General features: G+C 60.5%; 73 protein-coding genes and 19 pseudogenes (2 of these 92 only partly in view). 46 read left to right on the plus strand and 46 right to left on the minus strand.

The features are described from left to right. Both RHM58_RS31475 and RHM58_RS31480 read right to left on the minus strand, forming a co-directional pair. Positions 1 to 698: pseudogene (locus RHM58_RS31475) on the minus strand (MFS transporter) (it extends 518 nt beyond the left edge of the window). A gap of 70 nt (positions 699 to 768) precedes the next feature. After that, positions 769 to 1,506 carry a hypothetical protein gene (locus tag RHM58_RS31480; RefSeq protein WP_322269121.1) on the minus strand — a complete coding sequence of 246 codons (738 nt, stop codon included), beginning with the start codon at positions 1,504 to 1,506 and terminating at the stop codon, positions 769 to 771. 274 nt (positions 1,507 to 1,780) lie between these two features. Between RHM58_RS31480 and RHM58_RS31485 the strand changes: the two genes are divergently transcribed. The 3 genes from RHM58_RS31485 to RHM58_RS31495 all read left to right on the plus strand — a co-directional run bounded on the left by RHM58_RS31485 (position 1,781) and on the right by RHM58_RS31495 (position 4,542). Further along, a complete protein-coding gene (locus RHM58_RS31485; protein WP_201204775.1) occupies positions 1,781 to 2,929 on the plus strand; it encodes an aldose epimerase family protein in 1,149 nt (382 codons plus the stop codon). A gap of 292 nt (positions 2,930 to 3,221) precedes the next feature. Continuing rightward, the gene (locus tag RHM58_RS31490) at positions 3,222 to 4,043 is read left to right on the plus strand and encodes an aldo/keto reductase (protein ID WP_201204776.1); all 822 of its coding nucleotides are present in this window, start codon (positions 3,222 to 3,224) and stop codon (positions 4,041 to 4,043) included. A gap of 28 nt (positions 4,044 to 4,071) precedes the next feature. Further along, positions 4,072 to 4,542 carry a DUF1810 domain-containing protein gene (locus RHM58_RS31495; RefSeq protein ID WP_201204777.1) on the plus strand — a complete coding sequence of 157 codons (471 nt, stop codon included), beginning with the start codon at positions 4,072 to 4,074 and terminating at the stop codon, positions 4,540 to 4,542. On the opposite strand, the gene RHM58_RS31500 is transcribed toward RHM58_RS31495, so the two are convergent. Together RHM58_RS31500 and RHM58_RS31510 are read right to left on the minus strand one after the other, a co-directional pair. Beyond that, positions 4,507 to 6,867: a DNA polymerase II gene (locus RHM58_RS31500; RefSeq protein WP_322269122.1), complete on the minus strand. Its 2,361-nt coding sequence runs from the start codon at positions 6,865 to 6,867 to the stop codon at positions 4,507 to 4,509. The genes RHM58_RS31495 and RHM58_RS31500 overlap by 36 nt on opposite strands. A gap of 188 nt (positions 6,868 to 7,055) precedes the next feature. Continuing rightward, positions 7,056 to 7,883, minus strand: coding sequence for an SDR family oxidoreductase (locus RHM58_RS31510; protein ID WP_322269123.1), 828 nt, complete (start codon positions 7,881 to 7,883; stop codon positions 7,056 to 7,058). Between the two features lie 215 nt (positions 7,884 to 8,098). On the opposite strand from RHM58_RS31510, the gene RHM58_RS31515 reads away from it, so the two are divergent. Together RHM58_RS31515 and RHM58_RS31520 are read left to right on the plus strand one after the other, a co-directional pair. Then, complete coding sequence (locus RHM58_RS31515; protein WP_322269124.1) at positions 8,099 to 9,007, plus strand: LysR family transcriptional regulator; 909 nt, start codon at positions 8,099 to 8,101, stop codon at positions 9,005 to 9,007. 93 nt (positions 9,008 to 9,100) lie between these two features. Further along, the gene (locus RHM58_RS31520; protein ID WP_201204781.1) at positions 9,101 to 9,541 is read left to right on the plus strand and encodes a CBS domain-containing protein; all 441 of its coding nucleotides are present in this window, start codon (positions 9,101 to 9,103) and stop codon (positions 9,539 to 9,541) included. A gap of 175 nt (positions 9,542 to 9,716) precedes the next feature. Here RHM58_RS31520 and RHM58_RS31525 read toward each other — a convergent pair whose 3' ends face one another. Continuing rightward, entirely contained in the window at positions 9,717 to 10,340 is a 624-nt protein-coding gene (locus RHM58_RS31525) for a glutathione S-transferase N-terminal domain-containing protein (protein WP_201256196.1), read from the minus strand. A 146-nt stretch (positions 10,341 to 10,486) separates the two neighbouring features. Here RHM58_RS31525 and RHM58_RS31530 point away from each other — a divergent pair, with 146 nt between their 5' ends. After that, a complete protein-coding gene (locus RHM58_RS31530) occupies positions 10,487 to 11,281 on the plus strand; it encodes a DUF4349 domain-containing protein (protein WP_322269125.1) in 795 nt (264 codons plus the stop codon). Between the two features lie 184 nt (positions 11,282 to 11,465). On the opposite strand, the gene RHM58_RS31535 is transcribed toward RHM58_RS31530, so the two are convergent. Further along, a complete protein-coding gene (locus tag RHM58_RS31535; RefSeq protein WP_322269126.1) occupies positions 11,466 to 12,557 on the minus strand; it encodes a DUF1615 domain-containing protein in 1,092 nt (363 codons plus the stop codon). Between the two features lie 189 nt (positions 12,558 to 12,746). Here RHM58_RS31535 and RHM58_RS31540 point away from each other — a divergent pair, with 189 nt between their 5' ends. Continuing rightward, positions 12,747 to 14,282, plus strand: coding sequence for an FAD-dependent oxidoreductase (locus tag RHM58_RS31540; protein ID WP_322269127.1), 1,536 nt, complete (start codon positions 12,747 to 12,749; stop codon positions 14,280 to 14,282). Positions 14,283 to 14,452: 170 nt separating this feature from the next. Here the strand turns inward: RHM58_RS31540 and hemB are convergent, their stop codons facing one another. The 3 genes from hemB to RHM58_RS31555 form a co-directional block, all read right to left on the minus strand. Then, entirely contained in the window at positions 14,453 to 15,427 is a 975-nt protein-coding gene (hemB, locus tag RHM58_RS31545) for a porphobilinogen synthase (protein ID WP_201204806.1), read from the minus strand. A 238-nt stretch (positions 15,428 to 15,665) separates the two neighbouring features. Next, positions 15,666 to 16,508, minus strand: a complete 843-nt coding sequence (locus RHM58_RS31550; RefSeq protein WP_201256192.1) for a PhzF family phenazine biosynthesis protein — start codon at positions 16,506 to 16,508, stop codon at positions 15,666 to 15,668. Positions 16,509 to 16,532: 24 nt separating this feature from the next. Continuing rightward, positions 16,533 to 17,231 carry a glutathione S-transferase family protein gene (locus tag RHM58_RS31555; RefSeq protein ID WP_322269128.1) on the minus strand — a complete coding sequence of 233 codons (699 nt, stop codon included), beginning with the start codon at positions 17,229 to 17,231 and terminating at the stop codon, positions 16,533 to 16,535. Between the two features lie 393 nt (positions 17,232 to 17,624). Here RHM58_RS31555 and RHM58_RS31560 point away from each other — a divergent pair, with 393 nt between their 5' ends. Next, the gene (locus RHM58_RS31560; RefSeq protein WP_322269129.1) at positions 17,625 to 18,299 is read left to right on the plus strand and encodes a histidine phosphatase family protein; all 675 of its coding nucleotides are present in this window, start codon (positions 17,625 to 17,627) and stop codon (positions 18,297 to 18,299) included. A 92-nt stretch (positions 18,300 to 18,391) separates the two neighbouring features. Then, positions 18,392 to 19,447 carry a permease gene (locus RHM58_RS31565; RefSeq protein WP_201256189.1) on the plus strand — a complete coding sequence of 352 codons (1,056 nt, stop codon included), beginning with the start codon at positions 18,392 to 18,394 and terminating at the stop codon, positions 19,445 to 19,447. A 137-nt stretch (positions 19,448 to 19,584) separates the two neighbouring features. On the opposite strand, the gene mnmH is transcribed toward RHM58_RS31565, so the two are convergent. The 3 genes and pseudogenes from mnmH to RHM58_RS31580 all read right to left on the minus strand — a co-directional run bounded on the left by mnmH (position 19,585) and on the right by RHM58_RS31580 (position 32,528). Beyond that, entirely contained in the window at positions 19,585 to 20,688 is a 1,104-nt protein-coding gene (mnmH, locus tag RHM58_RS31570; RefSeq protein WP_322269130.1) for a tRNA 2-selenouridine(34) synthase MnmH, read from the minus strand. Continuing rightward, on the minus strand, positions 20,688 to 21,722 hold the full coding sequence (gene selD / locus RHM58_RS31575; RefSeq protein WP_322269131.1) for a selenide, water dikinase SelD: 1,035 nt from the start codon (positions 21,720 to 21,722) through the stop codon (positions 20,688 to 20,690). Before selD ends, mnmH begins: the two co-directional genes overlap by 1 nt. Positions 21,723 to 21,978: 256 nt before the next feature. Next, positions 21,979 to 32,528, minus strand: a pseudogene (locus RHM58_RS31580) (autotransporter-associated beta strand repeat-containing protein). A gap of 467 nt (positions 32,529 to 32,995) precedes the next feature. Here RHM58_RS31580 and RHM58_RS31585 point away from each other — a divergent pair. Then, positions 32,996 to 33,952: pseudogene (locus RHM58_RS31585) on the plus strand (nucleoside-specific channel-forming protein Tsx). A gap of 15 nt (positions 33,953 to 33,967) precedes the next feature. Then, positions 33,968 to 35,002, plus strand: coding sequence for a purine-nucleoside phosphorylase (locus tag RHM58_RS31590; protein ID WP_201256184.1), 1,035 nt, complete (start codon positions 33,968 to 33,970; stop codon positions 35,000 to 35,002). A gap of 139 nt (positions 35,003 to 35,141) precedes the next feature. Here the strand turns inward: RHM58_RS31590 and RHM58_RS31595 are convergent, their stop codons facing one another. From RHM58_RS31595 to RHM58_RS31605, 3 genes are all read right to left on the minus strand, one after another. Further along, positions 35,142 to 36,098 carry a quinone oxidoreductase family protein gene (locus RHM58_RS31595; RefSeq protein WP_322269132.1) on the minus strand — a complete coding sequence of 319 codons (957 nt, stop codon included), beginning with the start codon at positions 36,096 to 36,098 and terminating at the stop codon, positions 35,142 to 35,144. Positions 36,099 to 36,129: 31 nt separating this feature from the next. After that, on the minus strand, positions 36,130 to 36,303 hold the full coding sequence (locus RHM58_RS31600; RefSeq protein WP_322269133.1) for a DUF1427 family protein: 174 nt from the start codon (positions 36,301 to 36,303) through the stop codon (positions 36,130 to 36,132). Between the two features lie 219 nt (positions 36,304 to 36,522). Continuing rightward, the gene (locus tag RHM58_RS31605; RefSeq protein ID WP_201204816.1) at positions 36,523 to 37,293 is read right to left on the minus strand and encodes an AraC family transcriptional regulator; all 771 of its coding nucleotides are present in this window, start codon (positions 37,291 to 37,293) and stop codon (positions 36,523 to 36,525) included. Between the two features lie 145 nt (positions 37,294 to 37,438). Here RHM58_RS31605 and RHM58_RS31610 point away from each other — a divergent pair, with 145 nt between their 5' ends. Then, positions 37,439 to 37,666, plus strand: coding sequence for a DUF6555 family protein (locus RHM58_RS31610; protein WP_322269134.1), 228 nt, complete (start codon positions 37,439 to 37,441; stop codon positions 37,664 to 37,666). A gap of 70 nt (positions 37,667 to 37,736) precedes the next feature. On the opposite strand, the gene RHM58_RS31615 is transcribed toward RHM58_RS31610, so the two are convergent. From RHM58_RS31615 to RHM58_RS31625, 3 genes are all read right to left on the minus strand, one after another. Next, the gene (locus tag RHM58_RS31615) at positions 37,737 to 37,901 is read right to left on the minus strand and encodes a metallothionein (RefSeq protein ID WP_322269135.1); all 165 of its coding nucleotides are present in this window, start codon (positions 37,899 to 37,901) and stop codon (positions 37,737 to 37,739) included. Positions 37,902 to 38,070: 169 nt separating this feature from the next. After that, on the minus strand, positions 38,071 to 38,526 hold the full coding sequence (locus RHM58_RS31620; protein WP_322269136.1) for a DMT family transporter: 456 nt from the start codon (positions 38,524 to 38,526) through the stop codon (positions 38,071 to 38,073). Next, complete coding sequence (locus RHM58_RS31625) at positions 38,526 to 39,020, minus strand: DMT family transporter (RefSeq protein ID WP_201204821.1); 495 nt, start codon at positions 39,018 to 39,020, stop codon at positions 38,526 to 38,528. The genes RHM58_RS31620 and RHM58_RS31625 overlap by 1 nt, the downstream gene beginning before the upstream one ends. A gap of 265 nt (positions 39,021 to 39,285) precedes the next feature. On the opposite strand from RHM58_RS31625, the gene RHM58_RS31630 reads away from it, so the two are divergent. Then, entirely contained in the window at positions 39,286 to 40,221 is a 936-nt protein-coding gene (locus tag RHM58_RS31630; RefSeq protein ID WP_322269137.1) for a LysR family transcriptional regulator, read from the plus strand. 166 nt (positions 40,222 to 40,387) lie between these two features. On the opposite strand, the gene RHM58_RS31635 is transcribed toward RHM58_RS31630, so the two are convergent. The 4 genes and pseudogenes from RHM58_RS31635 to RHM58_RS31650 all read right to left on the minus strand — a co-directional run. After that, a complete protein-coding gene (locus RHM58_RS31635; RefSeq protein ID WP_322269138.1) occupies positions 40,388 to 40,747 on the minus strand; it encodes a hypothetical protein in 360 nt (119 codons plus the stop codon). A gap of 416 nt (positions 40,748 to 41,163) precedes the next feature. Then, positions 41,164 to 41,535: a hypothetical protein gene (locus tag RHM58_RS31640; protein ID WP_322269139.1), complete on the minus strand. Its 372-nt coding sequence runs from the start codon at positions 41,533 to 41,535 to the stop codon at positions 41,164 to 41,166. Between the two features lie 34 nt (positions 41,536 to 41,569). Continuing rightward, positions 41,570 to 41,785 (minus strand): hypothetical protein, encoded by a 216-nt coding sequence (locus tag RHM58_RS31645; RefSeq protein ID WP_322269140.1) that lies wholly within the window; start codon positions 41,783 to 41,785, stop codon positions 41,570 to 41,572. A gap of 33 nt (positions 41,786 to 41,818) precedes the next feature. Then, a pseudogene (locus RHM58_RS31650) lies at positions 41,819 to 42,004 on the minus strand (PAAR domain-containing protein); the annotation flags it as partial. A gap of 426 nt (positions 42,005 to 42,430) precedes the next feature. On the opposite strand from RHM58_RS31650, the gene RHM58_RS31655 reads away from it, so the two are divergent. Further along, positions 42,431 to 42,715 carry a DUF3077 domain-containing protein gene (locus RHM58_RS31655; protein WP_322269141.1) on the plus strand — a complete coding sequence of 95 codons (285 nt, stop codon included), beginning with the start codon at positions 42,431 to 42,433 and terminating at the stop codon, positions 42,713 to 42,715. Further along, on the plus strand, positions 42,712 to 42,981 hold the full coding sequence (locus tag RHM58_RS31660) for a short-chain dehydrogenase (RefSeq protein WP_322269142.1): 270 nt from the start codon (positions 42,712 to 42,714) through the stop codon (positions 42,979 to 42,981). The genes RHM58_RS31655 and RHM58_RS31660 overlap by 4 nt, the downstream gene beginning before the upstream one ends. 111 nt (positions 42,982 to 43,092) lie before the next feature. On the opposite strand, the pseudogene RHM58_RS34245 reads toward RHM58_RS31660, so the two are convergent. The 3 genes and pseudogenes from RHM58_RS34245 to RHM58_RS31670 all read right to left on the minus strand — a co-directional run. Then, positions 43,093 to 43,590 (minus strand): annotated as a pseudogene (locus RHM58_RS34245) (methyl-accepting chemotaxis protein); the annotation flags it as partial. Positions 43,591 to 43,950: 360 nt separating this feature from the next. Then, positions 43,951 to 44,775, minus strand: a pseudogene (locus RHM58_RS34250) (cache domain-containing protein); the annotation flags it as partial. Positions 44,776 to 44,966: 191 nt separating this feature from the next. After that, positions 44,967 to 46,286 (minus strand): Na+/H+ antiporter family protein, encoded by a 1,320-nt coding sequence (locus RHM58_RS31670; protein ID WP_322270931.1) that lies wholly within the window; start codon positions 46,284 to 46,286, stop codon positions 44,967 to 44,969. A gap of 414 nt (positions 46,287 to 46,700) precedes the next feature. Here RHM58_RS31670 and RHM58_RS31675 point away from each other — a divergent pair. Beyond that, positions 46,701 to 48,848, plus strand: a pseudogene (locus tag RHM58_RS31675) (methyl-accepting chemotaxis protein). A gap of 149 nt (positions 48,849 to 48,997) precedes the next feature. On the opposite strand, the gene RHM58_RS31680 reads toward RHM58_RS31675, so the two are convergent. From RHM58_RS31680 to RHM58_RS31695, 4 genes are read right to left on the minus strand one after another with little or no spacing between them, the layout of a single operon-like run. Continuing rightward, positions 48,998 to 50,311 (minus strand): sensor histidine kinase, encoded by a 1,314-nt coding sequence (locus RHM58_RS31680; protein ID WP_322269144.1) that lies wholly within the window; start codon positions 50,309 to 50,311, stop codon positions 48,998 to 49,000. Next, positions 50,308 to 50,976 carry a response regulator transcription factor gene (locus RHM58_RS31685; protein ID WP_322269145.1) on the minus strand — a complete coding sequence of 223 codons (669 nt, stop codon included), beginning with the start codon at positions 50,974 to 50,976 and terminating at the stop codon, positions 50,308 to 50,310. The genes RHM58_RS31680 and RHM58_RS31685 overlap by 4 nt, the downstream gene beginning before the upstream one ends. A 3-nt stretch (positions 50,977 to 50,979) precedes the next feature. Then, on the minus strand, positions 50,980 to 51,285 hold the full coding sequence (locus RHM58_RS31690; RefSeq protein ID WP_201204833.1) for a PepSY domain-containing protein: 306 nt from the start codon (positions 51,283 to 51,285) through the stop codon (positions 50,980 to 50,982). Continuing rightward, positions 51,285 to 51,593 (minus strand): PepSY domain-containing protein, encoded by a 309-nt coding sequence (locus RHM58_RS31695; protein ID WP_201204835.1) that lies wholly within the window; start codon positions 51,591 to 51,593, stop codon positions 51,285 to 51,287. The genes RHM58_RS31690 and RHM58_RS31695 overlap by 1 nt, the downstream gene beginning before the upstream one ends. A 259-nt stretch (positions 51,594 to 51,852) precedes the next feature. On the opposite strand from RHM58_RS31695, the gene RHM58_RS31700 reads away from it, so the two are divergent. The 6 genes and pseudogenes from RHM58_RS31700 (at position 51,853) to codA (ending at position 57,664) form a co-directional block, all read left to right on the plus strand. After that, positions 51,853 to 52,932: a patatin-like phospholipase family protein gene (locus RHM58_RS31700; protein ID WP_201205321.1), complete on the plus strand. Its 1,080-nt coding sequence runs from the start codon at positions 51,853 to 51,855 to the stop codon at positions 52,930 to 52,932. A gap of 93 nt (positions 52,933 to 53,025) precedes the next feature. Beyond that, positions 53,026 to 53,382, plus strand: coding sequence for a 6-carboxytetrahydropterin synthase QueD (gene queD / locus RHM58_RS31705; protein ID WP_201190933.1), 357 nt, complete (start codon positions 53,026 to 53,028; stop codon positions 53,380 to 53,382). A gap of 111 nt (positions 53,383 to 53,493) precedes the next feature. Further along, complete coding sequence (locus RHM58_RS31710; protein WP_322269146.1) at positions 53,494 to 53,946, plus strand: GNAT family N-acetyltransferase; 453 nt, start codon at positions 53,494 to 53,496, stop codon at positions 53,944 to 53,946. 104 nt (positions 53,947 to 54,050) lie between these two features. Continuing rightward, on the plus strand, positions 54,051 to 54,881 hold the full coding sequence (locus RHM58_RS31715) for an alpha/beta fold hydrolase (protein ID WP_322269147.1): 831 nt from the start codon (positions 54,051 to 54,053) through the stop codon (positions 54,879 to 54,881). 252 nt (positions 54,882 to 55,133) lie between these two features. After that, positions 55,134 to 56,406: pseudogene (gene codB, locus RHM58_RS31720) on the plus strand (cytosine permease). A gap of 13 nt (positions 56,407 to 56,419) precedes the next feature. Next, positions 56,420 to 57,664: a cytosine deaminase gene (gene codA / locus RHM58_RS31725; RefSeq protein WP_322269148.1), complete on the plus strand. Its 1,245-nt coding sequence runs from the start codon at positions 56,420 to 56,422 to the stop codon at positions 57,662 to 57,664. 110 nt (positions 57,665 to 57,774) lie between these two features. On the opposite strand, the gene RHM58_RS31730 is transcribed toward codA, so the two are convergent. Then, positions 57,775 to 58,767: a diaminopimelate epimerase gene (locus RHM58_RS31730; protein ID WP_322269149.1), complete on the minus strand. Its 993-nt coding sequence runs from the start codon at positions 58,765 to 58,767 to the stop codon at positions 57,775 to 57,777. Positions 58,768 to 59,030: 263 nt separating this feature from the next. On the opposite strand from RHM58_RS31730, the pseudogene tssI reads away from it, so the two are divergent. From tssI to RHM58_RS31755, 5 genes and pseudogenes are all read left to right on the plus strand, one after another. After that, positions 59,031 to 61,390, plus strand: a pseudogene (gene tssI / locus RHM58_RS31735) (type VI secretion system tip protein TssI/VgrG). 17 nt (positions 61,391 to 61,407) lie between these two features. Further along, positions 61,408 to 63,063 carry a hypothetical protein gene (locus RHM58_RS31740; protein WP_322269150.1) on the plus strand — a complete coding sequence of 552 codons (1,656 nt, stop codon included), beginning with the start codon at positions 61,408 to 61,410 and terminating at the stop codon, positions 63,061 to 63,063. A gap of 158 nt (positions 63,064 to 63,221) precedes the next feature. After that, positions 63,222 to 63,593, plus strand: a complete 372-nt coding sequence (locus RHM58_RS31745; RefSeq protein ID WP_322269151.1) for a phospholipase D-like domain-containing protein — start codon at positions 63,222 to 63,224, stop codon at positions 63,591 to 63,593. Next, positions 63,574 to 64,485 carry a tetratricopeptide repeat protein gene (locus RHM58_RS31750; RefSeq protein ID WP_322269152.1) on the plus strand — a complete coding sequence of 304 codons (912 nt, stop codon included), beginning with the start codon at positions 63,574 to 63,576 and terminating at the stop codon, positions 64,483 to 64,485. Before RHM58_RS31745 ends, RHM58_RS31750 begins: the two co-directional genes overlap by 20 nt. Positions 64,486 to 64,528: 43 nt before the next feature. Then, positions 64,529 to 64,744, plus strand: a complete 216-nt coding sequence (locus RHM58_RS31755) for a hypothetical protein (RefSeq protein WP_322269153.1) — start codon at positions 64,529 to 64,531, stop codon at positions 64,742 to 64,744. 5 nt (positions 64,745 to 64,749) lie between these two features. Here RHM58_RS31755 and RHM58_RS31760 read toward each other — a convergent pair whose 3' ends face one another. Next, positions 64,750 to 65,526, minus strand: coding sequence for an AraC family transcriptional regulator (locus tag RHM58_RS31760; RefSeq protein WP_322270932.1), 777 nt, complete (start codon positions 65,524 to 65,526; stop codon positions 64,750 to 64,752). A gap of 92 nt (positions 65,527 to 65,618) precedes the next feature. Here RHM58_RS31760 and RHM58_RS31765 point away from each other — a divergent pair, with 92 nt between their 5' ends. Then, positions 65,619 to 65,870 carry a hypothetical protein gene (locus tag RHM58_RS31765; RefSeq protein ID WP_322269154.1) on the plus strand — a complete coding sequence of 84 codons (252 nt, stop codon included), beginning with the start codon at positions 65,619 to 65,621 and terminating at the stop codon, positions 65,868 to 65,870. Positions 65,871 to 66,001: 131 nt separating this feature from the next. Then, the gene (locus tag RHM58_RS31770; protein ID WP_322269155.1) at positions 66,002 to 67,153 is read left to right on the plus strand and encodes an MFS transporter; all 1,152 of its coding nucleotides are present in this window, start codon (positions 66,002 to 66,004) and stop codon (positions 67,151 to 67,153) included. A 115-nt stretch (positions 67,154 to 67,268) separates the two neighbouring features. On the opposite strand, the gene RHM58_RS31775 is transcribed toward RHM58_RS31770, so the two are convergent. The 3 genes from RHM58_RS31775 to RHM58_RS31785 form a co-directional block, all read right to left on the minus strand. Then, positions 67,269 to 69,479 (minus strand): TonB-dependent siderophore receptor, encoded by a 2,211-nt coding sequence (locus RHM58_RS31775; RefSeq protein ID WP_322269156.1) that lies wholly within the window; start codon positions 69,477 to 69,479, stop codon positions 67,269 to 67,271. A gap of 309 nt (positions 69,480 to 69,788) precedes the next feature. Then, entirely contained in the window at positions 69,789 to 70,763 is a 975-nt protein-coding gene (locus RHM58_RS31780; RefSeq protein ID WP_322269157.1) for a FecR family protein, read from the minus strand. Between the two features lie 96 nt (positions 70,764 to 70,859). Then, entirely contained in the window at positions 70,860 to 71,432 is a 573-nt protein-coding gene (locus tag RHM58_RS31785; RefSeq protein ID WP_322269158.1) for a sigma-70 family RNA polymerase sigma factor, read from the minus strand. On the opposite strand from RHM58_RS31785, the gene RHM58_RS31790 reads away from it, so the two are divergent. The 7 genes and pseudogenes from RHM58_RS31790 to RHM58_RS31820 all read left to right on the plus strand — a co-directional run bounded on the left by RHM58_RS31790 (position 71,417) and on the right by RHM58_RS31820 (position 80,599). Next, entirely contained in the window at positions 71,417 to 71,635 is a 219-nt protein-coding gene (locus RHM58_RS31790; RefSeq protein WP_322270939.1) for a hypothetical protein, read from the plus strand. The genes RHM58_RS31785 and RHM58_RS31790 overlap by 16 nt on opposite strands. Before the next feature lie 69 nt (positions 71,636 to 71,704). Continuing rightward, positions 71,705 to 72,886 carry an acetyl-CoA C-acyltransferase family protein gene (locus RHM58_RS31795; protein ID WP_322269159.1) on the plus strand — a complete coding sequence of 394 codons (1,182 nt, stop codon included), beginning with the start codon at positions 71,705 to 71,707 and terminating at the stop codon, positions 72,884 to 72,886. Positions 72,887 to 73,048: 162 nt separating this feature from the next. Next, positions 73,049 to 73,258 (plus strand): annotated as a pseudogene (locus tag RHM58_RS34255) (aromatic ring-hydroxylating dioxygenase subunit alpha); the annotation flags it as partial. A 215-nt stretch (positions 73,259 to 73,473) separates the two neighbouring features. Next, positions 73,474 to 74,412, plus strand: coding sequence for a choline ABC transporter substrate-binding protein (locus RHM58_RS31805; RefSeq protein ID WP_322269161.1), 939 nt, complete (start codon positions 73,474 to 73,476; stop codon positions 74,410 to 74,412). 389 nt (positions 74,413 to 74,801) lie between these two features. Beyond that, positions 74,802 to 77,986 (plus strand): annotated as a pseudogene (locus RHM58_RS31810) (efflux RND transporter permease subunit). 61 nt (positions 77,987 to 78,047) lie between these two features. Next, positions 78,048 to 79,169, plus strand: coding sequence for an efflux RND transporter periplasmic adaptor subunit (locus tag RHM58_RS31815; protein ID WP_322270933.1), 1,122 nt, complete (start codon positions 78,048 to 78,050; stop codon positions 79,167 to 79,169). Next, a pseudogene (locus tag RHM58_RS31820) lies at positions 79,162 to 80,599 on the plus strand (efflux transporter outer membrane subunit). Before RHM58_RS31815 ends, RHM58_RS31820 begins: the two are co-directional and overlap by 8 nt. Before the next feature lie 133 nt (positions 80,600 to 80,732). On the opposite strand, the gene RHM58_RS31825 reads toward RHM58_RS31820, so the two are convergent. Together RHM58_RS31825 and RHM58_RS31830 are read right to left on the minus strand one after the other, a co-directional pair. Then, complete coding sequence (locus RHM58_RS31825) at positions 80,733 to 85,244, minus strand: hemagglutinin repeat-containing protein (protein ID WP_322269162.1); 4,512 nt, start codon at positions 85,242 to 85,244, stop codon at positions 80,733 to 80,735. A 92-nt stretch (positions 85,245 to 85,336) separates the two neighbouring features. Continuing rightward, positions 85,337 to 87,065: pseudogene (locus RHM58_RS31830) on the minus strand (ShlB/FhaC/HecB family hemolysin secretion/activation protein). 239 nt (positions 87,066 to 87,304) lie between these two features. Here RHM58_RS31830 and RHM58_RS31835 point away from each other — a divergent pair. Continuing rightward, entirely contained in the window at positions 87,305 to 88,426 is a 1,122-nt protein-coding gene (locus RHM58_RS31835; RefSeq protein ID WP_322269163.1) for an HlyD family secretion protein, read from the plus strand. Then, positions 88,423 to 90,015: a DHA2 family efflux MFS transporter permease subunit gene (locus RHM58_RS31840; RefSeq protein WP_201256802.1), complete on the plus strand. Its 1,593-nt coding sequence runs from the start codon at positions 88,423 to 88,425 to the stop codon at positions 90,013 to 90,015. Before RHM58_RS31835 ends, RHM58_RS31840 begins: the two co-directional genes overlap by 4 nt. On the opposite strand, the gene RHM58_RS31845 is transcribed toward RHM58_RS31840, so the two are convergent. Then, positions 90,016 to 90,456, minus strand: a complete 441-nt coding sequence (locus tag RHM58_RS31845; protein ID WP_201204864.1) for a carboxymuconolactone decarboxylase family protein — start codon at positions 90,454 to 90,456, stop codon at positions 90,016 to 90,018. Between the two features lie 348 nt (positions 90,457 to 90,804). Between RHM58_RS31845 and RHM58_RS31850 the strand changes: the two genes are divergently transcribed. Continuing rightward, entirely contained in the window at positions 90,805 to 91,800 is a 996-nt protein-coding gene (locus RHM58_RS31850) for an L-tyrosine/L-tryptophan isonitrile synthase family protein (RefSeq protein WP_201256801.1), read from the plus strand. A gap of 20 nt (positions 91,801 to 91,820) precedes the next feature. Here RHM58_RS31850 and RHM58_RS31855 read toward each other — a convergent pair. Further along, positions 91,821 to 93,261: pseudogene (locus RHM58_RS31855) on the minus strand (mechanosensitive ion channel domain-containing protein). A gap of 264 nt (positions 93,262 to 93,525) precedes the next feature. Next, positions 93,526 to 94,392, minus strand: coding sequence for a pirin family protein (locus RHM58_RS31860; RefSeq protein ID WP_322269164.1), 867 nt, complete (start codon positions 94,390 to 94,392; stop codon positions 93,526 to 93,528). A gap of 206 nt (positions 94,393 to 94,598) precedes the next feature. Here RHM58_RS31860 and RHM58_RS31865 point away from each other — a divergent pair. Together RHM58_RS31865 and dkgB are read left to right on the plus strand one after the other, a co-directional pair. Then, positions 94,599 to 95,137 (plus strand): annotated as a pseudogene (locus RHM58_RS31865) (PaaI family thioesterase). 199 nt (positions 95,138 to 95,336) lie between these two features. Continuing rightward, positions 95,337 to 96,140 (plus strand): 2,5-didehydrogluconate reductase DkgB, encoded by an 804-nt coding sequence (gene dkgB / locus RHM58_RS31870; RefSeq protein WP_322269165.1) that lies wholly within the window; start codon positions 95,337 to 95,339, stop codon positions 96,138 to 96,140. 9 nt (positions 96,141 to 96,149) lie between these two features. Here the strand turns inward: dkgB and RHM58_RS31875 are convergent. The 6 genes and pseudogenes from RHM58_RS31875 to RHM58_RS31900 form a co-directional block, all read right to left on the minus strand. Continuing rightward, positions 96,150 to 99,361, minus strand: a pseudogene (locus tag RHM58_RS31875) (transporter substrate-binding domain-containing protein). A gap of 12 nt (positions 99,362 to 99,373) precedes the next feature. Then, positions 99,374 to 100,000: a response regulator transcription factor gene (locus tag RHM58_RS31880; RefSeq protein ID WP_201256797.1), complete on the minus strand. Its 627-nt coding sequence runs from the start codon at positions 99,998 to 100,000 to the stop codon at positions 99,374 to 99,376. 143 nt (positions 100,001 to 100,143) lie between these two features. Further along, the gene (locus tag RHM58_RS31885) at positions 100,144 to 100,578 is read right to left on the minus strand and encodes a response regulator (RefSeq protein WP_201256796.1); all 435 of its coding nucleotides are present in this window, start codon (positions 100,576 to 100,578) and stop codon (positions 100,144 to 100,146) included. A 208-nt stretch (positions 100,579 to 100,786) separates the two neighbouring features. Next, positions 100,787 to 103,491 (minus strand): annotated as a pseudogene (gene mgtA, locus RHM58_RS31890) (magnesium-translocating P-type ATPase). A 500-nt stretch (positions 103,492 to 103,991) separates the two neighbouring features. Further along, on the minus strand, positions 103,992 to 105,329 hold the full coding sequence (locus tag RHM58_RS31895; RefSeq protein ID WP_322269166.1) for a lysine N(6)-hydroxylase/L-ornithine N(5)-oxygenase family protein: 1,338 nt from the start codon (positions 105,327 to 105,329) through the stop codon (positions 103,992 to 103,994). A 131-nt stretch (positions 105,330 to 105,460) separates the two neighbouring features. Continuing rightward, a complete protein-coding gene (locus RHM58_RS31900) occupies positions 105,461 to 105,943 on the minus strand; it encodes a sigma-70 family RNA polymerase sigma factor (RefSeq protein ID WP_201202231.1) in 483 nt (160 codons plus the stop codon). A 319-nt stretch (positions 105,944 to 106,262) separates the two neighbouring features. On the opposite strand from RHM58_RS31900, the gene RHM58_RS31905 reads away from it, so the two are divergent. The 3 genes and pseudogenes from RHM58_RS31905 (at position 106,263) to RHM58_RS31915 (ending at position 110,812) form a co-directional block, all read left to right on the plus strand. Beyond that, positions 106,263 to 107,435: an efflux RND transporter periplasmic adaptor subunit gene (locus RHM58_RS31905; protein WP_322269167.1), complete on the plus strand. Its 1,173-nt coding sequence runs from the start codon at positions 106,263 to 106,265 to the stop codon at positions 107,433 to 107,435. After that, a pseudogene (locus RHM58_RS31910) lies at positions 107,436 to 109,410 on the plus strand (MacB family efflux pump subunit). 7 nt (positions 109,411 to 109,417) lie between these two features. Beyond that, on the plus strand, positions 109,418 to 110,812 hold the full coding sequence (locus RHM58_RS31915) for an efflux transporter outer membrane subunit (protein WP_322269168.1): 1,395 nt from the start codon (positions 109,418 to 109,420) through the stop codon (positions 110,810 to 110,812). A 131-nt stretch (positions 110,813 to 110,943) separates the two neighbouring features. On the opposite strand, the pseudogene RHM58_RS31920 reads toward RHM58_RS31915, so the two are convergent. Further along, positions 110,944 to 112,567: pseudogene (locus tag RHM58_RS31920) on the minus strand (PvdJ/PvdD/PvdP-like protein). A gap of 253 nt (positions 112,568 to 112,820) precedes the next feature. Between RHM58_RS31920 and pvdM the strand changes: the two are divergent. Together pvdM and RHM58_RS31930 are read left to right on the plus strand one after the other, a co-directional pair. Continuing rightward, positions 112,821 to 114,191: a pyoverdine-tailoring dipeptidase-like protein PvdM gene (pvdM, locus tag RHM58_RS31925; RefSeq protein WP_322269169.1), complete on the plus strand. Its 1,371-nt coding sequence runs from the start codon at positions 112,821 to 112,823 to the stop codon at positions 114,189 to 114,191. Then, a protein-coding gene (locus tag RHM58_RS31930) for an aminotransferase class V-fold PLP-dependent enzyme (RefSeq protein ID WP_201255724.1) crosses the window boundary here: on the plus strand, positions 114,188 to 115,343 show its 5' portion. It continues 125 nt past the right edge of the window; only the first 1,156 of its 1,281 coding nucleotides appear in the window; it begins with the start codon at positions 114,188 to 114,190; its stop codon lies off the right edge, out of view. Before pvdM ends, RHM58_RS31930 begins: the two co-directional genes overlap by 4 nt.

Consider the following 115,343-nt stretch of genomic DNA (forward strand, 5'->3'; position numbering starts at 1 on the left):
TCCACGTCAGCACGACGAATAGCACCGGCCGTACTCCCGGCATGCGGAACACCTCGGCCAGGGGCAAGCGCTGGGTGTCGGTCTGGCCGGGTTTGTCCGGCACAACCAGCACAATCCACGCCGCCAGCCCCAGCGCCAGCGCCGACATGATGCCGAACGAGGCACGCCAACCGATCAGGTTGCCGAGCCAGGTGCCCGCCGGGGTGCCCAAGGACAGCGCAATCGGTGTACCGAGCATCGCGATCGCCAGGGCCCTCGCCCTGCAAATGCGTGGGTACCAGCCGCCGCGCATACCCGGCCATGATTCCCCAGGACAACCCCGCCGCCATCCCGGCCAGAAACCGCGAGACCAACGTCACACCGTAATGGGTCGACAGCGTGGTGATGGTGTTGAACACCAGAAACCCGCCAACGGTCATCAGCAGCACCGGCCGACGGCGCCAGCCACGGGTGGCTACCGTCAACGGAATAGCGGCCACCAGCGAGCCGAGGGCATAGAGCGTCACGAGTTGGCCGGCCAGCACCTCACTCACGCCTAGCCCGGCACCAATTTGTGGCAGCAGGCCGGCAGGCAAGGTTTCGGTGAGGATCGCGATGAAGCCGGTCATGGCGAACGCCAACAACGCGGCATAGGGCAGTTTGTCCGTGCGAGTGCTGCGTTCCAGCAGCCCACGTTCGGCGGTGGCGTTGTCGGTCATGACGTCTGCGGCTCCTTCCAGTCAATGTTGACGGAAAATTGTATACAAAACCCGCGCCACTCTACCCGATTCACTGCACCGGCAAGAAATTCAAAAACAACAGACTCTGCGCATAATTCAAACCGATGCGCCGATAACGCTCGTCCAGCAGCTGGGTCAGCAGGTCCAGGCGCGCGACGATCTTGCCGAATTCCACGGCGAAACTCAGGTTGCTGCCCTCCTCCGAGATTTCGTTGGAGAACAGCAACGGTTCGCCATGCTTGTTTTGCCGTTGGCTCAGGATCCACGTGGCTTTCTCGATGTTGCGCGCGGCGTTGCTGACGAAGACCGGGTTGATCGCGTCGGTCATGTAGAACTCCAGCCGATTGCCGTGGGCGGTGACCAGCATGCTGCCGATGGCATAGATGAAAGCGCCGACCCGGTCACCCAGAAACTCCGGGCTCATCGCGTAGCTCAACGCCGCCAGGTCTTTTTTGCCGCCCAGGGTCGGCAATGGCTCTTGCTGTTCGATGGCCATGCGCACCTGTTTTTCAGCCGTGCGGGCATCGAGGAAGCCGGATTTCTTCAGCTCTTCGGGGTTACGCAGATAGAGTTTGCTCATCAGCAGATAGAGGCTTTGCAGGTTGTCGTGCATCGACAACGTGGCCATGCGATCAACGCTGGTCTGGAGAAATTCCTGTGGTTTGCCTTCACGGAACTGGTTGATGACATCACTGCCCTGCTGCTGGCTGCAACCGCTGGCGAGGAGCATCGACAGACACACCAGCAGGCGAACTCGGGTTTTCAGGTGGGGTAAGACTCGAACCATGGGTGATTGGGCTGACACATTCCTGCGCGGCGGAAGTCGCCGCAGCCTGGCCATGGATAGAGCCGGTTAATTCAGAAAAGTGCAGTGTCGACGGCATCCGGGCGATCTATGGTCATGAGCACCAACAGTTTAGTCAGACTTTACAATTGAAATAGTTGCCTTATCAGCTATAAATCCAGATCAACACATCCTTTAGTATGACTAGTGAGCCATTCCTCACAACTGACTGTCAGATTTGAATACCCACTGAAAACAACAAAAAGGAAGCTCAGCCATGCTTCAACCCCGCTTTCTGCTTTCCGCCCTTGGACTGTCCCTAATGATCGCCACTCTACCCACCTACGCCACCGGCCTGTCCAGCGAGCACAAAGCTTTCGGCAAGACCAATGACGGCACACCCGTCGAGCAATACATCTTGCGCAACAGCCATGGTCTGCAAGCCACGGTCATTACCTACGGCGCCACGTTGCAATCGCTGAAAGTGCCGGACAGAAACGGCAAGGCCGAAGACATCGTCCTGGGTTTCGATAACGTCCAGGGTTATCAGGCTGGCACCGCGTATTTCGGCGCGACCATTGGCCGCTATGGCAATCGCCTGGCCAATGGTGCTTTTGAACTGGACGGCCAACACTATCAAGTGCCGAAAAATGACGGCCCGAACTCCTTGCACGGAGGCACTCAAGGTTTCGACAAACACGTCTGGAAGGCTGAGCCGAGCAAAACCGATGATTCGGTGGGCGTCACCCTGACGTACCTGTCGAAGGACGGTGAAATGGGCTTTCCCGGCAACATGAAAACCGAGGTGACTTACAGCCTCACCGAGAAGAACGAACTGCGCATTGAGTACAAGGCCAGCACCGACAAACCCACCGTGCTGAACCTGACCAACCACAGTTATTTCAACCTGGCCGGCGCGGGCAATGGCGATGTGCTCAAACAACTCGTCACGTTGCACGCCGACCATTACACCCCGGTCAACGACAAACTGATCCCCACCGGCGAACTGCTGGCGGTCAGCGGCACGCCCATGGACTTCACTCAACCGACGGCCATCGGCAAAAATATCAAGGCTGATCATCCGCAGTTGAAGTTTGCCGAGCCAAAACAAGGTGGTTTTGATTTCAACTGGGCTCTGGATGCCGAGGGTGACGTAGGTCAACTCGCTGCCGATGTCCTCGACCCGGCCTCCGGCCGCCGCTTGCAGCTCTACACCACCGAGCCGGGCGTGCAGTTCTACACCAGCAACTTCCTCGACGGCACGGTCAAGGGCAAGGCTGGCAAGGTTTATCCGCATTGGGGCGCGTTCACCCTGGAGACCCAGCATTATCCAGACTCGCCGAATCAGTCGAATTTCCCGAGTACGCGGTTGGATCCGGGCAAGACGTATACCCAGAGCACACTGTTCAAATTCTCCACCAAATAACCCCCGGTTGACGCAATCCCTGTAGGAGCTGATCTTGCTCGCGAAGAGGCTGTGTCAGTCGGCATCACTGTTGAATGATCAACCGCATTCGCGAGCAAGCCCGCTCCCACAGTTGTTCGGTGGTGAACCGGGCATTCATGAACAACCACTATCCCCTGCTCGAGATAGCGGAGTGTCTGGCGACATAGATCCATCAAAGAACTGCGTCCTGCCTGCTGGAGCACGACGGAACCCATGGGCTAATCTGCTGCCCACTGAAGTATCCATCGCGTTTCCAAAAAGGAGGTTTTTCATGCGGACCCTTGAACTGGCTGGCGTCAACGTACCGGTCATCGGCCAGGGCACTTGGCGCATGGGCGAGGATCGCTCGGCGCACCGTAATGAAGTCGCGGCCCTGCGCCAGGGCATCGAACTGGGCATGACCCTGATCGACAGCGCCGAAATGTACGCCGAGGGCGGTGCTGAAGAAGTGGTCGGTGAAGCCATCGCAGGTCTTCGTGACAAGGTCTTTCTGGTCAGCAAGGTCTACCCGCACAACGCCAGCCGCAAAGGCATTCCCCAGGCCTGTGAGCGCAGCCTGCGGCGCTTGAACACCGATTACATCGATTTGTACCTGCTGCACTGGCGCGGCCAATACCCACTGGAGGAAACCGTCGAAGCCTTCGAACGCCTGCGCGAAGACGGCAGGATCGGTCGCTGGGGCGTGTCCAATTTCGACCTCGACGACTTGCACGAACTGGCCTCACCGGCCTGCGCCACCAATCAGGTGCTGTACAACTTGGAAGAGCGCGGCATCGAATTCGACCTGTTGCCCTGGAGCCAGGCACACAATCTGCCGACAATGGCCTACTGTCCGATCGGCCAGGGTGGGCATATGCTGGTGAACTCGACGCTCAAACAGGTGGCCGCCCGTCACGGGGTAACACCGGCCCAGGTAGCGCTGGCATGGATACTGCGTCAGGACAGTGTCATTGCGATTCCTAAAGCGGTCCGACCCGAGCACGTGACGCTCAATGCGCAAGCGGCGCAGTTGAAGCTGGAAGCTGCGGATCTGGAGGCGCTGGACCAAGCGTTTCGCGCGCCACAACGTAAGCAGCGGTTGGCCATGGTCTGAGCCATCGCGACCTGTAGAGGGCTTCGGAATGAGAAGCACCGATCAGCTCGACTCGTTCAATCTGCCACGCTTTGTCCAGGCACAGGACCCGGTGTTCGAGTGGGTTCAGGAGGAGCTACGCGCCGGCCAGAAACGCCGGCACTGGATGTGGTTCATCTTTCCGCAGATTGCCGGGCTCGGCGGCAGCGAAATGTCCCGCCATTTCGCCATTGGTTCCGCCGAAGAAGCGGCGGCCTACCTCAAGCATCCACTGTTGGGCGCACGGTTGCGCACCTGCACCCAGTTAGTGCTGAACCTGAAAAAACGCTCGATTGCCGAGATTTTCGGCCATCCCGATGATCTCAAGTTTCACTCCTCCATGACCCTGTTCGCCCAAGTTGCCCCCGACGGCAGCCTGTTCCATCGGGCGCTGGATCAATTTTTCCATGGCATACAGGATGACTGGACGCTGTCGCTGCTGGACCTAAAACAGGCCCAACTGCCCACCAATCAGCGTTGAGAAGTCGTCATCGACGAACGGCAGGATCGCGTCGGCCACCGGTTGCAGTTGCCGGGTGACGTAGTGGTCGTAGTCAATTGGCGCACTGCGGATCTCCAGCGGCTCCGGCCCGGCGACGCTGATCACGTAGCTGATCCAGCCGCCATTCTGGTATTGCTTCGGGCGGCCCTGCTGTTCGTTATAGGCGTCGGCCATCCGCGCCGCCCGCACATGGGGCGGCACGTTGCGCTCATATTCGTCGAGGGTGCGGCGCAGTCGCTTGCGATAGACCAGGCGGTCGTCGAACTCACCGGCGAGGGTCTTGCGCACGTAGTCGCGCACATAGTCCTGATACGGCTGGCGATGGAAGATCCGCGAGTACAGCTCCTGCTGAAATTGCCGGGCCAGCAGCGACCAGTCGGTGCGTACGGTTTCCAGGCCCTTGTAGATCATTTCGTCAGTGCCGTCAGCGCGGGTGACCAACCCGGCGTAACGCTTCTTGCTGCCCTCCTCGGCCCCGCGAATGGTCGGCATCAGGAAGCGTTTGTAGTGGGTTTCAAACTGCAATTCCAGCGCACTTTCCAGACCATATTGCTGCTGCACATGCTCACGCCACCACTGATTGACGTGATCCACCAAAGCGCGGCCGATCTGCGCCGCTTCTTCCTGACCGTGGGCGCGGCGTAGCCAGACGAAGGTCGAGTCGGTGTCGCCATAAATCACCGCGTGGCCCTGGGCTTCGATCAACTGCCGGGTGCGCAGCATGATTTCATGGCCACGCAGGGTGATGGATGAGGCCAGCCGCGTATCGAAGAACCGGCAACCGCTGGAACCGAGCACGCCGTAAAAAGCGTTCATGATGATTTTCAGGGCCTGGGACAGCGGCGCGTTGTGTTCACGCTTGGCGGTTTCGCGACCTTCGGCGACCCGCGCGACGATGGCCGGCAGGCAATGCCGGGTTCGGGAAAAACGCGCACCGCGAAAGCCGGGTACCGACTCACTGTCGTCAGGGTGCTTGAGGCCCTCGATCAGCCCTACCGGGTCGATCAGGAAGGTACGGATGATCGACGGATAAAGGCTTTTGTAGTCGAGCACCAGCACTGACTCGTACAACCCCGGTTGCGAGTCCATCACAAAACCGCCGGGGCTGGCCTGGGGTGGTTTGCCGCCGAGGTTCGGCGCGACGAAGCCCTGACGGTGCATCAGCGGCATATACAGGTGCGTGAACGCCGCCACCGAACCGCCGCTGCGATCCGCCGGCAAACCGGTGACGCTGGCCCGTTCCAGCAGGAAGGTCAGCAACTCGGTTTTGGCGAAGATCCGCGTGACCAGTTCGCAATCCTTGAGGTTGTAGGTGGCCAGCGCCGGTTTGTCTTCGGCGAACATGCGGTTGATTTCGTCCATGCGCTGGTACGGCGTGCTGATCGCCTTGCCTTCGCCGAGCAGGGTTTGTGCGACGTTTTCCAGGCTGAACGAGGGGAAGCTCCAGGTCGCCGAACGCAGGGATTCGATGCCGTCGATGATCAAGCGCCCGGCCGCCGAGGCGAAGTAATGATTGCGGCTGCCGTGCTCGCGCCACTGCATTTCTTCGCCGCCACGCCCCAGTTTCAGCGGCACCGCAAGGCGCCGGGCGTGCTCGTGGAGGACACGCAGGTCGAACTGCACGACGTTCCAGCCGATGATCGCGTCGGGATCGTGTCGGGCGAACCATTCGTTGAGTTTTTTCAGTAGCAGGGTTCGGGAGTCGCAGTATTCGAGCTGGAAATCCACCGCGCGGGCGTCACCGTTGGGTGGGCCGAGCATGTACACCTGACGCTCGCCGCAGCCTTCCAGCGCGATGGAATAGAGTTCGCCCTGGGCGGTGGTTTCGATGTCGAGGGACACCAGTCGCAGATTCGGCCGGTAACCGGGGGCCGGTTTCATTTGCGCGTCGAGCAGCAGGCCTTCGGCGTTGGGTGTGCCACCGAACTGCACGGGCGCGGTGATGAAACGCTCCATCATGTAGCGTTCCGGCGGGCGCACGTCGGCTTCGAACATCTCGACCCCGACCTTGCGCAGCGCGGTTTCCAGCCGCATCAACTGGCCGTGCTGCTGGCAATACAGGCCGAGCACCGGACGATGCTCGAAATCCAGCAGGGCCAAGGGCCGCAGTTCGACGTTCTTTTCCCCGCGCAACACGGTTTCGGCCTGCTCGCGCTGCTCCGCCGGGATGAAGGCCACCGACGGTTGATGAGGCAGGCGGATGCGCCGGGGACCGGCATCGGTCGCCAGCCAGAACTCGACTTCGGTGCCGGCCGGGGTATCGCGCCAATGCCGGGTCAGGACGAAGCCCTGCTGTAAATCCACCACTGCAACCTCGAATCTGATTCAGGGCGCAATTCTACGCGTCATTGCCGGGGATAGCGCTCTCGGCGAGGTGGATGCGAAACCTGTGGGAGCGGGCTTGCTCGCGAAGGCGGCGTGTCAGTCGACGATGATGGTGGCTGACACGCCGCTTTCGCGAGCAAGCCCGCTCCCACAGTTTTCGCTTCATGTCACAGGTCAGCGAACTTCCCGCGCATCATCGCCATGTATTCAAATTCCGATGTTTCCCGCCGTGCTTTCACCAGTGGCTCGATGTCCTGGGTCGCCACATAGCGCAACCGGTCAGTCCCGTCACTGGCTGCATCAACGATCACCTGCGCCACGTCCTCGGAGGTGGCCAGGCGTTCGCCGCGCAACCCTTCGAATACCTTCATCGCCGCCCCGACAAAATTGTCGTAAGCCCTCGGCGCGTTCAATTGCGCAGCCTCAGCTGCCGAGCGCGAACCAAACTCAGTGCTGACCACCCCGCCCGGCTCGACGATTTTCACGGTGATGTTCTGCGACGCCAGTTCATAGGACAGCGACTCGGAAAACCCTTCCAGCGCAAATTTGCTGGCGGTGTAGGCCGAAATCATCGGCAACCCAAACACCCCGGCACCGGAACTGACATTGATGATCACCCCGGCCTGGCGCTGACGAAAGTGCGGCAGGATCGCCCGGGTCACGTCCATCACGCCGAAGACGTTGACGTCGAACTGCTCGCGGATCTTCTCCCGGGATGTCCCTTCGAACACACCGAACAGGCCGAAACCCGCGTTGTTGACCAATACATCGATTGCACCGAAGCGCTCGATCCCCGCCGCAATGGCGGTGCTGATACTGCCGGCGTCCTGGACGTCGAGACGGGTCACCAGCACGTTTTCAAGGGTGGCCAGTGGGGCGCCGGCAGCGGGGTTGCGCATGGTAGCCACGACGTTCCAGCCAAGGGCTGCGAACAGTTGCGCGGCGGATTGGCCGAAGCCGGTGGAGGCGCCGGTGATGAGGACGGTCTGGGTCATGTGAAATTCCCGATTAAAAATGAGATCCCCTTGTGGGAGCGGGCTTGCTCGCGAAGAGGCCGTGTCAGTCGACATCAATGTTGAATGTCAGTCCGCTTTCGCGAGCAAGCCCGCTCCCACAAGAGATTTGCGGTGGGTCAGATACCAAGGTAGGCCCCAGCCGTCCTTCAAACAATCGGGCTAATATGGGATGAACTGATGCAGGAAACAGCACAATGCAGAAGATGGGTTTATTGGAACTCAACGCCGTGGTCGCCGTTTCAACCCACCGCAGTTTCCGCCGCGCGGCGGATGAACTGGGTATGTCGCCCTCGGCCATGAGCCACGCCATTGCTGCGCTGGAGCAGCGCATGGGCGTGCGTCTGTTCAATCGCACCACCCGTAGCGTCTCGTTATCGGAGGCCGGCGAGCAGTTCCTGGCCCGGGTGCGGCCGGCGCTGCACGAGATCTCGGCGGCGATGGAGGCCGTGAACCAGTTTCGCGACACACCGAGCGGCACCCTGCGGATCAACGCCACTGAAGGCGCGGTGCAGATGCTCATGACCCCGGTGGTGGTGGAATTCCTCAAACGTTACCCGGACATGCGCCTGGACATCGTCACCGACACCGCGTTGGTGGACATTGTCGCCGACGGGTTCGACGCCGGTATCCGCCTGTCCGACAGCGTCCCCCTGGACATGATTGCCGTGCCCTGTAGCCCGCCGCTGAAGTTTGCGGTGGTCGGGTCGCCCGACTATTTCGCCCGCCATCCCAAACCCCGTTCACCGACGGATCTGGCTGGGCACAGCTGCATTCGCACGCGGTTTGCCAGCGGCACGCTATACCGTTGGGAATTCGAAAAACGTGGCCAACAGCAGATCATCGACGTCAACGGCCCGCTCACCCTCGACAGCCATCAACTGATCGTCGACGCCGCGCTTCAAGGTGTAGGGCTGGCCTGTACCAACGAACATTCGATTGCCGGGCATCTGGCCGCCGGTCGGTTGATTCGGGTGCTGCAAGACTGGTTGCCGCCCTACCCCGGCCTCTGTCTCTATTACCCGGCCAACCGACATGTTCCCGCCGGTTTACGCGCGTTTATCGAGCTGGTTCGCGAGGTTTTCGGAAGAAAAACCGCCAAATGACGTTTTTTGCGTGTTATCTGCCGCTTTGCGCCTTGCCCTGCGCGCTTGGGTCTACGATTCTTCAAGAACAACGACAACACCTGAGAAGCCGCCATGAAAACCGTCGCCCAACTGCTCAAGTTGAAAGATCAGAAGAATCAGGAAGTGCACCAGATCAAACCCGACCACATGGTGCTCGAAGCACTGATGAAGATGGCCGAGAAGAACGTCGGTGCCTTGCTGGTGGTGGAGAACGACGAAGTGCTGGGCATCATCAGTGAGCGCGACTACGCGCGCAAACTGGTGCTGCACGGCCGCTCTTCGGTGGGCACCCCGGTACGCGACATCATGGCGTCCCCGGTGATCACCGTCGACACCCACCAAACCGTCGATACCTGCCTGGGTATCATGTCCGACAGACGCCTGCGCCACCTGCCTGTGGTGGAGAACGGCAAGTTGCTGGGCTTGCTGTCCATCGGTGACCTGGTCAAGGAAGCGATTGCCGAACAGGCGGAATTGATTCGTCAGTTGGAGCAGTACATTCGCGGGGAGTGATCGGGCGCGATCTCACTAAACCGCAAATCCCTTGTGGGAGCGGGCTTGCTCGCGAATGCGTTGTGTCAGCCGCCATCATCGTCGACTGATGCACCGAATTCGCGAGCAAGCCCGCTCCCACATTTGATTTTCGGTGGTCTCAAGGACAATCAGGGCAGTTGATCGGCGGTACGGTTCAGGTCGGCCAATGCCGGGCAAAGACCGGCGCCAAGGTCGGATGCCGATCAATCCGCGTCAGCCAGGCGTAAAAACCCGGTCTGGCACTGCGTAAATGCTCCCGGCTCCCGGCCCAGCGCGTCACCACTGCTGCCAGCACATCCAGCGCTCCCGGGATCTCGGCGCCCAGGTACAGCTCACCGGAAAACTGATCGGCAAACACCTCCCAACTCCAATGCAATCGCGCACGAGCGCCGGCCATGAGGTTTTCCCTGGACGATTCGTCAGCCTCGGCCAACCAGCGTTCGGGGTAGTCGATGAGGCCTATGGCCTGATAGCAATTGCAGATGATGTAGACCAGGCCGCGAATGGCCTGATCCCGCTCTGCCGGGTTGTCTGGCAGCAGGCCCGACGAGGGAAAAGTCAGCCCCAAGTGAATGAGGATCGCCGCGCTCTCGGTCAGAGCACTGCCGTCAGGCAGCTCCAGTGTCGGGATCTGCTTCATCGGGTTGAGCTTTTCCAGCGCATGGGCCGCCTCTGCGGAACCGGCGACATCGATAAACCGATAAGGGATCGCGCAGAGTTCGAGGGCCGCTTCTATCGCCGCCGCGCCGGAGTTCTGTTGTCCGTAAAGCTGATACATGTCGCGCCCTCCCGGCGAACAAACAATCAGTGAGTAGACGATGGGGCACGGAGCAGGTTCGCTGCCATTTGGCCGAATGATGCAGGTAAGATGCGCGCTCCCGGGGCGCACTGCTGACGTCCCGCTGCACACCTCAAGGATCGAACATGCGCCAACCGGATGGCAAACCTGCCTCAATGCCTCGCGTCTATTGGTTTGTACTGGCCTGCCTGGCCCTGAGCGGCTGCTCGCCAAGCGAACGGTCGTCATCGGCCAGTCTAGCCGGTGAACAGGGACGTGGCGGCGCGATGCTCGCTTATGAGCACCAATTGCAACTGTTGCTGCCCCAAGCGCAAATCGCGCCGCGCTTACAGGCCACCCGCGAGGCCTGCGAAACCGCACGTTTCGGTGCCTGTAACGTGTTGCGCATCGAGCAAGGTGCCGGCCGCGCCGAAATCACCTTGCGCATCGCCCCCGCTGGCGTCGAACCGTTGGTGGCGATGGCTGCCGAGGGCGGCGAAATGGGCCAGCGAGTCACTTCTGCCGAAGACCTCGCCGATGCGGTGGATGACACCCGCCGCCGCCAGGAACGGCTCAAGGCTCAGCAGCAACGCCTGGACGAACTGGCGAGTCGCCGGGACATCAGCGTCACCGACCTGATCGCCCTGAGCAAAGAGCAGGCCGGCATCGAAAACGAGCTGCAAGCCCTGGCCCAGGTCGCCGCTGGTCAGCAGCGCCGACTGGACACCAATCGGGTCACGCTGTCATTCCAGCCGACCGGCGCCAGCAGTCGCTCGTCGCACCTGAGCCGGGCGTTCAGCAATCTGCTGGACAACCTCGCCGATGGCGCCGTCGATGCGCTGGAGAAAGGCAGTTACGCGCTGCCGTTCCTGATCCTGGCCTTCCCGTTGTTTATGCTGTGGGTTTGGCTGTGGCGCAAGTTTGTGCGTCGTCGCCCGTGAGTCAATAGCAAAGGTCCGATACAAACCCTGTGGGAGCGCGCCACTCAGCCATGCATCGCAACCATCATTGCCGTCAATGAATGGTTTTAACGCAGCAATCAACGAAAAGCCCGGCCTTATCAGCCGGGTTTTTTATGCCTGTGGCAACCCGACATTCATGCGGTGCCTGGGCATTGGTTAAAGATCAACTCCCCTTCGCCATACACCGCTGATAACGCTCATCAACCCGCTTGGCAAACCATGCCGTGGTGAGTTTGCGGGTGATCTTCGGGCTGTGCAGTTCGATCCCCGGCAACATCGCACGCGGCAACGCCCGGCCTTCGGCCTTCTCGGCCAGGGCGAAGACTTTCCGGTAGAGCGCCGTGTCTTCAAATTCCAGGGTTTGGCCCTTATTTAACTGATCGCGAATCGTCGGATTGCGCATGCCCAGTTGCTTGCCGAGGGTGCGCACCGCCAGTTCCGTGGTGCCGGGCATGATCGAATCGTAGCGGATCACGTCACCGTCCAGCGCCAGCGGGATGCCGGACGCGCGACTGAGCGCATTTTGGAATGCCGCATTACGGCTGGCGTACCAACCGGCATTGAAATCGGCAAAGCGATACAGCGGCTGCTTGTAGCTCACCGGGTAGCCGAGCAAATGGGCAATGCCGAAGTACATGCCGCCGCGACGGCTGAACACCTCATGGCGAATCGAGCCCGTCACCGGATAGGGATAATGGCGTGTCTCCTGCTCGGCGAATTCGACGCTGACCTGCATCGGCCCGGCGGTGTGCACCGGATTGAACCCACTGAACAAGGTCCGGCCCATGGGCACCATGCTGATGAAGTCATCGAAGATTGCGCTGAGTTCTTTTTCGCTGCGGGCGGCATTGAGTCGGTCGCTGTAGCTTTTGCCGCTCGGTGAACGGACTTGCAACGCAGCGCTGACCAGCAAACTGGGGATGTGCACCTTGGCGGCGCGGCGATCGATCTCGTCCCGGGCGATCTTGCCCAGGCCCGGCACGGTTGGGTCTACCTGGAAGGTCGATTCCTGCTCGGTGACGGCCAGGACCGCGCAAAGGTTTTGCGTGGTCGGTGAAATGTCCTGGGCGACAAACGCTGCGTAGATGTCCGTCGCCCACCCTTCGCGGTCGGCGGTCTTGGCCGGCAACAGGCGCACGATCTGCGCCTTGACCTCGGCAGGTTTGCGGGGCGGCGTTTCCTGGGTGCGCTGAGTACCGCAACCGGCCAGGACCAGCAAGGCAGCGAGGCTCGTGATCAATCGGTGGGCGTGCATGGTGCTCCATCAAATCCGTTTAGCCGGGTTAACCATACGATCAATGGCATGGCGCAGGCTATGACTGTGGTCACGTCCGACTGTTCCCCCGAAGTATTTGGCCCGCTCCCACAAGGGTTTTGTATTCACCCAGCCTGATCGCCCTGTCTGAACCATACTTGCCCAACACACCCCTCGGAGAATGGCCCCATGAACCGAAGCGACGTGTTGATCATCGGCGCCGGCCCGACTGGCCTGGTGCTGGCGCTGTGGCTGAGCAAGCTCGGCATCCGCGTGCGCATCATCGACAAGACCCTCGCCCCCGGCACCACCTCGCGCGCCCTGGCCGTCCAGGCCCGGACCCTTGAGTTGTATCGTCAACTCGACCTCAGCGACACCATCGTGCAAAACGGCCATCGGGTGGCGGCGGCGAATTTCTGGGTCAAGGGCGAAGCCGTGGCGCGCCTGCCGTTGACCCGCATCGGCGAGGGCCTGACGCCCTACGCGTTCATGGAAATTTTTCCCCAGGACGAACACGAGCAACTGCTGATCGAACGCCTTGAAACCTTCGGCATCACCGTGGAGCGCAATACCGAACTGGAAAACTTCAAGGAAACCAGCGACGGCATCAGCGCGCAGTTGCGCCTGCCCGATGGCCGACAGGAAACCTGCGAGGCCTGCTACATCGCGGGTTGCGACGGCGCCCGGTCGATTGTGCGCAAGACTCTGGACAGCGGATTCCCCGGCGGCACCTACCAGCAGATTTTCTACGTCGCCGACGTGCAGGCCAGCGGCCCGGCGTTCAACGGTGAACTGCACGTGGACCTCGATGAAGCGGACTTTCTCGCAGTGTTCCCGTTGGCCAGCGAAGGTCATGCCCGGCTGATCGGCACTGTGCGCGATGAGCGCGCCGAGCATGCCGAAACCCTAAAATTCGAAGACGTCAGCAGCCACGCCATCGAGCATCTGAAAGTGCAGGTCGAACAGGTGAATTGGTTCTCGACCTACCGGGTGCATCATCGGGTGGCGGAATTCTTTCGCAGCGGCCGGGCGTTTCTACTCGGCGACGCCGCCCACGTCCACAGCCCCGCCGGTGGCCAGGGCATGAACACCGGGATTGGCGACGCGATCAACCTGGCCTGGAAAATCGCCGCAGTCCTGAGCGGCGGCGCCACCTCCAAATTACTCGATAGCTACGAAACCGAACGCATCGCCTTCGCCCGGCGCCTGGTGTCCACCACCGACCGGGTGTTCAGCTTCGTCACCGCCGAGGGCAAAGTCGCCGACCTGCTGCGCACGCGCCTGGCGCCATTTCTGATCCCGAAAATGGCTTCGTTCGCGGCAACGCGCGAATTCCTGTTTCGCACGGTGTCGCAGATCACCCTCAACTATCGCGGCATGCCGCTGAGCGAAGGCGTGACCGGGCAGGTCCACGGCGGTGACCGCTTGCCCTGGGCGCACGATGGCGAAGGCGATAACTACGAACCGCTGAAAAACCCGACCTGGCAGGTGCATGTGTACGGCGATACCAGCGACGAAATGATCGCCTGGTGTATCGAGCATCATTTGCCGCTGCACGTGTTCGACTGGCGGCCAGCGTTTGACACGGCGGGGTTGGCGCGCAATGGGTTTTATTTGCTGCGCCCGGATACGTATGTGGCGATTGCCGATAACAGCGCGGACCCGAAAGTGATCGAGCGGTATTTCCGGGATCATGGGATACGGTTGTTTTTTGGGTCCCACTGACCCAACACATCTCAAATGTGGGAGTGAGCCTGCTCGCGATAACGACAGCATATCCAACATCAATGTGACTGATCCGCCGCAATCCCGAGCAGGCTCGCTCCCACAGGTGGCTGCGTCGTTCACAGGAGTTGCGTCCAACATCAAACAACTGTGGGAGTTTGCGGTGGTCGTTAGATCCCGGCCAAGGCCAGATCCATCGCGAAGTAGGTGAAGATCAAATCCGCCCCCGCCCGCTTGATCGCCCCAAGGCTTTCGCGCACCACGCGGTCTTCATCAATCGCTCCGGCCTGGGCGGCGAACTTGATCATCGCGTACTCACCACTTACCTGGTACGCCGACAGCGGCAGACGCGAGACTTCGCGGATGTCGCGGATGATGTCCAGGTACGCGCCGGCCGGTTTGACCATCAGCGCATCGGCGCCTTCCTGTTCGTCCAGCAGCGATTCGCGCACGGCTTCGCGGCGGTTCATCGGGTTCATCTGGTAGCTTTTGCGGTCGCCTTTCAAAGCGCTGCCGCCGGCCTCACGGAACGGGCCGTAGAGTGCCGAAGCGAACTTGGTCGAATACGCCATGATCGCGGTCTGGGTGAAACCGGCCTCGTCCAGCGCCCGGCGAATGGCCCGGACCTGGCCGTCCATGGCCGCCGACGGAGCGATCACGTCCGCGCCGGCCCGGGCCGCCGCCACGGCTTGTTTGCCGAGATTGATCAGGGTCTTGTCGTTGTCGACTTCATGGTTGTGCACCACGCCGCAGTGGCCGTGGTCGGTGTATTCACAGAAGCAGGTGTCGGACATCACGATCATTTCCGGCACGGCGTCCTTGGCGATACGCGACATCCGCGACACCAGGCCGTTGTCGTTCCAGGTGTCGCTGCCACTGCTGTCCAGGTGATGGGACACGCCGAAGGTCATCACCGATTTGATCCCGGCACGGGCATAGCGCTCGATCTCCCCGGCCAGTTTCGACTCCGGAATGCGCATCACACCGGGCATGCTTTTGATCGGGACGAAATCGTCGATTTCTTCTTCAACAAAAATCGGCAGCACCAGATCGTTCAGGCTGAACTCGGTTTCCTGGAACAGACTGCGCAGGCTCGCATTGCGGCGCAGACGGCGTGGACGAGCTTCGGGGAACTGGCTGGACATGGGTTTTCCTGAAAGACAGTGACAAGACGAAAGTCGTAAGGGGTGAAGCTTATGCCCTGTCAGGTGCAGGACACAAACCTCAGGGAAGAAACAGACCCTTACAGGCCTGACAATAATCACTGTGGGAGCGAGCTTGCTCGCGATGACGGTTCCAAAGCCACAATGTAAGCGACTGACAGACCGCTATCGCGAGCAAGCTCGCTCCCACAGTGGATTTGTGTTGATTCCACGGGTTTTGTTACAGCTTCAGGGTCCCGTCGATGCAGGTCACCACCGCGCCGCCGATCCAGATCTCATTGCCCACCTGATCGACCTGAATCCGCCCTGCGCGGCCCATGGTCAGGCCCTGGCTGACCACGTAAGACGCCGGCGCCAGCCCTTCGCCGAGCAGCCATTGGGCGATTCCGGCGTTTAGGCTGCCGGTGGCCGGGTCTTCCGGCATGCCGTCGCCGGAGATGAACGCCCGCACTTCGAACTGTGCGTCAGCGCCATCGCGCTCGGAGTGCCAGGGTGCGATAACGCCGACGGCCAGGCCGAGCATTTGCGAATGATCCGGTTGCAAATCGAGCACCTGCTGCCGATCCTCGACCATCACCACCAGCCAGCCGGCGCCGTTATCGACCCACTGCGCCCGAACAATCGAGCCTTTCTCCAGCCCGAGCCCGAGCCGCACCCGTTCTAACAGGTCAACGTCCAGCGGACCGGTTCTCAGCAACGGCGGCGCGAGGAACGCCAGCTCCGCGCCTTGCCGGCGAACGCGCACCAGACCGACGCCGCACTCCTGAATGATCTCCTCGCCCTTGGGTACGCCGCCGGCTTCAAGCCAGGCGTGACAGGTGCCCAAGGTCGGATGACCGGCGAATGGCAGCTCCGACAGAGTGGTGAAGATCCGCACCCGATAGTCGGCGCGCGAATCCCGGGGTTCGAGCACGAACGTGGTTTCGCTGAGGTTGGTCCAGGTCGCGAACGCCGCCATTTGTTCATCACTGAGCTCGTCAGCGCCGAACACCACCGCCAAAGGGTTGCCTTTGAGCGCAACGCGGCTGAAGACATCAACTTGCTTGAAAGGAAATGAGCGCATGGCCGTCCCTGGTCTTGAAAAGGGTTACTTGGGAATTTCCAGCCCACGCATTACCGCCGGCCGTGCCAGGAAGCGCTCCAGCACTCGCGTAACGTTGGCGAAGTTCTGGATACCCACCAAATCGCCGGCCTCATAGAAGCCGATCAGGTTGCGCACCCATGGAAACATCGCGATGTCGGCGATGGTGTAGCGCTCGCCCATGATCCAGTCGCGCCCTTCCAGACGCTCGTCGAGGACCTTGAGCAGCAGTTTGCTTTCCTCGACGTAGCGATCACGGGGCCGTTTGTCCTCGTAATCCTTGCCGCCGAATTTATTGAAAAAACCAACCTGGCCGAACATCGGCCCGATACCGCCCATCTGAAACATCAACCACTGAATCGTCTCGTAGCGCGCCGCCGATTCCTGGGCCAGCAATTGGCCGCTCTTGTCGGCGAGGTAGATCAGAATCGCCCCGGACTCGAACAGCGGCAGTGGCTGGTCCCCCGGACCGTGAGGGTCGATGATCGCCGGGATCTTGTTGTTGGGGTTCAACGACATGAACTCGGGTGACAACTGATCGTTAGTCTCGAAGCCCACGCGGTGCGGTTCGTACGGCAAGCCGATCTCTTCGAGCATGATCGAGACCTTGACGCCGTTGGGGGTCGGCAGGGAGTAGAGCTGAATCCACTCAGGGTACTGGGCCGGCCATTTACCGGTAATCGGGAACGCAGAGAGATCGGTCATGGGAGCATCCACGCAAACATTGAAGCTGCTGATCATAATGTAGGAGCTGCCGAAGGCTGCGATCTTTTGATCTTGATCTGTTCGACATTGTTGAAGGTCAAGTTCAAAAGATCGCAGCCTTCGGCAGCTCCTACAGGGACCATTCAGTGCATAGATCTGCCAACGTCCATAAATCCGCAACATCCTGTCGATAACCTTCCGCCACCCCGTCAAAGGTTGTCGCTAAAGTGCGGCGAACCCGCCGGGATCGAACCAAAGGGCTTCAGGGGACTCTGAGCACTGCCCATTACGGAGACGGACCGGCGCAACGACATGGAAAACACCCGACGCTGGGAGCTCACGGTGTAAAGGTTTGTCAGCCTTAATCGAATGCGCTGAAGATCACTTTACTGAATGAAGACCCTTTTGAAATTCGCCCAACGCTTCAAGCATCGCGCGTTTATCGTTCTGCCCTCGTTGTTGGCAGCGAGCGCGCTGTTCCTGTCGCTGGAGTCCAGCGAAAGCCGCGCCCAGCCGGCCGACGGTACCCAGACGCTGGTGTTCCTGCGCCACGCGGAAAAACCCGCAGGCGGCCTGGGTCAGCTAAATTGCCAGGGATTGAACCGTGCGATCAAGCTGTCCACCCTACTGCCAGAGAAATTCGGCAAGGCCAACTACGTGTTTGCTGCTAACCCGACGCGCAATGTCGAGGAAGGCGAACTCGATAACTCCTACAGTTACATCCGACCACTGATGACCATCAGCCCCAGCGCGATCAAGCTCGGGTTGCCGGTGAACATCAACTTCTCGGCCAACGACACCAGCGATCTGGCGGATGAGTTGGTCCACGACAAGTACCACAACGCGATCATCTACACCGCCTGGTCCCACGGCTACCTGCCCGAACTGATCAACAAGGTCGCCAGCGAAGCCGTCGGCAAGAAACAGAACATCACCGAAGACTGGGCGTCCAGCGACTACGACTCGCTGTACGTGCTGACCCTGACCTGGCACAACGGCAAGGCCAGCCTGGAAAGCCACGTCTACAAACAAGGGCTGGATAACGGCTCGCAGAACTGTCCGACATAAGAGGTCGCTACGTCCCACGCACTGTCGGGACCACGTTGACTAAGGGGCTGGGCTATCATTGCCAGCATCTCCCCATTGTCCGGAACCTCGCCATGTCACTCTCAACCGTAGCAGTCCCCGCCCGGGGCTGGTCGTTCTGGTGGAAACCCGCCCTGTTCCTGCTGGTCGCCTGTGTCGGCCTCTACTACGTCAAGTGGTCGCCGTACTACCTCAAGGCCTTCGTCGCCGCTGACAACCACAGCATCGGCGCCTCGATCATCAACGACCAACTGTCCGATCCTCTGACCGCCGCCCTGGCCTACGCCAAGGTGTATTTCCTGGCGATCTGGAAAGCCGCGGTGCTGGCGGTCATTCTCGGTTCCCTGCTGCAAGTGCTGATTCCGCGAGACTGGCTGCTGCGCCTGTTCGGCCGCGCCGGTTTCGCCTCGACCCTGCGCGGCGGCCTGTTCGCCCTGCCGGGCATGATGTGCTCGTGCTGCGCCGCCCCGGTGGCTGCCGGCATGCGTCGGCAGAACGTATCAGTCGGTGCGGCGCTGGCGTTCTGGATCGGCAACCCGGTGCTCAACCCCGCCACGCTGGTGTTCATGGGCTTCGTGCTCGGTTGGGGTTTCACGGCGTTGCGGCTGGTAGCGGGCATCGTACTGGTGTTCGGGGTGTCGATGGTGGCGCAGCGTATCGCCGGCCCGGAGACCTTGCCTGAAGCGGCGGTCGAGGCAGTAGTCGAAGCACGCGAGACCGACGCGCAACCGTTCCTGACCCGTTGGGGCAAGACGATCTGGCAATTGTTCTGGAGCACCATCCCTGTCTACATCCTGGCGGTGCTGGTACTGGGTGCGGTGCGGGTCTGGGTGTTTCCGCACATCGATGGCGCCATGGCCAACAGCCTGCTGTGGCTGGTGCCGCTGGCGATCATCGGTACGCTGTTCGTGATTCCGACCGCTGCAGAAATCCCGATCGTACAAACCATGATGACCCTGGGCATGGGCACCGCCCCGGCGGTCGCGCTGCTGATGACGCTGCCGAGCATCAGCCTGCCGTCGCTGCTGATGCTGCGCAAGGATTTCAACGCTCGGGTGCTGGTGAGCGTGGCGCTGATGACCATGCTGATTGGTGTGATCAGCGGGTTGGTCGGGGCTGCATTGCTTTAATAGATTTGGCGCCTGTATAGACGCCTTCGCGAGCAAGCCCGCTCCCACAGTAGATCTTCATTGGACACAAATTTTGTGTACGGCGCAGATCCAATGTGGGAGCGGGCTTGCTCGCGAAGAGGCCGGCAATAACAATATCAAACCTGCGAAATACTGCGTTCGCGAAGGTACTCCAACACCGCCCCCCGCTCCCCGGCAAACTCGATCCGCGCACCTTTCTTCTCGCGCTGAAACGCATACATCGGGTCGTAGTACTCGCTCAGCAATCCTTCGATCCAGCCACGGTGCAAGTCCACCGCACCGCTGCTTGCCTGCTCGGCCAGTGCGTCTTCCATCAACAACAGCATCCGTCGATGGCGTTCACCGCCCAAGCGCTTCTGCACGTTATTCAAACTTTCCAGCAAACGCTCGGAAAACAGCGCAAAGCCTTCCTCGCCATGTACGCCGATAAATTCGGCACACAGGTCCACTACGTAATCACGCAAGATCCGCTCAACGCGCCCCTCTAGGCTGTCTTCGAGCCAGACCATCGGAAACTGCTGCATGCCCTGAAACAACGGCAGCGGCAAGGCACAACTGCCGACCGCCCGGCTCTCGTCTTCCAGCACGAATTGCTCGATACCCCGTGCGCGCTTCTTCAGCACGTCCACGGCCAGACGGTTTTCAAAGTCGATGTTGGAGGGTTGGCCGGTGGCACGTTTGCCGAAGCTTGAACCCCGGTGATTGGCGTAGCCTTCCAGGTCCAGCCCGTTGTTCAACTGCGTCAGCACCTCGGTTTTGCCGGTGCCAGTCATGCCACCCAGCAGAACGAAATCGCATTGGGCGACGGCTTGATCAACAGTGTCGAGCAAGAAGGTGCGCATCGCCTTATAGCCACCGCCGACCCGCGGATAGTCGATGCCCGCCTCGTCCTTGAGCCACTGCTGAACGATCTGCGAGCGCAAGCCGCCGCGAAAACAATACAAATAACCATCCGGATGAGCTCGGGCAAACTCGGCCCAGGCCTGGATGCGCTCGGCCTTGATCTGGCCAGACACCAACTGATGCCCCAGCGTAATAGCCGCTTGCTGGCCATGCTGTTTGTAACAGGTGCCGATCCGTTGCCGCTCTTGGTCGTTCATCAGCGGCAAATTGACCACGCCGGGGAACGAACCCTTGAGGAATTCGACCGGCGCACGGGCATCCATCATCGGCCGGCCGTTGAGGAAAATGTCGCGGTAGTCGGTGAAGTCGATAGACATCAAAACACCTCGACCGCGTTGGTCTGTCGCTCAACCAGTTCACCGATCGGCTCAAGGCTCAGGCCCAGTTCGGCGGCGACCGCGAGGAATTGATCGTTGCCCTCCGGCGTGACCGCAATCAGCAGCCCACCGCTGGTTTGAGGATCACACAGCACGCGTTTGTGCAGTTCCTGCAAGCGCCCGAGTTTGCTGGCGTAGCTGTCGAAGTTGCGCAACGTGCCACCCGGCACACAGCCCTGTTCGAGGTAATACTCGACACCGGCCAGACGCGGCACACGGTCGTATTCGATGCGGGCGGTGAGTTGGCTGCCGTCAGCCATCTCCACCAAGTGCCCCAACAAACCGAAACCGGTGACGTCGGTCATCGCGGTCACGCCGTCGAGTTTGCCGAAGCGGCTGCCGGGTTTGTTCAGGGTGCACATCCAGTCACGGGCCAGGCCGATGTCGGCGTGGCGCAACTTGCCCTTCTTCTCGGCGGTGGTGAGGATGCCGATGCCCAACGGTTTTGTGAGGTACAACAGGCACCCGGCGGTGGCGGTGTCGTTGCGTTTCATGTGGCGCTTTTGCACCAGCCCGGTGACGGCCAGACCGAAGATCGGCTCCGGGGCGTCGATGGAATGCCCGCCGGCCAGTGGAATGCCTGCCTCGTCGCAAATCGAACGCCCGCCGCGAATCACTTCACGGGCGATTTCCGGGGCCAGCACGTTGACCGGCCAACCGAGGATCGCAATCGCCATCAACGGATCGCCGCCCATGGCGTAGATCTCGGTGATGGCATTGGTGGCGGCGATGCGGCCGAAGTCGAACGGATCATCGACGATCGGCATAAAGAAGTCAGTGGTCGAGACCACACCACGCTCGTCGTCGATGGCATACACCGCCGCGTCATCGCGCGAGGCGTTGCCGACCCAGAGCTTGGGATCGAGGTTCTGCGCGCCGCTGCCGGCCAGAATCACCTCCAGAACCTGCGGGGAGATTTTGCAACCGCATCCTGCGCCGTGGCTGTATTGGGTCAGACGAATCGGCTCGCTCATGGGGTGCACCTTGTGGGATCAATGGGGCCGATTCTAGCAGAGCGCGGGTTGTGCTGTGGCGAGGGGGCTTGCCCCCGTTGGGTTGCGAAGCGACCCTAAAACCGGCAACCACATTTCTTCTGATACACCGCACGCACCGGTTTTACGACTGCTGCGCAGCCGAACGGGGCGAGCCCCCTCGCCACAACGGCGGTCTTTGATCTTTTGATGTGCAAAAAAACCGCCCTTTCGGGCGGCTAAAGTGCTTCGACCCTATTTAGAAGGTGAGGCTGTAGCTGATGGTCATTGCGTTGTCGCTGTTGTCGCTCGACAGTTGCCCCGAGTAACCAATCCCCAGCTTGCCGGTCGGCGTGATCTGGAAGTCGACGCCCGCTTCAAGCAGTGCGCTGTCCTTGGCAATCGGCACGCCTTGGGTTTTGAACGAGGCGCCGCCGTCGATGAAGGTCAGGTCGGCGTCTGGCTTGGTGTCGCCGTAGGCATGGCGCCAGCCGAGGGCGGCACGCGGGGTCAATTGCGAGCCGTTGGCCAAGGTCAGCAGTTTGCCGACGCGCACACCGAGGGTGGAGAACGTGATGTCCTGGCTGGAATTAGCCTGCAACCGCCCTACCCCGCCTTTTTCCTTGCCGGTGTCACTGTCGTAATTGACGTAGGACAAACCGGCGAACGGCTCGACCGCGAGACCGCCCGCATCAATGGCGTAACCCACTTCGCCGAAGACCTGGGCGCTGCGAGCGTTGTAATGCGCCTTCAACCGATCGTTGTAGGTGCCGACGTTGACGTTGCGTTCGGTTTCGATGTCGTGCCAGCTGTAAGCGGCACCCAGGCGCACGGCCAAGGCGTCGAATTGCGAGTTGAGGTACGCCGCCAGGTGGTAGCTGTCGACCGTGGCATCGGAGTTGCGGTCATTGGCATCCAGGCTGCTGCGGGTGTAACCGGCGGCCATCCCGGCGCGCCATTGATCATCGATTTGCTTGTCGGTGCCGAGCATGAAGCCGCTGAGTTTACGATCCAGCTTGGCGCTGTTGCTGTCGCCATCCATTTCACCCCAGGTACCGAGTGCACGCATCCAGCCCACCATTTCACCGTGGCAACCGCCGCTGGTCAGACGATTGTCGCTGGGCGCCAGGGCGCGGCGAGGATCGTCAAGCCCACTGCAGGACGGTTGGCGCATACGGTCGTTGACCGCGTCCCGGATGTAGCGCGAGTCCTCGAGAATCGCACTGGCGGTACTGGCGTGAATTTCCCCGGACAAGCTGTCGAAGGCTGCACGAGCACCGGCCGCAGAGAGGTTGACGATCTGGTTCTGCAACGCTGCGCCGGCCGGGCCATTATTGGACAAGGCCGAGGCCGTGCCACGCTGGTTGCCGGTAGCCGCGACGTCGGCGAAGGACGTCTGGTTGCGGCTCACGGCCAGGTCGACCTCATTGGCGCGGTACACCAGCGACGAGTCGAGGAACACGGTCTCCGGCAGATTTGCGGCACTGAACGTACCGTTGACGCCACCGCCCGCCGTGATCAGCGCATACGTCGTGTTGCCGGTAAATGGCGCGAGGTTGTTGACTTGCACGCTACCGGCCAGGGTGGCGGTGCCGCCCACGACCAACGGCGTGACGGTCGCAGAGTTCACGGTCAGTGCCAGCAGGCCATCCGGGGCGTTGGTCAGGTTGCCCGCTACACGCGGGTTGTCCCCGTTCGCGCCAGAGATCACGACACCATGGTTGACCACCGAACCGACACTGCCGTTACCGCTCAAGGCCGCGCCATTGGATACGGTAATCTGTCCGCCGAAGTTCGTCGGTGCATCACCGACCTGCAACAGGCCTTGCTCCACTTCAACGGTGCCACTGAACGGCTGAACGCCATCGATGAGCAGCGTCCCTGCGCCCTGTTTGACCAAATCACCCGTGCCGCTGAGTACGCCGTTGAAACGTCCGCTGGTGTCCTGCGCAAACAGCAGGCGGGCGTTGTTCAAGATACGCCCTTGCAGGCTGGTGGTGTTACCCACCAGCGTACCGCCGCTGACGGTGGTGCCGCCGCTGTAGGTGTTGGCACCGCTCAATACCAGCGTGCCGGAATCGAGTTTTTCAATGCCACCGGTACCAACCAACGGCGCCGAGATTTCCGTGGTGACGCCCGAGTTGATCCGTACCGCAGCCAGGCTGCCATCGGCCGCGTTGACCGGCGTCAGGCTGCCGCCCGTGCCCGGAACCAGACTGTAACCGTTGTCCAGGACCTGCAACCCGGTGAAGCCCTGATTGCCGACCACGGTCACGGTTCCGCCCTGCCCGCCAAATACGGCGAACTGATGGGTCGAATCCTGGCTCGCGGTGCCGCTCGCATCAGTCCAGTTAGTGCTCGGCCCCCAGATGCCGCTGCCGCCGCTAATCGTGCCGTCGGCGTTGGTTTTACTACCATTCCAGAACTGCACTGAACCCGGAGCACCTTGCACCAACAGATTGATCTGATTAGCCAGCGCGGTTTGCAGGGTCAGGCTCGATGGCAACACCCCGCCCGGCAACGTGCCGAAGGTCAGGCCATTGTCAGTCAGGCTGCCGCCGTAGCGGAACAGTTGATAGACGCCTGTACCGAAGACGCCGGCATTGCTGACGTTCAGCGTGCCGTCGAGGGTCAGGTTGCCCGCAACGTTGACCACGTTGGTCGAACTGGTGGCCGAGCCGAGGCTGAAGTCCAGGTTGCTGCCCGAAGACAACGCCAGGGAACCGACCGACAACGGCGTGGTAGTACCGCCGCCGACCAGGGTCGCACCGCTGGCCAGTTGCACTGCGCCGCCGATTTGGCCGCTGCCACCGATTTTCGCCCCGCTGGCCACGTTCACGTTGGCACTGTTGAGGGTGCCGTTGACCAGCAACGAGCCGGCCTGAACGTTGGTGTTGCCGGTGAGGCCGTTGGTGCCGGTGAGCAGCAAATCGCCGGTGCCGTTTTTGGTCAATGTACCGGTGCCGGTAAGGTTGCCGGTGTAGCTGCCGTTGCTGGTTTGCTCGAAGGTCAGCGCGGCGTTGTTGAGGATCGCGCCTTGCAGGCTGCTGGTGTTACCGCTGGTGCTGCCACCGTTGAGAGTGGTGCCGCCGCTGTAGGTATTGGCGCCACTGAGCAGCAGCGCACCATTGCCGTTTTTCACCAGACTGCCGGTGCCCGCGATCACGCCGCTGAGGGTGGTGTTCTGGGTGCCGGCCAGGGTCAACTGCCCGGTCAGATTGATCGCGTTCGCCAATTGCAGAGCAGCTGCGCTGTCCAGTTGCGCGCTACCACCGACGCCGAGCGCGCCGGTGCCTACAGCGCTGTTGTTGCCAAGAACCAACGAACCGGCGTTCAACTGCGTGCCACCTGCGTAGGTGTTGCTGCCGTTAAGGGTCAGGCTTGAGGCACCGTTTTTGATCAGGCTGCCGGTGCCGCTGACGACGCCGCCGAGGGTCAGCGCGTTGCTGCCCGCGACACTCAGCCCGCCATTCAGCACCACTGCGTTAGCGAGGCTGACGCTGGTGTTGCTGTCCAGCGCGGTGCCATTGGCCGCGGTCAATACACCGCTGCCCAACGCGCCATTGTTGCCCACGACCAGTTTGCCGCCGTTCAGCGCCGTGCCGCCGGTATAGCCATTGGCCGCGTTGAGCACCAGGGTGCCGGTGTCGTATTTGCCGAGAGTGCCGGCGCCATTGAGGGCTACGCCAAGGGTCGCGGTGGCGTTCGGATCGACCCGAACGGTCGCATTGCCCAAGCTGCCATTGACCAGTGTCAGTACGCCCGCCGTGCCATTGGCCAGGGTGTAGCCGTCGGTGACGAATTGCATGCCGGTGATGGCTTGCGTGCCGTTGACGGTGACGGTACCTGCCGTCCCCTGGAACACCGCGAAGCTGTTGGCCCAGGCCTGATTGAAGGTGCCGTTGACATTGGTCCAGTTGGTGGTGCCACTGCCCCAGGTGCCACTGCCGCCATTGACCGCGCCGTTGCCGACCAGTTGCGCACCGTCCCAGAACTGCACGGTGACGTTCGGTGCGCTGACCAGCAGGTTGACCTGGTTGCCCACGGCAGTCTGCACTTGCAGATCACCCGGCGTTACGCTGCCCGGCACGCTACCGACCAACAGACCGTTGTCGGTCAGGCTGCCGGTGTAGTTGATGATGCGATACACACCGCTGCCAAAACCGCCGATGTCGCTGACGTTCAAGTTGCCGTCGAGGGTCAGGTTGCCGCCGACATTGATCAGCGCATTGCCGCCACCAGACACCGGCACACCGAGCCCGACGTCGAGGTTGGAGTTACCACTCAAGGCCAGCGAACCCACCGATAAGGTGCTGCCGGTGGCCAGTGCAACGTGACCACTATCGGCGACATTGACTGCACCGCTGAGGCTACCACTGCCGGCGAGGGTCCCGCCGTTATTGACCGCGACGTTGGCACTGGCCAGCGAGCCGCTGACATTCAAGGTGCCGCCGTTGATGCTGGTGTCACCGGTCAGGGTGTTGCTGCCAGTCAGGTTGAAAGTGCCGCTGCCGAGTTTGTCCAGCAGACCGCTACCGCTGAGGACACCGTCAAAGGTGCTGCTGGCATTGTTGCCGCCGATGCTCAGCGTGTTGCCGGCACCGACCAGCGCCGTGCCGCTGCCCGTCAGGCTGGCGAGGCTACCGGATGCACCCAGATTGAGCTGGGTCGCTGCTCCCAGATTGACCCCGGCGTTGTTGCCCAAGGCCCCGGCACTGAGGGTGCTCAGGCTGCCGCCCAGCACATTGAAGGTGCCGCTGAAGGTGTTGTTGCCGCTGAGGGACAGGTCCGCCGCGCCATTTTTGTTCAGGGTTCCAGCCCCGGCAACGACGCCGGCCAGGGTCAGGTTATTGCTGCCAGCCACGTTCAACGCCGCATTGACGTTGACGTTGTTGGCCAGGCTGAGCGGCGAGCTGCTGTCCAGTGTCGAAGCACCGGCGACGGTCAACGCGCCAGTGCCCAGCGCCGCGGCGTTGCCGAGGGTCAGGGTGCCGGCATTCAGGGTGGTGTCACCCTGCAAGGTGTTGACACCGTTGAGGGTCAGGTTGGCCGCGCCATTTTTGCTCAGGCCGCCCGCGCCGCTGATCACACCGCCGAGGGTCAGGTCATTGCTGCCGCCCACCGCGACGGTGGCGTTCAGGCCAATGTTATTGGCCAGGCTCAGCGCCGTGTTGTTGTCCAGTGTCGAAGCCCCGGCAACCGTCAGGTTACCGAGACCCAGGCCTGAGGCATTGCCGACGGTCAGGGTCCCGGCGTTCAAGGTAACGCCGCCAAGGAAACCATTGGCACCATTGAGGGTCAGGTTGGCCGCACCGTTTTTGCTCAGGCTGCCAGCGCCGTTGACGGCGCCGCCGAGGGTCAGGTCAGCGGTGCCACCGATGCCGAGGTTACCGGCCAGGTTCACCACATTGTTGACGGTCACCGCAGACGCGGCGTCCAGGGTGGTGCCGTTGGCGGCATTCAGCGCGCCAGTGCCGAGCGCCGAGTTGGAGGCCAGAATCAAGCCGCCGGCATTCAACGCGACCGGGCCGAGGAAGCTATTGTTGCCACCGAGGGTCAGGTTGGCCGCGCCAGCCTTGATCAAACCGCCCGCACCACCGATTGCCCCGTTGAGGGTCAGTGCATTGGAACCGCCGACATTCAGGTTACCGGCCAGACTGACCGCATTGCCAAGGGTGACGGCAGTGTTGCTGTCCAGGGTGGTGCCCGAGGCTGCCGTCAGCAGACCAGTGCCCAGCGCCGTGTTGTTGCCGAGCACAAGCGTGCCGCCATTGAGCAGCGTGCCGCCGGTGTAACTATTGGCGCCGTTGAGTACCAGGGTGCCGCTGTCGAGTTTGGCCAGGGTGCCGCTGCCGTCGATGCCGACGCCAATGGTCGCGGTGGAACCCGGATCGACCCGGATCGCCGTGTTGCCGCCCGTGCCGTTAACCGCGGTCAATTGCCCAGCGCTGCCGGCCACGACGTTGTAGCCATCGGTGACGAATTGCAGCCCGGTGAACAGTTGCGCGCCAGCCACCGTGACCGTACCCGCCGTGCCCTGGAACACACCGAAGTCACCGGCCCAGGGTTGATTGAGCGTGCCGTTGACCGAGGTCCAGTTGGTGCCGCCCGCCGTCCAGGTGCCAGTGCCGCCATCCACCACGCCGTTGGCGATTGTCTGGCTACCGTCCCAGAAGCGGATATTGGCATTAGGTGCCGACACCAACACGTTGACCTGATTGCCCACCGAGGTTTGCACGACCAGATCGCCGAGGCCGAAACCGACGGGCACACTGGCCACGTTCAGGCCCAGGTCCGTCAGGCTGCCGGTGTAGTTGATCAAGCGATAAACGCCGACGCCGAAGCCGCCGGCATCGCTGACATTCAGGTTACCGTCGAGGGTCAGGTTGCCGCCGACGTTCAGCAGTGAGTTGGTGGAGGGCGCGCCGAGGGCGACGTCCATGTTGGCGCCGCTGCCCATGACCAGCGAGCCGGCAGACAAGGTGTTGCCGCTGCTCAGGCCCAGGTGACCGCCGTTGGCCACGCTTAATGCGCCCAGCACCGAACCGGTGCCGGTCAGGGTCGCGCCACTGCCGACGTCAACGTTGGAACTGCCCAGCGAGCCGCTGAGGTTCAGGGTGCCGCCGTTGACCAACGTGTCACCGGTGATGCCATTGATACCGGTGAGGTTGAGGGTGCCGGTGCCGACTTTGGTCAAGCCACCACCGCCGCTCAGGCCACCGTCGAAGGTGCTGGTGGTACTGACGCCCCCACCGACAAGGTGCTGCCCGTGCCGATCAGCACACCACCGCTGCCGCTGAGGCCCGCGATGCTGGCATCGCTGCCCAGATTAAGGCTGGCGCCGGCGCTGATGTTCGCGCCGGAGGTGTTGCCCAATGCCCCGGTGCTGGCGGTAGTGACGCTGCCGGAAAGGATGTTCAAGGGACCGGTAAAGGTGTTGTTGCCGCCGAGGGTCAAGTCGGCCAGGCCGTTTTTGTTCAGCGCACCGGCACCACCGATCACGCCGTTCAGGGTCAGATTGTTGTTGCCCGCCACGCTCAAGTCCGCGTTCAGCGTCAGGGCGTTGGCCAAGGTGAAAGCGGCGCTGTTGTCGAGGGTTGAGGTGCCCGCCACGGTCAGTGCGCCAGTGCCGAGCGCCGCCGCATTGCCCAGAGTCAGGGTGCCGGCGTCCAGGGTCGTGCCGCCCTGGTAGGTGTTGACACCATTGAGGGTCAGGTTGGCCGCACCGTTTTTGATCAGTTGGTTGGTGCCGCTGACCACGCCACCGAGGGTCAAGTCTTGAGTACCGCCGACGGTCAAGTTGGCGTTCAGGGTAATGTCGTTGGCCAGCGTCACGGCAGCGTTGCTGTCCAGGGTCGCCGCACCGCCCACCGTCAAACTGCCAGTGCCGAGGGCCGAGTTACTGCCGACAGTCAGCGTACCGGCATTCAGCGTGGCGCCGTCGACGAAGGTGTTGGCGCCGTTGAGCGTCAGGTTGGCCGTGCCGTTTTTCACCAGATTGCCGTTGCCGCTGATCGCACCGCCCAGGGTCAGGTCCGCCGTACCGCCGATGGTCAGCGGGCCGGTCATGCTCACTTGGTTGTTCAGGCTGACGGCCGTGTTGGCGTCAAGGCTGGTGTTGGCCGCCGTGGTCAAGACACCGCTGCCCAAAGCATTGTTGGCACCGACAATAATCTTGCCGGCGTTGAGCGTGGTGCCACCCTGATAGTTGTTGGTGCCGTTGAGGGTCAAGTCGGCCGCGCCGTTCTTGATCAGGCTGCCGGCGCCACCGACGTTGCCGCCCAGAGTCAGCGCGTTGCTGCCGGAGACGGTCACGCTGCCGCCGAGGTTGACAGCGTTGGCCAGCGTGACGGCGGTGTTGGCATCCAGTGTGGTGCCATTGGACGCGTCCAATGCGCCAGTGCCCAGCGCGGTGTTGGAACCGATAATCAGCGTCCCGGCGTTCAGCGCCGTGATGCCTTGATAGGTGTTGTTGCCGTTGATGGTCAGGACCGAGGGGCCGGTCTTGATCAGGCCACCCGCACCGCTAATCAGCCCGTTGAGGGTCAGCGGATTGGCCCCGCCAGCGCTGAGGTTCGCGTTGAGGTTGATCGCATTGCTCAGGGTCACCGCGCCCGTGCTGTTGAGGCTGCTGGCGCCGGCCACGGTCAGCGCGCCGGTGCCCAGCGCCGCGCTGTTGCCGATGACCAGGCCACCGGCATTGAGGGTGGTGCCGCCCTGGAAGGTATTGACGCCATTAAGGGTCAGGTCGGCCGCGCCGTTCTTGATCAATTGGTTGGTGCCGCTGACCACGCCGTCGAGGGTCAGGGCGTTACTGCCACCGATGCTCAGGTCGGCGTTCACAGCAATGTCATTGGCGATGGCGACGCCGGTGCTGCTGTCCAGCGTAGAGGCACCGGCCACGGTCAACGCGCCGCTGCTCAAAGCGTTCGCGCTGCCGACAGTCAGGCCACCCGCGTTCAACGTGGTGCCACCGAGGAAGGTGTTGGCGCCATTGAGAATCAGGTTGGCCGCGCCGTTTTTGGTCAGGCCGCCGCTGCCGCCCACCACGCCGCCGAGGGTCAGGTCGGCAGTGCCGCCGATATTCAGGTTGCCGGTGGCGTTCACTGCATTGATCAGGGTCACCCCGGTGCTGGCATCCAGCGTGGTGCCGTCAGCCGTGTTCAACGTGCCGCCAACGCCAAGCGCGGTGTTGGAGCCGACAATCAGCGAGCCTGCGTTGAGCGAGGTGTTGCCGGTGTAGGTGTTGACACCGCCGAGGGTCAGCGCCGCCGTACCGTTCTTGATGATCCCGGCGGCGCCGTTGATCACGCCCGTCAGGCCAAGTGCCTGGGTGCCGCCAATGGTCAAATCGGCAGCCATAAACACCGAGTTGTTCAGGGTCACGGCCGTGGTGGCATCCAGGGTGGTGCTGGCTGCGGTATTCAGCGCGCCAGTGCCCAGCGCATTGTTGTTGCCCACCAGCAGCGTGCCAGCATTGAGCGTGGTTGGCCCGCTCTGGCTGTTGTTACCGGTCACCGTCAGGGTCGACGCGCCGTTCTTGGTGATCCCGCCCACACCCGATATCGCCCCGGCAAGGGTCAGGTTATTGGTGCCGACGTTAGTCAGGTTGGCGTTGAGGATTACAGCGTTGTTCAGGGTGACATTGGTGCTGCTATCGAGGTTTGCGCCGCCATTGACGTTCATGACGCCCGTGCCCAGCGCATTGCTGTTGCCCAGCACCAGGGTGCCGGTATTCAGGTTGATGGGGCCACTGAAGGCGGTGTTGTTGCCGTTGATAGTCAGAGTGCCGCTGCCGCTCTTGCTGAGCCCGCCCGCACCGTTGATCACGCCGCCCAGGGTTAGGGAGCCGGCGCCGGTGGCGGTCATGGCGCCGTTAATGGTGATGAGGTTGTTCAGGTTGATCGTGCCCGGCGCAGACAGCGACGCCGACCCGGCGAACGTCACGCTGCCGCTGCTGAAGGCCTGGTTATTGAGTACCTGAACAGAGCCACCATTGATGGTGGTGTTGCCGGTGTAGGTGTTGGTGCCACTGATACTCAACTGCCCGGTGCCGGCCTTGGTCAAACCGCCCGTTCCGGAAATCACCCCGCCCAGGGTCATACCGTTGCTGCCCTGAACGGTGAGGCCACCGCTGCCCAGGGTGACCAGGTTATTGAGGGTCAAACCGGCGTTGCTGGCCTGGATCGTCCCGCCATTGGAGGTCAGCACCCCGGTGCCAAACGACTGGGCGTTGTTGAACGACGCGACGCCACCGTTGAGGGTGGCGCTGCCGCTGACGAGCGGACCTTGCAGGACCCAGGTGCCGCTGTTGACCGTCAGGTTATTGAAGTTGACGTAGTTGGCGCTGGACGCCGTGCCGGCGCCGCTGGTGCCACCGCCGACACCGATGGTGTTTTGCAGGATCAACGAGTTGTTGCCCCCGGCCCCGCCATCGATTTGCCCGGTGGGTGCGAAGGTCAGGTTAACGCCGATCAATCCGCCGAGGCTGAGCCCCGCGCCGCCACCGTTGGTGATGGTCGAACCGGTGACCGCGGTAAAGGTGTTGTTGCTGGCGACGCCCATCGACACGCCGCCGCTGATGGCCCCGGTGTTGATGAAGGTGTTGCCGGTGGACGAGGTTTCGAACGCTACTCGCCCGGTTAACGTGCCATTGTTGACCATGTTGATCTGCGATCCGCCCTGCACGGCCACGATCGGCGTGTCGGCGGCGAACAGCGTCAGGTTCAGCAACGCGGTGGAGCCGAGGGTGCCGTTGTTGGTGATGTTGGTGACGCCGCCAGCGCCGTTGACCACGTCCATCGCCATGCCGGCGATAGTCGTCAGGTTCACGCCCAGCAAGTCGCCGGTGCCGCGCATGATCCCGGTCAACGTGTTGTTGATATTCACTGTCGAGGCGCTGCCGTTGCCTATCATCAAGGCGGTACCCAGACCAGTCACCGCCCCCAGCAAAGCCGGGTCGATCGTCCCGGAGTTGTTGAAGGTGAGGTTGTTACCGGTGAGGTTGAGCGACTGTCCGCCCAGCGTCGCGTTCATCTGCGCGCCCGAGTTGACGTTGACCGTCAGGTTGTTCACCGCACTGGCAAATGTGTTGAGGAACAGCGGCAACGACGGCACACCGGTACAGGTCACCGTGGCGCCCGCTGTCGGGCTGGCCGGCGAACAGGCCGCCAACGCTTGTGGGCTGACGAGGCCGACAACCGCACCGACGATAGCGAGACGAACAGCGTGAGAAAGAGGGGAAACACGCAAAATCGGGGCGATAACGGAGCTCAAGTCCACGGGCAATTCCTTTACGTGGTTAACCATTCTTCCTTGAAGGGCGTGCTACAGCGGCCACCCTGGCCGTGAATCCAACGACACGCGAATCAAGACTGCGACGGTGTAAAAAACCGTTTCATTCCCGACACAAGCTAGTCGACGCACAGCGATGGGGCACATCTCTACGCGGGTTAATTAGCATTAATACTTTGGTGCACGAGTTCATTGTGGGAGCGGGCTTGCTCGCGAATGCGGCATAACATTCAGCACATCGGTTGACTGGTAGACCGCCTTCGCGAGCAAGCCCGCTCCCACAAGGGATTTGTGTTGGATGGCGCTTTGAATACTTGATCGAAAGGACAGTAAAACCGGCTATTTCTTCGGTTTTTCATGCAATTGAAACAATTGGTATGGGTTGTGCAAACGTTTGCGAGTCGCCGATAACGGCTTTTTCGCAACCTAACCGCGCAAGCCCGAAAAATCGGGCCTTCGATCTGCACGAAAAGGGACTTTTAATGCACCGCACGTCCAGCCGCGTGACTTGCTCGCGCACATTTGCTGTTTCTTTGGCGCTGGCCAGCGTTACAGGACTACTCAGCAGCACTGTTTTGGCGCAACCCGCCCTCCCCGAAGAATCCGCTCAGGGAGAAACCCTCAGCACCGAGGCCAGCCCGCCAAAAAAGGCGCGTACCTGTCGGACTGGTTCAACCAGGACTTGACCGTCATCGGCAGTCAAGGACATCAGCTTCGGCCCGCAACCGTCTGACGATGTGTATCTGGAATACGAGTATTTCGGGCGCAAGGGGCCGTTCGAATTGTACGGCTACGTCGACATCCCGAAAATCTTCGACATCGGCAACAGCCATGACAAAGGCGCGTGGGACCACGGCTCGCCGCTGTTCATGGAGCACGAACCGCGAATCTCCATCGACTACCTGGCCGGCCGCAGCCTGGCCGTCGGGCCGTTCAAGGAATGGTATGTGGCGTTCGACTGGATCTACGACCACGGCAGCAGCACCGCCAACCGCGCCAACACCTTGTACAGCGGCCTGGGCACCGACATCGACACCCACTCGCGGGTCAACCTGTCGGCCAACTTCTACGGTCGCTATCAATGGGAAAACTACGGCGCCAGCAACGAGTATTCCTGGGACGGCTACCGCGCCCAGCTGAAATACATCGTGCCCATCGATAGCTACAGCAATGGCGCGTCACTGACCTACATCGGTTTCACCAACTTCGACTTCGGCTCCGACTTGCACAAAGACAACCCCGCCCGCACCGCCAACGCCACCGTGGCCACCAACGTCTTGCTCTACTCGTTTACCCACCTGCGCTTCACCCTGGTCGGCCGTTACTTCCACAACGGTGGCAACTGGGAGGATGGCAGCGTGTTGAATTTCGGTGATGGCGACTTCCGTGCCCGTTCCAACGGCTGGGGTTACTACGCTGGCATCGGTTATCAGTTTTAAGAATCTGGAGGTTGTATGAAAGCAATGACGCGTCTTTCCCTGTCCGTGGCGCTGGCCTGCGGCACCCTGCTCGCTTCCACCGCGTGGGCAAATGAAGCACCGATCCAGCCAAAAGTGATGCTAATCACCATGTTCGCCCCCGAGGCACAGAACTGGATCGAGCGCCTGGAACTCAAGCAGGAAGTTCGCGTACCGGGCCTGTCCGCCGAGTACCCGAGTATTCGCTGCAACACCCAGCAGGTGTGCCTGATGGTCACCGGCATGGGGCAAACCAACGCCGCCGCGTCGACCCTGGCCCTGGCGCTGTCGCCGAAGTTCGACCTGCGTAAAAGCTACTTCCTGATCGCCGGGATTGCCGGCATCAGCCCGAAACACGGGACCATCGGCACCGCTGCCTGGGCGCATTACCTGGTGGAATTCGGCACCCAGTGGGAAATCGATTCTAGGGATGTACCGAAAGACTGGCCGACCGGTTACATCGGCATCAACACCAAAGGCCCGAACGAAAAACCGCCGCTGGACTACAAGACCGAAGTCTTCGAGCTCAACCCGAAGTTGCAGGCCAAGGCGTTTGCCCTGTCGCATAAAGTCGAGCTGAGCGAGAGCAAGGAATCGGCTGCGTGGCGTTTGAAATACCCGTCGGCCCCGGCCAATCAGCCGCCCGTGGTGACCAAGTGCGATACGGCGGCGGGCAATACCTGGTTTTCCGGGACGCGTTTGAGCGAGCGGGCCGAAGTCTGGACCAAGTTGCTCACGGATAATAAAGGCGAGTACTGCACGACCCAACAGGAAGACAACTCCACCTACGAAGCGCTGCTGCGGGCCAGCCGTGAAGGTTTGGTGGATGTGCAGCGTCTGGCAGTGGTGCGCGCCGGTTCCGACTTCGACCGGCCGGCGCCGGGGCAGAGCGAGGTGGATAACCTGCTCAAATATGCAGATCAGGGCGGGTTTGTGCCGGCGCTTGAGAATCTGTACCGCACCGGAAATCCGCTGGTGCAGGAGATTTTGAAGAACTGGTCGGCTTGGGAGAAAGGTGTTCCCGAAGCCTGAGTCCGGCTCAACGACGCGATCGCGAGCAAGCTCGCTCCCACAGGTGATTTGTATTGTTCACGTTATATGTGATCGACACAGAACCCTGTGGGAGCGAGCCTGCTCGCGATGGGGTCAGGACATACAACATCGATATCGGTTATGGCAACAAAATCACTTTGTCACCACTGCCTTGATTCACCTCGGCATAGCGCTCCAGCCCTTGCGCCAACGGCGACTCAACCAACCCTTCCGGCAACGGCAACAACCCCTGATCGAAGAACGTGCCGAACTGATCCAGCATCGCCGCACACGCCTGCACGCCGTAGAGCAGCGAATTGATCCCGACCACCGAACCACCCTTGCGATACAACGCCAGCGCCGGCAATTGCACGTGACCGTCGACCGGCGCGGCAATGATCGCGATGCGACCGAACGCCGCCAGCGCCGGGACTGAAGCCGGTAGCCAGAAACCCGTGGTGTCGAAGATCACGTCCGCGCCACCGGCGTACACCGCATTCACCTGAGCGCCGAGGTCTTCGGGCTTGTCCAGTTGCAGGGTCTGATAACCCTGAGCCTGCAATTCCTTGACCTGCTCTACCCGCCGCGCCGCCGCCAACACCTTGGCACCACGGACTTTGGCCAACGCCAGCGCCGCACTGCCGACCGCCCCGCCACCAATCACCAACAAACGCGTACCCACGGTTACCAGACTGCGCTCCAGCGCATCCCACGCCGTGGTGTACGGCACACCGAGGCTGGCGGCTTGGGAGAAGCTCAAGTGAGTCGGTTTCAGCGCCACGCCATTGGCCGGCAATTTGACGAATTGCGCGTGGGAACCGTCGGCGAAAAAGCCCAGTTCACGACCGGTGCCCCAGACTTCCTGACCGATCAGCGCCTGCGGGCCTTCCACCACGACGCCTGCGAAATCCCGACCGGGAATCCGTGGCAACGTGGTGTAGGGAAAACGCCCCAGCACGTTCTTCACGTCGCTGGGGTTGAGGCCGGCGGCCTTGATCTGCACCAGCACTTCATCGGCGCCGGCCACCGGGGTTGGGACTTCAACATAGCGCAGGGCCGAGAGGTCGCCGGTCTTGTCGAATTGCAAAGCTTTCATGAGGAGCTTCCGTTAAAGGGGTTAAGGGTTTTCAGGAGATCCAGCCAGCCAGCAATTGCCGACCCATGGGCCACAACTTCTCGCCGGCGAGCATGCCCAACAGCCCCACCAGCGCGATGGCTGGCGGCGCCGGGGAGCGAAAATCCAGCGCGCCGTAAAGCAGACCAACGCCCAGGCCGATGCCCAGCGAGATGAAGTAGTTCATGACAGACTCCGTGGCATAAGGGGGATGCGCAGAGTCTAGAGAACGGCGACGAAACCCGTCGGCCAAGTGCTTCTGAATATCGGCCAAAGACCAGCCAAACACCGCAACTCCCCTGTGGGAGCGAGCCTGCTCGCGAAGAGGCCGTGTCAGTCGAAAGCCCTGTTGGCTGACACACCGCTTTCGCGAGCAGGCTCGCTCCCACAGGGACGGAGTCCGGCTTCAGCGACTCGCCATGAATTGCGATGGCGCAACACCGAGTTCGCGGCGAAACATGTCGCTGAAGCTGCTCGGCGAATACCCCAACTCCCGGGCGATGACACTGACCGGCACACCCTGGATCAACTCCGCCACCGCCGTCGCCAGTTGCACCTGTCGCCGCCATTCGGCGAACCCCATGCCCAAGCCGTCCTTGAACAGCCGCGCCAGGGTGCGCACGCTGGCCCCGGCGTTTTCGGCGTGCTGCTCGAACGCAATGTCCAGGGACGGCGCGGCCATGACGGCCTGACACAGGTTCAGTAAACGCCGGTCGGAATCATCCGGCAGCGGGATTTTCAGCATCGAGCGTTTGGCCCGTTTGAGCTCCAGCAACGCCAGACCGACCAGCGCCTCGTAATACTCCGGCGCACCGTCGTCGCCCTGCTCCACCAGCCCGACGATCAATTCCCGCAGCAGCCCCCCAACCTCGATGACCTGAACACTGTCATCCAGGGTCGCCGCCAACGCCGGTCGCAGGTAGATATTGCGCATCTGCAAGTCCGACACCACGCGAATCCCGTGGGGCACGCCCGGCGGCAACCACACCGCCCGTTGCGGCGGAACGACTAGAGCCTCGTGCGGTGTTTCAACCCACATCACGCCGCTCATGGCATACAACAACTGACCCCAGACATGCTCGTGCGGCTCGATAAACAAGCCGCGCGGGTAAGTGCGCGCCAGCGGTTGCACCGGCACGTCGGTATCAGTCAGGTCGGGCGGTGCGGCGAGGGCCATGGGCTAGGATCATAGGGATTCGAGGAGTCGTCATGGTAACGAGGCGCCCGGTTTGTCGCCAGTGAGCGACACCGTCTGCCAATTCGACTGAATTTTTATCGGCGCCAACGATCCTTGTATTACCACAGGGAGGAATACGGGCTTTATGAACAGCGCAAAACTTTTCGTCATTGAATACACCCTTCATGGCGCCCCCAAGTCTTTCATTATCCGCCTGGACAAAATGGACAACGCGGAGGCCTGGCACTGGGCGAGTTGCGATGCCGGCGTGGGACGCATCCCGCGCTTTGGCCGTGAGAAGGTGCAGAAGACCAGCAAACCGCTGGCAGAGAAATTCGGCGTCGAGAACGTTACTTGGCGACCGGCGCACTAAATGTCATAAGGACAGGGAATGTCAGAAACAAAAAGTGGAGCCCCGGTGGCTCCACTTTTTTGAACTGCGATCAGCTTTTGGCGCATTTGCAGCCTTTGCTGGTACACGCTTCACCGTGTTCATGATGCTTGGCGCAGCCTTCGCAGCAATAGTGCTTACCGTGGCGCGCGATCGGATGATCGCCTAGCTTGCAGGAGCATTTGGGGCAGTCGCAGGTACTTTCACTGTTGATCATGAGCCTGACTCCATTTTTATGGTCGTCCGGTGCGACGGATGCGCACCCGTTTCACAAGTGTAGGAGCTGCCGAGTGAAACGAGGCTGCGATCTTTTGATCTTGATCTTGAAAATCAACATCAAAAGATCGCAGCCTCGTTTCACTCGGCAGCTCCTACAATGGACCGCGTTATGCGCTTCGGGTGCTGCTGCGATACATAAACACCAGCGCCAGCGCCAGGCACACCATCGCCAGCATCCGGCTCCCGGACAACTCGATCGCCGGGTTGCCGAGCCAGCCGAAGTTATCGATCAACATGCCCATGCCCAGTTGCCCGACGATCACCGCCACCGTCGCCACCGCCGTGCCAACCCGCGGCACTGCGCCCACCATGACCATCATGTACACCACGCCAAACAGCGCCCCGCTGAGCTGCCATTTCGGCACGTCCAGCAAGCTAACGGCATGCGCAGGTTCGAAAAACAGGATGAGCAACCCGGTAACCACCGCGCCGACCGCAAAGGTCAGCAAACTGCTGCGCAACACACCGACCGTTTCCCCCAGGCGCCCGTTGATCGCTGCCTGAACACTCAGCACCGCACCAGCCGCCACCACCACCGCCAACAAAATAACCAGATTCATCATCAACCCCGAGCGATCAAAACAAGTGCCGCGACAATCAGCAGCAACGCCAGCCAACGTTCGCCGTTGACCTTTTTACGCGTGGCGCCGAACCAGCCGAAGTGGTCGATCAACACGCTCTTGCCGACCTGCCCGGAGAGGATCGCAATCATCGTCATGGCAATGCCGATGTGCGGTGTGGCCAGGGTCAGCACCACCACATAGATCGGGCCGAGAAAACCGCCGATCAACTGCCACTGCGGCAACGTGTTCAGCGCCGGCCCCTGTTGCGGGCCGCTGAACAGCAGCAACAGGAACAGAATCGCCGAGCCGACGCCGAAGATGCTCAACGTCGCCCACAAGTGCCCGACCTGAACGCCGAGCGGCCCGAGTAACCCGGCCTCCACGGACAGGCCCATGCCGGCCAGGATGACCAGCGGCAATAGCAATAGGCGTAGTCCGGGTTTGGTAGTTGGTGTTGCGACAACAGCAGCGTTGTCGATTGAAGGAGATTGCATAGAGAGAACCTACCAATTAGTTAGGGCGCGCATCCTGCGAGAGTGGATTCGACCTGAACCTGTGGCGAGGGAGCTTGCTCCCGCTGGGCTGCGCAGCGGCCCCACATTTCTGTGAGCGCTGCGCACTCAAGCGGGAGCAAGCTCCCTCGCCACAAAAGCCCACTCTCAGGATTTTCAGTGGCGCGCATTATCGGCTGGCGATCCTTTGCGATAAATGGGAGCATCCTGACAACACTTTTGCGCAACTCGCACAGCAGGACTCACCATGCACGGCCTCAACGAGCTGGGATTCAAGGCACTTCGGCTATTCGTCGCGGTGCTCGACCACGGCAGCTTTTCCGAAGTCGCCCGCCGTGAGGGCTTGGCGCCCTCTTCGATTTCTCGGCAAATCCAGTTGATGGAACACGCCCTGAACCAGCAATTGCTTTACCGCCACACCCGCGCCGTCACGCCGACCGAAGCCGGGCGCATGCTCGGGCATCACGCGCGGCTGGTGCTTGTGCAACTGGAAGAAGCCGAACAAGCCCTGCAAGAACAGCAAAGCGAACCCAGCGGCCTGGTGCGGATCAACGCCCCGGTGGTGTTTGGCCAGCGGCACCTGACGCCGTGGCTGGGGCAACTCTGCGAGCGCTACCCGAAGCTGCAACTGGATATCCAGCAGACTGACAGCTACGTCGACCCGTTGCAGGAAGGCGCCGACCTGTTGTTCCGTATCGGCCCGCTGCACGATTCAAGCATGCAAGCGCGGATTCTGGCGCCGCATCGGTTTCAAGTCGCAGCGAGCCCGGCGTACTTAAAACGCCACGGCGTCCCGCAACACCCGGAAGACCTCGCCGCCCATCATTGCCTGGCCTACAAAGGCGTGGCCGGCTTGCAACGCTGGTTTTTCCGGCGGGATCAGCAGGATTGGACGCCCTACTCGGTCAAAGGACCGATCACCGGCAACCACGCCGACACCCTGACCCAAGCCGCCGAACAGGGGCTGGGGCTGGTGATGTTTCCGTCATGGCTGATCGGCGAAGCCGTGCGCGCGGGGACGCTGGTGCCGGTGCTTGAGGAGTATCAAGTATCCAACAGCCTTGAACCGCAACAGATTGCGGTGTTGTGGCCAGGTAGCCGAAGGCTATCGGTGAAGGTCAGGACGGTGATTGATTTCTATGTGGAGTGTTTCGGGGCTGTGCCGTATTGGGACAGGCCCTGAAACGCCCGAGTTGTCACTGATAAATGCAATCCCTGTAGGAGCGAGGCTTGCCCGCGAAGGCGTCGGCACAGCCAGCATTGATGTCGCCTGACACTCCGCAATCGCGAGCAAGCTCGCTCCCACAGGTTTCTCCGTGCCAGATATGGCCTGCGCCCCAGGAACGTGATTAATCCGGCATGGATCGGATGATGTCAGCCAAATCGTCCTTGGTAATTCCATTGGCCTTTATGGCAGCAGCGACGTCTTCCTTGGATAGAGGAAAGCGCTTAAACATCTTCTTTAGTGCATCTGCATCAACATTTGACATCCAAAGAGGCGAAACAAAGTTCCCCTTGTACTCTGGCTTCATCGGGACCTCTTCATGAGCGATTACACCCTTATGATTGAAGTAGACAATGTAGCGATCATGTCCTTCAGGGAAGCTCTTGTCGTAGTAAAGAGTTACACCGGTCGGTAGCACGTAGTAGTTTTCATCACCTTCAGGACCTTCAATCAGCATCGGTTCTTTAGTTTTGATCATTTTCATACTTTGAGCCCTCGATGAATCATTAAACAAAACGCATGCCAAAAAAACCACATTAAGCAGCAGTACTGCAACTAGCCAAAGGCCCGTTCTATTACTAATAGACATTTTTCTTGTCATAGCGCGCCTCCGTGTTCCCCTCTAGCATCGCTTGAACATCCATAGGCATGAAAATTCCGTCCGCAGTCCTCGCTTGAGTTTTGGATGCTATTTTCTTCTCCCATGAAAGCCCTCTCAATTCCATATACTTGGAAGGTTCCGATACGATCTTCTTTCCTGTGATCTTTGCCCCTTCCAGTGAAACAGTCGTGCAATTGTTAGTTATTGGAAGATAAGAGCCGGGTAGCAAATACCGTACGTAGTTATCGGTTGTTTTTTGATCTTTACTTTTGTTGACACCAACTGATCATAGTGAGCAATTACGGCTTCTGCCTTTGAATTCTCCAAAAATAGACGAAACCTGTAGTTGTTCGACCAAGGCTCTTCTCTGAAGCCACATAAGCCTTGAAGTTTGACCACACGTTTAAAACAGCCTCGCCTTCACTATCAAAAGGCCCCCAAACATCTCCGTACCGGCCAAAGTCATAGGTGATATTTTTGTTGCCCACCACAACATGAATGGCCGCATGTCCGAAGGGTTGATCAACTCCAATATGGGTATATGGACCGCCGATCAGTATCTCCATATAGGCGCCAGACACTACTAACGTATTAGTTTTTGTGGTTTTGCCTGAAGCTCCCGTGTCTTTTGCTGCCTGTTTTGTACTTGACGTTTTAGTAGGCTGAACCATTAAAGATGTTCCGTATCTTCAAGTTTTGGGAATTTTATGCTGCAACTTCCCTGGGGACGTTCGCTACGTGCACAAACCCGTTGCCATCAAGAACGCCAGTGATGACGGCGCCGTCAGGAAGTGTCAGTACATATTCCTCGTTGGCAATTGGTTCCTCTCTCTCGTTGAGCAGTTGAAACTCAACGAAGGTTTTTTCTTTCAAGAATTGAGAGAAAAAGCTGCTAGCACCGCTTGAACCAGAATTACCCACAAATGTATCGGGGGAACCGGCTGTGATGGTGGCCCCACAAGCGGTTAGCGATCCAACGTGCGCCACATCCTTACCGAGCCCAAAAACGTGAGGGGCTCCCGTCGTTATCGGATTGCTGCCATGAATGGGACAGGAGTAGACGTCCCCTACCAGGGCCACCGGAAGAGTATTAATAAAAATAGGGCTTGAGCCAGTCGTGATGTTTCCGCCGTGACTGCCTGGGTCTCCAAGTCACGCTACTGGCTTTCCTGCCATGATTTCTCTCCTTTAAACATCAAGAATCGCGAATGGTACATGATCCTCGCATCAGATCTCGCATTGTTGTCAGTTCGGAACATACCTACAAGCACAGTCCGGGTTTCAGACTTTTCGCCGGTTGACTGCCCTGCCCTCACTCCCTATCCTCGCGCCTGTCACGACTCATTCGTGATCGGGTTTGACGGCTCGGCTGTTTTAAGGTGCGCATTGTCTTCCAACTTTGCTCGTGTACTCGTGTGCTCGACACAAAGCTTAATGGTGACTGTGCGCGGGGCACTTTCGAGTGCGCCGGGTACCTTAGACCGGTCCGTCAACCTGCGCACAGTTGCCACCCATTCGTTTGACGGCGATCTAGTGGCAGCTCTTGATGACTAGGGAGCTACACCGATGACCAACGCAACCACAAACTCTACCCCTTTCGCCCCGTGCGACCACGTCGACCACCACCTCTTCGCCGTACAACCCGATATCCCGCTAATCGATGCACTCGAACACGCTACGGTCTACCTCAACTGCGCCGAAGCCCTCGCCCATCAAGCCCCCACCGCCACCCGCCCGGAACACAGCGCCTCGTTGCGCTGGGCCAGCCAGCAAATGCTCGTTACCGCGCGGTCATTGGTGCAGGCCTCGGTCGACGGTTTGCATGCGGCGCAAGCAGGAGATGAAGCATGAACCCGCATATTCCGATGACCAACAATGATTCCGACATTCCGGTGTTGATGATTGCTACGCAGGCGCCGCTGGATGTGTTGCACAGCAGTGCCGCGACACGGTTTTTGGCGGTGACGCAGATGATGGAGAGTTTGGCCAGCCTCGACATTACGCGGGCCAAAGGTGCGGATGTGCAACAACTGGCGCATGCGGCGGCGATGTTGTTACGCGACGGGTGTGATGTGATGGATGTGTTGGGGCGGCAGATTCGGGCTGCTGTGGTTTAGCAGCTTTTCTGTAGAAGCCAGGCTTGCCGGCGATAGCGTTCTTGAGACCGCTATCGCGAGCAAGCCCGCTCCCACAGGTTTAGTGTCTGCCCGACATCTTGGGTGAACAGCTCAGATCCGGAACTGACCAACCAATTTACCGAGACGCTGCCCCAGATCCGCCAGGCTCCGAGAAGTCTGCGCACCCAGCTGAGTTTCATCCGCCACGCTGTCCACCGCCACGGCAATCTGATGCACGCTGCGGTTGATCTCTTCCGCCACCGCCGTCTGTTCTTCAGCGGCGCTGGCGATCTGGGCGTTCATCGAGTTGATGGTGCCGATCAACTGGGCCATGGTGTCCAGCGAAGCACCGGCCTCGTTGGCCTGGGCCGAAGTGCCGTCGCCGGCCTCGCTGGAACGGCGCATCGCTTCCACCGCCGACTGGGTGCCGGCCTGCAAGCGGTCGATCATGCCCTGGATTTCCTGGGTGCTGATTTGCGTACGACTGGCCAGCGCCCGCACTTCGTCCGCCACCACCGCAAAGCCACGACCGGCCTCACCGGCGCGGGCGGCTTCGATGGCGGCGTTGAGGGCCAGCAGGTTGGTCTGTTCGGCAATCGAGCGGATTACTCCGAGCACGCTGACAATCGACGACACGTCTTTTTGCAGGCTGTCGAGGGACACGCCACTGCTGCGGATGTCATCCACCAATGCATGAATTTTCACGATGCTGCCGGCCACGACCCGCTTGGCGGCCTGGCCTTCTGCGTCGGTCTGCTGGGCGGCGACCGCCGCGTTTTGTGCGCTTTTCGCCACTTCTTGCGCGGCAGCGGACATCTCGTTAATTGCCGTCGCGACTTGGTCAGTCTCGTGACGCTGACGCTCCATAGCCTGATCCGAGCGCTGGGCCTGATCGGAGACCTGATTCACCAGCCCGGTCAGTTGCGAGGTCATTTCGGTGATCTGACGCACCAGGCTGTGGATTTTGTCGACGAAACGGTTGAACGAGCCGGCCAGTTGACCGAGTTCGTCGTCGCTGGTGATGGTCAGGCGGCGAGTCAGGTCGCCCTCACCCGCCGCGATGTCATCGAGGTTGGCTTTCATCAGGTTCAGTGGGCGCAGAATCGCGTTGGCCAACAACATCCCGGCAGCAGCGATGACCAACAGCACGATGACCGCAATCCCGACGATGCTCAGCACCACGCCTTCCATTCGTTCGGTAACTTTAGCCTGGACCAGTGCAACCTGGGCTTCGATGCCGTCCAGGTTAACCGAGGTGCCGACCGCCATGTCCCACTTGGGCAGGTATTCGGTGTAGCCAAGTTTGGGCACCAGCACCTGGCTGTTGCCGGGCAGCGGCGAACTGTATTCGAGGTAGTGGGTGCCGTCCTTCGCGACCTTCACCAGGTCGCGGTTGACGTAGACGCCGTTCGGGTCGCGGTTGTCCTTGAAGCTCTGGCCCACGCCTTCAGAGCTGTTGGCCTTGAACAGGCGCACGGTGTTGGAGTCGTAGCCAAAGAAGTAGCCTTCCTTGCCGTAGCTGATGCTCGACAGCAATTTGACCACCTGGGCTCGCGCCGCGTCATCGCCGGGGGCCGCAGCGTCGTAAAGCGGTTTGATCGCGGTCATGGCCACGGCCACGTAACTTTGCAGGGTGGCTTTGGCGTCGTTGAGCAGGCTTTGGCGAGTCTCCTCGACTTCCTTGCGCGCCTGTTCCTGAAGAATGAACAGCGTGGTCAGGCTGATGACCAATGCAAAGAGCAATACCGGGAGAACGGCAAGGGACAGGACTTTAGCCTTCAGGCTCATGCGCATGACGGTTCGCTCTTTTGATTTTATTGGCGTGGTTAAAGGCTTTAACGGCACACCGGAGCAAAAGTTGAGTGAAGCACACGCCGATCAATGTGGGAGCGGGCTTGCTCGCGAAGGCGGCGGCACATCCAACATCAATGTGACTGATAGATCGCCTTCGCGAGCAAGCCCGCTCCCACATTTGATCTCGGGGGTTACAGAACCATCGCCGCCACCCAGCCAAACGCCAGCAACGGCAGGTTGTAATGCAGGAACGTCGGGACCACGGTGTCCCAGATGTGGTGATGCTGGCCGTCGATGTTCAAACCGGAGGTCGGGCCCAACGTCGAGTCCGAGGCCGGCGAACCGGTGTCGCCCAAGGCGCCGGCAGTGCCGACGATGCAAACGATCGCCATCGGGCTGAAGCCCAATTGCACGCACAGCGGCACGAAGATCGCCGCCAGGATCGGCACGGTGGAGAACGACGAACCGATGCCGATGGTGACCATCAACCCCACCAACAGCATCAGCAACGCACCGACGGCCTTGCTGTGGTCGATCCACGCCGCCGCGCTTTCCACTAGCGTGCGCACTTGCCCCGTGGCCTTGAGCACTTCGGCAAACCCTGAGGCGGCGATCATGATGAAGCCGATCATCGCCATCATCTTCATGCCTTCGGTGAACAGGTCGTCGGTTTCACGCCACTTTACAATCCCCGACGCCGAGAAAATCAGAAACCCTGCCAGTGCGCCGATGATCATCGAATCCAGCAGCAACTGAATGATGAACGCTGCGGCAATCGCCAGCCCCGCGATGCCCAGGGTCATCGGGTTGTACGCGACGGTTACCTGCTCGACCTGCTCGATCTTCGCCAGGTCGTAGACGCGTTTTTTGCGGTAGCTGAAAAACACCGCCACCAACAGGCCGAAGACCATGCCCATCGCCGGGATCGCCATGGCGTGCATGACGTTGATCTGGCTGATGTCGACGCCACTTTTGCTGACGTTGGCCAGCAGAATCTGGTTCAGGAAGATATTGCCGAAACCCACCGGAAACACCATGTATGGCGTGATCAGGCCGAAGGTCATGACGCAGGCGATCAAGCGGCGGTCCAGTTGCAGTTTGGTCAGCACATATAAAAGCGGCGGCACCAGCAACGGAATAAAGGCGATATGTATCGGCAGAATGTTTTGGGAAGCAATGGCCACCACCCACAGCAAGCCGATCAGCAGCCACTTGACCTGCCGGCCACCGCTGGCGTGCTGGCGGTCGACCATCAGCAAGGCCTTGTCCGCCAGCGCATGAGCCAGGCCGGACTTGGCAATCGCCACCGCGAACGCGCCGAGCAAGGCGTAAGACAAGGCCACCGTCGCCCCATTGCCCAGGCCACTGTTGAACGCTTTAAGTGTCGCGTCGATGCCCAGACCACCGGTCAAACCACCCACCAGTGCGCCGACGATCAGCGCGATCACTACGTGCACGCGGGACAGGCTGAGCACCAGCATGACGCCAACCGCGGCAATTACAGCATTAATCATCGTTACCTCAAGGCAAGCGGAATGAGCTCAGCCGGCAGTCTGCGAAGAGCCGCCAGCGGAGTAAGGGATGGGTTTTATTAGAGGGCGCGCACTGTGCCGCAGAGTGGCGTCGGTGTCAAAGCGCGGGGCAAGCCGATGTGTAAGGTCTTGTGATGACCTCTGTGGCGAGGGAGCTTGCTCCCGCTCGGCTGCGCAGCAGACGCAAAACCTGCTGACACGGTTTGTCTGAAGGAATGCTGGGGGCCGCTTCGCGACCCAACGGGGGCAAGCCCCTCGCCACAGGGAAGAGTTACTGCCACAAAAAGGCTTAAGTCAGCGAGATTGGAAATTCGGAAACCGCCATAAAGAAAGCCAATCCGCGGCCGTTACAGTGCAAAGTCTCAGATAAATATCGAATAAAAGGACGTTCCCATGTCGCTCAGACAACTCTCCATCCAATGGAAAATCACCCTGCTGGCCGGGTTGGCCTGGCCGGCGTCGTGACCCTGCTGGTGGGTCTTTCGCTGTATCGCATGGAGCACAGCTCTGCGCTGGTGAAAGCGTCGAGCATGGAGATGCTCACCGAATCCGCCCAGGCGCGGATCGAGTCCCAGGGTGAAAACCAGGCGCTGAACATTCGTCAGCAGTTCATGGACGCCTATCAATACGGCCACGGTTTTTCGCGCCAAGTGCTGTTCCTGCGCGAGCAGGCCGAGAAGCGCTTTCTCGATGCCTTCGACCTGCGCGAAGACCTGACCCGCCAGGTCAAATCGGCACTGCAAGCCAACCCGGAACTGCTCGGCCTATCCCTGGTATTCGAAGCCAATGCGCTGGACGGTAAGGACGAACTGTTCGCCGGCCAAGCTGAGTTGGGCAGTAACGACAAGGGCCGTTTTGCCCTGTACTGGTCGCAACCGACGCCAGGCAAGCTGACGTCGATGTCGCTGCCCGAAAGCGACATGGCCGACACCAGCACCGGCCCCAGCGGCGAGGCGGCCAACGCTTGGTTCACCTGCCCGCGCACCACGCTCAAGCCGTGCGTGATCGAACCCTACTTCTATGTGATCGACGGCCAGAACGTGCTGATGACCAGCATCGTTTTCCCGCTGATGGTCAACGGCAAAGTCATCGCCTCGTTGTCGGTGGACATCAACCTTAATAGCCTGCAAGCGATCAGCCTGGGCGCGAGTAAAAAGCTCTATGACGGCCAGACCAGCGTCAGCATCCTCAGCCCTGTCGGTTTGCTCGCCGGCTACAGCCCTGACGCCAGCAAACTCAGCCGAACGCCTGGACGCCGTCGACAAGACCAACGGCGCCGAGCTGATTCGCCTGCTGGGCACCAGCAACAAAACCACCAGCCTGCACAGCAATGAGCAACTGAAAGTGCTGTCGCCGTTCCTGCCGATTCCCGGCGGTAAACCGTGGGGCGTGTTGCTCGACGTGCCGGAGAAAGTCTTGGTGGGCCCGGCCGAGGCGCTGAAAAAACAACTCGATGAAAGCAACACGCGCGGCACGCTGGTCGAACTCAGCCTCGGCGTACTGGCCGCGCTGATCGGTCTGTTGCTGGTGTGGTTGATGGCCCGCAGCGTAACCAAGCCGATCCTCGGCGTGGCTCATATGCTCGAAGACATCGCCAGCGGCGAAGGTGATTTGACCCGGCGCCTGGCCTACGACAAGAAGGATGAACTGGGGCAGTTGGCTGGTTGGTTCAACCGCTTCCTCGACAAGCTGCAACCCATCATCGCCGAAGTGAAACGCTCGGTGCAGGACGCGCGCAGCACGGCGGATCAATCGTCTGCCATCGCTACCCAGACCAGCGCCGGCATGGAGCAGCAATACCGCCAGGTCGATCAGGTGGCGACCGCCTCTCACGAAATGAGCGCCACCGCCCAGGACGTTGCCCGCAGCGCCGCCCAGGCCGCTCACGCAGCACGCGATGCCGATCAGGCAACCCGTCAGGGCTTGACCGTGATCGACCGCACCACCACCAGCATCGATAACCTTGCCGCTGACATGAGCACGGCGATGGTGCAAGTCGAAGGCCTGGCGGCGAACAGCGAGAAAATCGGTTCGGTGCTGGAAGTGATTCGTGCCATCGCCGAGCAAACCAACCTGCTGGCCCTCAACGCCGCGATCGAAGCGGCCCGTGCCGGTGAAGCCGGACGCGGCTTTGCCGTGGTGGCCGATGAAGTGCGCAACCTGGCGCGGCGCACTCAGGAATCGGTCGAGGAAACCCGTCAGGTGATCGAGCAATTGCAGAGCGGCACCCAGGACGTGGTGGGCTCGATGAACAACAGTCATCGCCAGGCTCAGAGCAGCGTCGAGCAAGTCAGCCAGGCGGTGACCGCGCTGCGCCAGATTGGCGACGCGGTGACGGTGATTACCGACATGAACCTGCAAATCGCCAGCGCGGCGGAAGAACAGAGCGCGGTGGCCGAGGAGATCAACAACAACGTGGCGACCATTCGTGACGTGACCGAGTCGTTGTCGGGGCAGGCGAATGAATCGGCGCGGGTGAGTCAGTCACTCAATAGCCTGGCGAACCAGCAGCAGAGCTTGATGGATCAGTTTCGCGTCTGACGCGAATTCTGCATCCACCGGAAATCAAAATGTGGGAGCGGGCTTACTCGCGAAGGCGGTCTATCAGTTAACAGAGATGTCGGCTGATACACCGCCTTCGCGAGCAAGCCTGCTCCCACGTTAGATCTTCAGCAGGCTTTAGAGCGGTGTCAGCGTTTAGGGAGTTCGATGGCGACCTTCAACCCGCCCCACTCACTCTCCCGCAACAGCAACTTCCCGCCCCAGGTGTCGACGATGTCGCGCACAATCCCCAACCCCAAGCCATGCCCGTCAGTCTGTTCATCCAGCCGCATCCCGCGACTGAACACCTGAGCGCGCTGGTCTTCGGGAATCCCCGGCCCATCGTCTTCCACGCTCAGCTCAAACCCTTCAGCCGTCTCGACCACGCTCAAGCGAACCTCGGCATCCGCCCATTTGCAGGCGTTATCCAATAGATTGCCAAGCAGTTCCAGCAAGTCTTCACGATCCCACGGCAACTGCAAACCGGCCGGTGCCCGGTAGCTCAGGTCGAGGTGTTCGCCGTGAATCATGTTCAACGTGGCCAATAACCCCGGCAACTCGGCATCGCAATCAAACAACGCCCCCGGTAGCGCATCGCCGGACAATCGAGCGCGGTTGAGTTCGCGATTCAAGCGTTGCTGGACCTGCTCAAGCTGTTGCTGGAAGACCTTGCGCAGTTCCGGATGGTCGTCGAGTTTTTCGCTGGAGGCCAGGCTGAGCAACACCGCCAACGGGGTTTTCAAGGCGTGGCCGAGGTTGCCCAGAGCATTACGCGAGCGCTTGAGGCTGTCTTCGGTATGGGCCAGTAGATGGTTGATCTGCGCCACCAGCGGCTCCAGCTCTACCGGCACCTGATCATCGAGTTGCGAGCGCTGGCCCTGTTGCAACTGGGCGATTTGTTCGCGGGCCTTTTCCAGTGGACGCAAGGCGCGGCGCACAGTGATCCGTTGCAGCAGCAAAATCAGCAGCAACCCCGCCAACCCGAGCCCGAGCCCGACCTGTTGCATGCGCAAAAAGCTCTCGCGCACCGGCGTGTAATCCTGCGCGACGCTGATGGAAATCGACAGACCCAACCGCCGATAGTCCGAGCGCAGCACCAGCAACTGCTGCCCCTCCGGGCCCAATTGCAGGTTACTTTCCAGCCCGGGACTCTCCAGGCGAGGCAGTTCCTGATCCCACAATGAGCGGGAGCGCCAATGGCTGTCGGCGAAATCGATACGGAAGTAATGCCCGGAAAAAGGCCGCTGGTAGGCCGGCGCCAGGTGTCGCTCATCCAGTTGCAGCCCCTGAGGGCCGCGCACCAACGCGGCCAACAGGTTTTCACTGTCGTTGCGCAGCCCGGCTTCGAGGTAGCTCTGCAAGCCCAGTTCGAAACACCACAAACTGGTTTGCGCCAGCACCAGGCCGACGATCACCATTACGCTGATCAGCCCCAGGCTCAAGCGGCGCTGGATCGACCTCACTGGGCTTGCCCGCCGAACAGATAACCCTGGCCGCGACGGGTTTCGATCACGCTGCGCCCAAGCTTGCGCCGCAGGTGGTTGACGTGGACTTCGAGCACATTGGAGTCGCGCTCGGTTTCACCGTCGTAGAGGTGTTCGGCGAGGTGGCTTTTGGAAAGGATCTGCTCCGGGTGCAGCATGAAATAGCGCAGCAGTCGGAATTCAGCGGCGGTGAGCTGAATGTCGGCGCCGTCGCGGGTTACGCACTGGCGACCTTCATCCAGGTGCAGCCCGGCAGCCTTGAGTGTCGGCTGGTTGGCCTGGCCGTGGGAACGCCGCAGCAAGGCCTGGACTCGCAGGTGCAGCTCTTCCGGGTGAAAGGGTTTGCTCAGGTAATCGTCGGCACCAGCCTTGAGGCCTTCAATCCGCTCGGCCCAGGAATCGCGTGCGGTGAGGATCAGCACTGGCGTCGACAAGCTGCCGGCCCGCCATTGGCTCAGCACTTCAAGCCCGGGCATCCCCGGCAGGCCGAGGTCAAGAATGATCAGGTCATAGGGTTCGCTGCTGCCCTGGTAGACCGCGTCGCGTCCGTCGGCCAGCCAGTCGACGGCGTAACCCTGGCGGTTGAGGCCGGCCATCAATTCGTCGGCCAGGGGCACGTGATCTTCCACCAGGAGCAAACGCATCGATCAATCTTCCTTGTCTTTCAGTAAACGGCCTGTGGCGGCCTCGATGTCCAGCTCGCGAACCACGCCGTCGGCGGTCAGCAACTCGACTTCATAAATGTAGACGTCGTGTTTTTCTTCCAGCTCGGCTTCCAGCAGTCTGGAACCGGGATAGCGGTCCAGCGCCTGCTGCAGCAGTTGCTCCAGCGGCAGGATCACGCCCTGCTGACGCAAGCGCAGGGCTTCGTCCTGATCCAGGTCGCGGGCCATGACGACCGAGCAAAACGCCAGAAGCAGCAGCGCCATGCATGAAAATGAAAGCACCTTCATTACGTATCCTGATGATCCTTGAGAACCTGCCCGCTGACAGCGTCTAATTCCAGGTCCCACTCAATGCCCTGCGGGTCGCGCAGCTCCACTTGGTAGACATACTTGCCGTACTCTTCTTCCAGCTCGGTTTGGGTGATGGTGGAACCCGGGTGTTTGGTCAGTGCGGTGGCGTTGAGCTTCTCGAAAGACACAATGGTACCAGCGTCGCGCAGCCTCAGGGCTTCGTCGGGACCGAGGTCACGGGCGTGAGCGAGGCTGGCGGTCATGCCGATGATGGATGCGATGGACAGGGCAGTCAGGGTTTTCATGGGTGTCTCCGTATTTTTTTATGTGTTGCCTACGGGGCGCACCTTAGCGGGGTGAACTTAACTGAAACTGAATTGCCATCATTGGTCATGACAACGCGACACCAGTGCCTTGCACAAAACCTGTGGGAGCGGGCTTGCTCGCGAATGCGGTGTGTCAGCCACATAAACACCGACTGATACACCGCATTCGCGAGCAAGCCCGCTCCCACAATGACTGTGCATGTCTATAATTCTTGGCTTGCCCGATATCGAGACCGGTATGACCGCTATCCACATCAAGTTCCCCTCCCTGACCCTCAAGGCCGGCCCGCGGGCCTTTGCACGCATTCGTGAAAACGGGTTGAGCGCCGCCGACGTGGGCACGTTGCCGGGGGCGGCCGGTGGTCCCAAGGCATTGGGGATTCAAGGTCTGGACCTGGCGTTGTTCGGCGAATGGCTACCGGCGGCACCGCGAGAGCGTTCGCTGATCGGTGCCTCGGTGGGTTCCTGGCGGTTCGCCAGCGCCTGTCTGCCAGACGCCGCCGAAGGCATTCGGCGTCTCGGTCAACTGTACACCGAGCAGAATTTCGACAAGGGCGTGACCATGGCGCAGATCAGCCAGAGCTCGCGGCGCATGCTCGATGACCTGTTGGATGGTCGCGATGCCGCGATTCTGGACAACACCCATTACCGACTGAACATCATGGTGGTCAAAAGCCACGGCCTGCTCGCCCACGATCATCGTGGCCGCCTGGGGCTGGGGCTGTCGTCGGTGATCGCCGACAACTTACGGGGTCGCGCGCGGTTGTCGCGGCATTTCGAACGGCTGATCATCCACGACCCGCGCCTCGCACCGCCGGTCAATGCGCTGACTGATTTCCCGTCGCGCTTCGTCGCGCTGAATGCCGGCAACCTGCGCCAGGCTTTGCTCGCGTCGGGCTCGATACCGATGGTCATGGAAGGCGTGCGCGACTTGCCGGGTGCCGGCGCCGGAACCTTCCGCGACGGCGGTCTGCTGGACTATCACCTCGACCTGCCCTACAGCGGCAACGACATCGTGCTTTATCCGCACTTCACTGATCGGGTCATTCCCGGTTGGTTCGACAAGACCCTGCCGTGGCGCCGTGGCTGCTCGTTGCGCTTGCAAGATGTTCTGCTGCTGGCGCCATCGAAGGATTACCTGGCGCGCTTGCCTTACGGCAAACTGCCGGACCGCAATGACTTCAAGCGCTTCATGGGCGATGCCCCGAGCCGGCAGAAATACTGGCGTGCAGCAATGGATGAAAGCCGCCGGATGGGCGATGAGTTCCTGGAGTTGGCCGCCAGCGGTCGCCTTGGCGAGCGCTTGCTGACCCTTTAGTCAGTTAGTCAATGTTTTGCCCAGAGCTCTGGTAAACTCGCCGCCTGCCCACATCGCCGCGGCGATCGCCACCTGACAGAGCTGAAAATCACTGTGGAAATCTTCAAAGAGTTTACTTTCGAATCCGCCCACCGCCTGCCCCACGTGCCGGACGGCCACAAGTGCGGTCGCCTGCACGGTCACTCATTCAAAGTGGCGATCCACTTGAGCGGCGACCTCGATCCGCACACTGGCTGGATCCGCGACTTCTCGGAAATCAAGGCGATCTTCAAGCCGCTCTACGAGCGCCTGGATCACAACTACCTGAACGATATTCCCGGTCTGGAAAACCCGACCAGTGAAGTGCTGGCCAAGTGGATCTGGACTGAGTTGAAGCCACTGCTGCCGGAACTCAGCGCGATTCGCATCCACGAGACGTGCACCAGCGGTTGCATCTATCACGGCGAGTAAAAACAGCTGATTCAGAAGAACCACCGGCGACGGTGGTTTTTTTATGCCTGTCGTTTCACCCTCACGCCGAGTACAGTCATGCCCCATCCTTGGCCCAAAGGAACCCGTCTCATGTCACCGCTTATTCGTCCTGCAACGCTTGAGGACATCGCGCAGATCGAGGCCATCGTCGAGGCGGCTTATTCGCCTTACATCGAGCGCATCGGCCGCAAACCCGCGCCGATGCTGGATGACTACGCCAGCCAGGTGCTGGCCCGGCGCGTTCACGTACTCGCCCACGAACAGACACTCAGCGGCTTTGTGGTGCTGATCGACACCGAAGAATACTTGCTGCTGGACAACATCGCGGTCAGCCCGACGGTCAAGGGCCAAGGCTTTGGTCGCCAATTGCTGGAATTCGCCGAACGCCACGCACTCGAGGCGGGCTACCCGTCGATCCGGCTGTACACCAACGAAGCGATGAGCGAAAACATTGCGCTGTACACCCGCCGAGGGTTCGTCGAAACCCATCGTGTCGAAGAAAACGGCCTGCGCCGGGTTCACATGAGCAAGAAGCTGGGCTGAAGCCCACAGGGGAATGCGTTTCGTCAGTTGCTGCATAAGCCACCTTCAGAGGTGGTTTTTTATGCCTATGCTTTTTGGCTTGTTACCGCCAAGAGGACACTGGCATGGCTGACTGGTCGCTGGCTCAGACCTATCGCTTCAACAGGCACTCCGTTCGATACGCCGTACGGGGTGACGGCCCGCCGTTGGTGTTCGTGCATGGCACGCCCTTCTCCTCTTACGTGTGGCACCGGATCGCGCCGCACTTCATCGCCACTCATCGGGTGTATTACTTTGATCTGTTGGGCTACGGGCAATCCGAACAGCCTGACAGCGACGTGTCTCTCGGCGTGCAAAACGAGCTATTGGCGCAATTGCTCGCGCATTGGGGCCTGGATAGCCCGGACGTGGTGGCCCACGATTTCGGTGGCGCCACGGCCCTGCGCGCCCATCTGCTCAACGGCAAAAACTACCGCAGCCTGACCCTGATCGACCCGGTGGCGCTGACGCCATGGGGTTCGCCGTTTGTGCAGCATGTGCGTCAGCATGAGGCGGCATTCAGCGGGCTGCCTGATTACATCCAGCGAGCCATCGTGCCGACTTACATTCGTGGGGCGATCAAGCGCGAGATTCCCGACCATGAACTGGCGCCGTATGTGCAGCCATGGCTTGGGGAACCGGGGCAAGCGGCGTTCTACCGGCAGATTGCGCAGATGGACGAGCATTACACCCGTGAGGCTGAAGGGCTGTACCCGACGATTCGGTGCCCGGTACAGATTTTGTGGGGTGAGGATGATCAGTGGATTCCCATTGAGCGCGGGCGGGCGTTGCACCGGATGATTCCGGGGGCACGGTTTCAGGCGATTCCAAATGCAGGGCATTTGGTGCAAGAAGATGCGCCGGAAGCGATCGTCGCGGCGCTGCTGCGGTTTTTGCCTCTACACGATTCCCCCTGAGTAAACCGAATCCCCTGTGGGAGCGGGCTTGCTCGCGAAGAGGCTCGCACATTCAACATCAATGTTGACTGACACGCCGCTTTCGCGAGCAAGCCCGCTCCCACATGGGTCTTGTGTTCCGTCAGGCGCACCGCTTTCGCGCCCGCAACGGGCCAATTGCGCAACCTCGTCTATACATAACAACGCCATCCCCCGCTTGGCACGACCACTGCAACCCGCTGCGCGTCTCTCTCATTCAGCAAGGAACGCCACATGACGCAGAACGATCCGGGTAACGATTACCCCCTCAGCGAAGTCCCGATGCACGCCCGCAAAGGCTTCGCCTCCACGGCGATGGTGTTGCTGGGTTTCACCTTTTTCACCGCGACCATGTTTGCCGGCGGCAAGCTCGGCGTGGCGTTCAGTTTCGGCGAGATGATGGCGGTGATTGTCGTCGGCAATCTGTTGCTGGGGATCTACGCCGCCGGCGCTCGGCTACATCGCCTTCAAGAGCGGCCTCAACTCGGCACTGATGGGGCGTTTCTGCTTCGGCGAAGTCGGCAGCAAGCTCAGCGACCTGATTCTCGGGTTCACCCAGATCGGCTGGTACGCCTGGGGTACGGCCACTGCCGCGGTGGTGCTGGGCAAATATTTCGAACTGGACCAAGGCACGGTGCTCGGGCTGATGGTGCTGTTCGGCTTGCTGTTCTGCGCCACGGCCTATGTCGGTTATCGCGGGCTGGAGATTCTGTCGTATATCGCGGTGCCGGCGATGATGTTGCTGCTGATGCTTTCAATGTGGGTCGCCACGCTGAAGGTCGGTGGGCTAGACGGTTTACTCGCCGTGGTGCCGACCGAAACGCTGGACTGGTCGACGGCCATTACGCTGGTGTTCGGCACCTTTGTCAGTGGCGCCACCCAAGCGACGAACTGGACGCGGTTCTCGCGCTCAGCCCGGGTCGCGGTGCTGGCAAGCCTGATCGGTTTCTTCGTTGGCAACGGCTTGATGGTGCTGATCGGCGCCTACGGGGCGATCGTCTATCAGCAACCGGACGTGGTCGAAGTGCTGTTGCTGCAAGGTTTCGCCATGGCGGCGATGGCGATGTTGCTGCTCAATATCTGGAGCACCCAGGACAACACCATCTACAACTTCGCCGTCGCCGGGTGCAATTTGCTGCGCACAGGTCGGCGCAAAACCGTAACCCTGGCCGGCGCGGTGATCGGCACGCTGCTCGCGCTGCTGGGCATGTACGACATGCTGGTGCCTTACCTGATTCTGCTGGGCACCGTGATTCCACCGATTGGCGGGGTGATCATGGCGGACTTTTTCTTCCGTTATCGCGGCCAGTATCCACGGCTGGCCGACGCCCGGCTGCCGGCGTTCAACTGGCCCGGACTGAGCGCTTATGCGGTCGGGACGGTGGCCGCGTTCAGCTCGCCGTGGGTCGCACCGCTGGTAGGCATTGCCGCTGGCGCGCTAACGTATGTGATATTGACCGGCGTGCTGGGTGTCCGCACTGCCGATGCACCACTCCAAGATCTCTAAAAGGATTTGCCTGATGCACATCATCAACGCCCGCCTGCGCAACCAAGAAGGCCTGCATGAATTGCACCTGGAAAACGGCCTGATCAGCAACATCGCCCGTCAGACCGAAGCCCCGACCCTGGGGCCCGGCGACCTCGACGCCGGTGGCAACCTGGTGGTGCCGCCCTTCGTCGAGCCACACATTCACCTCGACGCGACCCTAACCGCCGGCGAGCCGCGCTGGAACATGAGCGGCACGCTGTTCGAAGGCATCGAGTGCTGGGGCGAGCGCAAAGCCACCATCACCCTGGAAGACACCAAGACCCGCGCCAAGAAAACCATCCAGACCCTGGCCGCCCACGGCATCCAGCATGTGCGCACCCACGTCGATGTCACCGACCCGACCTTGACCGCGCTCAAGGCGATGCTCGAAGTGCGTGAGGAAAGCCGTCACCTGATCGACCTGCAAATCGTTGCGTTCCCCCAGGAAGGCATCGAGTCGTACCGCAACGGCCGGGAGCTGATGGAAGAAGCCATCCGCATGGGCGCCGATGTGGTCGGCGGCATTCCGCATTTCGAGTACACCCGGGACCAGGGCGTCAGTTCGGTGAAGTTTCTGATGGACCTGGCCGAGCGCACCGGTTGCCTGGTGGACGTGCATTGCGATGAAACCGACGACCCGCACTCACGCTTCCTCGAAGTGCTGGCCGAAGAAGCCCGCAGTCGCGACATGGGTTCGCGGGTTACCGCCAGCCACACCACGGCGATGGGCTCTTACGACAACGCTTACTGCGCCAAGCTGTTCCGCTTGCTCGGGCATTCGGGGATCAGTTTCGTGTCGTGCCCCACTGAAAGCATTCACCTGCAAGGACGCTTCGACAACTTCCCGAAACGCCGTGGTGTGACCCGAGTGAATGAGTTGCTCGAAGCGGGGATGAACGTGTGTTTCGGTCAGGATTCGATCGTTGACCCGTGGTATCCGCTGGGCAATGGCAACATCCTGCGGGTGCTCGAAGCGGGACTGCACATTTGCCATATGCTCGGTTATCGCAATCTGCAAAGTGCGCTGGACCTGGTGACTGATAACAGTGCCAAGGCCATGGCCCTGGGCGATCGTTATGGACTGGAGGCTGGGCGGCCGGCGAATTTGTTGATTCTGTCAGCGGACAGTGATTACGAGGTTATTCGTAGCCAGGGCTTGCCGCTGTATTCGATTCGCGGGGGTGAGGTGTTGATGAAGCGGCAGATGCCAGTGGTGGAATGGCCACAACAGGTCTGAATTCTCGCTGACTTGGCGGGCCTCTTCGCGGGCAAGCCTCGCTCCTACAGGTCATGTTTTGTACCGAAATCCTGTAGGAGCGAGGCTTGCCCGCGAAGGCAATCTAACAATCACCCCATCAACCGCGCCGTGCCAAACAACCTCACCCGACTCAACTCGCCCTGCTCTTCTTCCAACAAAATCGGCGCCGTCCCGCCGGGCATGACCACTTTCACCGCTCCCGCCTTCACCCAGCCAGCCCGCCAACCCGCGCAAGCCACCGCGCTGGCGCTGGTCCCCGACGACGCCGTCGGCCCTTCCCCGCGCTCAAACACCCGCGCCACGATTCGCCCCTCGGACTCCAACATCGCCCATTGCAGGTTCACTCCCGCCGCACAAGGCTGCCCGGCCCCGGTCGGCATGGCATAAGCAATACGCGTCAGCCCTTCAGACAACCCCGGTTCGCGCATCCGTTCATTGCTCGGCAAGGCATCGGCGTCAGTCACCAACGTCACGCAATGGGGATTGCCGATCCGTACAAACTGGCTCCGGCCCCACGCAGAATTGAGCGCCGATAACGGCTGCACATGGCTGACGTCGCGACCGTTTAGCATCACTTTTTCAACGCCTTGCGCGCCCACCGCCGCTGGTCCAAACAAGGGTTTGCCCAAGTCCAGCCAGAAGCCTTGCACGCCATCGATTTCGGCTGGTTTCACCGACGTTTCCACGGGCGACAACGTATCGGTCTTGTCGTGATGAACCCTGAGCAAGCAGGCTTCCTCGCTCGGCAGCAGCCCTTGCTCACTGAGCGCCTGAGAGAAAATCGTCAGCCCGTTGCCACTGCGCTCGGCCAGTGTGCAGTCGGTGTTGACGATCAACAGGTCAAACGGTGGCGCGGCTTGAAACGGACCAACCAGCAGGCCATCGCAGCGATGCTCTTTGGCACCGATTGGACGTGTACCCTGCGGCCACTCACAAAACCCATCCACGGCTGCGCGACTCCAGAGGTCTCGGGCGAGCGCCGACGCCTGGGCCGTCGCCGGCAAATGGATGCCCGCGCTGCGCACCGACTCGGGCGCAACCACTGCATAAATATTGCCCCGAGCGTCGTAGAACTGCGCCATGAACCTGCCCCGTCAACCCGCTGAAAAATGAAGACCACTGTAGTCGCCCCGACGGTTTCAAGGCAAAAAATGATAGCACTTCGCCAAGAAACATCTTGCATCAAAACTGACGAGCGTAGACGGGCAGCGGCTCTAAGCCTATGTGCGCAACTTCTTGCGCAACTTTTAACCTTTATCATCCAGCGCAATTCTGGATCTCGCACTCTGAGCAGTGCGCGGATCAGCAATTTATGGAGCACCCGCGACACCTCAAGGAGCCAGAGATGTTCAGCCCAGCCAACCAGACCCATTTCAGCCTGACCATCGAAGGGCTTGAGCACGACCTGCAAGTGCTGTCGTTCAGCGGCACCGAAGGCATCAGCCAACCCTATGCCTTCGATGTGGAACTGGTCAGCGAAAACCCTGACCTGGATCTGGAAACCCTGCTGCACAAACAGGCATTTTTGGCGCTGGACACCAACGGCAGCGGCATCCACGGGCAGATCCATCGCATCGCCCAGGGTGACTCCGGAAAACGCCTGACTCGCTACAGCCTGACGATGGTGCCGCAGTTGAGCTACTTGAAGCACCGCATCAACCAGCGCATCTACCAGCAGATGTCGGTGCCAAAAATCATCGCGCTGATCCTCGACGAGCACGGCATCCAGAGCAATGCCTACAGCTTCCAGCTCAGCCAGCCGTGCCCGGACCGCGATTACTGCGTGCAGTACGACGAAACCGACCTGCACTTTATCCAGCGCCTGTGCGAGGAAGAAGGCATTCACTACCACTTCCAGCACAGCGAAAAAGCCCATCTGCTGGTGTTCGGCGACGACCAGACCGTGTTCCCGAAACTCGGCCAGCCAACTGCTTACGTGCAAGGCAGCGGAATGGTTGCGGATGAACCGGTAATCAAAGGCTTCAAAATGCGCCTGGAAACCCGCACCAGCCGCACCACCCGTCGCGACTACGACTTTGAAAAGCCGCGCCTGCAACTCGAAGCCGCCTACAAACCTGAAGGCGAAAGCACCGAGCCGGATCTGGAAGACTACGACTATCCGGGTCGTTTCATTGACCGCGCGCGGGGCAAATTTCTTAGCCAGAGAGCGTTGGAACGTCATCGCGCGGATTATCAACAAGCCGAAGGCTGGGGCGACCAAACCACGCTCAACAGCGGCCACTTCCTGGAAATCTCCGACCACCCGCGCACCGCGTGGAACGACCTCTGGCTGCTCACCGAAATCTTCCACGAAGGCAAACAACCCCAAGTCCTCGAAGAGTCAGTGACCAGCGACACCACCGACAACAAAGATGACTTCCACCAGGGCTACCGCAACCGCTTCCTGGCAACGCCATGGAACGTGTTCTACCGCCCAGCCCTTGAACACCCGAAACCCCGCGTCCTCGGCAGTCAGACCGCCATGGTCACCGGCCCCAAAGGTGAAGAAATCCACTGCGACCAATACGGCCGCATCAAAGTCCAATTCCACTGGGACCGCGAAGGTCTGGCGGACGACAAAACCAGCTGCTGGATGCGCGTCTCAAGCTCCTGGGCCGGCGACCGCTACGGTGCCATCGCCATTCCGCGCATCGGCATGGAAGTGCTGGTGACCTTCCTCGAAGGCGATCCTGACCAGCCACTGGTGACCGGTTGTCTGTACCACAAGGAAAATCAGGTTCCCTACGACCTGCCCGCGAACAAAACCCGCACGGTGTTCAAAACCCTCAGCTCACCGGGGGCGGCGGGTACAACGAACTGCGGATCGAAGACAAGAAAGGCGCGGAACAGATCTACCTCCATGCCCAGCGGGATTGGGATGAAAACATTGAGCATGATCAGAAAATTCGAGTGGGTAACGAACGCCACGACACCGTCGAAAAGAACACCTACACCGAGCTGAAGTCCGAGGAACATCGCACCACGATTGCGGATCGCAAGGTCGAAGTGAAAGCTGACGACCACTTGACCGTCGGCCAGAACCAGCACATCAAACTCGGCACCGCGCAGTTGATGGCCGCAGACAAAGAGATCCACCTCAAGGCCGGGCAAAAGATGGTTATCGAAGCAGGCATGGAACTCACCGTGAAAGCCGGCGGTAGCTTCATCAAGCTGGATGCGGGAGGCATCACCGTAGTGGGGCCGGTTATCAAGCTGAATGCCGGAGGTGCAGCGGGTGTCGGGACCGGAAATGCCGCGCTCCTGCCGCTGGTGCCCCTACCCGCCGCCTCTGACAAGGCCGGTGAAGTCCCTGAGCGTGGCGAGTCGCAACCAGCACCGGAAGTCATTCACAAACTCAGCGCAACCATCAGTGCGGTGCCCGGTCATCCCGGTTACGAAGATGAACCCTATACGCTGTTCGCCGATGGCGCCGTGATTCAGGAAGGCCTGACCGGCGAAGACGGCGTGATCAAGTTTGATCACGTCCCAGGCACCCAGACTTATGCAGTTGAACTGGTGAACGGTCATCGCTTCGAGATTGAGCCTAAGGAAGTCAGCGGCGAAGCAGGCTCACAAAATCAGCAATTGGCGCGCCAGGGGTATCGCGACTACCACGCGCAAGCCGATCAACTTGAGCCTTTGGGCTCAACGGATGATTATCGCGGCGCCGCCCTGAACCCGGCAAACAAGCCGACGAGCCTTTGAGTGCAGGAAGCAATCGAATGACGACTGATTACAGCAAAGAAGTGATCCAGCTGACGCCGAAAGAGCACAAGTCCACCGCCTTGACCATGGACTGGTTTGCGGCCAAAGCGATGTACCCACCGAGAGCCGGCATCAAGGTCACTCCGCTGATCAACGGTGACAAGGCGTTTGGTGCTGTCTACGATGCCATTCAGGCCGCGACAAAGAGTGTCGAAATCATCAGCTGGGGATTCGACCCGGCGATGCGTTTCAAGCCCGGCAGTGATCGAATCGGTGAGCTACTGGATGTTCGAGGTCGCAATGGCGTAAAGACCCGTGTGCTGATCTGGAAGAACCCGCTGGCCAACTTTGTTGAAAACACTATCATTGGCGATGGTCTGGCGGGCTCGGGAGGTACTGCTGCGGGGTCGGGTATGGTTAGAGGGAGCGCAGCGTCTGATAGCTCTGTGGAGGCTCGCCAGCAGCTCGAATATCGTAGAACTGTTAACCAGCATGAATTGGCCAAATTGCGTTCGGGTCAATTGCCTGCTTACGGCACGGGATATCGCTATCAGCAACGCGAAAGTGAGTTGCAGAGCATTCTTGCCGACATCGAAGCACAACTGAACGGCCAAGGTGGCTACAACAAACTCAAAGGATCTGGTGCGCCCAAATATTCCCCCAAAGATGAGGAATACACGCGGGAGTGGTTCAGCCGCATCCACGATGGGCGAATGCAGAACGTCGAGTTTCGTACCCGAGACTTCTCCACGGAAATTCCGCTGAATGCCGCCATACGCGGGCCACAGATGCGCAATGAAAAAGGACGTCTGGCGACCCTTTATCGATTGATGAAAGGGGAAGCACCCGATACCAACTTTGCGCATATGTTGCTGTTGACCCTGTTTGCCAGCCACCACCAGAAGATGGTGTTAGTGGACTATGAAGACACTGCGAACGCGGTTGGCTTCGTCATGGGTCACAACATGCATCGCAATTACTGGGATACCAGCGCGCACCTGTATGACGACAAAGCCGCGCGGCGTAGCCCAGGCTTCGGTCCTTGGCAGGACTTGTCGATGAAAGTGCAAGGTCCTGCTCTGCATGACCTGAACCACAACTTCAGCACCGCTTGGGATCGGGAAACCTTTTGGGTCAAAAAATGGTTTGTCGATGGCCTGCGCGATCAGCGCCAGGCCATCAAGCCGGACAATTTCAAAGCCGCCGGCTCAACCATGGCGCAGATTTGCCGCACACAACCGCAAGAAGGTGCCGAGACCTCTATTCTGGAGCTGTACCACAAGGCTTTAGGCAACGTGCGCAACTACGCCTATTTTGAAAACCAGTATTTCCGCTACCCGCCGTTTGCAAAACAGTTACGTGAACTGGCGGCTGCTTATATCGCAAAGGGTAGAGACAAGGAGTTGTACTTGTTCGTCGTCACCAACAACCCGAACGACAAGGGCTTTTCCAGCACCACCTATGCCACCTTGCAGGAACTGGGGCAGGAGCAACTGATGCCTCAGGCTCAGCGCAGCCTAGTCGAAGAAACGCTCCGAAAGCGCAGCCAGGTGGCGTATCTGGACGCAAATCCACAGAACGATCCCTACGTGCAGCGGGCTCAGCTCAACCGAGCCGAGGTACTGAAGCGCGAGATTACCGAGTTGGAAAAAAAGGCGTCACCCCTGAAGTAGAAGAGCGTCTGGGCGGTCTCAAACCAAAAGATATTCCTGAACTCAGCAAGCCGAAATCGGATGACAGTGAAGATCCAAAACCTTACACCCTCAAGGATTTACCGGGACTCAAGGTCGTCATTGCGACGCTAACGGCGTGTAGCCCCGAGCCGGGCAGCATGTTGTCCGAAGGGGAGCAGGCGTTTTTCCGTGGGATCTACGTACACTCAAAACTGTTGGTGGTGGACGATGTCTTTAGTCTGCTCAGTTCGGCGAATATCAACACCCGCAGTCTGCATACCGACTCTGAATTAGGACTGGCTGCACCGGATGCTGAGCTGGCCAAGCATTGGCGGGAAGAGTTGTGGAAGTTGCATGTAGGTAAGTCGTTTAACGATGACAAGGGGCGCTGTAATGCAACTAAAAACTTCAAAAAATGGAACGATGTGATGGATAAAAACTGGGAAAATAAAAACAAAAATGAGCCATTGATAGCCCATCTAACGCGTTTTTGGGACGTGGAGACGCCTTATGCCAAAGCCATTGACTAAAGCCATCTATTTTTGTGCCCTCATTTTTTCACTTTTGTTGAGCGGAGCTCCGGCCATGGCCTATCCAACCTTTACCTGCGCCTACGAAAAAGACCACAACCCGCCGCTGGATGCGGAAGCTGAACGCTGGTTTCAACAGGCCCGCGCTTTGGAGAAAGTACGAGGAGTCAAAGACTGGAAAACCATCGTCGGGCTCTACGAAAAAGCCATCGCCAAAGATCATTGGAAGGCGATGCACAACCTGGCGGGACTCTATCGCACGGGCTGGCCAGGGCAACCCGGCGTTGAACAAGACACCAGCAAGATGCTCGACCTCTATGAACGCATGGTGAAACTCAAAGTCCCGCTGGGTTATTACAACTGGGCCGTGGTTGCCGAAAATGGACGAGGGGTTTTGAAGTCGGACCGGATGGCCAGTTCTTATATGTTCCAGGCAGCGCAATTAGGCAGTCCATTGGCCCAGGTTCAAATCGGCCAATATTTCGCTTTTGCTCTCCCCAGGGATAAGCAGGACGATGACATGGCTGAGCGCTATTACCGATGTGCGGGCGCTCAGGATAATCCCGACGCCATAGAAAAAACCGCAAGTTTTTATGATACAGCTAGAAAAAACAAACCACGTGCGCTGTTCTATTATCAGCGTGCCGCATCGTTAGGTAGTTCCACTGGGTTTAGCTATCTCAGCGGAGTATTTGAGTCTGAACCTGAACCCATAAATAACTTTGGATATCAGCCAGATCCTAAGCTTCATGAACTGTATGCCAGCCTATGGGAACAAATAGAGGCTAACCCTCAGTTACGCTTCCCCAATCTCATGAAAGACCACCCCCTCCCTCCCCACCCCAAACAAGGCTTTGACGCCGAACACCCGGACCAACGCCCAGAGCTATAGCCGGAATACCCAAGGAAGATTCATTCAATAAAGGAGCAACACCATGCGTAAAACCCTCGCCATTCTCGCCGCCATACTGCTGGCGATTTCCCTCTTCAGCGCATTGATCGGATTAGGTGGTGTAGCCGGCGCGGCGTCTGGAGGAGGACGGGTTTCCGGTGAAGTTGATGTCGCGTTCATGGCCGCCAAGGTGTTGTTTTTCTTGAGCCTGGCCGGTGGGGTCATTGCGATTTGCTGGCCGAAAGCTAACGCCGAGTAAGCCCTTCAAGGCCCGGTGAAATACCGCCCCGGCGTCACCCCAAACGAGCGCCGAAACATCGCAATAAACGCGCTGACATTGTCATACCCCAACTCCAGCGCAATCGTTGTCACAGCCTCCCCCGCCGCCAGCAACTCCAGCGCCCGCAACAATCGCGCGCGTTGGCGCCATTGGCTGAAGGTGAAGCCGGTTTCGCTGACGAAACGCCGGGCCAGGGTTCGTACCGACACACCGCCCCACTGCGCCCATTGCACCAGCGAACGGTTGTCGGCGAGGTCATCGACCAGCGCCTGGGTGATCCGCCGCACTCGCGGATCCTGGGGCAGCGGCAGGCCGAAGGGTTCGGCGGGCAATGCGGCGATTTCGTCGAGGATGAGTTGGGCGATCCGATCCTGGCGCTGATCCCGTGCGCCCCCGTCCCAAGTCGCCGCTCGATCAACGGCCTCTCGCAGCAGACCCGAGGTGGCGATGATGCACGGCTGCTGCGGCAACCCGACACACGCGGCCGCCGCCACATAGACGCTCCAGCCATGGAACGGACCGTGAGAGCGCAAGCCGTGCGGGCAATCCGGTGGAATCCACACCGTATGAGTCGCCGGCACCACCCAATGATGATCCGCCGCGTCCACCGACAACAACCCGCGCCGCGCCCCGAGCAATTGACCGCGGGCATGCTGGTGCAGAGCACTTTGGCGCTCAACCGGGCTGTCCAGCGTAACGGCAAGCACCGATGCAGCGGTGGACGACTGCGCCAGCTCTGTGGATATCAGCGGTTTAACCATTGGCAGTTTCACGTTATCGAATGACCTGGATGAGGCAGTTTAGCCACGAACAACGCTTTAGGCTGGACTCTCATTCAACCGGAGACACCGTTATGCGCGCCGAAGACCTGCTTCCCGACCCTCTCGACCAAGGCCAATTCAACGGCATGACTGTGCGCAAAGGCACGGTCGGGGCTTTTCTGATCAATGCGCGAATGCTGGCCGACCCAGGCGCCAGCGACGAGCAGCGGCGTGTGGCCGAGCAGGACATCGTCGAGGCCTTGCCGGCACTGAGGGCGTTGGGTTTGTTCGAGATCCTGCAAGTGCGTGACCAACACTTGCGCATTTTGTGCGAACGCCACTGACGCTCGCGATGGAGGGTCAGGCTGTGCAAGGATGTCACCCTGCCTGACCGTGAACCGCAGCGGACGCTGATCGAACCTCACTGGTGAGTCACTGTCCCTTGGGTACGCGACGTTTTTTGCCAAGGATCGATATGACCAACCTCAACGCCCAATTCTCATTTGTTCCCGGACGCCTGGAACAGATGTCCACCCGTGTCGCTTTTTTCATCGCCGGTCTCGGCATCGCTGCGTGGGCGCCGCTGGTGCCTTACGCCAAGGCTCGTGCCGGGATGGATGAAGGGACGCTCGGTTTGCTGCTGTTGTGCCTGGGGGTAGGGTCGATCCTGGCGATGCCGATAGCGGGGATGCTGGCCACGCGTTTCGGCTGCCGCCGCGTGGTAAGCGCCGGGGTGTTGCTGATCTGCGCGGCGCTGCCGCTGTTGGCGACGGTGTCGTCGATTCCGGCGTTGATTGCCACGCTGTTCATGTTTGGCGCGGGGTTGGGCACGGTGGACTCGACGGTGAACCTGCAAGCGGTGATCGTCGAGCGGGCCAGCGGCAAGAACATGATGTCGGGTTTCCATGGCCTGTTCAGCCTGGGTGGGATTGTCGGGGCGGCGGGCGTCAGCGCCCTGCTTGGCCTCGGGATTTCGCCATTGGGCGCGACGCTGGTGGTGATCGCGGTGCTGATCGCGGCGTTGCTTAAAGCCGCGCCGCATCTGCTGCCTTACGGCAGTGAAAGCTCCGGCCCGGCGTTTGCAGTGCCTCATGGCATCGTGCTGTTTATCGGCATGATGTGCTTCATCGTGTTCCTCACCGAAGGCGCGGTGCTCGACTGGAGCGCGGTCTTCCTGACCTCCGAGCGCGCAATCGACACGGCGTACGCCGGGCTGGGTTATGCGGCGTTTGCACTGACCATGACCGCCGGGCGGTTGACAGGGGATGCGATTGTCCGGCGTTTGGGCGCGACAAAAGTGATTGTGTTTGGTGGGCTGACGGCTGCGGTGGGCCTGTCGCTGGCGACATTCGCACCGACCTGGGAGGCGGCGCTGGCGGGTTATGCGCTGGTCGGCGCGGGTTGTTCGAACATTGTGCCGGTGCTGTACACCGCAGTGGGCAAACAGACCGTCATGCCGCAAAGCATTGCTGTGCCAGCCATCACCACCCTCGGTTATGCAGGGATACTCGCCGGCCCGGCAGTGATCGGGTTCGTCGCCCATGGCAGCAGTTTGAGCTTTGCCTTTGGGTTGATGGCGGTATTGCTGGTGGCGGTGGCCATTGGCGGGAAAGTGCTGAAGGTCTGAAAAGCATCGCGAGCAGGTTCGCTCCCACAGGGGATCTTTGCCGGGCACAATTTATGTGTACGGCGCAGATCAAAGTAGGAGCAAGGCTTGCCCGCGATGAAGCCGCCGCGGTCTATCAGAACCCGACGCTGGCCTGCACGAAGAACGTGCGCGGTGCCCCGACGTAGATCCCCGAGTTGTTGTCGCTGGAACGGGTGAAGTACTGGTGATCGAACACGTTTTTCACCCCGGCGCCGAGTTTCAGGTTCGACAGTTGCGAGCCGAAGTCATAGCCGCCGCGCACGTTCCAGGTCACGTAACCCGGCATGTCGCCGTACTGCCCGTCAGCGCTGCCGTCGGTGATGTAGTTGCCGGTGAAGCTGCCATCCGCATTCACGCCAGTACCCGGCGAGCGCTGCTTGGACTGGGCGAAACCGTCGATGTTGTAGGTCCAGCGATTCACGTCGTAACGCAAGCCAACCGTGGCCACCTGACGTGAATAGAATGGCAAATCACGGCCCTTGAAGCCCGGAATCTCGCCTTCGTAGGTGGCACGGGTGTAGGTGAAACCGGCGTTGGCAGTCAGGCCGTCGAGCCGTGGGTCGAGCGCGGACAGGTCGTAATGCGCCGACGCTTCAAGGCCTTGGTGCTTGGTCGCGCCAAGGTTGGTCCAGCCCACGTCGTTGCTGATGTATTGCAGTTCGTCATCGAAGTCGATGTAGAACAGCGTCACTTCCCCGCCCCACACGTCATCGTTGTAGCGCGTGCCGAGCTCGTAAGTCTTGGCCTTCTCCGGGTTCAGGCCGTTGGCCGTGCTGTCACCCGAACCACCCTGGCCGAGCTGGAAATATTGCAGGCTGCCGAACGACGTCTCGTAGTTGGCAAACAGCTTCCAGGCGTCGGACAGGTGATACATCACGCTCAGCGCTGGCAGCGGTTCGTTGCTTTCGATGCTGCGGTTTTTCTCCGGAACGCGTTTGCCAGCGGTGTCGAGGACGGCGCGGTCGTGCCAGTCAGTGCTGATGTGTTCGAAGCGAACGCCCGGGGTCACGGTCCAGTTGCCGACGTCGATTTTGTTATCGATGTACACCGAGTTGGCTTCAGTGCCGCCGGTACGGTCCTGGAACACATGGCCGTCGGACGTCGGGGTGATCACCGGTTGGTTGTTCACCAGCGCCACGCGGCTCGACTGCTCGTGCATCGCTTCCTTGAGGTAGCGATAACCGACGCTGACTTCCTGAGTGGTCGGGCCTACATCAAACACATGCGACACCCGCGGCTCGATGCCCAAGGTGTAGTAGGACCGCGGATAAGAGCTGAGGGTTTGCTGATCACGAGCGGCGATGTTGCTGCCACGAAAGCTGTCGGTGTAGTAGGTCAGCACTTCAGCCTGAGTACGGTCGTCGATCTGCCGCGCCCACTTGAACGAGACATCCTTGCGCCGCCCGGTGAAGTTGTCGTAGTCGCGCACGGACTGGAACGGGCTGGCGTCGTACTGCTTCTGCGTCAGGCCGCCGGGCATGTCGGCGCTGGCGTCGTAGTAGTGGAAATTCAGGCTGAAATCGTCAACATCGGTCGGCGCCCAGTGGGTCTTGAGGATCACGTCGTCGATGTCGTTGCCGTTGTTGCTTTCGCGGTAACCGTTGCCGTTCACCCCGGTGTACAACAGCGCGACGCCCATGCCGTTGTCCGCTGTACCACCGACAAACGCGGTGTCAACGTGCTTCCAGCCACCGTGCTCGGAGGTTTCGAGGGTGGTGCCGATTTCACCGGTGGCTTTCTCCGGGATCGCGCGGGTGACAAAGTTGATTACGCCGCCGACGTTCTGCGGCCCGTAACGTACGGAACCAGCGCCGCGCACTACGTCGATGCTGTCGAGGTTGCCGGCGGAAATCGGTGCCATCGACAGTTGCGGCTGGCCATACGGGGCGAACGCGGCCGGTACGCCATCGATCAACACCGTGGAGCGCGGCGACAAGCGCGAGGTCAGGCCACGCACGCCGACGTTCAGGGCGATATCGCTGCCGCCGGTGCCGTTGGCATCTTGCACTTGCACACCCGGCACGCGACGCAGCACGTCGCCGACATTCATGGCGCCCTGCTCGACCATCGCTTCGCGGCGGATCACGGTCCGGGCGCCAGGGTGGTTCTGCACCACGGCGGCATCGGCGTCACCGAGCCAGTCGCCAACCACTTTGATGTCGGTCACGCCCAGTTCCAGCGGTCCGTTGGTGGCGGCAGTTGGCGCTGGTGTCAGGGTCACCGAGCCTTCATCAATCTGATATTCCAGACCGCTGCCTTGCAGCAATTGGCGCAGGGCCTGTTCCGGGGACAGGTTGCCGTCCACCGCCGGGGCCTGTTTGCCGGCGACCAGTGCCGGGCTGAAAAAACCTGCAACGACGTTTGCTGGCCCAACTGGCTCAAGGCCTGATCCAGCGGCTGCGCCTGAATATGGATGGCGTCGGCGGCGAACGCCTGAGGCAGCGCGGCACTGACGGCCAACGCGAGGGCGAGTCGCAGCCAAGTGGATTTTTTGTTGTTAGCGGTGGTTTTCTTCACGTCGAACAATGTCCTGTGGATCGCAAGAGTATGCGTCTGTTAATGCAAACCAGTTGCAGTTGGACAAGAAGACGAAGAACTCGAAAAAAACCTGAATCTATCGCGAAATTATTTCCTGACTGCCGTCAGACAACGTGCGCACCGCCACCGGCAAGATGCTCGGCAAGGCCTTGAGCAACGCGTCGGTGTTGTCGGATTTGAACACGCTGGTCAGGCGCAGATTGCCCACTTTGTCGTTGCCAACCGTCAGCGGCTTCTCGCGATAGCGGGACACTTCGGCAGCGACTTCAGCCAGGCTGGCGTTGTTGAACACCAGTTTGCCGCTGCGCCAGGCCGTCAGTTCGTGCGGGTTGACCGCGTAGGCGGCGGCCACCTTGCCCTGGGCATCAATGTGCGTGCCGAGGCCGGCGGTGAGGCTGATGAAATCGGCGCCCTGCCCTTGAACCTTGACCGTGCCCTGCTCCACCGCGACCCTGGTTTGCGTCAGGTCCCGGCGCACATCGAACCGGGTGCCGGTGACCGTGACCTGGCCATTGCCGGTCTCGACCACAAACGGTCGACGGGTGTCGTGCTCAACGCTGAACATCGCCTCGCCTTCCTTCAGCTCGATGCCGCGACGATCCTTTTCAAACCGCACCTGCACCCGGCTGCGGCTGTTCAGGTCGATGATCGAACCGTCCGGCAACGCTACATGCTGACGCTCGCCCAGGGCCGTGGAAAATTCAGCGGTATAGGTCGCCGGGTGATTCAAGCCGCTGAACAAGCCCAAGCCGAGCGCCACCGTCAACACGCTGGCGGCCACCGCGTAACGCCCCAGTGGACGACGCTTGCGCCGCTGCGGCGGGGTTTCGCACAAGGCTTGCAGGCGTTTGGCGGGCAACAGATCGGCCGCCGTCCACAGGCCCTGAAGCAATTGAAACTCATCGACATGCTGAGGGTGTTCAGCCAGCCAGGCCTCAAAGCGTCGATGTTCCAAGGCGTCCACGGCAGGCTCCTGCAAACGCACAAACCACCGTGCCGCCTCGTCGCGAACCGCTGTTTGCCCGCACGCACAATCACGAGTATCCATCATGGAAATTCCTGTTTGGCCGGGGTTGGAAATAGGACGTCACGACACGTCTCCCTGTGGAGCTGCCGAAGGCTGCGATCTTTCCCGGGGCACCGCGAATCATGACTGCGCCCCATCCAGGCGATCGCGCAGATGCCGCAGGGTGCGGATCATATACTTTTCCACCATGTTCTTGGACAGCCCCAACCGCTCGGCGATTTCCGCCTGGGTCAGGCCTTCGATCTTCTGCCAGACAAACACCTTGCGGCAGTTGATCGGCAACTCCGTCAGGGCCTGTTCGATGGAATCCGCCAACTGGATCGCATGCATGAAATGCTCCGGGTCGCCGGACGACGACACACTGTGATCAACCGCCTCGGATTCCATGGCGCCCCGCCGATCCTCACGCCGATAGCCATCCACCGCAATGTTGCGCGCGGTCTGGTGCAAATACGCCCGAGGCTGCTCCACCGCCGCCGAATCGGACTCAAGCACCCGCACGAAGGTGTCATGGGCCAGATCCTCGGCCTGCTGACGATTTCTCAGGCACGGGTCCAGGTGCCGATCAACTCTTCGTAATGCTCGAAAAAGCCGTGGGTACGAGGCAGCTTGGGGGTCATTGCAGTGTGCTGTGGGGAGGAGGCGCGAATAGTAATGCTTCCTATTAACTCGAAGCAATGTATTCCACTTCACCGGCTGTTTTCGATGAAGCTCTGGGCGTTGTGCGGCACAACATGGCAAAAAGCAGCAGTTTCGTTGACTCGTTTCGTCATAGATCAACGCTGTTCGGGCGCTTAGAGTGCCCACGCATCGACAAGCTCGATGCGCTGGACAACCACATGAACACGCAGCGGGCCGACCTGCTGCTGGCTCTGCCCCGCAATTCCCTGCCATGAAACACAAGCGGCGTTGACCGCCCTGTTCAATCGCAGTGCAGAAAAGAACTCACCAATAGGAAAGACGTGATGAACACTCCAGAAGTTTTTGTTGTCAGCGCCGCACGCACGGCCATCGGGACCTTCGGTGGTTCGCTCAAGGACGTCCCACTGGCCGATCTGGCGACCACGGCGGTCAAGGCAGCCTTGCAACGCTCCGGTGTGGACCCGGCGCAGATCGGTCATCTGGTGATGGGCAACGTGATCCCGACCGAAACCCGCGATGCGTACATTTCCAGGGTCGCGGCGATGAACGCCGGCCTTGCGAAAGAGACGCCCGCTTACAACGTCAATCGCCTCTGCGGCTCCGGCCTGCAAGCCATTATCAGTGCGGCCCAGACCTTGTTGCTGGGCGACGCCGAAATCGCCATCGGCGCCGGTGCCGAGTCCATGAGCCGCGGACCGTACCTGATGCCTTCCGCACGCTGGGGCGCACGCATGGGCAACGTCCAGGCCATCGACTACATGCTCGGCATCCTGCATGACCCGTTCCACGGTATCCACATGGGCATCACCGCCGAGAACGTCGCCGAGCGCAACGGCATTACCCGCCAGATGCAGGACGCGCTCGCACTGGAAGATCAAAAACGCGCGGCGTTCGCGATTGCCAATGGCTACTTCAGCGAGCAAATCGCCGCCGTCGAAGTTCGTGATCGCAAGGAAACCAGGCTGTTTAGCGTCGACGAGCATCCTCGCACTACCTCCCTCGAACAGCTGTCGCAGATGAAGCCCGCGTTCAAGAAGGACGGCTCGGTGACTGCCGGCAATGCTTCAGGCCTGAACGATGGTGCCGCTGCGCTGGTCATGGCCACCGGCAGCGCGGTGCGAGCCAACAACCTGCGGCCTCTGGCGCGCCTGGTCAGCTATGCCCACGCAGGTGTTGAACCGGAGCTGATGGGCCTGGGACCGATTCCAGCCACGCGCCTGGCACTCAAACGCGCGGGTTTGACCGTGGCGGATCTGGACGTGATCGAGGCAAACATCGCCTTCGCCGCTCAAGCGTGTGCGGTCAGTCAGGAACTGGAACTGGACCCGGCCAAAGTCAACCCGAACGGCTCGGGCATTTCCCTCGGGCACCCGGTAGGCGCGACAGGGGCAATCATTGCGACCAAAGCCATCCATGAACTTCACCGCATCAACGGCCGTTACGCACTGGTGACCATGTGCATTGGTGGCGGTCAGGGAATTGCGGCGATATTCGAACGGGTTTAAATCATTGAGCGATGCCCGGTGGATCACCGGGCATCGTGGCTGCTTGATGATTTCCTTCGGCAACTGGTCGCAATCCATCAATCCCCACCCTCCCTCGCCCCCTAAATTAGCTCCCAGGACAAGCCGCCGTGCCGTGCGGCCAGCCACTGTGGAGAGCGTCCCATGCAAAATTTCCAGACCCGCAAACAGCAAAGCCCCGTAGAGGGTTGGGATCATCAGGACCCGGAAGAAGCCTTCACGCTGCCCTCGCGTTATTTTTTCGACGAGACGCTGTTCAAGGCTGAGCGCGACAACATTTTCATGCACGCCTGGCACGTGGCCGGGCATGTCAGCGAATTCGCCGAGCCGGGTCAGTATGTGGTGAAGAGGCTTTCTGTGGCGAGGGAGCTTGCTCCCGTTCGGCTGCGAAGCAGTCGTAGATTCAAACAACTCGGTCTGTCTGAAAGGACGCAGAGGGGCCGCTTCGCAGCCCAGCGCGAGCAAGCCACAGAAAGCCCACTCGCCACAGCTTTTTTTGCACCCACCATAAAAACAACACCACCACACCCCAAACCGCTGCCGACGTTTACCTTCGAGGAGTTGACCCCATGAAAGCCTTGCTCTTGCTTGCAACCCTTACCCTGCCGTTGATGGTGCACGCAGCGGAACCTGAATCCTGCGCCACGGTACGGTTTTCCGACGTCGGCTGGACCGATATCACCGTCACCACCGCCATCACCAGCGAAGTACTGGAGTCCCTCGGCTACACCACCAAAACCACCCTGCTGTCGATCCCGGTCACCTACCGCGCCCTGGCCGCGGGCAAGGACCTGGACGTGTTCCTCGGCAACTGGATGCCCACTACCGAAAACGACATCAAACCCTTCCGTGACGCCGGCACCGTAGAAACCGTACGCGCCAACCTGCACGGCGCCAAATACACCCTGGCCGTGCCGGATTACGTGTACGACGCCGGGCTGCATGATTTTGCCGACATCGCCAAATTCAAGGACAAACTCAACGGCCAGATCTATGGCATCGAACCGGGCAACGACGGCAATCGCCTGATCCAGAGCATGATCGACAAGGACGCCTTCGGCCTCAAGGACTTCAAAGTCGTGGAGTCCAGCGAAGCGGCCATGCTCTCGCAACTCAAGCGCGCTACCCGCAAAAACGAATGGATGGTGTTCCTCGGCTGGGAACCGCACCCGATGAACACCCGCAACAAGATGAAGTACCTCAGCGGTGGCGATGAGGTACTTCGAGGGCCGAATTTTGGTCAGGCAACGGTCTACACCAACGTGCGCAAGGACTACCTCACGCAATGCAGCAATGTCGGCAAGTTGCTGCAGAACATGGAGTTCAGTCTGGCCATGGAGAACCAGTTGATGGACGCGGTGTTGAATCAGAACCAGAAGCCGCGGGAGGCGGCGAAGGCGTGGTTGAAGGCCAATCCGCAAGTGCTGGAAGCGTGGTTGGTGGGGGTGAGTAGTCGGGATGGGCGCGATGGGGTGAAAGTGGCGAGTGACCGGTTGGCCGCTCAATAACGCGGAACGGGAACCCCTTCAGGAGCACGGTTTACTGGCGATGGCGTCCTTGAAAAAGCCATTGCCAGCCAGCGCCTGCAGAGACCGTCACCCGTTGACGGCCGCTTCATTCCCGAGCATTTACAAAGCTAACTAAATATTCATCTGGAAATCGCCTGCTTTTGGTCGCTTTGCGCGTTGTGCCAGCCACGGAGGTCTATTCTGCTTTGAGCAGAGCCGGGGCACTGAAGTCATGACGCGCCCTAACGCACGCACCAGTGCGGCCATCGTGTTTCGTATCCAGTCGCCGACCGGGCTCACTCAAGTCTCCATGGACAGGCAGTCGATCCAGCGGTCGCGTCCAGGCCTGCGTCGGGTTTGCTGCCGGGTCCACAGCCCGGATAACTGCAATGCATGCACTTGTACGTATCGCGCTGGGAAGGCCCTATACCTTTATCGTGCTGGCAATCCTGATCCTGATCGCCGGTCCGTTGGCGGCATTGCGCACACCCACGGACATCTTTCCCGAGATCCGCATCCCGGTCATTGCCGTCATCTGGCAGTTCACCGGTTTGTCACCGGACCAGATGGCCGGGCGGATCACCTCGCCGTTCCAGCGGGTACTGACCACCACGGTCAACGACATACGGCACATCGAGGCACAGTCGTTGAATGGCTACGGGATCGTGAAGATTTTCTTTCAGCCCAACGTCAATATCACCAACGCCAACGCGCAAGTGACCTCGGTGTCGCAAGCGATTTTGCGTCAATTGCCACCGGCCACGACGCCGCCACTGATCCTCAACTACAGCGCCTCGACGGTGCCGATCATTCAACTGGCCTTGTCCGGCAAAGGCTTGAGCGAGCAAAAACTCGGAGACATCGGACTCAACACCGTGCGCCTGATGCTGACGACCGTCGCCGGGGCGGCCATCCCCTACCCGTTCGGCGGTAAATCCCGGCAGATTCAGATCGATCTCGACTCGGCGGCGTTGCAGGCCCGTGGGCTCTCGGGTCAGGACGTGGCGAATGCGCTGGCCACACAGAATCTGATCACCCCGATCGGCACCGAAAAAATCGGCGACTACGAATACCCGCTACTGCTGAACAACGCGCCGACGGACTTCAAGGACCTCGAAGACCTGCCGATCAAGACCGCCAATGGCACCACGGTGCTGATGCGCGATGTGGCGACAGTGCGCGATGGCAACCCGCCACAAACCAACATCGTGCACGTCAATGGCAGCCGTTCACTGTTGCTGACCATCCTGAAGACCGGCTCGGCCTCGACCCTGGGCGTGATCACCGGGATCCGCGACAAACTCGCCGACTCCAAGGCTGCCCTGCCCGACAACCTGCAAATCGAGTTTATTGAAGACCAATCGGTGTTTGTCCGGGCCGCGATCAGCAGCGTGGCCAAGGAAGGGATCATCGCTGCCGCGCTGACCAGCCTGATGATTCTGCTGTTTCTTGGCAGCTGGCGCTCGACGGTGATCATTGCCGTGTCCATTCCGCTGTCGATCCTGGCCTCCATAGCCACCCTCGCCGCCCTCGGCGAAACCCTAAACATCATGACGCTTGGCGGCCTGGCGCTGGCGGTGGGGATTCTGGTGGACGAGGCGACCGTCACCATCGAGAACATCAACTGGCACCTGGAACAAGGCAAAGAGGTAAAAACCGCGATCCTCGACGGTGCCGCGCAGATCGTCACCCCGGCGTTTGTCTCTCTGCTGTGTATTTGCATCGTGTTCGTGCCAATGTTTTTCCTCGAAGGCATCGCCCGGTTTTTGTTCGTGCCGATGGCCGAGGCCGTGGTGTTCGCCATGATCGCCTCGTTCCTGCTGTCGCGGACGCTGGTGCCGACCATGGCCAATTACCTGCTCAAACCCCACACCAAGGACGAAGAAACCGAGCACAACAAACGCTCGGGCAATCCGCTGGTGCGTTTTCAACGGGGCTTCGAAAAGCGTTTCGAAGCCGCCCGCGACCGTTATCACGCGCTGCTCGAAACCACCCTGCATCACCGGGGGATTTTCGTGGTGTGCTTTTTCGGCTTTGTCCTGCTGTCGTTCACCCTCGTGCCATTTCTGGGACGCAACTTTTTCCGGCCGTCGATGCCGGGCAGATCCTATTGCACGTGCGCGCACCGGTCGGCACGCGGGTAGAGAAGACCGCCGAATTCATTTTCAACGTCGAAGACTCGATCCGCCGCATCATCCCGCCGGCGGACCTCGGCTCAGTGGTCGATAACATCGGCCTGTCGATCAGCGGCATCAATATCACCTACAACAACACCGGGACCGTGGGCTCCCAGGACAGTGACATCCATATCAAGCTCAACGACGGCCATCGCCCCAGCGCCGAATACATGCGGCAAATGCGCGAACAACTGCCGCGACAATTTCCCAGCCTGGTGTTTTCATTTCCACCGGCGGACATCGTCGGGCAGATTCTGAATTTCGGCGCTTCAGCACCGATTGACCTGCAAATCCAGGGGAGCAACCAGACCGCCAATTTCACCTATGCCAACACCTTGCTGCGCGAAATCCGTCGCGTGCCGGGGGTCGCCGATGCGCGGATCCAGCAGTCCCAACAACTGCCGACCTTCAAGGTCAACGTCGACCGCACCCGTGCGCAACTGGTCGGTATAACCGAACGCGATGTCACCAATAGTCTGGTGGTCAACCTCGCGGGGTCCAGTCAGGTGGCGCCGACTTACTGGCTGAACAATACCAATGGCATCTCCTACCCGATCGTGATGCAGACGCCGCAGTACAACCTCGACTCCCTGTCCGCCTTAAACAACTTGCCGCTCAGCCCGACCGGCGCGGGCAACGACGAACAGATTCTCGGCGGCCTGGCGACCCTTGAACGGACCAACAGCCACTCGGTGTTCAGCCAGTCTGAGCTGCAGCCGGTGGTGGAGATTTACGCTTCTACCCAGGACCGCGACCTCGGCGCCGTGGCTGCGGACATTCAGGACATCATCAACGCCCACGCCAAGGACGTGCCCAAGGGCTCGAAAGTGGCGTTGCTCGGTCAGGTGCAAACCATGAACAGTGCGTTCAACGGCATGCTGTTCGGCTTGCTCGGGGCTGTGGTGCTGATCTATCTGGTGATCGTGGTCAACTTCCAGTCGTGGCTGGACCCGTTTGTCATTCTTATGGCCCTGCCCGCGGCGTTGGCGGGTATCGTCTGGATGTTGTTCCTCACTCACACGCCGTTGTCGGTGCCGGCGCTGACCGGCGCGATCATGTGTATCGGCGTGGCGACGGCCAACGCGATTCTGGTGGTCAGTTTCTGCCGTGAACGCCTGGACGCCCACGGCGACTCCATTGCCTCGGCGCTGGAGGCCGGTTTTACCCGGTTCCGCCCAGTGCTGATGACCGCACTGGCAATGATCATCGGCATGACGCCCATGGCCCTGAGCCTGGGTGAAGGCGCCGAGCAGAATGCCCCGCTGGGCCGAGCGGTGATCGGCGGGTTGGCCTTTGCCACAGTGGCGACGCTGTTTCTGGTGCCGGTGATTTTCAGCATCGTCCACGCCCGCGACGACAGCGAGTCTGTCCCGGCCACCGCGACTCAAGAGGCCTGACATGTCCGACGACAAGACCCAAGCCAGCACGGCACACCACAGGACCAGCCATTGGCGAATCATGCTGGCCGTGTTGATGTTGGTGCTGATCGTGATCGCGTGCGTCATCTGGCGCGTGAGTGAGTCACGCACCCTCAAGGACTGGACCGACAAACAGGCGCTGCCCAACGTGGTGCTGATTTCCCCGAGCGTGGCCCCGCAAGGTCCGGTGCTTAATTTGCCGGGGCGGTTGGAGGCCTATTCCAGAGCCTCGATCTTCGCCCGCGTCAGCGGCTATCTGAAGTCTTGGAAATTCGACATCGGCGCACCGGTCAAGGCCGGGCAGTTGCTCGCTGAAATCGACGCTCCCGAACTCGATCAGCAACTACTTCAGGCTCGCGCCGACCTGGCCAGCGCCCAGGCAAACGAGTCACTGGCGTCCACCACTGCGAAACGCTGGCAAGCGATGCTGGCTTCCGATTCCGTATCGCGCCAGGACGTCGACCAGCGCACCGGTGACCTGAGCGCCAAACAGGCGCAGGTGATGGCGGCCAAAGCCAATGTCGATCGGCTGGTGGCGACCAAGGGCTTCCAGCGCCTGGTCGCGCCGTTCGATGGCGTGGTGACGGCGCGCGAGACCGATGTCGGGGCATTGATCAATGCCGGCAGCGGCGCGAACGGGCCGGAGTTGTTCGTCGTGTCAGACGTTAGCCGCCTGCGGGTTTACGTGCAGGTGCCACAGACGTTTTCGCCGCTGGTGCGAGCCGGCACCAGCGCCAGCCTGACGGTGCCCGAGTATCAGAAGGAGCAGTTTGCCGCGCGGGTCATCGCCACCGCTGACTCGGTCAACGCCACGTCGGGCACCACACTGGTTCAACTGCTCGTCGATAACCCTGGCGGGCGCCTGATACCGGGCGGGTTCACCAATGTCGAGTTCAAGTTGCCGGTACAGGTCAACGCCTTGCGGTTACCGGCCAGCGCGTTGATCTTCGACGAACATGGCCTGCGGGTGGCGACCCTCGATGCGAACGATAAGGTGCGCTTCAAAACCATCACCATTGCCCGTGAGCTGGGTGATTCGGTGGAAGTCGGCTCGGGGTTGTCGGCCAGTGACCGGGTGATCGACACGCCACCTGACGGCCTCGCCGATGATGACAGCGTGCAAGTCGTGCAGCCCGACAAGGGAGCCAAAGGCAATGGCTGACCGGAAGACGTTTTGCGCATTGGGCGCGTTGTTGGGGCTCAGCGCCTGCTCGCTTGCCCCCGCTTATCATGTGCCGACAACCCCCGTGGCCGCGCAGTTTCGCAGCGTCGCACCCTGGACCACGGCGCAGCCGTCGGACCAGTTGAGTCGCGATGGCTGGTGGCAGATGTATAACGATCCGCAACTCGACGCGCTGCAACAGCAATTGCTGCACAACAACCCGGACCTGAGCGCCGCACTGGCGCACTACGCCCAGGCTCAGGCGTTCGTCAGGCAAGTGGAGTCGGGATTGTTCCCGACGATCACCGGCAACGCCAACCCGCAACGCATTCGTCAGTCGGACAATAAACCGCTGCGCTCCGGCGGGCCCGACGAGTACAACTCGGTCACCTTGGGCGCCGAGGTCGATTACGAAGTGGATTTGTGGGGCCGCGTGCGCGATACGGTCGCCGCGGGCAAGGACGAGTCCCAGGCGCAGAAAGCCGACCTGGCCTCGGCGCGCCTGAGCCTGCAAACGCAACTGGCCGACACCTACATTCGCCTGCGAGGCCTGGATCAGCAGACCCGGTTGCTGACGGCGACGGGGGCGAGCGTTCGAGAAAGCGTTGAACCTGACGCAGGGCCTGCATGACGGCGGCATTGTCTCGGGGCTGGACGTGGCGCGTGCTCGCACGCAGCTGTCTTCGACCAAGTCGCAGTTGACCCAGAACATCGCGCAACGTGCCCTGCTGGAACATGCCATTGCAGCGCTGGTGGGGGCGTCGGCCTCGGACTTTTCCATCGCTCAAAGCACCCGCGTCGTGACCCTGCCTGTGGTACCCGTCGGGTTGCCATCGACCCTGTTGCAGCGCCGCCCCGACATCGCCGCCGCCGAACGCCGGACCGCCGAAGCCAACGCAAAAATCGGCGTCGCCCGTGCGGCGTTTTACCCCAGCCTGACCCTGAGTGCCCAGGCCGGTTTTCAAAGCGCCGAGTACGCCAAATTGCTCTCGGCACCCAATCTGTTCTGGGTCATCGGACCGTCACTGCTGGGGACCATTTTTGACGGAGGCGCGCATCAAGCCGAACTGGACGCCGCCAGAGCCGCCACCGAAGAGGCCGGCGCGCACTATCGCAGCGTGGTGCTCGCGGCGTTTGCCCAGGTCGAAGACAACCTGTCGCTGGTGTCCGGATTGGGTTCCGCCCTCAAGGACCAGCGCGACGCAGCGGACGCCGCACAACAATCGGAGAACCTGGCCATGGACCAATACCGCCAGGGTGCGATCGGTTACCTGGATGTCGTGACTGCGCAGACCACGGCGTTACAGGCCCAAAGTAGCGTACTGGATTTACAGACCCGCCAGTTGAGCGCCAATGTGGGGTTGATCAAAGCGTTGGGTGGTGGGTGGTCGAGCGAGGAATTGGCGAGCATTTCGGCGCAGAAGAACTGAGCCAGACTCCCGGCTGATAGCGATTTAAATGTGGGAGCAGGCTTGCTCGCGATGGCGGTGTGTCAGGCAACTGTGTTGTCGACTGGACGACCGCTTTCGCGAGCAAGCCCGCTCCCACAGGGGAACGTGGTGCTTAGATGTTTTTCTCGTCAATCCCGGCCTGCAGCGACTGGCTGTCGTAATGACCGCCAATCGTCACGGGGCCGAGTTTGACGCTGTGTTCACCCGCAGCCGAAACCTCAGGTTTGCTGCCCTCGGCTTTCGGTTTCTCAGGCAGATCGAGACCTGCGTTGACGCCGTAGTCGCGGTTGCTCAGGTCCGTGGTGCTGACTTTCGAGCCGCCCAGATCCACCCGGGCTTCGGTCGAGGCAATCCGTGCGCCGGTCAGTTGCGTGGCGCCGCCAACCTTCAGATCCACACCTTGTGTGCCGCTGATACCCGAGGCCTGGCCGACGCTGTCCTTGTGCGCATAACCGCCGTCGGCTTTCAGGGTCGGTTTGTAGTCAGTGCCGCCGAGTTTGGCATTGTCGGCGACTTTATCCTTCTCGGCTGGTTTTGCTTTTGTCGCGGTCAGGCCCAAGTCAACGTCGACCTTGGCGCTGGTCTGGCTGTCCTGACGGCTTTCCACGGTCAGATCACCGCCCACCTTGCCGCTGACGGTCCCGGCATCGATCCGCGCACCGGCCAGATGCACATCCCCGGAAGAGTTGACGATGACGCCGTCAGCCTTGATCTGACTGTTCTGCTGCGTCGTGCCTTTCAGGTGATCAACCCCAACCTTGGCCCCGGCATTGAAGCCGTGGTCACTGCTGGCAACGTTCTTTTCATCCACAACAACCGGTGTGCTGTTGCTCAGGTTGCCGCCAGCATTCAGCGCGACATTCCAGTTAGTGCGGTTCTGCGTGGACTGGGCCGATTCCTGATTGATCCCGCCCTGCTGCGCATCAAGGCTGACGCTCGGGGCGCTGACCTGGGTGCCTTGCAGGTGGATAGCCTCACCGCTGAGAGCGATGTTGCCCTGACTGTTGAGCTGGCCACCGGTCAAGGTTTGGGTGTTTTCGTTGACCCGACCGATGTTGAAATTGCCGCTCAAATTGCCGCCCTGATCAGCGCTTTTCTCAGTACTGGTTTTACTACCACCCACCTTCAGACCACCGCCAAGGTTGCTGCCCGAGGCGCTGTGCGTGTCGGTCGCCGCTTGCAGATCGAGTTTGCCGTCAGCCTTCAAGTCGATGCCGCCTGCCGTATCAACCTTCGTCCCTTGGAGGATTTGATCGCCACCACTGCTCAACACCACTGGGCCTTTGCCCTGAATACTCGCGACCTGAGCCTGGCTGTCTTGCGTCTGTTTGCCGGTGTGATCGAGCTGGAAGCCGGCGCCCAGATCAACATTGGTGCCGTTAGTGCCTGGCGCCGTGCCGACGTTCAGCGAGCCATTGCCGCGCAGGCTAGACGTGTCACTGCTCTGACGGTCGTTGGCCTGATTCAGCGCCAGCTCACCGCCGGTCTTGATCGAAACCCCGCCCTGCCCGCCATCGAAATGGCTGCCTTCAAACTGACCCTTTTCGCGCAGGTTGATGTTCACCCCGTCGCTGCCGGCATAGTTGCCAGCCACCGCGGTGGAGCTGTCTTTGCGCGTCTGGCTGCTGCCGCCCGCACCGCTGCCGGCAACGTTCACGTCTTCACCGGTTTTGGTGTAGACCCGCACGTCAGCCTTGGCGTCCAGCGCCTGATCGGTGCGGCTGTGGGTGTTGCTCGCGGCGCTCGCCACCAACGCGTCGGCGCTGATGTTCACCTTGCCCGAACTCGCCTGGTATTGGGTACCCTGGTCCTGCAAGGTACCGGCGACCTTGACGTCCACGGTGCCGCCCTTGAACTGGCTGACCACGGCGTTGCCGGTTTGCTCGGTATGGCTGGCATCCTGGTGACCGATAGCCACGTCGATGCCGACATTCGGCTGACCGAGATTGGCCAACGCGTCCTTGTCCGGCACCTTGCCGTTCAACACGTCCTTGACTGCCCCGGCGATGGGTCGGGCGATGTCTTTGTATTCGACGTTGGCGCCAATATCCGCCGACCAGTTGCTCTCGTGATGAGTGCTGCTGTCGGTGTTGCTTGCAGCGCGATTGTCGACCTCGCCCGCCGCGACATCCAGACCTTTGCCGGCATCAAGATGCGCGCCTTCGGTGGTGAGCTTTCCGGTATTGATGTTCAGGTTGCCGCTGCTTTGGACGCTGGTGGTTTGCGCCGTGGTTTTGCTGGCGGTGTCTTGCGAGGTGTTGTGGGCGAAATCGACACCACTTCCGGCGCGGTCGAGGCCGCCGGTGTAGTAGAAACCGCCGCTGGTGCTGGTTTTATCGGTCGAAGTGCTGTGGCTGTCCTGCTCGGCCAGCAGCGAGACGTTTTTGCCGGTCAGGGTCGCGTCACCGTTGGTGGCTTTGACCTCGGCGCCCTTGAGCATCAGGTCGCCGCCCGCCGCCAGTTGCACGTTGCCGCCGCTGAGGCTGGAGCCCTGCTGCTTGACGTCGTTGCTGGTCACGGTTTGTTGCTTGTCTTCGTAATGCACACCGGCGCGGTACTGGCCGGCGTCCGGGGCGTTTTCCTTGGCGTAGGCGTCGAAGCCACGGGTCTCGGTGGTTTTGCTGCTGTCGCTGGTGTTTTGCGCAGAATGTACGTTCACATCCCCCGCCGCATCAACGCTCAGGGTGCCATCGGCCTTGACCGTCGCGCCGGCCACTTCAATGTCCTTGGCGCTCTTGAGCTTGAGGTTGCTGTCGGAGGTCAGCTCGCTGCGCACCGTGGTGCTGTCCTTGGCGTTCTGCCGGGTTTCGTCCTTGGTGATGCCGAAGAACTTGCTGTCCTTGTCGTGGCTGTTGGCGTGGGAGGTGTCCTGCACGCCATCGATGATCAGCGAACCCTTGTCGCTGACAACACTGGCCTCAGTGCCGCCGCGCACCTGGCTACCGCTGATGCGCACGTCGTCAGCCTTGACGATCAGTTTGCCGGTAGCGTTGACCTTGCTGCCCTGGTTTTGGGTTTTGCCTTGATCGGCGTCGCCGGTCTTGCCGAAGAAACCGCCACCGACCAAATCGCCCGAGTAGCTGTTGTCGCTCTTGCGCTGGGTGCGGCTGGCGCTGGTGATTTCGACCTGTTTGCCGGCGAGGTTGATGTCGCCCTTGCTAGACAATTGCGCACCTTCGGAACGCAGCAATGCCGCCGTGGCCAGGGCGATATTTCCGCCCTTCAACTGACTGGTGATGCTGCGTTGTTCTTCGCTGCTGGTGTCCCAGTTGGCTTTCCACAGGTGTTTGCGGTGGTTGCCCTGGTCGGTTTGGGTGTGGCTTTCGGTGGCGGCGGTCAGGCGCAGGTCGCCGCCGCTTTGGACGTTCAAATTGTTTGCCGCATCGACTTTGGCCGCCTTGAGTTCGGTGTCGCCACCGGAGGAAAGCTGCGCGTCACGGCTGGCAAGAATCTGGCTGCCGTGCTGGCGCGAGTCGCTGTCGGTCTGGGTCCGGTCGTAGGTTTCCCAGGTGATGCCGATGGTGCTGTTGTTCCAGTTTTCGCGAGTCTGCTGGAGCTTGCGGCTTTCGACGGTGGTCAGGGTCAGGTTGCGTTTGGCGTCGAGTTTGACGTCGCGGCCACTCACGTCGGCAGCGGCCAGGGTCAAGTCTTTGCCGCTGTGCAGGCCGACATTACCCTGGTTGCTGCGCACGCCGGCACGGGTGACGTCGAGGCTGTCGGCAACGGCTTGACCGCTGATGCTCAGGTCGCCAGCGGAACGAATCTGCACGCCATCGCGGCCCGCCACTTGCACCGGGCCAACCCGCACGCCCGCGCCTTCGGCAGTGCTGACGATGTTGATGCGCCCAGCCTGCATCGCGCCGAACAGGCTGGCATCGATGCGTTGGTCGGTGGTGTTCCCCGCCGGATCGACGGCTTTCACCTGGCCGCTGGCGTAGTCCACCTGATTGCGGCCGACCGTGAGGTTCAGTTGATCCCGCGCACTGAGGCTGCCCTGGCTATCGATACGCGGTGCGATCAGGTTGATCGAGCCTTCGCGGTTTTGCAGGCCCGCGCCTTGAATCTGCAAGCTGCCCTTGGCGTCACGGGTGCTCAGGGCTTGCAGCTTGCCGTCGTTCAATTCGGGGCGACCGACCACTAGGTTGGCGTTCGGCGTGTTGATGAAACTGCCGCCGTTCACCGAGATACCGTTGGGGTTGGCCAACACGTAATCGGCGGATTTGCCGAAGATTTCCTGGGCGCCGTTGAGGGTCGAGGCGTTGCGGCTGATCACTTCGTTGAGGATCACGCTCGCGGCGTGGCCCTGGAACTGCGGGTTGGCCGCCAGTTGCCCGGCGAGCTGGGATTGCCCGGCCTGCAAGGCGTTGTTCAGCACCAAGCCCTGGCGGTCGACGTTGTAGTCCAGAAACTGGTTATGCGACAGGCCGGAACCATTGGGCGCAACGATGTTGACGATGGGCACGCCGCCCTGGGTTTGCAGTTGCGCGGTGCCACCGGGGCCCGGCGCGACCACCACACCACCCGCGAAGGCGCTGGGAAAATGGGCAATCAGGAACAGGCTGGCAATCGCCCAGCGCAGTTTGCCCCGTGGGGAAAGATGGAACGCAAATGTCTGTGCAGGCATAAAAACCTCTCAATTAAAGTGCGGCATCACGTTGCGCGCCGAGTTGTTGGCCGTGGCTGTGGCGCTCAGGTCCGACGGCTGTTGTTGGGTGTTCATAGCGTTAGCCCCACGCGCATCAGCCAGGTTTCTGGCTCCTGATGAAAACCGCTGGGAGTGTCGAGGCTGCGTTGGTAATCGATGTCCACTTGCAGGTTTTTCCAGCTCAGGTTGACCCCGGCGCTGGCCCCGCTCAGACGCTGGCCCTGGGCGCCGTGGTCGGCCTTGATCCAGCCGTTGTCCAGACCCAGGCGCGGGGTGACTTGCATTGGCAAATTGCTTTTTAAAGGCAGGCGCAGGGTGTTGCGCCAGATCGCTCCGCTGGCGCCGGAGGCACTGTTGACCCGGTAACCGCGCACGGCGGAATCGTCGGTGCCCAGCAGCTGTTCGACGGCCGGCAGCGGATCGGGGCTGTATTGCACGTTGAACTGGCTCTGCCATTGCCAGGCCTGCTGGCCAAATTGACCGTTGCGCCACTGGCTGAGGCCGGCGCGGTATTTGCGGAACTGCGCTTTCGGCTGGTTGCTGACCTGGCGATTGGCATCGTCATCGGCGCCGAGCCAGCGCAGGCCCTGGGCATAATTGATGTCCAGGTTCCAGACCAGCGCTGTTGAGCCAGAACAGGTTCAGCCCGGCTTCGGCCACGGTCAGCGTCGGGCTCTGGATACCGAGGCGAACGTTCTCCAGGTAGCTGTCGACGTCCTTGTGCGCCAGTTGCAGATTGGCGCTGAGCTGATGACTTTGATCGCGCCACAGCACGCGGTCGGCACGCAAGCTGAGCTGGTCGGTGATACCGGTACTGTGAAACGTCACGCTGGGGAGTTTGAACGGCGCACGGTATTCGGCATGACTGGCGAAGACGCTGTAGGTCCAGTAGCCGTAAGGAATCGCGTAATAAAGGCTGGCGTTGCGGCTGTAGCGATCGCCGTGATTGAGGGTGTCGCTGGCGCTGAGATTGAGTGAGTCGTTGAGCTCCAGCGGGCTGTCGAGACTCAGGCTCAGGGTGTCGCGATCCCGTCCGGTGCTAGCGCTGCCGAGGTTGTCCGCGCCCAGGCCCAACGCCCAACGCGACTGACCGCTGGTGCGCGAACGCAGAATGATCCGCGAGGCGCCGGGCTCGGTGCCGGGGGAGATGTCAGCGGTCAAGTCCACCGAACGCAGACGGTTCAACTGGTCCAGGCCTTGTTCGAGATCGCGCAGGTTCAGCGGCTTGCCAAGCATCCCGGGAAACGCACCGCCGAGGGACACCGGCAGGCTCTGGTCGGCCAGTTCGATGGACTCGACATAACCTTCATCGACCACGATATCCAGCGACTGCCCCGCCGCTGGTGCGCTGCTGAGGTACGGCCGACTGGCGATGTAACCGGCGTCCACGTACAGCGCGGTGATGGTCGCCAGCAGATGGTTGATCTGGCCGACGCCCATGCACGCCGACAGCTGCGGCTTGATTCGCTCGTTGAGTTTTTGGCTGTTGATCAGAGTAACGCCGCCGATGCGCGTACCGCTCAGCGGCCAGCAGCGTTCATCCGGGGTGACTTGGGCGGGCAACGCGGGCGTGACCGGCGGCGCACCGAAACTGCCGCGTTCCAGTTGCCGACGACGTTCTTCCAGTTGCAGTTGTTGCAGGTCGCGCTGTTGCTGTTGCTGCTGGCGCAGTAGTTCCTGGCCTGGAGCGGAAGGGTCAGCGGCCTGAAGGGATGAAACACTCAGGCTCAACAACAAAACCAACAACAGCGTGCGAGGTGTGGGACTGCGACGAGGAACAGCGCGAAGCGAATACGGCACTCAACATCCTTGCGATCATCAAATGGCTCAATGCCATCCCATCAATTTTCGTGATAGTCAGATCGTTCCAACTCAAATGCAAGACGCGTCCTACAACGCTTACATTTCTTAAACAATTGGTCAGCTTTCATTTTCTCAATCACCCATCTGACGACCGGCAGTAAAAATCAATTGTCAGAATATATTACCTGCGTCATATTACATCCGTAATAAACAGCCGTTTCCCACAGGTATTTCCCATGACCAGCATGCCCAACGTTGAACCCGACCTGGCTGTCCCGGTAGCCGCCCGCAAGCCGCCCGTGCTCAAACGTCTGCTTCTGCTGGCTGTGGCCATCGCGGCGTTAGTGGGAATTGGTCTGTACGGCGCCCATTGGTGGACCGCCGGGCGTTTCCTCGAAGAAACCGACGATGCCTACATTGGCGGCGACGTCACGGTGATCGGGCCGAAAGTCGCGGGTTATATCGAAGAAGTGCTGGTGACCGACAACCAGAAGGTCAAGGCCGGCGATGTGCTGGTTCGGCTTGATTCGCGCGACTACCGCGCCAACCTGGCCAAGGCTGAAGGCGCGGTCGCCGCAGAAGAAGCCCTGCTCGCCAACCTCGCGGCCACCGAACAACTGCAACACGCGGTGATCGGCCAGGCCCGCGCCGGGATCGATGCCGCTGGTGCCGAAACCTCCCGCTCACGGGATGACGATGCGCGCTACAAAAAACTGGTCGGCAGCAACGCTGTCTCGGTGGAAAGCGCCCAACGCGCCAACGCCACCTTCAAGACTGCGCAGGCAATCAGTGCCCGGGCTCAGGCCGAACTGCTGGCCACCCAACGTCAACTCGATGTGATCGAAACCCAGAAACAACAAGCCCGCGCGGCGTTGATGCAAGCCAAAGCCGAGCGTGACCTGGCGCAATTGAACGTCGGCTACACCGAACTGAAAGCCCCGGTGGACGGTGTGGTCGGCAATCGTCGGGCGCGGGTTGGCGCTTATGCGCAGGCCGGTTCGCAACTGCTGTCGGTGGTGCCATCCAGCGGGTTGTGGGTCGATGCCAATTTCAAGGAAGACCAACTGGCGCGGATGACGTCGGGCCAGCGTGTCGTCATCCGCGCTGATGTGCTTTCGGGTCAGGTGTTCCATGGTCATCTGGACAGCCTTGCCCCGGCCAGCGGCGCTCAGTTCAGCGTGTTGCCGCCGGAGAACGCCACCGGCAACTTCACCAAAATCGTCCAGCGGGTGCCGGTACGGATCGTCCTCGACCCGGCCGACGGCGTGCTCGGTCATTTGCGCCCCGGCCTGTCGGTGACCGCTGAAGTCGACACCCGCGCCGAGGAGAAAACCCCAGCCGTGGCCAGCGCGCCATGAGCCGCGCCCTCGCCGCTCCGGCGCAACCATTCAATGCCGCGGACATGGCGACGGCGACCAAGGTCTTCGCCTTCGCCAGCATGTGCATCGGCATGTTCATTGCGCTGCTGGATATCCAGATCGTCTCCGCCTCCTTGCGCGACATCGGCGGCGGACTCTCGGCCGGCACCGACGAAACCGCGTGGGTGCAAACCAGTTACCTGATTGCTGAAATCATCGTGATCCCGTTGTCCGGCTGGTTGTCCCGGGTGTTCTCGACCCGTTGGTTGTTTTGCGCCTCGGCGGTTGGTTTCACCCTGGCCAGCCTGCTCTGCGGCGCGGCCTGGAATATCCAGAGCATGATCGCCTTTCGTGCCCTGCAAGGTTTTCTCGGCGGTTCGATGATTCCGCTGGTGTTCACCACGGCGTTCTTTTTCTTCACCGGCAAACAACGGGTGATCGCTGCCGCGACCATTGGCGCGGTAGCCTCGCTTGCACCGACGCTGGGCCCGGTTATCGGTGGCTGGATCACCGACATTTCATCCTGGCACTGGCTGTTCTACATCAACCTGGTGCCGGGGATTTTCGTCGCCGTGGCGGTGCCGATGCTGGTGAAGATCGATCAGCCAGAGTTATCGCTGCTCAAGGGTGCCGACTACCTCAGCATGGTGTTTATGGCGCTGTTTCTCGGCTGCCTGGAATACACCCTCGAAGAAGGCCCGCGCTGGAATTGGTTCAGCGACAGCACGATTCTGATCACTGCATGGATCAGCGGACTCGCCGGACTCGCATTCATCGGCCGCAGCCTGCACGTGGCCAATCCGATCGTTGATTTGCGCGCTTTGAAGGACCGCAACTTTGCCCTCGGCTGCTTCTTTTCCTTCGTCACTGGGATTGGCCTGTTCGCCACCATTTACCTGACGCCGCTGTTTCTCGGCCGGGTCCGTGGCTACAGCGCGCTGGACATTGGCCTGGCGATTTTTTCCACCGGGGTGTTCCAGATCATGGCGATTCCGCTGTACGCCTTTCTGGCCAACCGCGTCGACCTGCGCTGGATCATGATGACCGGCCTTGGGCTGTTCGCGTTGTCGATGTGGGATTTCAGCCCGATCACCCATGACTGGGGCGCGAGAGAATTGATGCTGCCGCAAGCCTTGCGCGGGATTGCCCAGCAACTGGCAGTGCCACCGGCAGTGACCCTGACCTTGGGTGGCCTGGCCCCGTCGCGACTCAAACATGCTTCCGGGTTGTTCAACCTGATGCGCAACCTGGGCGGCGCCATCGGTATCGCCGCTTGCGCGACCATCCTCAACGACCGTACCAACCTGCATTTCACACGTTTGGCTGAACACTTGAACAGCACCAACGAAGCACTCAACCAGTGGCTGTCCCAGGTAGGCAACAACTTCGCCGCCCTCGGCCAAAGCGGTGACGCGGGTGTCACCGCCAGCCTGCACCAACTGTGGCTGCTGACTTACCGCGAAGCGCAGACGCAAACCTATGGCGACGCGTTTTTGATGATCATGGTCTGCTTCATTATCGCCACGGCGATGGTGCCCTTGATGCGCAAGGTAAAACCACCGGCCGCGCCGTCAGCAGACGCTCATTGATCAGGCTTGAGGCATTTTGCGGAAACCAATCGCCAGGCGATTCCAGGCGTTAATGGTGGTGATCGCCACAGTCAGATCGACCATTTCCTTGGGGCTGAACTCGGAGACCGCCAGTTCATAGTCTTCGTCCGAGGCGTGGGTCTGGCTCACCAGGGTCAGGGACTCGGTCCAGGCCAGCGCCGCACGTTCACGCGGGGTGAAGAACGGCGTTTCGCGCCAGGCCGACAAAGTGTACAGACGACGCTCGTCTTCACCGCCCTTGCGGGCATCGGCGCTGTGCATATCGAGGCAGAAGGCGCAGCCGTTGATTTGCGAGGTTCGCAGCTTGACCAGTTCGATCAGGTTCTTTTCCAGCGGCAGTTTCGAGACGGCGGTTTCCAGGGCGATCATAGCCTTGAGGGCGTCTGGGGAAGCAGTGTAGAAATCGATGCGAGGTTTCATGGTAGGGCTCCGTCACAAGTGGGGGTGGAGCTAAGTTAATCCCGCCCGCGCCGGTGACAAATAGCCAATATTCGAGAAGACGAGGAGGCCATTGGCGGAACGGCCTGAAACGGCTGCCGTCAATCATCAGCGGCTGGGGCTAATACACGATTCAACCCTTCCATTGGAAGTCGAAACGGCCCATATAAATACGCACTCACAAAACAATCCAAATCGGATCCAAACTTTCATTCACTCACAAACCGGCCATTGCGTTAATACTCAATTACTTTTTAAATACCCTCCAACACCTGCATCAAAACAATGTATTCACTCACATCCAAATAATATTTATAAAGAGAATTAGTCATGGGCACACCTATAACCGGCCTCTTTAACCTTGCGCCAACTTCCGATGCCAAGTCTGTTGCCATACAACTGCTTGAAATCGTTTATCGACAACGTCGTCTGATACACGACAACGACAACTGCCTTCACTCGCCCTGCACACTTTGTCTGAAAATGCACTCCGATAAAATCGACACCATGGTCGCCCAGGGCGCCCCGATCACCTTTATCCTGCCAGCATTCCCCGCCAAGTCGCCGAACCTGTCGAAAGTCCTGGGGACTTGTCCCGACCTGGGCGAACAGCTCAGCCTGCGGCAACTCAACGACTTGTGCCTGAAAATAGGCGAGCTGCATGCGCCAGGCGCCCGAATCATTATCTGTTCCGACGGCCGTGCGTTTTCTGATTGTGTTGGCGTAACCGACGAAGAAGTTTCGAACTATGGGCAAGAAATAAAAAACCTTCTGGTCACGCTCGAACTCCAAAACATAGACATCTTCAACCTCGAAGACTATTTCAAAGAGGGCGATTTCGACAACATACGACAAAGACTTGTCAAACAATATGGCCGTAGCCTTGAAGAACTAAAATCGACAATAAAAACCGAAGAACAGACAATGAACATGTTTAACGGCATTCATCGCTTCATGTACACCGATCTGAAATTCCGCAAACCGGAGGCTTCAAGTAACCAATTAAAAGAAGAATCAAAGCACCTCGCCTACCAGGTCATCATTCGAAGTAACGCCTGGAGTGCATTGGTTCAGGAAGTGTTTCCCGAAGCCATCAGGCTGTCCATTCACCCGCAACATCCACACAGCGAAAAAATTGGTATCAAGCTGATGGACTGCGACAACATCTGGCGCACACCCTGGCACGGGGCGGTGCTGGATGATGGGCAAAACTATCGGCTGATGGCACGCAGCGACATTGAGAAAATGCCGGTCAACCTGGTCTACGAAAATGGTCGCCCGTCCTACTACGTGTTGCGCCGATACGATAGCCGCGAGGCCTCATAACCCCCAGGCCGGGTGATGCGTTATGTTCGACTGCGCAACCATTGCAGGAAGCCTTTTTCTCCACCACTGTCGGCACTTCCCGGGTCAGCGCCTGTGCGGTGTGCAGACGATAATCGAGCAGCGCCTTCATCGCTTCGCTGATGTCATGCCGAGCATCGAGGCACGGCTTGAGGTATTCCTTCTCGATGCGATACAACGCGCAAAAGGTCTTGGCCGAAAAGTCCGCCGGTACGGATTCGTCCGAAAGGATCCCGGCCTCGCCGATCACCTCCCCGGCCCCATGCGCCCGGCCTCGAACTTGACCCCGGCGCGGCTCAGGGCCACCGAGACCACGCCGGATTCGATGATGAACAGGTGATCGCTGACCTCGCCGCCCGCCAGGATCATTTCCCCGGCGCGGAAGGTTTGCAGTGTCATGTTCTGGCTGAAGGTTTCTTTCTCTTCCTGGCGCAGGGTGGAGAAAATGCTCGAGCTTTCCAGCAGTGCCCGTGGCCGCGACAGGCTGGCGGGCGCGTTGGGTTCGACGCTCGACAACAGGCTGACGCCCGAGGCCTGCAAGTGCCGGAACGCCAGGTCGAACAGTTGATTGCGGACCATGCGTTTCTGGTCCATGGACACCACAAAACCGCTGATTTCATACTCCACGCCGCTGCTGCTGGAGCTTTTCAACGCCACGCATGGCGCCGGCTTATTGAGCAGAAAGCGACAGCCCTGCATGGCTCGCTCCAGCGCTTCGATCACCGTGTGCGGCCGGGCGTGGGGGCTCAGTTGCAGGCTGATAGACACGCCAAAAATATCGCTCGGGCGGCTGAAGTTGATGATCTTGGCCTTGGCCGCCAGCGAGTTGGGAATCACCGCCATGCTGCCCTGGGAAGTTTGCATCCGCGTGGCGCGCCAGTCGATGTCGGTGACCTTGCCTTCGGTGCCGTCGATGGAAATCCAGTCATCGATTTGATAAGGCTTGGTGGTGTTCAGCACGATGCCGGAGAACACATCGCTGAGGGTGCTTTGCAGCGCCAGGCCGACGATGATCGCCACCGCGCCGGAGGTGGCCAGTACGCCTTTGACCGGCAGGTCGAGCACGTAGGCCATGGCCGCGATGATCGCGATCAGGAAAATCACCGCGCCGAGCAAATCCTGAAGCAAACGCCCGGTGTGCCCGACCCGTTGCATCATCACCGCACCGATCAGCACCGTCAGGGTTCGCGCACCGAACAGCCACCAGCCGATCTGCAAACCGGTGGCGGCCAGGTGCAGCGCTACGTTGTCGGCCCAGGGTGCCGGCTCCATCGGGTTCAGGCCTTCGTTGAACAACAAAACGCTGAACAACGAGAAAATCACCAGGCGCACGACCAGTTTCCAGTTGCTGCCGTTGGTGCTGATCAAACGCCATAGACCCAGATCAATCAGGATCAGGACCAATGCGATGAGCAACGGGTGATCGGTGAGCAGTGACAGCATCAAGCAACTCCAGCAAGGGCCAATGACGTGAAGATCGCACGGATTGGGCACAGTGTAGGAGCAATTGTTGCTGTGAGAACAACGCAAAAACCAATGTGGGAGCGGGACTGTGGCGAGGGGCTTGCCCCCGTTCGGCTGCGAAGCAGTCGTAAACCCATTGCATGCGGTTGAATTTAGAAGTGCCGGGGCCGCTTCGCGACCCAACGGGGGCAAGCCCCCTCGCCACAGTCCCGCTCCCACAGGGGTGTTGCGTTGTTGCCGAACTCAGCCGCTCATCCGCCCGAACCGGCCCGACTGGTAATCGGCAAAGGCCTGATGAATCTCCTGTTCGCTGTTCATCACAAACGGGCCATGGCCAACGATCGGCTCGTCGATGGGCTCGCCGCTGAGCAACAACACCACCGCGTCATTATTGGCTTCCAGGCTGAGCTGAGCACCGTCGCGTTCGAAGAGTGCCAATTGCCCTTCGCGCACCCATTCCAGGCCATTGACCTGCACCGTGCCGCGCAGCACCACCAGCGCGGTGTTGCGACCCTCATGCAAATCCAGGGTCAGCAACTTGCCGCCATTGAGGCGCAGGTCCCAGACATCGATTGGCGTAAAAGTGCGTGACGGGCCGGTGTGGCCGTCGAACTCACCGGCGATCAAGCGCAGGCTGCCGGCGTTGTCCTTGAGCGGGATGCTCGGGATGTCGCTATCGAGAATCGTCTGGTAACCGGCATCGGCCATTTTGTCCTTGGCCGGCAAGTTAACCCACAGCTGAACCATTTCCAGGGTGCCGCCGCTTTTGGCGAAACCTTCGGAATGGAACTCCTCATGGATAATCCCCGAAGCGGCGGTCATCCATTGCACGTCGCCAGCGCCGATTTTACCGCCGCCGCCGCTGGAGTCGCGGTGTTCCAGCTCGCCATTATAGACAATGGTCACGGTTTCAAAACCGCGGTGCGGGTGCTGGCCGACGCCACGACGCTCGGTAGTCGGGGTGAATTCAGCCGGACCTGCGTGATCAAGCAGCAGAAACGGGCTGATGTGCTTGCCCAGGGTGTCGTAGGAAAACAGCGTACGCACCGGAAAACCGTCGCCGACCCAATGCGCCCCCGGGCTGGTGTAGATACCGATGATGTTTTTCAAGGTGCCTCCGAAAAAGGGTGGGTGAAGCCATGCACCCAGCTTAAATCTGATACCAATCGCGCACTAGACGGCAAAAATCAGCTTTAGCGTTCTATCAGCAGGACGACAGTGAAATTGTCCTGACAGAACAGGGGGTAGCATGGTTTTTATTTCGGACATAATATCAAACAAAATTACAGCCATAATATCCGACCGAGGTATTCGTGATGCAAAGCCCAACCCGTGAAGCCACTCTCGCCCAATGGATCGCTCAGGAGCAAGCCATGCGCGATCGCCTCGCCGGCCCTGGCAGCCTGTCGATGGCCGAAGTCAGCGCGCTCTCCCCCGCCGAATTCTTTGAAGGCATCGGCAACGGTGAACTGCCCTCGCCGCCCATTGGCACGTTGATGGATTTCATTCCAATCGAATGGTCGGCCGGGCTGTTTGTCTTTCAGGGCACGCCGGATTCGCGTCATTACAACCCGCTGGGCAGCGTACATGGCGGCTATGCGGCGACCTTGCTGGATTCGTGCATGGGCTGCGCGATTCACACGCAATTGAAAAAGGCCAGGGCTACACGACGCTCGATTTGCGCATCAGTTATGTCCGGGCGTTGACCGGCGCCAGTGGACCGGTGCGAGCCGAAGGCAAGATTGTGCATCTGGGGCGTTCGACGGCGTTGGCCGAGGGGCGGATTTATGATGTGGACGGGCGGTTGTATGCGACGGGGTCGACGACTTGCATGATTCTTGAGGCGCGGAGGTAATAAAGCAAAGATCAAAAGATCGCAGCCTTCGGCAGCTCCTACATGGCATCGGTGTAGGAGCTGCCGAAGGCTGCGATCTTTGATTTTGATTCTCGATTCATGACTTGCGGTAAACATTGCTTTGCCTTATCAGCGGTTTTTCTCAAGGACATCGGCGCGGATACTCGTGCTCATTCCCACTGCAACCCTGGAGTCATCAATGTCTGTTCCCGCATTCGGTCTTGGTACCTTTCGCCTGCAAGGTCAGGTGGTCATCGATTCGGTGAGCACCGGTCTTGAACTGGGCTACCGGGTCGTCGATACCGCGCAGATCTACGAAAACGAAGCCGACGTCGGCCAAGCCATCGCCGACAGCGGCGTCCCGCGTCATGAGTTGTTCATCACCAGCAAGATCTGGGTCGCCAACTTCGCCAAGGATCGACTGATCGACAGCCTCAAACAAAGCCTGCGTAACTTGCAAACTGATTACCTGGACCTGACGCTGATTCACTGGCCATCGCCGGAAAACCAGGTGCCGGTGGCAGAATTCATGGGCGCACTGCTCGAAGCCAAGAAGCTGGGCCTGACCCGCCAGATCGGTGTGTCCAACTTCACTGTGGATCTGATGAAGCAGGCCATCGCGGCGGTCGGCGCTGAAAACATCGCCACCAACCAGATCGAGCTGCACCCGTACCTGCAAAACCGCAAGGTCGTCGAATTCGCCCAAAGCCAAGGCATCCAGATCACTTCCTACATGACCCTGGCCTACGGCGAAGTGCTCAAGGACCCGGTGATCCAGCAGATCGCCGAGCGCCTGCAAGCCACACCGGCACAGGTCACCCTGGCCTGGGCCATGCAATTGGGCTACGCGGTGATCCCGTCGTCGACCAAACGCGCCAACCTGGAAAGCAACCTGCAAGCCTGCGCACTGACCCTGAGTGAGGCCGACATGGCGCTGATCGCCGGCCTCGATCGCGGCCATCGATTGACCAGCCCCAAAGGCACTGCCCCGCACTGGGATTGATCTCCAGCGCTAACGAAAACTTTTGTCCAGGCGCGCCATCGTCTGCTGCAAGCGTTCGACGGCTTCGTCGATCATTGCCGCACGACCTTCGGCGCAAGCCTGTTCCAATTGCTCGCAACACTCGATCAGTTGCAACGCCCGGACCATGCGCGCACTGCCCTTGATGCGGTGTGCCAGATCTCGCAGTTCCTGGCGATTATCGGCTGCGTGGGCCTGAAGCAGGTGCTCGCGATCCTCGCGGTTGGTTTGCGCCAGATCGTGTACCAGGCGATTGATCAACGTGCGGTCACTGCCGACATATTGCTCAAGGCCACTCAAATCGATCTCTGAAACCGGTTGTTCTTCGACAGATATTTTTGATTCCCCCACAAACCTGGTCGCCAGCCATCCACTCAAATCGTCCAGACGGATCGGTTTGAACAGGCAATCATCCATGCCTGCTTCCAGGCAACGCAGTTTTTCCTCGGGCTGGGCGTTGGCGGTAAACCCCAGGATCAACGTCGCCGGCAAGCCTTGAGCCTGTTCTTCATCACGAATTGCCATTGTCAGTTCATAACCACTGAGCACCGGCATGTTGCAGTCAGTGATCAGTACGTCGGGCGCTTGCTTGCGCCATAGTTCCAGCCCTTGCCCACCATCCTCGGCCTCGAGCACCCGGTGGCCCAGGTAATTCAGTTGACGCGACAGCAACAGTCGATTGGCCGGGTAATCGTCGACCACCAGAATCGTCAATGAACGTGTCGGCAGTGGTACCGCGTTCTGTGACACCTCGCTGGATGGCAACGGTCGCAGGGCGGGTAAATCCAGAGTGACCTCAACCTGTGTGCCCCAACCTAAGTCGCTTTGAAGTCGCAACCGGCCGCCCATCATTTCGCACAACGAGCGGCTGATCACCAACCCCAGTCCCGAACCGCTGCGGCCGGATTGCGGGCTGTTGCTCGCCTGGATGAACGGACTGAACAGCCGCTGCTGATCGGCGGCGCTGATACCGATGCCGCTGTCTTCAATCGCCACGCTCACCGTCAGATAACCGGATCGCCCAGGCGTCACGCGCAGGGTCAGGCTCACCTCGCCCTCATCGGTGAACTTAATGGCGTTGCTCAACAGATTGGACAGCACTTGTTTGAAGCGCAGAGGGTCGATCAACACATCCTGGTCGCTGTGCTCATCCAGTTCGACCCGCCAATCCAGCGCTTTCTGCAACGCCAGGCCTTCAAAAACCCGGCACACCGATTCCGCCAGCCCACGTAAATTGGCCCGCTCCGGTGCCAGAGACAAATGCCCGGACTCGATGCGGGCGATGTCGAGGATATCGCCGATCAACACCAGTAATTGCTGCGCGGAACTGGACGCCACCTCAATGGCAAAACGGTCGGTGACGCCCTCTTCGGAGCGTTTGAGCGCGAGTTCGAGCATGCCGATCAGGGCGTTCATCGGCGTGCGGATTTCATGGCTCATGGTCGCCAGAAACGTGGTTTTTGCCCGATTGGCATCGTCGGCGGCGTCCTTGGCCTCCTGTAATTGCTGCAACCACAACTGGCGTTGGCGAATCTGCCAACGTTGCCAGCCGATCCAGGCCAGCGCCAGTAACAGCAAGGCACCGGCGGCGGCAAAGCCTTGAAGCAGGGCTTGGCGATGACGCAGCCAATAGCTGTCATCCACTACCTCGTTGTTGCTCCAGCGGGCGACTAATTCGTCCATCTCCTGGGGCGAGATGCTCAGCAGGGCCTTGTTCAGGATCGACTGCAATTCCAGCCCGCCGCGTTCGGTGGCCAGGGTGATCCGCGCCGGTTCACTGCCTACCGTACTGTTGATTCGCAGACGGTCGCGGTACTGCCGGGCAATCAGGTAACGGGTCAAGATCAAAGAGCTGAGTGCCGCATCGGCCTGCCCATTGATCACTGCCTCCAGGCCGTCGGCCGGGCTTTGTACGTCCACCAACCGAATGCCCGGCACTCGCGCTTCGATGAACCCGCGCAATGGATGACTGTGATAGATCGCCAAGCGTTTACCGGCCAGATCATCCAGGGTCTTCGGGCTGCCCGGGGTAGTGGCGCTGACCAACACAAACGGGGTGCTCAGATAAGCGCGGGTGAAGCGCAACTCGTCCTCCTGTTCGCGGCCGGGAATGATCGCCGGCACCAGGTCAATCTCACTCGTCTTGAGTTGCTGGATCTGCTGGTCCAGCGAACGGCTGCGTTGCACCTTGAAGGTCAAGCCGCTGCGCTGGCTGATCAAGGTCAGTAACTGCGCGGTCAACCCGCTGAAGCGGCCCTGAGCATCGAAAAAGTCAGTGGCGCAAAATCCTCGACAACGCCCACGGTCAACACCGGATGCTGAGCCAGCCAACGTTGTTCGCTGGGGCTCAACCGGACACTTTGCTGACCTGAAACATTGCCCTGGCCGGCACTCCAGCGCCGCTCGATCGCCTCGCGCTGATCCATGGGAATCGTCGCCAGTGCCTGATCGACAATGCCTGTAAGACGCGAATTGCTGCGCGCTAGCGCGAAGCCGAACGGATTGGCATCCAGAGTGGAAGGCCCGGCCAGGTGAACGTTGTTGAGGTAGTTGTTGTTGATCAGGTAATTGGCGCTGATGAAGTCGCCCAAGTACACGTCATCTTGACCGAACGCGACGGCCCCGATTGCCTCGAGCGTCGAGGCATACAGGTGCAGGCTCGCCTCGGGATACAACGCCTCGACACTCGAAGCCGGCAGATAATCATCGACCATGGCAATGCGCATGCCCGCCAGGTTGCCAGGCAATTGTTCGTCCTCGCGGGTGACCAGCATCGGCTGATCGTCAGCGTAGGCGCGGGACCTCGTCAGCTCGGGGTCGGCCGCCTCGAAGTTGTTCGACGTCCCGAGCAGGTCCAGCTCATCGCGTTTGAGCGCCTGCATGGCCGCCTCGCGGGTACCGTAGCGCAACACCTCGACCTTGACGTGCAGCAGTTGCGCCAGCAGATCGGCATAGTCGGCGGTAATGCCTTCCAGTTCATCGTGGTTACGCGTCACCTCGAACGGCGGGTAGTCCGGGCCCGTGACACCGAGGCGCAACACCCGCTTGCTGCGCAGCCATTGCCAGTCCTGGTCATCGAGGCGAACTTCGTAGCCCTCCACCGTCGAGCGTCCCAGCAGATGCAGGACCAAAGGCTCTTCAGCCTGCACCGCCCCGGCTTGCACAAGGGTGAACAGCAACAAGACGAACAGACAGGCACGCACGGTCTGGCTCGTTCAAATCAGATGATTGCGCTTGGCGAAATCCCGGCAGTGAACCGCCGAGGTCAACCCGAGCTTTTCGTTGCAGCGTGTCTTGTAAGTACTGACGGTCTTGTGACTCAAGTGCATGGCCTCGGCGATGGCCTTGTTGCTCAGTCCCCGTGCCAGATGCTGAAAAATCATCAGTTCACGATCAGAAAGCTTGTCGATCAGTTCCTTTTCGCTGCTTTGCAGGTTATTAAGCGCCACCGAGCCTGAAGCGAGCTGAATAAAATAAGTGTAACCGGCCATCAGGGCGTGCACCGCTTTGTGCAAATGGCTCAAATCATTGGTCTTGGCCACATACGCCATGGCGCCGGCCCGCATGCAGCGTTCTTGATAAAACTGCGGCTCCTGGGAGGTGAAGACCAGTACTCTGGAGGGCACGTTAGCAATCTTCAGCCGCCCCAGCACATCCAGCCCATCGAGTGAAGGCATCACCAAATCCAGCACCACCAAATCAGGTGAATGCTCACGGACCATTGCCATGACCTCACTCCCGATAGCCACCTCGTAAATCCGTTTGAACCCCTCTTGCTCAAGTACGATTTTGACTGCGGCGCGTACAACCGGATGATCGTCCACAATCAGCGCTGACTTCATAGCAACTCCCTATGCAAAAACATGACGATTGCGCCGCGAATACTCGCGGGCCTGACCCGGCGTAGACGCAACGGCTGCGCAACGACTTTTGCATGGCAGGCAAGGCAAAACTACCTGTCAGATCTGACAGTAGCGACGAATGGTCAACCCAGTTTTTGCTTGTATGACGGGGTGAACCAGGGTTGATCGTCCTCTTGCACAGGAGGATCAATGATCGACATCAGCCGCGTGAGGGTGCTCAGATCGGGCAGCGCCACATGGCTGACCTGGATCTTTTGCTGCGTACAGGCCGGGATCGGCGGCAACTGCGCCCGCTCGCCGTTGTAGATCAAGGCGTAACGCATCTGAGGGTTATCGCGCAGGAACCCCAGCAGATCCAGCGCCCCGGACGCCAGCGCAGCATTGATCACCACCAGGTCAAACGGCTCGCAACCGTATTCCACCAGGGTCAGCAATTCTTCAAGGTTTTGTACCGGCGCCACTCGGTAGTAATCGAGCTGATTGAACAGCCGTTCGACTTTCATCCGATGGAAATGCTGCTCATCGGCGATCAGGATTCGTAAGGCTTTGTTCGGCATCGTGGCCCCCATGAGAGTGAAAATCGTGAGGGCGCAAGGCTACGGAACACTGACGGATGTATCTGTAGGACTTTTCCTAAAGATCACTTTTCGCCTTAAATCATTGAGTGGCTCAAAGATCAAAAGATCGCAGCCTTCGGCAGCTCCTACAGGGTGTACGCCGTCCCTATGTGGAGCTGCCGAAGGCTGCGATCTTTTGATGTTAGCTTTATTGCCAGCCAAACCGGCGGATATAGAAGCCCTTCACCGCCTGGGTCAGGCCCATGTACGCCAGCAAAATCACCGGCAGGAACACGAAGTACAGCGACGGCAGTGCCTGCAGTTTGAAGTAGTGTGCCAGCGGCCCCATCGGCAGGAAGATCCCGACCGCCATGATGATCCCGGTCATGACCATCAACGGCGTAGCCGCACGGCTTTGCAGGAACGGGATCTTCGGCGTACGGATCATGTGCACGATCAGCGTCTGGGTCAGCAACCCCACCACGAACCAGCCGGACTGGAACAGCGTCTGGTGGTCCGGGGTATTGGCGTCGAACACGTACCACATCAAAGCAAACGTGGTGATGTCGAAGATCGAACTGATCGGGCCGAAGAACAGCATGAAGCGCCCGACGTCGGCCGGCTGCCAGCGCTGGGGCTTTTTCAGCATCTCGGCATCGACGTTATCGAACGGGATGGCGATCTGCGAAATGTCATAGAGCAGGTTCTGCACCAGCAGGTGCATCGGCAGCATCGGCAGGAACGGGATAAACGCACTGGCCACCAGCACCGAGAACACGTTGCCGAAGTTCGAACTGGCGGTCATTTTGATGTACTTGAGCATGTTGGCGAAGGTCCTGCGCCCTTCCAGCACACCCTCCTCCAGCACCATCAGGCTCTTTTCCAGCAGGATGATGTCGGCCGCTTCCTTGGCGATGTCCACCGCGCTGTCCACCGAAATACCAATGTCGGCCGCCCGCAGCGCCGGGGCGTCGTTGATGCCGTCGCCCATGAAACCGACCACGTGGCCGTTGCCTTTGAGCAAGCGGACGATGCGTTCCTTGTGTGACGGCGTCAGTTTGGCAAAGACGTTGGTGGTCTCCACGGCCAGCGCCAGTTCGGCGTCGCTCATGCGCTCGACGTCGCTGCCCATCAGCAGGCCTTGCTGCTCCAGGCCGACTTCGCGGCAGATCTTGGCGGTCACCAGTTCGTTGTCGCCGGTCAGCACTTTTACCGCAATGCCGTGTTCGGCCAATGCGCGCAGGGCCGGCGCGGTGCTTTCCTTGGGCGGATCGAGGAATGCGACGTAGCCGATCAGGGTCATTTGCTGCTCGTCGGCGAGGCTGTAAACCGACTGTTCCTTGGGCGTGTGCCGCGCCGCCACGGCCACCACGCGCAGACCTTCCTCGTTGAAGGAGGCGGTCACTTCGCGAATCCGCGTCAGCAGTTCTTCAGTCAGCGGTTCGTCGTTTTCACCATGACGAACCCGGGTGCACACCGCGAGGATTTCCTCCACGGCGCCTTTGCACACCAGCAAGTGATGCTGTTGATCATGCTCGGCGACCACCACCGACATGCGCCGGCGGTTGAAGTCGAACGGCACTTCATCGACCTTGGCGAACGCGGTGGCCACTTCCAGTTCACGGTGAACCTCGACGTGTTGCAGCACCGCCACGTCCAGCAGGTTTTTCAGGCCGGTCTGGTAGTAGCTGTTGAGGTAGGCCATTTCCAGCACGTCATCGGACTCTTCGCCCCAGACGTCCACATGCCGGGCGAGGAAGATTTTGTCCTGGGTCAGGGTGCCGGTCTTGTCGGTGCAGATCACGTGCGTCGCCCCGAAGTTCTGGATCGCATCCAGGCGCTTGACGATGACTTTCTTGCGCGAGAGGAACACCGCACCCTTGGCCAGGGTCGAGGTGACAATCATCGGCAGCATTTCAGGGGTCAGGCCCACGGCGATGGACAGCGCGAACAGCAGCGCCTGCATCCAGTCACCCTTGGTGAAACCGTTGATAAACAGCACCAGCGGCGCCATCACGAACATGAAGCGAATCAGCAGCCAACTGACCTTGTTGACCCCGGTTTGAAACGAGGTCGGCGTGCGGTCAGTGGCGCTGACCCGCTGCGCCAAGGCACCGAAATAGGTGCTGTTACCGGTGGTCAGGATCACCGCGATGGCCGCACCCGAGACCACATTGGTGCCCATGAACAGGATGTTGTCCAGGTCCAGCGGGTTACTGGTGTCGCTGTCTTGCTGACGGGGAATTTTTCCACCGGCATCGATTCGCCGGTCATGGCAGCCTGGCTGACGAACAGGTCCTTGGCGCTGAGTACCCGGCAATCGGCCGGAATCATGTCGCCGGCCGAGAGCACGATCAGGTCGCCAGGCACCAGTTGCTTGATCGGCAGTTCGATGCGCTGCGCCCCCTGGCGCATGACCGTCGCGGTGTTGCTCACCATCGCCTTTAGCGCGTCAGCGGCCTGGTTGGACTTGGCTTCCTGCCAGAACCGCAGCAAGGTCGAGAGCACCACCATGGAGAAAATCACCACGGCGGCTTTCACGTCCTCGGTCAGCCAGGAGATAAACGCCAACAAGGTCAGCAACAGGTTGAACGGGTTTTTGTAGCAGTGCCACAAGTGAACCCACCACGGCAGCGGCTGCTCGTGCTCGACCTCGTTAAGGCCGTATTGCTCGCGCAAGGCCTCGGCTTCGAGCTCGCTCAAACCATCGGTGTGGCTGCCGAGTTTGTCCAGCAATGGACCGGTGTCACTGTTGGCGGCAGACACCAGGGTTTGCGCCAGGGTGGGCGGTACTTCACGGCTGACCGTGGTGTCGGTGAAGCTTTCCAGCAAGGCCAGGCGACGAAAGTGCCGGGCGATGTGGCGGGTGCGCAGGAATCCGGCGAAGAATTCCTTGAGCAAGGTCAGGTTCATGGCAGTTGCCCCCCAGGGTCGGCCAGGAAACCGTCGAGCAGGCGTGTCGAGTCGCCGCGATGACGACGGGCACGTCGAACATCACACGATTCAGTGTCGATGAGAGGACATCAGGACGGCCCAGCACTGGCCGCGATAGAGAATGCCGCTACTCGCTTTTCAGCAAGAAAACGGCACAAAAAGACTGCGCGTTATCTTGCCGAGAAAATGCCGGTTACTGAAACCGGCCGACTACTGTCACTCGAACAAGTACCCACTGTGGGTCTCCGCTATTGAAGAAATCGCGCGAAGCTTACGCGCCGATGTAAGGAGAGTAAACGACGCTGGGGCGTGTGCCGGGGGAATCTCGGGGTTCTTCAGGAAGGGTTCAGGATTGAAGATTTGCGGTGTTCTTTTTGGCCCCTTCGCGAGCAAGCCCGCTCCCACATTTGTCCTGCGAACACAGGTCCATTGTGGGAGCGGGCTTGCTCGCGAAGGCGGCCTGACAGCCGCCACAAATCTTAACTGGCAGTGGCCAGCAACAAGTCCATCACCGAACGGCTGTGCCCACGGTTTTTGCCATGGTCATACAGGGAGCGGGCAATCTCATCAGCCCGAATCGGCAGGATCGACAGCAAGGTGTCGCTCAAGCCGTGGCTGGCCTGGCAGAAGCCCTGCATGTAGATGCCAGCCTTGCAGCGCTCGTCGGTGATCAGTTTGTAGTTGCGATCGACTTCGAAATCACCGAGGTACTGTTCCAGCGGCGCCAGCAGTTTGCGGTGCATCTGACGCTCGTAACCGGTGGCGAGTACCACGGCGTCGTAATGACGAACCGTGACTTCACCGGTGGCGTTGTTGCGCACGATCAGTTCGATACCGTGCTCGGTGGCGGCGGCTTTTTCGATGGTGGTCAGGGTGCGGAACGCATGACGGGCAACCCCCGAAACCTTCTGGCGATAGAAGATGCCGTAGATGCGTTCGATCAGGTCGATGTCCACCACCGAGTAATTGGTGTTGTGGTACTCGTTGACCAGACGCTCGCGCTCGCTGCTCGCTTGCTGGAACACCAGGTCGGTGAACTCCGGCGAAAACACTTCGTTGACGAACGGGCTGTCATCCGCCGGTTTCAGGGCCGAGCCGCGCAGGATCATGTCCACTTGCACCGACGGGAAGCTGTCGTTCAAATCGATAAAGGCTTCCGCCGCGCTCTGCCCGCCGCCGATGATCGCGATGCTCATCGGTTGATTGTTCACGCACGGCTGCTGGGCCATTTGCGCCAGGTATTGGGAATGGTGGAAGACTCGGCTGTCGTCCTTCAGCGCTTTGAACGCTTCAGGAATACGCGGTGTACCGCCGGCGCTGACGACCACCGAGCGAGTGGTGCGGATGTGCTGATGACCCTGTGTATCACGGGAAATCACCCGCAACGCCTCGATCTGCTGCTGGTGCAGCACCGGCTCGATGGTCAGCACTTCTTCGCCGTAACGGCTCTGTTCGGTGAACTGCCCGGCGACCCAGCGCAGGTAGTCGTTGTACTCCATGCGGCACGGATAGAACGTGCCAAGGTTGATGAAGTCCACCAGGCGGCCGTGATGCTTGAGGTAATTGACGAACGAGTACGGGCTGGTCGGGTTGCGCAGGGTCACCAGGTCCTTGAGGAAGGAAATCTGCAACTCGCTCTGGGTCACCAGGGTGTTGCCGTGCCAGCGGTAGTCGGCCTGCTTGTCGAGAAACAGTACATCCAGCTCACCCTGATTCGCCGAGCGCTCTTGCAGAGCGATGGCCAGCGCCAGGTTCGACGGGCCGAAACCAATGCCGATCAGGTCGTGAACGATGGGCGATGCAATTGCCTGTGTCATTTCCAGTGTCCTCTGGATGAACCCCTCAACCGTGGGGATAAAGCCTGGGTGACCTGACCGGCCTTAGGCAGGACAGCAGATCGTCTGTTGAGTAGAAACGAGGACAATGAAAAAAATTTAATCGGATGGGATCAATGGGCGTCCCACTGCTTGATTCGCACCCGGCAGTGTTTCATGGCATTGACGATGTGCTTCTCCACCAGCGCCCGGGAAATGCCCAGGTTTTCGGCGATTTCAGGATGCGACAGACCATCGATCTTGCGCAGCAGGAAGCTCTCGCGGCACAACCGTGGCAGTTCGGCCAAGGCACGCTGGAGCATTTCCAGGCGCTGGCCGTGGTCGAGGCAATTGTGTGGCGAGGGGATGAAGTAGCGTTCTTCGGTATCGAGCACTTCCAGGGATTCGACCTGACGCAGGGCATTGCGCCGATGGTCGTCGATCACCAGATTGAGTGCAGTGCGATAGAGAAACGCCCGGGGCTGCTCGATCGGCGTGTCGCTGGAACGCTCCAGTACCCGCACATAGGCGTCATGCACCACATCTTCGGCCACCTGACGGTTGCCCAGCTTGGCGTTCAGGAAACACACCAGCTCGCGATAGTAGTTTTCCAACATGACTCCCGACCGCAGGGAGTGCGGCTTCTGTCCTTGAGCCAGATCCGCGACCGCCGAATGGGCAATGGCACGATGATGGCGATTTGAGCCGCGTAATTTATAGTAATTCTCATATAGATTTAAAGTACTGATTCGGTTTGCCCGACAAATAGTGCGGCGCTATACCTGTAACTCTGTGTGTCCGCGCTTAAATTCCGCCCTTATCTCCTCGTTTACAGGACAGCTCCCCGTGTCTGTCGCTCTGCGACAGCGTTCGGCTGTCGCCCAGATGGGCGCGCCGCCTGAACGACGGGCCGATTTCCTTTGGCCGGAACCCTGCATGAAACGTCCCCGACACACCCGACGCGCCCTGCTTGTAGCCCTGTGTCTGATCCCCGTTATCGCCGTCGCCGCCTGGCAAATCATCCCGCCCGGCCGCGATCAGCTCGCTACGGTTCAAGTCAGTCGCGGCGACATTGAAAGCAGCGTCACCGCCCTGGGCACCCTGCAACCGCGGCGTTACGTCGACGTCGGCGCCCAAGCGTCGGGGCAGATCCACAAGATTCATGTGGAGGTTGGCGACGTGGTCAAGGAAGGCGATCTGCTGGTGGAGATCGACCCGTCGACCCAGCAAGCCAAACTCGACGCCGGGCGTTTTTCCATCGACAACCTCAAGGCCCAGCTCCAGGAGCAACGAGCGCAGCACGAACTGGCCCGGCAGAAATTCCAGCGCCAACAACATCTGGCTGCCGGCGGCGCCACCCGCGACGAAGACGTGCAAACCGCTCAAGCCGAACTGCGCGCCACCCAAGCTCGCGTTGATATGTTCCAGGCGCAGATCCGCCAAGCCCAAGCCAGCCTGCGCAGTGATCAGGCAGAACTCGGCTACACGCGAATTTATGCACCAATGAACGGAACGGTCGTAGCCCTCGACGCCCGGGAAGGCCAAACGCTCAACGCTCAGCAGCAGACACCGTTGATTTTGCGCATTGCCAAACTGTCGCCGATGACGGTTTGGGCCGAGGTCTCGGAAGCCGACATCGGCCACGTCAAACCCGGTATGAACGCCTGGTTCACCACCCTCAGTGGCGGCAACCGCCGCTGGAACAGCACGGTGCGGCAGATCCTGCCGATCCCGCCCAAACCGCTGGACCAGACCAGCCAGGGCGGCGGCAGCCCCGCCAGTTCGAGTAAAAGCGGCACCGGTCGCGTGGTGCTCTACACCGTATTGCTCGACGTCGACAACGCCGACAACGCCTTGATGGCGGAAATGACCACCCAGGTTTTCTTCGTCTCTAACCAGGCGAAAAACGTCCTCACCGCACCGATTGCCGCATTGCAGGGCGGCACGCAGCCCGACAGCCAGACTGCCCGGGTCGTCGCCAAAAACGGTGACATCCAGCAACGGACCGTGCGCACCGGCATCAGTGATCGCCTCAAAGTGCAGATCCTCGATGGCCTCGACGAAGGCGATCACCTGTTGATCGGACCGGCTGACGGGAGTGGCGGCTAAATGCTGACGCCTCTGATCGACCTGCAAGATATCCGCAAGGCCTATGGCGGTGGCGACGCTCCGGAAGTTCACGTGTTGCGCGGCATCGACCTGTCGATTCATGCCGGCGAGTTCGTCGCGATTGTCGGCGCTTCCGGTTCCGGCAAATCGACGCTGATGAACATTCTCGGCTGCCTCGACCGACCGACCTCGGGCGAATACCGCTTCGCCGGGGAAAACGTCGCCGGGCTCGACAGCGATGAACTGGCCTGGCTGCGCCGCGAGGCGTTTGGCTTTGTGTTCCAGGGTTATCACCTGATCCCGTCCGGCTCGGCCCAGGAAAACGTCGAGATGCCGGCAATCTACGCCGGCATCCCGGCGGCCGAACGCCACGCCCGCGCCGCCGCCCTGCTCGACCGCCTCGGATTGGCCTCGCGAACCGGCAACCGTCCGCATCAGCTCTCCGGCGGCCAGCAGCAGCGGGTCGTCGATTGCTCGCGCCTTGATGAACGGCGGCCACATCATCTTCGCCGACGAACCCACCGGCAACCTCGACAGCCATAGCGGCGCCGAGGTCATGACCTTGCTCGACGAACTGGCGAGCCAGGGCCACGTGGTGATCCTCATTACCCACGACCGCGAAGTCGCGGCGCGGGCCAAGCGCATCATCGAAATCCGCGATGGCCTGATCATCAGCGACAGCGCCCACGACGACCCGACGGTGCAAACCTCGGCCAACCCCGGCGCGTTGCAAGCGGTGGATTTGCGCAAGCGCCTCAGCGAAGGCGCCGAGGCCACCGGGGCCTGGAAAGGCGAGCTGGTGGATGCGGTGCACGCGGCATGGCGGGTGATGTGGATCAACCGTTTCCGCACCGCCCTGACGTTGCTCGGGATCATCATCGGCGTGGCATCGGTGGTGGTGATGTTGGCGGTCGGCGAAGGCAGCAAGCGCCAGGTCATGGCGCAAATGGGCGCTTTCGGCTCGAACATCATTTACCTCAGCGGCTCGGCGCCGAACCCGCGCACCCCGCCCGGAGTCGTCACCCTGGCGGACGTCGCCGCGCTGGCCAGCCTGCCGCAAGTGAAGCGGATCATGCCGGTCAACGGCGCCGAGGCCGGCGTGCGTTACGGCAACGTCGACCACATGAGTTACGTCGGCGGCAATGACACCAATTTCCCGGCGATCTTCAACTGGCCGGTGGTTCAGGGCAGCTACTTCACCGAGGCCGATGAAAGAAACGCCGCGGCAGTTGCAGTGATCGGGCACAAGGTTCGGAGCAAATTGCTCAAGGACGTGCCCAACCCCATCGGCCAATACATCCTGATCGAAAACGTACCGTTCCAAGTGATCGGCGTGCTCGCCGAAAAAGGCGCCAGTTCCGGCGACTCCGACAGCGACAACCGGATCGCCATTCCGTATTCGGCGGCCAGTGTCCGGCTGTTCGGCACCCACAACCCTGAATACGTGGCCATCGCCACGGCCGACGCGCGCAAGGTCAAGGAAGCGGAAATCGCCATCCGCGAGTTGATGCTGCGCCTGCACGACGGCAAGCAGGATTTCGAACTGACCAACAACGCGGCGATGATCCAGGCCGAAGCCCGGACCCAGAACACCCTGTCGCTGATGCTTGGCTCGATTGCCGCGATCTCGCTCCTCGTCGGCGGCATCGGCGTGATGAACATCATGCTCATGACCGTGCGCGAGCGGACCCGCGAGATCGGTATTCGCATGGCCACTGGCGCCCGTCAGCGCGACATCCTGCGCCAGTTCCTCACCGAAGCGGTGATGCTCTCGGTGGTCGGCGGTATTGCCGGGATTGGTCTGGCGCTGCTCGTCGGCGGCGTGCTGGTGCTCAGCGAAGTGGCCGTCGCGTTTTCCTTGATGGCGGTGCTCGGCGCTTTCGGCTGCGCCCTCGTTACCGGTGTTGTCTTCGGCTTCATGCCGGCCCGCAAAGCTGCCCGGCTCGACCCGGTCACGGCCCTTACCAGTGAATGATCGATCTATGAAGCCGCAATTGAGTCTGTTGACCCTCTGCCTGCTGCTCAGTGCGTGCGGCAGCCCTGCCCCGCGCCCGGACAGCGGCCTGACAACCCCCGCCACCTGGCAATCACTCCACAGCGAAAGCGCCGCGTACAGCAATGCGCAATGGTGGACCCGGTTTGGCAGCCCGCCACTGGATCGTTTGATCGAACAGGCGCGGGTCGGCAGTTTCGACCTCGCGGCCGCTGTCGCTCGCGTGCGTCAGGCCCAGGCCGGCACGGTGATTGCCGGCGGCTCGTTGCTGCCGGAGGTGACGGCCGGAGCGAACGCCAATCGTCAGAAACTGATACGCGGCAAGGGCTACAGTCAGCTCGATGCCGACAGCAGCAACAACGCGGTGGATTACTTCGACGCCAATCTCAGCGCCACCTATGAAATCGACTTCTGGGGCGGTAAACGCGCGTCCCGCGACAGCGCGCAGTTCGGGCTGAAGGCCAGCGAGTTCGACCAAGCCACGGTGGAACTGACCTTGCTCAGCAGCGTGGCCAACAGCTACGCGCAAACCCTATCGCTGCGGGAACAAGGGCGAATTGCCGAACTCAACCTGGCCAATGCCCAGAGCGTTTTGAAACTGGTGCAAACGCGCTTCGATTCAGGTTCTGCCACTGCTCTGGAACTGGCCCAGCAGAAAAGCCTGGTCGCGGCGCAGCAACGGCAATTGCCGGCGGTGCAGCAACAAGCCCAGGACGCGCTGATCAGCCTCGCCGCCCTCCTCGGCCAGCCGATTCAGCAACTGACACCCATCGACGAATCCTTCGATCACTTGCAGTGGCCGGTCATCGGAACCGGCGTGCCCAGTGAGTTGCTGACCCGCCGTCCGGACATTGCCCGCGCCGAAGCGCAACTGGCCGCCGCCCAGGCCGACGTCACTGTCGCCCGCGCCGCCATGCTGCCGGCTGTAACCCTGAGCGCCAGCCTCGGTTCGGGCGCCAACAGTGCCGGCGATATCATGCGCAGCCCGTTTTACAACCTCACAGCTGGCCTGCTGGCGCCGATCTTCAACAACGGCCGCCTCGGCGCCGAACGCGACAAAGCCACGGCGCGCCAGCAAGAACTGTTGGAGATCTATCGTGGGGCAATCATCAACGGCTTTGCCGACATCGAAAAAGCCCTGAACAACATTCGCGGGCTGGATGAACAGCGCAAGTGGCAAAGCGAAGAATTGAGCCAGGCGCAAACCGCGTTCAGCATTGCCCAAAGCCGTTATCAGGCGGGTGCCGAGGACTTGCTGACGGTGCTGGAGACCCAGCGCACGTTGTATGCGGCGCAGGATCTGAATGTGCAACTGAAACTGGCGCGGGTGCAGGCCAGTGTGGCGTTGTACAAAGCGTTGGGAGGTGGGTGGCAGGCGATGTGATGCGCTGAATGTTCGGACGCCATCGCGAGCAAGCTCGCTCCCACAGTTGATCTCCGGTATTCACAAATTATGTGTTTGCCTTAGATCCAGTGTGGGAGCGGGCTTGCTCGCGAATGAAGGGTAACGCGGTGTCAGGCCTGGTTTTCTTTGGCCTTCAAATTCCGCGCATACCACGGTCGTTTCGGCACGCGGCGGAACAGGTCGGCGAGTTTCTTTTCGTCGCTGCCGAAGGTAATGCGCAGCGCCAGTTTCATGGTTTCCGGGTCCATTTCCACTGACTTGCCGACCTGCAATCCCGGCGTGGTGCTGCAACCGTGGGTCACCGGGCCGAGCCACGGGTCATCGACTTCAACCCAGCGCCCCGGGGCAAACCAATGCACGCCGTTGACTTCCAACCGGCTGACTTCACCCGCATGAAAACGCTCGTGCGCACGGAACCAGTCTTCAATCCGATCATCGATCCAGCCATGGAAATGCCAGAACACCGGATTCACGTGGGACGAAAACGGATCACCCAAGAAATCGTTTTCCGGGGCAAACCAGCGCGCCGCAAAGTCGTCCAGGTCGCGGGCGAGCGGCACTGGTTGACCGTTCGAAGGGTCGCGCGGCACTGACGCCCAGCGCATGTGCAACCAGTCGTGCAGCCCCAGCTCCACTTCGGAACCGAATTGGCCAAGGGTCAGCTTCGACAGGTATTGCGGATCGCGGTACTGCGATTCCCAGACCTGGAAATTGCTCTGGTACGTCTCGGCCGTCTTGAGGTCGGCGACCCATTGCGTGTATTCGTCATCGCCTTCGGCCAGCCAGGTCGGCGGCAGCGATGTACCGTCGTGGTTGTCGAAGTACCGAGCGAAACCGGCGCGATCACGGATCAACTCCGGTTGCGGCAAAGGAAAGTATTGCCAGGACGGCAAGTCCTGCATCGATCGCGCAGTGCCGAGCATGTGCCGGTGCATGAAAAAGAAGTCGACCCCGGAACCGTTGCGATCCTTGCGCGCGCCGCGAGCATCGCGTTCGTTATCCCGAGGGCCGGGCTGCCAGCCGATGCCGCGCAGGGCATCGCGCTTGTCGTCGGACAGTGTGTGCCATTTGTCCCGGGACGCATGCCAGAGCTGGTGAAACAACCGATGCTCCGGCGACACCAGCCAGGCCAATAACGTCGGGTTCAACCCCGTTCGCTCGCGGGCTTCGGGGAAAATTCGTTTGACCGCGAGGAAGCGATTGTCCTGCATCGGCAGGGCCAACGGACGATCCAGTCGCAACACCCGGCCACTGAGGCTACCGCTGCCGGCATTACCAAACGCGGCCCAGACTTCATCGAGGTCCATGTTGAATTCGTAATCGGTGGTGCCATTGGCGCCGACCAGTCGCCAGCTCAACTGCGAGGCATTGGCGTCGGCCAGGTCGCCGACAATCCGATAACGCGGCACCTCACTGCTGCGCAAACGCTCGGCAGTGTCAAGAAAACCGCTGACTCCGCGCCCCTTGTGGCCAATGTCGATAAACACTTCGAGCCCGTCCCGTGGCGACGCCGTCGAGGCCGGCATTCGCCGCACCGTCGAAACGAATCGTCCAGACCCCGCGCAAGGAGTCGGCCAGGCGCTGACCGGCGACGTCCGCCACATCGAACGACGCCTCACCGGGGGTGATCGTCGGGTCCGGCCTCGTCCATTCGCGATGCCCATAAAAAGCTGCAGGCACGGCTGCGCCGGTCAGCGCCAGGCCCGCCATGAACCATCGTCGAGAAATCGTCATTGCCCTACCTGTGTCAGCCATGGAAGCAGGCTTTATCCAAGCTAGAACGTTCATCCCCCCGAAAAATTTAAGAGCATCGCGAGCAAGCTCGCTCCCACATTTGATTTGTGTTCACCGCGGTCCAATGTGGGAGCGAGCTTGCTCGCGATGAGGCCCGAACAAACACCTAAATTCTTGCGTTAGCCACTCGTTCTTCCCAGATAGCCAAGGCCCCTGCGCCTGCACCGGGGCGGCGAACCTGACTGAGATGGCAATGATAAAACCACGTTCGAAAAAGGCTCTTTACATCGGCCTGCCGCTGGCCCTGGCGATCAGCGCCGGTGCAGGTTTTGCGGTTTGGGATCACTGGTTCAAAGACAACCCCGGTTATCCGCTCAAGGTGCTGCAGCAGGCCGATGAGTTGCACGAACGGATGCTCTCGTTCGACAGCCACATCACCGTGCCCCAGGAATTCGGCACCACTGGCAACGAAATCGACAAGGACGGCAGCGGCCAGTTCGACCTGGTCAAGGCCAATCGCGGACGCCTGTCCGGTGCAGCCCTGACGATTTTCGGCTGGCCGGAACTGTGGAACGGCCCCAACGCGCCGCACAAACCCACCGCCGGGTTCGTCGCCGAAGCGCGTAACCAGCAAGAAGTCCGCTACAAAATCATCTCCGGCATGGTTCGCGACTTCCCCAATCAAGTCGCCATCGCCTACACCCCGGCCGACTTCCGGCGCCTGCACGGCGAAGGCAAGTTTGCGATTTTCATCAGCATGCTCAACGCCTATCCGCTGGGACATGACCTGAACCTGCTGGACTTGTGGGCCGCTCGCGGCATGCGCATGTTCGGCTTCAGTTACGTAGGCAACAACGACTGGGCCGACTCCTCGCGCCCGCTGCCGTTCTTCAATGATTCGCCGGATGCCCTGGACGGTTTGTCAGACATTGGCAAGCAAGCTGTGCAGCGCTTGAATGACCTCGGCGTGATCATCGACGTGTCGCAGATGTCGACCAAAGCCTTGGAGCAAGTCGCGCAATTGAGCCGCACACCACTGGTGGCCTCACACTCGGCGCCACGGGCGATGGTCGATATTCCGCGCAACCTCAGCGACAAGGAATTGCAGCTGATCAAGAACAGCGGCGGCGTGGTGCAAATCGTCGGCTTCTCCCAGTACCTGCGACCGCTGAGCCAACCGACCCAGGACAAACTCAACGCCCTGCGCGCCCGCTTCGATCTGCCGCCGCTGCCTAACATGGCCTACGCCTTGATGCCGGGCGACCCGATTATTGCCGCGTGGTCCGAGCAGAAGTTCGGCGAGTACGCCAGTCAGCTCTACGCGATCCTCGACGAAGAACCGAAGGCCAGCCTCAAGGATTTGGGCGACGCCATCGAATACACCGTGCGCAAGATCGGCATCGATCACGTCGGCATCAGCTCCGACTTCAACGAAGGCGGCGGCGTCAAAGGCTGGGAGAACGTCGGCGAAATCCGCAACGTCACCGCCGAGCTGCTGTCGCGCGGTTACTCCGAGGCCGACATCGCCAAGCTCTGGGGCGGCAACTTTCTGCGGGTCTGGGATCAGGTGGAAAAAGCCGCCAAACCCGCCCTGATTTCTGCTCGGGAAGCCAGCAAGCCATGAGTAATCGTCGAGACTTTCTCAAACAGGCCGGGATCCTCGCCGCCGCGCTGCCATTGGGCGCCGGCCTGCAAAATGTCGCCAGCGCCGCCACCCTCGCGCCGCTACCTCGGGACAAATGGGCGCAGTTGCGCCAGTTGTTCAACCAGGACCCGAACTACCTGCACTTCTCCAATTTCCTGATCACCACCCACCCAAAACCGGTGCGTGAGGCGATCGAGATGCACCGCGCCGCGCTGGATAAAAATCCGGGGCTGGCAATGGATTGGGATCTGGGCGTTATCGAACAGCGCGAAGAAGACGTGCGGGTCTGGGCCGGCAAATACCTGCAAGCCGATGCCAGGCAAATCGCCCTGACCGGCAGCACCACCGAAGGCCTGGCGATGATTTACGGCGGCGTGCACGTGCGCCTGGATCAGGAAATCCTCACCACCGTCCACGAACACTACGCGACCCACACCATCCTCCAATTGCGCACGCAACGAGACGGCACCAAGGTGCGCAAGATCGCGCTGTTCAAGGACCCGCAGACCGTCACCCAGGAAGAAATCCTCGCGTCCATCGACCGCAGCATCAAACCCGAAACCCGGGTGCTCGGCATGACCTGGGTGCAATCCGGCAGCGGCGTGAAAACCCCGATCAGCGAGATCGGCGCCCTGGTGGACAAGCACAACCGCCATCGCAAGGACGAGGATCGGATCATCTACCTGGTCGACGGCGTGCACGGTTTTGGCGTCGATGACCTGAGCTTCCCGGCGATGAACTGCGACTTCTTTATTGCCGGCACCCACAAATGGATGTTTGGCCCCCGTGGCACCGGCATCGTGTGCAGCCGCAGCACCGAGGTCAAGTACGTCACGCCGATCATCCCGACCTTCTCCGAAGCCGAGCATTTCTCCACCACCATGACCCCCGGTGGGTATCACGCCTTCGAGCATCGCTGGGCACTGAGCGAAGCCTTCAAGTTGCACCTGCAACTCGGCAAGGCCGAGGTTCAGGCGCGCATCCATGAACTGAACAGCTACCTGAAAAAACGCCTGCAAGAACGCCCGCAGATCGAACTGGTCACGCCGCTCAGTCCCGAACTGTCCGCCGGTTTCACCTTCTTCCGGGTCAAGGGCAAGGACAGTGGCAAAGTCGCCGCCTACCTGATGG

It is taken from the genome of Pseudomonas sp. 10S4, assembly GCF_034344865.1.
Lineage (GTDB): Bacteria > Pseudomonadota > Gammaproteobacteria > Pseudomonadales > Pseudomonadaceae > Aquipseudomonas.

Coding starts and splice junctions, on each gene's coding strand:
- RHM58_RS31480 (WP_322269121.1), bottom strand. CDS start 1,506: ATGGTTCGAGTCTTACCCCACCTGAAAACCCGAGTTCGCCTGCTGGTG.
- RHM58_RS31485 (WP_201204775.1), top strand. CDS start 1,781: ATGCTTCAACCCCGCTTTCTGCTTTCCGCCCTTGGACTGTCCCTAATG.
- RHM58_RS31490 (WP_201204776.1), top strand. CDS start 3,222: ATGCGGACCCTTGAACTGGCTGGCGTCAACGTACCGGTCATCGGCCAG.
- RHM58_RS31495 (WP_201204777.1), top strand. CDS start 4,072: ATGAGAAGCACCGATCAGCTCGACTCGTTCAATCTGCCACGCTTTGTC.
- RHM58_RS31510 (WP_322269123.1), bottom strand. CDS start 7,883: ATGACCCAGACCGTCCTCATCACCGGCGCCTCCACCGGCTTCGGCCAA.
- RHM58_RS31515 (WP_322269124.1), top strand. CDS start 8,099: ATGCAGAAGATGGGTTTATTGGAACTCAACGCCGTGGTCGCCGTTTCA.
- RHM58_RS31520 (WP_201204781.1), top strand. CDS start 9,101: ATGAAAACCGTCGCCCAACTGCTCAAGTTGAAAGATCAGAAGAATCAG.
- RHM58_RS31525 (WP_201256196.1), bottom strand. CDS start 10,340: ATGTATCAGCTTTACGGACAACAGAACTCCGGCGCGGCGGCGATAGAA.
- RHM58_RS31530 (WP_322269125.1), top strand. CDS start 10,487: ATGCGCCAACCGGATGGCAAACCTGCCTCAATGCCTCGCGTCTATTGG.
- RHM58_RS31535 (WP_322269126.1), bottom strand. CDS start 12,557: ATGCACGCCCACCGATTGATCACGAGCCTCGCTGCCTTGCTGGTCCTG.
- RHM58_RS31540 (WP_322269127.1), top strand. CDS start 12,747: ATGAACCGAAGCGACGTGTTGATCATCGGCGCCGGCCCGACTGGCCTG.
- hemB (WP_201204806.1), bottom strand. CDS start 15,427: ATGTCCAGCCAGTTCCCCGAAGCTCGTCCACGCCGTCTGCGCCGCAAT.
- RHM58_RS31550 (WP_201256192.1), bottom strand. CDS start 16,508: ATGCGCTCATTTCCTTTCAAGCAAGTTGATGTCTTCAGCCGCGTTGCG.
- RHM58_RS31555 (WP_322269128.1), bottom strand. CDS start 17,231: ATGACCGATCTCTCTGCGTTCCCGATTACCGGTAAATGGCCGGCCCAG.
- RHM58_RS31560 (WP_322269129.1), top strand. CDS start 17,625: ATGAAGACCCTTTTGAAATTCGCCCAACGCTTCAAGCATCGCGCGTTT.
- RHM58_RS31565 (WP_201256189.1), top strand. CDS start 18,392: ATGTCACTCTCAACCGTAGCAGTCCCCGCCCGGGGCTGGTCGTTCTGG.
- mnmH (WP_322269130.1), bottom strand. CDS start 20,688: ATGTCTATCGACTTCACCGACTACCGCGACATTTTCCTCAACGGCCGG.
- selD (WP_322269131.1), bottom strand. CDS start 21,722: ATGAGCGAGCCGATTCGTCTGACCCAATACAGCCACGGCGCAGGATGC.
- RHM58_RS31590 (WP_201256184.1), top strand. CDS start 33,968: ATGAAAGCAATGACGCGTCTTTCCCTGTCCGTGGCGCTGGCCTGCGGC.
- RHM58_RS31595 (WP_322269132.1), bottom strand. CDS start 36,098: ATGAAAGCTTTGCAATTCGACAAGACCGGCGACCTCTCGGCCCTGCGC.
- RHM58_RS31600 (WP_322269133.1), bottom strand. CDS start 36,303: ATGAACTACTTCATCTCGCTGGGCATCGGCCTGGGCGTTGGTCTGCTT.
- RHM58_RS31605 (WP_201204816.1), bottom strand. CDS start 37,293: ATGGCCCTCGCCGCACCGCCCGACCTGACTGATACCGACGTGCCGGTG.
- RHM58_RS31610 (WP_322269134.1), top strand. CDS start 37,439: ATGAACAGCGCAAAACTTTTCGTCATTGAATACACCCTTCATGGCGCC.
- RHM58_RS31615 (WP_322269135.1), bottom strand. CDS start 37,901: ATGATCAACAGTGAAAGTACCTGCGACTGCCCCAAATGCTCCTGCAAG.
- RHM58_RS31620 (WP_322269136.1), bottom strand. CDS start 38,526: ATGATGAATCTGGTTATTTTGTTGGCGGTGGTGGTGGCGGCTGGTGCG.
- RHM58_RS31625 (WP_201204821.1), bottom strand. CDS start 39,020: ATGCAATCTCCTTCAATCGACAACGCTGCTGTTGTCGCAACACCAACT.
- RHM58_RS31630 (WP_322269137.1), top strand. CDS start 39,286: ATGCACGGCCTCAACGAGCTGGGATTCAAGGCACTTCGGCTATTCGTC.
- RHM58_RS31635 (WP_322269138.1), bottom strand. CDS start 40,747: ATGAAAATGATCAAAACTAAAGAACCGATGCTGATTGAAGGTCCTGAA.
- RHM58_RS31640 (WP_322269139.1), bottom strand. CDS start 41,535: ATGGTTCAGCCTACTAAAACGTCAAGTACAAAACAGGCAGCAAAAGAC.
- RHM58_RS31655 (WP_322269141.1), top strand. CDS start 42,431: ATGACCAACGCAACCACAAACTCTACCCCTTTCGCCCCGTGCGACCAC.
- RHM58_RS31660 (WP_322269142.1), top strand. CDS start 42,712: ATGAACCCGCATATTCCGATGACCAACAATGATTCCGACATTCCGGTG.
- RHM58_RS31685 (WP_322269145.1), bottom strand. CDS start 50,976: ATGCGTTTGCTCCTGGTGGAAGATCACGTGCCCCTGGCCGACGAATTG.
- RHM58_RS31690 (WP_201204833.1), bottom strand. CDS start 51,285: ATGAAGGTGCTTTCATTTTCATGCATGGCGCTGCTGCTTCTGGCGTTT.
- RHM58_RS31695 (WP_201204835.1), bottom strand. CDS start 51,593: ATGAAAACCCTGACTGCCCTGTCCATCGCATCCATCATCGGCATGACC.
- RHM58_RS31700 (WP_201205321.1), top strand. CDS start 51,853: ATGACCGCTATCCACATCAAGTTCCCCTCCCTGACCCTCAAGGCCGGC.
- RHM58_RS31710 (WP_322269146.1), top strand. CDS start 53,494: ATGTCACCGCTTATTCGTCCTGCAACGCTTGAGGACATCGCGCAGATC.
- RHM58_RS31715 (WP_322269147.1), top strand. CDS start 54,051: ATGGCTGACTGGTCGCTGGCTCAGACCTATCGCTTCAACAGGCACTCC.
- codA (WP_322269148.1), top strand. CDS start 56,420: ATGCACATCATCAACGCCCGCCTGCGCAACCAAGAAGGCCTGCATGAA.
- RHM58_RS31730 (WP_322269149.1), bottom strand. CDS start 58,767: ATGGCGCAGTTCTACGACGCTCGGGGCAATATTTATGCAGTGGTTGCG.
- RHM58_RS31740 (WP_322269150.1), top strand. CDS start 61,408: ATGACGACTGATTACAGCAAAGAAGTGATCCAGCTGACGCCGAAAGAG.
- RHM58_RS31745 (WP_322269151.1), top strand. CDS start 63,222: ATGTTGTCCGAAGGGGAGCAGGCGTTTTTCCGTGGGATCTACGTACAC.
- RHM58_RS31750 (WP_322269152.1), top strand. CDS start 63,574: ATGCCAAAGCCATTGACTAAAGCCATCTATTTTTGTGCCCTCATTTTT.
- RHM58_RS31755 (WP_322269153.1), top strand. CDS start 64,529: ATGCGTAAAACCCTCGCCATTCTCGCCGCCATACTGCTGGCGATTTCC.
- RHM58_RS31760 (WP_322270932.1), bottom strand. CDS start 65,526: ATGGTTAAACCGCTGATATCCACAGAGCTGGCGCAGTCGTCCACCGCT.
- RHM58_RS31765 (WP_322269154.1), top strand. CDS start 65,619: ATGCGCGCCGAAGACCTGCTTCCCGACCCTCTCGACCAAGGCCAATTC.
- RHM58_RS31770 (WP_322269155.1), top strand. CDS start 66,002: ATGACCAACCTCAACGCCCAATTCTCATTTGTTCCCGGACGCCTGGAA.
- RHM58_RS31780 (WP_322269157.1), bottom strand. CDS start 70,763: ATGATGGATACTCGTGATTGTGCGTGCGGGCAAACAGCGGTTCGCGAC.
- RHM58_RS31790 (WP_322270939.1), top strand. CDS start 71,417: ATGTATTCCACTTCACCGGCTGTTTTCGATGAAGCTCTGGGCGTTGTG.
- RHM58_RS31795 (WP_322269159.1), top strand. CDS start 71,705: ATGAACACTCCAGAAGTTTTTGTTGTCAGCGCCGCACGCACGGCCATC.
- RHM58_RS31805 (WP_322269161.1), top strand. CDS start 73,474: ATGAAAGCCTTGCTCTTGCTTGCAACCCTTACCCTGCCGTTGATGGTG.
- RHM58_RS31815 (WP_322270933.1), top strand. CDS start 78,048: ATGCTGGCCGTGTTGATGTTGGTGCTGATCGTGATCGCGTGCGTCATC.
- RHM58_RS31825 (WP_322269162.1), bottom strand. CDS start 85,244: ATGCCTGCACAGACATTTGCGTTCCATCTTTCCCCACGGGGCAAACTG.
- RHM58_RS31835 (WP_322269163.1), top strand. CDS start 87,305: ATGACCAGCATGCCCAACGTTGAACCCGACCTGGCTGTCCCGGTAGCC.
- RHM58_RS31840 (WP_201256802.1), top strand. CDS start 88,423: ATGAGCCGCGCCCTCGCCGCTCCGGCGCAACCATTCAATGCCGCGGAC.
- RHM58_RS31845 (WP_201204864.1), bottom strand. CDS start 90,456: ATGAAACCTCGCATCGATTTCTACACTGCTTCCCCAGACGCCCTCAAG.
- RHM58_RS31850 (WP_201256801.1), top strand. CDS start 90,805: ATGGGCACACCTATAACCGGCCTCTTTAACCTTGCGCCAACTTCCGAT.
- dkgB (WP_322269165.1), top strand. CDS start 95,337: ATGTCTGTTCCCGCATTCGGTCTTGGTACCTTTCGCCTGCAAGGTCAG.
- RHM58_RS31880 (WP_201256797.1), bottom strand. CDS start 100,000: ATGAAGTCAGCGCTGATTGTGGACGATCATCCGGTTGTACGCGCCGCA.
- RHM58_RS31885 (WP_201256796.1), bottom strand. CDS start 100,578: ATGCCGAACAAAGCCTTACGAATCCTGATCGCCGATGAGCAGCATTTC.
- RHM58_RS31895 (WP_322269166.1), bottom strand. CDS start 105,329: ATGACACAGGCAATTGCATCGCCCATCGTTCACGACCTGATCGGCATT.
- RHM58_RS31900 (WP_201202231.1), bottom strand. CDS start 105,943: ATGTTGGAAAACTACTATCGCGAGCTGGTGTGTTTCCTGAACGCCAAG.
- RHM58_RS31905 (WP_322269167.1), top strand. CDS start 106,263: ATGAAACGTCCCCGACACACCCGACGCGCCCTGCTTGTAGCCCTGTGT.
- RHM58_RS31915 (WP_322269168.1), top strand. CDS start 109,418: ATGAAGCCGCAATTGAGTCTGTTGACCCTCTGCCTGCTGCTCAGTGCG.
- pvdM (WP_322269169.1), top strand. CDS start 112,821: ATGATAAAACCACGTTCGAAAAAGGCTCTTTACATCGGCCTGCCGCTG.